The 115343-nt window shown below is 71.8% G+C and carries 108 protein-coding genes (1 of these 108 running past the window's edge); 55 read left to right on the top strand and 53 right to left on the bottom strand.

Annotated features, from left to right (window positions below; translation table 11 throughout):
- Positions 1 to 9: 9 nt before the first annotated feature.
- From G401_RS0108785 to G401_RS0108735, 11 genes are all read left to right on the top strand, one after another.
- Positions 10 to 1128 (top strand): Gfo/Idh/MocA family protein, encoded by a 1119-nt coding sequence (locus tag G401_RS0108785; protein ID WP_034591141.1) that lies wholly within the window; start codon positions 10 to 12, stop codon positions 1126 to 1128.
- The gene (locus tag G401_RS0108780; RefSeq protein WP_027342200.1) at positions 1125 to 2186 is read left to right on the top strand and encodes a dihydrodipicolinate synthase family protein; all 1062 of its coding nucleotides are present in this window, start codon (positions 1125 to 1127) and stop codon (positions 2184 to 2186) included. Before G401_RS0108785 ends, G401_RS0108780 begins: the two co-directional genes overlap by 4 nt.
- Complete coding sequence (locus G401_RS0108775) at positions 2183 to 2986, top strand: sugar phosphate isomerase/epimerase family protein (RefSeq protein ID WP_027342199.1); 804 nt, start codon at positions 2183 to 2185, stop codon at positions 2984 to 2986. Before G401_RS0108780 ends, G401_RS0108775 begins: the two co-directional genes overlap by 4 nt.
- The gene (locus G401_RS0108770) at positions 2987 to 3763 is read left to right on the top strand and encodes a sugar phosphate isomerase/epimerase family protein (RefSeq protein WP_027342198.1); all 777 of its coding nucleotides are present in this window, start codon (positions 2987 to 2989) and stop codon (positions 3761 to 3763) included.
- Positions 3764 to 3778: 15 nt separating this feature from the next.
- Positions 3779 to 5665 (top strand): low temperature requirement protein A, encoded by a 1887-nt coding sequence (locus G401_RS52505; RefSeq protein WP_051366382.1) that lies wholly within the window; start codon positions 3779 to 3781, stop codon positions 5663 to 5665.
- On the top strand, positions 5662 to 6894 hold the full coding sequence (locus tag G401_RS44435; RefSeq protein WP_051366381.1) for an MFS transporter: 1233 nt from the start codon (positions 5662 to 5664) through the stop codon (positions 6892 to 6894). Before G401_RS52505 ends, G401_RS44435 begins: the two co-directional genes overlap by 4 nt.
- A gap of 75 nt (positions 6895 to 6969) precedes the next feature.
- On the top strand, positions 6970 to 9279 hold the full coding sequence (locus G401_RS44430) for a transglycosylase domain-containing protein (protein ID WP_064741716.1): 2310 nt from the start codon (positions 6970 to 6972) through the stop codon (positions 9277 to 9279).
- A 33-nt stretch (positions 9280 to 9312) separates the two neighbouring features.
- On the top strand, positions 9313 to 10038 hold the full coding sequence (locus G401_RS0108750) for a (Fe-S)-binding protein (RefSeq protein ID WP_027342197.1): 726 nt from the start codon (positions 9313 to 9315) through the stop codon (positions 10036 to 10038).
- A complete protein-coding gene (locus tag G401_RS0108745; RefSeq protein WP_027342196.1) occupies positions 10035 to 11480 on the top strand; it encodes a LutB/LldF family L-lactate oxidation iron-sulfur protein in 1446 nt (481 codons plus the stop codon). The genes G401_RS0108750 and G401_RS0108745 overlap by 4 nt, the downstream gene beginning before the upstream one ends.
- The gene (locus G401_RS0108740) at positions 11480 to 11662 is read left to right on the top strand and encodes a hypothetical protein (RefSeq protein ID WP_027342195.1); all 183 of its coding nucleotides are present in this window, start codon (positions 11480 to 11482) and stop codon (positions 11660 to 11662) included. Before G401_RS0108745 ends, G401_RS0108740 begins: the two co-directional genes overlap by 1 nt.
- Entirely contained in the window at positions 11659 to 12258 is a 600-nt protein-coding gene (locus tag G401_RS0108735; protein ID WP_027342194.1) for a LutC/YkgG family protein, read from the top strand. The genes G401_RS0108740 and G401_RS0108735 overlap by 4 nt, the downstream gene beginning before the upstream one ends.
- 155 nt (positions 12259 to 12413) lie before the next feature.
- Here G401_RS0108735 and G401_RS52500 read toward each other — a convergent pair whose 3' ends face one another.
- The gene (locus G401_RS52500) at positions 12414 to 13484 is read right to left on the bottom strand and encodes a hypothetical protein (protein WP_051366380.1); all 1071 of its coding nucleotides are present in this window, start codon (positions 13482 to 13484) and stop codon (positions 12414 to 12416) included.
- A 10-nt stretch (positions 13485 to 13494) separates the two neighbouring features.
- On the opposite strand from G401_RS52500, the gene G401_RS0108725 reads away from it, so the two are divergent.
- Positions 13495 to 14550, top strand: coding sequence for a hypothetical protein (locus tag G401_RS0108725; RefSeq protein ID WP_157545482.1), 1056 nt, complete (start codon positions 13495 to 13497; stop codon positions 14548 to 14550).
- 114 nt (positions 14551 to 14664) lie between these two features.
- On the opposite strand, the gene G401_RS52495 is transcribed toward G401_RS0108725, so the two are convergent.
- The 5 genes from G401_RS52495 to G401_RS0108700 form a co-directional block, all read right to left on the bottom strand.
- The gene (locus tag G401_RS52495; RefSeq protein WP_051366379.1) at positions 14665 to 19488 is read right to left on the bottom strand and encodes a carbohydrate-binding protein; all 4824 of its coding nucleotides are present in this window, start codon (positions 19486 to 19488) and stop codon (positions 14665 to 14667) included.
- A gap of 45 nt (positions 19489 to 19533) precedes the next feature.
- Positions 19534 to 20325, bottom strand: coding sequence for a HoxN/HupN/NixA family nickel/cobalt transporter (locus tag G401_RS44415; RefSeq protein ID WP_034591031.1), 792 nt, complete (start codon positions 20323 to 20325; stop codon positions 19534 to 19536).
- Positions 20322 to 20996, bottom strand: a complete 675-nt coding sequence (locus G401_RS0108710; RefSeq protein ID WP_157545480.1) for a hypothetical protein — start codon at positions 20994 to 20996, stop codon at positions 20322 to 20324. The genes G401_RS44415 and G401_RS0108710 overlap by 4 nt, the downstream gene beginning before the upstream one ends.
- 660 nt (positions 20997 to 21656) lie before the next feature.
- Positions 21657 to 23363: an arginine--tRNA ligase gene (gene argS / locus G401_RS0108705; protein ID WP_034591028.1), complete on the bottom strand. Its 1707-nt coding sequence runs from the start codon at positions 23361 to 23363 to the stop codon at positions 21657 to 21659.
- A 110-nt stretch (positions 23364 to 23473) separates the two neighbouring features.
- Positions 23474 to 24301: an NmrA family NAD(P)-binding protein gene (locus G401_RS0108700; RefSeq protein WP_034591027.1), complete on the bottom strand. Its 828-nt coding sequence runs from the start codon at positions 24299 to 24301 to the stop codon at positions 23474 to 23476.
- A gap of 91 nt (positions 24302 to 24392) precedes the next feature.
- Here G401_RS0108700 and G401_RS44410 point away from each other — a divergent pair, with 91 nt between their 5' ends.
- Positions 24393 to 25283 (top strand): helix-turn-helix domain-containing protein, encoded by an 891-nt coding sequence (locus tag G401_RS44410; protein ID WP_064741715.1) that lies wholly within the window; start codon positions 24393 to 24395, stop codon positions 25281 to 25283.
- On the opposite strand, the gene G401_RS0108690 is transcribed toward G401_RS44410, so the two are convergent.
- The 3 genes from G401_RS0108690 to G401_RS44405 all read right to left on the bottom strand — a co-directional run bounded on the left by G401_RS0108690 (position 25250) and on the right by G401_RS44405 (position 28172).
- The gene (locus G401_RS0108690; protein WP_027342189.1) at positions 25250 to 25957 is read right to left on the bottom strand and encodes an SDR family NAD(P)-dependent oxidoreductase; all 708 of its coding nucleotides are present in this window, start codon (positions 25955 to 25957) and stop codon (positions 25250 to 25252) included. The two genes, G401_RS44410 and G401_RS0108690, sit on opposite strands and share 34 nt — an antisense overlap.
- A gap of 664 nt (positions 25958 to 26621) precedes the next feature.
- The gene (locus G401_RS0108685) at positions 26622 to 27446 is read right to left on the bottom strand and encodes an alpha/beta fold hydrolase (RefSeq protein WP_027342188.1); all 825 of its coding nucleotides are present in this window, start codon (positions 27444 to 27446) and stop codon (positions 26622 to 26624) included.
- A 21-nt stretch (positions 27447 to 27467) separates the two neighbouring features.
- Positions 27468 to 28172, bottom strand: a complete 705-nt coding sequence (locus G401_RS44405) for a class I SAM-dependent methyltransferase (RefSeq protein WP_084556961.1) — start codon at positions 28170 to 28172, stop codon at positions 27468 to 27470.
- Positions 28173 to 28204: 32 nt separating this feature from the next.
- On the opposite strand from G401_RS44405, the gene G401_RS0108675 reads away from it, so the two are divergent.
- Positions 28205 to 28753: a hypothetical protein gene (locus G401_RS0108675; protein ID WP_027342187.1), complete on the top strand. Its 549-nt coding sequence runs from the start codon at positions 28205 to 28207 to the stop codon at positions 28751 to 28753.
- An 82-nt stretch (positions 28754 to 28835) separates the two neighbouring features.
- Here G401_RS0108675 and G401_RS0108670 read toward each other — a convergent pair whose 3' ends face one another.
- Positions 28836 to 29051 (bottom strand): DUF2905 family protein, encoded by a 216-nt coding sequence (locus tag G401_RS0108670; protein WP_027342186.1) that lies wholly within the window; start codon positions 29049 to 29051, stop codon positions 28836 to 28838.
- A 153-nt stretch (positions 29052 to 29204) separates the two neighbouring features.
- Here G401_RS0108670 and G401_RS44400 point away from each other — a divergent pair, with 153 nt between their 5' ends.
- Entirely contained in the window at positions 29205 to 30539 is a 1335-nt protein-coding gene (locus G401_RS44400; RefSeq protein WP_084556960.1) for a ThuA domain-containing protein, read from the top strand.
- A gap of 238 nt (positions 30540 to 30777) precedes the next feature.
- Here the strand turns inward: G401_RS44400 and G401_RS52490 are convergent, their stop codons facing one another.
- Positions 30778 to 31737, bottom strand: coding sequence for a GNAT family N-acetyltransferase (locus G401_RS52490; protein ID WP_084556959.1), 960 nt, complete (start codon positions 31735 to 31737; stop codon positions 30778 to 30780).
- A 29-nt stretch (positions 31738 to 31766) separates the two neighbouring features.
- Complete coding sequence (locus tag G401_RS0108655; protein ID WP_027342184.1) at positions 31767 to 32210, bottom strand: hypothetical protein; 444 nt, start codon at positions 32208 to 32210, stop codon at positions 31767 to 31769.
- A 138-nt stretch (positions 32211 to 32348) separates the two neighbouring features.
- Between G401_RS0108655 and G401_RS0108650 the strand changes: the two genes are divergently transcribed.
- Positions 32349 to 34955 (top strand): M4 family metallopeptidase, encoded by a 2607-nt coding sequence (locus G401_RS0108650; RefSeq protein ID WP_027342183.1) that lies wholly within the window; start codon positions 32349 to 32351, stop codon positions 34953 to 34955.
- Between the two features lie 28 nt (positions 34956 to 34983).
- Entirely contained in the window at positions 34984 to 35967 is a 984-nt protein-coding gene (locus G401_RS0108645; protein WP_027342182.1) for an ADP-ribosylglycohydrolase family protein, read from the top strand.
- Between the two features lie 118 nt (positions 35968 to 36085).
- Here the strand turns inward: G401_RS0108645 and G401_RS0108640 are convergent, their stop codons facing one another.
- Complete coding sequence (locus tag G401_RS0108640; protein WP_034591026.1) at positions 36086 to 39316, bottom strand: LamG-like jellyroll fold domain-containing protein; 3231 nt, start codon at positions 39314 to 39316, stop codon at positions 36086 to 36088.
- A 115-nt stretch (positions 39317 to 39431) separates the two neighbouring features.
- Here G401_RS0108640 and G401_RS0108635 point away from each other — a divergent pair, with 115 nt between their 5' ends.
- The gene (locus G401_RS0108635) at positions 39432 to 40160 is read left to right on the top strand and encodes a class I SAM-dependent methyltransferase (protein WP_027342180.1); all 729 of its coding nucleotides are present in this window, start codon (positions 39432 to 39434) and stop codon (positions 40158 to 40160) included.
- On the opposite strand, the gene G401_RS0108630 is transcribed toward G401_RS0108635, so the two are convergent.
- The 5 genes from G401_RS0108630 to G401_RS0108610 form a co-directional block, all read right to left on the bottom strand.
- Entirely contained in the window at positions 40141 to 40554 is a 414-nt protein-coding gene (locus G401_RS0108630; protein ID WP_169734163.1) for a hypothetical protein, read from the bottom strand. The genes G401_RS0108635 and G401_RS0108630 overlap by 20 nt on opposite strands.
- Positions 40555 to 40622: 68 nt before the next feature.
- Positions 40623 to 40811: a hypothetical protein gene (locus tag G401_RS0108625; protein ID WP_027342178.1), complete on the bottom strand. Its 189-nt coding sequence runs from the start codon at positions 40809 to 40811 to the stop codon at positions 40623 to 40625.
- A 25-nt stretch (positions 40812 to 40836) separates the two neighbouring features.
- A complete protein-coding gene (locus G401_RS0108620; protein WP_027342177.1) occupies positions 40837 to 41895 on the bottom strand; it encodes a LacI family DNA-binding transcriptional regulator in 1059 nt (352 codons plus the stop codon).
- A 134-nt stretch (positions 41896 to 42029) separates the two neighbouring features.
- The gene (locus G401_RS0108615; RefSeq protein ID WP_027342176.1) at positions 42030 to 42530 is read right to left on the bottom strand and encodes a hypothetical protein; all 501 of its coding nucleotides are present in this window, start codon (positions 42528 to 42530) and stop codon (positions 42030 to 42032) included.
- Positions 42531 to 42581: 51 nt separating this feature from the next.
- Complete coding sequence (locus G401_RS0108610; RefSeq protein ID WP_027342175.1) at positions 42582 to 43709, bottom strand: winged helix DNA-binding domain-containing protein; 1128 nt, start codon at positions 43707 to 43709, stop codon at positions 42582 to 42584.
- Between the two features lie 42 nt (positions 43710 to 43751).
- Here G401_RS0108610 and G401_RS0108605 point away from each other — a divergent pair, with 42 nt between their 5' ends.
- A complete protein-coding gene (locus G401_RS0108605) occupies positions 43752 to 44234 on the top strand; it encodes a hypothetical protein (RefSeq protein WP_157545476.1) in 483 nt (160 codons plus the stop codon).
- 3 nt (positions 44235 to 44237) lie between these two features.
- On the opposite strand, the gene G401_RS0108600 is transcribed toward G401_RS0108605, so the two are convergent.
- Both G401_RS0108600 and G401_RS44390 read right to left on the bottom strand, forming a co-directional pair.
- A complete protein-coding gene (locus tag G401_RS0108600) occupies positions 44238 to 46919 on the bottom strand; it encodes an FtsX-like permease family protein (protein WP_027342173.1) in 2682 nt (893 codons plus the stop codon).
- Positions 46916 to 47680, bottom strand: coding sequence for an ABC transporter ATP-binding protein (locus G401_RS44390; RefSeq protein WP_051366378.1), 765 nt, complete (start codon positions 47678 to 47680; stop codon positions 46916 to 46918). The genes G401_RS0108600 and G401_RS44390 overlap by 4 nt, the downstream gene beginning before the upstream one ends.
- Positions 47681 to 47734: 54 nt before the next feature.
- On the opposite strand from G401_RS44390, the gene G401_RS44385 reads away from it, so the two are divergent.
- On the top strand, positions 47735 to 48304 hold the full coding sequence (locus G401_RS44385; RefSeq protein ID WP_051366377.1) for a PadR family transcriptional regulator: 570 nt from the start codon (positions 47735 to 47737) through the stop codon (positions 48302 to 48304).
- Positions 48305 to 48392: 88 nt separating this feature from the next.
- The gene (locus tag G401_RS0108585) at positions 48393 to 49781 is read left to right on the top strand and encodes a DUF1254 domain-containing protein (RefSeq protein WP_027342172.1); all 1389 of its coding nucleotides are present in this window, start codon (positions 48393 to 48395) and stop codon (positions 49779 to 49781) included.
- A gap of 196 nt (positions 49782 to 49977) precedes the next feature.
- On the opposite strand, the gene G401_RS0108580 is transcribed toward G401_RS0108585, so the two are convergent.
- On the bottom strand, positions 49978 to 50400 hold the full coding sequence (locus G401_RS0108580; protein ID WP_245601661.1) for a DnaJ family domain-containing protein: 423 nt from the start codon (positions 50398 to 50400) through the stop codon (positions 49978 to 49980).
- Positions 50401 to 50469: 69 nt separating this feature from the next.
- Between G401_RS0108580 and G401_RS0108575 the strand changes: the two genes are divergently transcribed.
- Genes G401_RS0108575 through G401_RS0108560 form a run of 4 tightly spaced genes read left to right on the top strand, consistent with a single transcriptional unit; the run spans position 50470 to position 52876 of the window.
- Positions 50470 to 50910 carry an NUDIX hydrolase gene (locus G401_RS0108575; RefSeq protein ID WP_027342170.1) on the top strand — a complete coding sequence of 147 codons (441 nt, stop codon included), beginning with the start codon at positions 50470 to 50472 and terminating at the stop codon, positions 50908 to 50910.
- A complete protein-coding gene (locus G401_RS0108570) occupies positions 50880 to 51764 on the top strand; it encodes a phosphotransferase family protein (RefSeq protein ID WP_245601660.1) in 885 nt (294 codons plus the stop codon). Before G401_RS0108575 ends, G401_RS0108570 begins: the two co-directional genes overlap by 31 nt.
- Positions 51761 to 52480, top strand: a complete 720-nt coding sequence (locus tag G401_RS0108565) for a DUF2785 domain-containing protein (RefSeq protein WP_051366376.1) — start codon at positions 51761 to 51763, stop codon at positions 52478 to 52480. Before G401_RS0108570 ends, G401_RS0108565 begins: the two co-directional genes overlap by 4 nt.
- Positions 52481 to 52501: 21 nt before the next feature.
- Positions 52502 to 52876 carry a thiol-disulfide oxidoreductase DCC family protein gene (locus G401_RS0108560; protein ID WP_027342167.1) on the top strand — a complete coding sequence of 125 codons (375 nt, stop codon included), beginning with the start codon at positions 52502 to 52504 and terminating at the stop codon, positions 52874 to 52876.
- A 149-nt stretch (positions 52877 to 53025) separates the two neighbouring features.
- On the opposite strand, the gene G401_RS0108555 is transcribed toward G401_RS0108560, so the two are convergent.
- Entirely contained in the window at positions 53026 to 53808 is a 783-nt protein-coding gene (locus G401_RS0108555; protein WP_027342166.1) for an exodeoxyribonuclease III, read from the bottom strand.
- Positions 53809 to 53873: 65 nt separating this feature from the next.
- Here G401_RS0108555 and G401_RS44380 point away from each other — a divergent pair, with 65 nt between their 5' ends.
- From G401_RS44380 to G401_RS0108535, 4 genes are all read left to right on the top strand, one after another.
- Entirely contained in the window at positions 53874 to 55370 is a 1497-nt protein-coding gene (locus tag G401_RS44380; RefSeq protein WP_034591024.1) for an MFS transporter, read from the top strand.
- Positions 55371 to 55376: 6 nt separating this feature from the next.
- Positions 55377 to 56177 (top strand): alpha/beta fold hydrolase, encoded by an 801-nt coding sequence (locus G401_RS0108545; RefSeq protein WP_027342165.1) that lies wholly within the window; start codon positions 55377 to 55379, stop codon positions 56175 to 56177.
- 231 nt (positions 56178 to 56408) lie between these two features.
- Positions 56409 to 57062: a DUF4142 domain-containing protein gene (locus G401_RS44375; RefSeq protein ID WP_051366375.1), complete on the top strand. Its 654-nt coding sequence runs from the start codon at positions 56409 to 56411 to the stop codon at positions 57060 to 57062.
- A 32-nt stretch (positions 57063 to 57094) separates the two neighbouring features.
- On the top strand, positions 57095 to 57661 hold the full coding sequence (locus G401_RS0108535) for a class F sortase (protein WP_027342164.1): 567 nt from the start codon (positions 57095 to 57097) through the stop codon (positions 57659 to 57661).
- Here G401_RS0108535 and G401_RS0108530 read toward each other — a convergent pair.
- Entirely contained in the window at positions 57655 to 58527 is an 873-nt protein-coding gene (locus tag G401_RS0108530; RefSeq protein ID WP_027342163.1) for a hypothetical protein, read from the bottom strand. The genes G401_RS0108535 and G401_RS0108530 overlap by 7 nt on opposite strands.
- A gap of 91 nt (positions 58528 to 58618) precedes the next feature.
- Here G401_RS0108530 and G401_RS0108525 point away from each other — a divergent pair, with 91 nt between their 5' ends.
- Together G401_RS0108525 and G401_RS54555 are read left to right on the top strand one after the other, a co-directional pair.
- Positions 58619 to 59659, top strand: coding sequence for an LLM class flavin-dependent oxidoreductase (locus tag G401_RS0108525; protein ID WP_027342162.1), 1041 nt, complete (start codon positions 58619 to 58621; stop codon positions 59657 to 59659).
- 285 nt (positions 59660 to 59944) lie between these two features.
- Positions 59945 to 61759 (top strand): FG-GAP-like repeat-containing protein, encoded by a 1815-nt coding sequence (locus G401_RS54555; protein WP_169734162.1) that lies wholly within the window; start codon positions 59945 to 59947, stop codon positions 61757 to 61759.
- A 6-nt stretch (positions 61760 to 61765) separates the two neighbouring features.
- On the opposite strand, the gene G401_RS0108510 is transcribed toward G401_RS54555, so the two are convergent.
- Both G401_RS0108510 and G401_RS57575 read right to left on the bottom strand, forming a co-directional pair.
- Positions 61766 to 62158, bottom strand: coding sequence for a DUF1622 domain-containing protein (locus G401_RS0108510; protein WP_027342161.1), 393 nt, complete (start codon positions 62156 to 62158; stop codon positions 61766 to 61768).
- A gap of 315 nt (positions 62159 to 62473) precedes the next feature.
- On the bottom strand, positions 62474 to 62674 hold the full coding sequence (locus tag G401_RS57575) for a hypothetical protein (RefSeq protein WP_169734157.1): 201 nt from the start codon (positions 62672 to 62674) through the stop codon (positions 62474 to 62476).
- Between the two features lie 16 nt (positions 62675 to 62690).
- Between G401_RS57575 and G401_RS0108500 the strand changes: the two genes are divergently transcribed.
- Complete coding sequence (locus G401_RS0108500; RefSeq protein WP_407636844.1) at positions 62691 to 63776, top strand: hypothetical protein; 1086 nt, start codon at positions 62691 to 62693, stop codon at positions 63774 to 63776.
- Between the two features lie 831 nt (positions 63777 to 64607).
- Here G401_RS0108500 and G401_RS0108495 read toward each other — a convergent pair.
- The 5 genes from G401_RS0108495 to G401_RS52485 form a co-directional block, all read right to left on the bottom strand.
- Positions 64608 to 65936 (bottom strand): FAD-binding oxidoreductase, encoded by a 1329-nt coding sequence (locus G401_RS0108495; RefSeq protein WP_027342159.1) that lies wholly within the window; start codon positions 65934 to 65936, stop codon positions 64608 to 64610.
- On the bottom strand, positions 65933 to 67756 hold the full coding sequence (locus tag G401_RS0108490; RefSeq protein WP_245601658.1) for an ABC transporter ATP-binding protein: 1824 nt from the start codon (positions 67754 to 67756) through the stop codon (positions 65933 to 65935). Before G401_RS0108490 ends, G401_RS0108495 begins: the two co-directional genes overlap by 4 nt.
- A gap of 44 nt (positions 67757 to 67800) precedes the next feature.
- A complete protein-coding gene (locus tag G401_RS0108485) occupies positions 67801 to 70635 on the bottom strand; it encodes a type 2 lanthipeptide synthetase LanM family protein (protein ID WP_211240701.1) in 2835 nt (944 codons plus the stop codon).
- 9 nt (positions 70636 to 70644) lie between these two features.
- Entirely contained in the window at positions 70645 to 70830 is a 186-nt protein-coding gene (locus tag G401_RS0108480; protein ID WP_027342156.1) for a DUF6229 family protein, read from the bottom strand.
- A gap of 320 nt (positions 70831 to 71150) precedes the next feature.
- A complete protein-coding gene (locus G401_RS52485) occupies positions 71151 to 71747 on the bottom strand; it encodes a hypothetical protein (protein WP_051366374.1) in 597 nt (198 codons plus the stop codon).
- A 556-nt stretch (positions 71748 to 72303) separates the two neighbouring features.
- On the opposite strand from G401_RS52485, the gene G401_RS0108470 reads away from it, so the two are divergent.
- Positions 72304 to 73677 carry a hypothetical protein gene (locus G401_RS0108470; RefSeq protein ID WP_027342155.1) on the top strand — a complete coding sequence of 458 codons (1374 nt, stop codon included), beginning with the start codon at positions 72304 to 72306 and terminating at the stop codon, positions 73675 to 73677.
- A 48-nt stretch (positions 73678 to 73725) separates the two neighbouring features.
- Here G401_RS0108470 and G401_RS0108465 read toward each other — a convergent pair whose 3' ends face one another.
- The gene (locus tag G401_RS0108465) at positions 73726 to 74220 is read right to left on the bottom strand and encodes a DUF4279 domain-containing protein (RefSeq protein WP_027342154.1); all 495 of its coding nucleotides are present in this window, start codon (positions 74218 to 74220) and stop codon (positions 73726 to 73728) included.
- 57 nt (positions 74221 to 74277) lie between these two features.
- Here G401_RS0108465 and G401_RS0108460 point away from each other — a divergent pair, with 57 nt between their 5' ends.
- The 4 genes from G401_RS0108460 to G401_RS44355 all read left to right on the top strand — a co-directional run bounded on the left by G401_RS0108460 (position 74278) and on the right by G401_RS44355 (position 83463).
- The gene (locus tag G401_RS0108460; protein WP_027342153.1) at positions 74278 to 74844 is read left to right on the top strand and encodes a TetR/AcrR family transcriptional regulator; all 567 of its coding nucleotides are present in this window, start codon (positions 74278 to 74280) and stop codon (positions 74842 to 74844) included.
- Between the two features lie 95 nt (positions 74845 to 74939).
- A complete protein-coding gene (locus G401_RS0108455) occupies positions 74940 to 75602 on the top strand; it encodes a lysophospholipid acyltransferase family protein (protein ID WP_027342152.1) in 663 nt (220 codons plus the stop codon).
- Positions 75603 to 75641: 39 nt separating this feature from the next.
- Positions 75642 to 76964 (top strand): MFS transporter, encoded by a 1323-nt coding sequence (locus tag G401_RS44360; RefSeq protein WP_084556954.1) that lies wholly within the window; start codon positions 75642 to 75644, stop codon positions 76962 to 76964.
- Positions 76965 to 77163: 199 nt separating this feature from the next.
- Positions 77164 to 83463, top strand: a complete 6300-nt coding sequence (locus G401_RS44355; RefSeq protein WP_157545474.1) for an RHS repeat domain-containing protein — start codon at positions 77164 to 77166, stop codon at positions 83461 to 83463.
- A gap of 80 nt (positions 83464 to 83543) precedes the next feature.
- Here the strand turns inward: G401_RS44355 and G401_RS0108440 are convergent, their stop codons facing one another.
- The 5 genes from G401_RS0108440 to G401_RS0108420 form a co-directional block, all read right to left on the bottom strand.
- Positions 83544 to 83996, bottom strand: coding sequence for a hypothetical protein (locus tag G401_RS0108440; RefSeq protein ID WP_157545472.1), 453 nt, complete (start codon positions 83994 to 83996; stop codon positions 83544 to 83546).
- 37 nt (positions 83997 to 84033) lie between these two features.
- Entirely contained in the window at positions 84034 to 84417 is a 384-nt protein-coding gene (locus G401_RS44350) for a hypothetical protein (protein WP_051366372.1), read from the bottom strand.
- Complete coding sequence (locus tag G401_RS0108430; RefSeq protein ID WP_027342150.1) at positions 84414 to 85202, bottom strand: DUF692 domain-containing protein; 789 nt, start codon at positions 85200 to 85202, stop codon at positions 84414 to 84416. Before G401_RS0108430 ends, G401_RS44350 begins: the two co-directional genes overlap by 4 nt.
- Positions 85202 to 85963, bottom strand: a complete 762-nt coding sequence (locus tag G401_RS0108425) for a TIGR04222 domain-containing membrane protein (protein WP_027342149.1) — start codon at positions 85961 to 85963, stop codon at positions 85202 to 85204. The genes G401_RS0108430 and G401_RS0108425 overlap by 1 nt, the downstream gene beginning before the upstream one ends.
- Before the next feature lie 63 nt (positions 85964 to 86026).
- The gene (locus tag G401_RS0108420) at positions 86027 to 86491 is read right to left on the bottom strand and encodes a GNAT family N-acetyltransferase (protein ID WP_027342148.1); all 465 of its coding nucleotides are present in this window, start codon (positions 86489 to 86491) and stop codon (positions 86027 to 86029) included.
- Positions 86492 to 86593: 102 nt separating this feature from the next.
- On the opposite strand from G401_RS0108420, the gene G401_RS0108415 reads away from it, so the two are divergent.
- A complete protein-coding gene (locus G401_RS0108415; RefSeq protein WP_027342147.1) occupies positions 86594 to 87529 on the top strand; it encodes a beta-ketoacyl-ACP synthase III in 936 nt (311 codons plus the stop codon).
- Between the two features lie 9 nt (positions 87530 to 87538).
- Positions 87539 to 88204, top strand: coding sequence for a hypothetical protein (locus G401_RS44345; protein WP_051366371.1), 666 nt, complete (start codon positions 87539 to 87541; stop codon positions 88202 to 88204).
- 81 nt (positions 88205 to 88285) lie between these two features.
- Here the strand turns inward: G401_RS44345 and G401_RS0108405 are convergent, their stop codons facing one another.
- Complete coding sequence (locus tag G401_RS0108405; protein WP_027342146.1) at positions 88286 to 88660, bottom strand: VOC family protein; 375 nt, start codon at positions 88658 to 88660, stop codon at positions 88286 to 88288.
- Positions 88661 to 88877: 217 nt separating this feature from the next.
- Entirely contained in the window at positions 88878 to 89297 is a 420-nt protein-coding gene (locus tag G401_RS0108400) for a hypothetical protein (RefSeq protein ID WP_027342145.1), read from the bottom strand.
- 98 nt (positions 89298 to 89395) lie between these two features.
- Here G401_RS0108400 and G401_RS0108395 point away from each other — a divergent pair, with 98 nt between their 5' ends.
- The 3 genes from G401_RS0108395 to G401_RS0108385 all read left to right on the top strand — a co-directional run bounded on the left by G401_RS0108395 (position 89396) and on the right by G401_RS0108385 (position 91903).
- Positions 89396 to 90604, top strand: a complete 1209-nt coding sequence (locus G401_RS0108395) for a hypothetical protein (protein WP_051366370.1) — start codon at positions 89396 to 89398, stop codon at positions 90602 to 90604.
- A gap of 84 nt (positions 90605 to 90688) precedes the next feature.
- Positions 90689 to 90910: a hypothetical protein gene (locus G401_RS55675; protein WP_157545468.1), complete on the top strand. Its 222-nt coding sequence runs from the start codon at positions 90689 to 90691 to the stop codon at positions 90908 to 90910.
- A gap of 3 nt (positions 90911 to 90913) precedes the next feature.
- The gene (locus G401_RS0108385) at positions 90914 to 91903 is read left to right on the top strand and encodes a hypothetical protein (protein WP_027342143.1); all 990 of its coding nucleotides are present in this window, start codon (positions 90914 to 90916) and stop codon (positions 91901 to 91903) included.
- On the opposite strand, the gene G401_RS44340 is transcribed toward G401_RS0108385, so the two are convergent.
- Complete coding sequence (locus G401_RS44340; protein ID WP_051366369.1) at positions 91827 to 92939, bottom strand: response regulator transcription factor; 1113 nt, start codon at positions 92937 to 92939, stop codon at positions 91827 to 91829. The genes G401_RS0108385 and G401_RS44340 overlap by 77 nt on opposite strands.
- A gap of 127 nt (positions 92940 to 93066) precedes the next feature.
- Between G401_RS44340 and G401_RS0108375 the strand changes: the two genes are divergently transcribed.
- Positions 93067 to 94164 (top strand): hypothetical protein, encoded by a 1098-nt coding sequence (locus G401_RS0108375; protein WP_157545466.1) that lies wholly within the window; start codon positions 93067 to 93069, stop codon positions 94162 to 94164.
- Here the strand turns inward: G401_RS0108375 and G401_RS58260 are convergent, their stop codons facing one another.
- A complete protein-coding gene (locus tag G401_RS58260; RefSeq protein WP_027342141.1) occupies positions 94165 to 95139 on the bottom strand; it encodes a quinone oxidoreductase family protein in 975 nt (324 codons plus the stop codon).
- A gap of 80 nt (positions 95140 to 95219) precedes the next feature.
- Between G401_RS58260 and G401_RS44335 the strand changes: the two genes are divergently transcribed.
- Positions 95220 to 95714 (top strand): MarR family winged helix-turn-helix transcriptional regulator, encoded by a 495-nt coding sequence (locus tag G401_RS44335; RefSeq protein WP_157545464.1) that lies wholly within the window; start codon positions 95220 to 95222, stop codon positions 95712 to 95714.
- A 36-nt stretch (positions 95715 to 95750) separates the two neighbouring features.
- Here the strand turns inward: G401_RS44335 and G401_RS0108360 are convergent, their stop codons facing one another.
- On the bottom strand, positions 95751 to 96113 hold the full coding sequence (locus tag G401_RS0108360) for a DUF1801 domain-containing protein (RefSeq protein WP_027342140.1): 363 nt from the start codon (positions 96111 to 96113) through the stop codon (positions 95751 to 95753).
- A gap of 110 nt (positions 96114 to 96223) precedes the next feature.
- On the opposite strand from G401_RS0108360, the gene G401_RS55670 reads away from it, so the two are divergent.
- Complete coding sequence (locus G401_RS55670) at positions 96224 to 96553, top strand: YciI family protein (RefSeq protein WP_027342401.1); 330 nt, start codon at positions 96224 to 96226, stop codon at positions 96551 to 96553.
- Between the two features lie 8 nt (positions 96554 to 96561).
- Positions 96562 to 97839 (top strand): RNA polymerase sigma factor, encoded by a 1278-nt coding sequence (locus G401_RS0108350; RefSeq protein WP_034591020.1) that lies wholly within the window; start codon positions 96562 to 96564, stop codon positions 97837 to 97839.
- Between the two features lie 2 nt (positions 97840 to 97841).
- Here the strand turns inward: G401_RS0108350 and G401_RS0108345 are convergent, their stop codons facing one another.
- Both G401_RS0108345 and G401_RS0108340 read right to left on the bottom strand, forming a co-directional pair.
- A complete protein-coding gene (locus G401_RS0108345) occupies positions 97842 to 98501 on the bottom strand; it encodes a hypothetical protein (protein WP_157545462.1) in 660 nt (219 codons plus the stop codon).
- A gap of 87 nt (positions 98502 to 98588) precedes the next feature.
- A complete protein-coding gene (locus tag G401_RS0108340) occupies positions 98589 to 99191 on the bottom strand; it encodes a hypothetical protein (protein ID WP_027342137.1) in 603 nt (200 codons plus the stop codon).
- 46 nt (positions 99192 to 99237) lie between these two features.
- Here G401_RS0108340 and G401_RS0108335 point away from each other — a divergent pair, with 46 nt between their 5' ends.
- Complete coding sequence (locus G401_RS0108335; protein ID WP_051366368.1) at positions 99238 to 99858, top strand: HAD family hydrolase; 621 nt, start codon at positions 99238 to 99240, stop codon at positions 99856 to 99858.
- A gap of 56 nt (positions 99859 to 99914) precedes the next feature.
- Here G401_RS0108335 and G401_RS0108330 read toward each other — a convergent pair whose 3' ends face one another.
- A complete protein-coding gene (locus G401_RS0108330) occupies positions 99915 to 100697 on the bottom strand; it encodes a class I SAM-dependent methyltransferase (protein WP_027342135.1) in 783 nt (260 codons plus the stop codon).
- A 62-nt stretch (positions 100698 to 100759) separates the two neighbouring features.
- Between G401_RS0108330 and G401_RS0108325 the strand changes: the two genes are divergently transcribed.
- Positions 100760 to 101413: an HAD family hydrolase gene (locus G401_RS0108325; RefSeq protein WP_051366367.1), complete on the top strand. Its 654-nt coding sequence runs from the start codon at positions 100760 to 100762 to the stop codon at positions 101411 to 101413.
- A 55-nt stretch (positions 101414 to 101468) separates the two neighbouring features.
- Here G401_RS0108325 and G401_RS0108320 read toward each other — a convergent pair whose 3' ends face one another.
- Positions 101469 to 102017 carry a dihydrofolate reductase family protein gene (locus G401_RS0108320; RefSeq protein WP_027342133.1) on the bottom strand — a complete coding sequence of 183 codons (549 nt, stop codon included), beginning with the start codon at positions 102015 to 102017 and terminating at the stop codon, positions 101469 to 101471.
- Positions 102018 to 102075: 58 nt separating this feature from the next.
- Positions 102076 to 102615 carry a TetR/AcrR family transcriptional regulator gene (locus G401_RS0108315; RefSeq protein WP_027342132.1) on the bottom strand — a complete coding sequence of 180 codons (540 nt, stop codon included), beginning with the start codon at positions 102613 to 102615 and terminating at the stop codon, positions 102076 to 102078.
- Between the two features lie 54 nt (positions 102616 to 102669).
- On the opposite strand from G401_RS0108315, the gene G401_RS44330 reads away from it, so the two are divergent.
- A complete protein-coding gene (locus G401_RS44330) occupies positions 102670 to 103581 on the top strand; it encodes an alpha/beta fold hydrolase (protein ID WP_084556952.1) in 912 nt (303 codons plus the stop codon).
- Here the strand turns inward: G401_RS44330 and G401_RS0108305 are convergent.
- Positions 103505 to 104572, bottom strand: coding sequence for an LLM class flavin-dependent oxidoreductase (locus tag G401_RS0108305; protein WP_027342131.1), 1068 nt, complete (start codon positions 104570 to 104572; stop codon positions 103505 to 103507). The two genes, G401_RS44330 and G401_RS0108305, sit on opposite strands and share 77 nt — an antisense overlap.
- A 92-nt stretch (positions 104573 to 104664) precedes the next feature.
- Between G401_RS0108305 and G401_RS0108300 the strand changes: the two genes are divergently transcribed.
- Positions 104665 to 105909 carry a hypothetical protein gene (locus G401_RS0108300; RefSeq protein WP_027342130.1) on the top strand — a complete coding sequence of 415 codons (1245 nt, stop codon included), beginning with the start codon at positions 104665 to 104667 and terminating at the stop codon, positions 105907 to 105909.
- Between the two features lie 105 nt (positions 105910 to 106014).
- On the opposite strand, the gene G401_RS0108295 is transcribed toward G401_RS0108300, so the two are convergent.
- Positions 106015 to 106302: a transcriptional regulator gene (locus tag G401_RS0108295; RefSeq protein WP_027342129.1), complete on the bottom strand. Its 288-nt coding sequence runs from the start codon at positions 106300 to 106302 to the stop codon at positions 106015 to 106017.
- Positions 106299 to 106763, bottom strand: a complete 465-nt coding sequence (locus G401_RS0108290; protein ID WP_027342128.1) for a hypothetical protein — start codon at positions 106761 to 106763, stop codon at positions 106299 to 106301. The genes G401_RS0108295 and G401_RS0108290 overlap by 4 nt, the downstream gene beginning before the upstream one ends.
- Before the next feature lie 161 nt (positions 106764 to 106924).
- Here G401_RS0108290 and G401_RS44325 point away from each other — a divergent pair, with 161 nt between their 5' ends.
- Complete coding sequence (locus G401_RS44325) at positions 106925 to 108097, top strand: MFS transporter (RefSeq protein WP_051366366.1); 1173 nt, start codon at positions 106925 to 106927, stop codon at positions 108095 to 108097.
- A gap of 216 nt (positions 108098 to 108313) precedes the next feature.
- Here G401_RS44325 and G401_RS0108280 read toward each other — a convergent pair whose 3' ends face one another.
- The gene (locus G401_RS0108280) at positions 108314 to 108919 is read right to left on the bottom strand and encodes a PadR family transcriptional regulator (RefSeq protein WP_027342127.1); all 606 of its coding nucleotides are present in this window, start codon (positions 108917 to 108919) and stop codon (positions 108314 to 108316) included.
- A gap of 55 nt (positions 108920 to 108974) precedes the next feature.
- Here G401_RS0108280 and G401_RS0108275 point away from each other — a divergent pair, with 55 nt between their 5' ends.
- Entirely contained in the window at positions 108975 to 109853 is an 879-nt protein-coding gene (locus G401_RS0108275) for an alpha/beta fold hydrolase (protein WP_034591018.1), read from the top strand.
- Positions 109854 to 109874: 21 nt separating this feature from the next.
- Here G401_RS0108275 and G401_RS0108270 read toward each other — a convergent pair whose 3' ends face one another.
- Positions 109875 to 110594: an SDR family NAD(P)-dependent oxidoreductase gene (locus G401_RS0108270; protein ID WP_027342125.1), complete on the bottom strand. Its 720-nt coding sequence runs from the start codon at positions 110592 to 110594 to the stop codon at positions 109875 to 109877.
- A gap of 253 nt (positions 110595 to 110847) precedes the next feature.
- Positions 110848 to 112434, bottom strand: coding sequence for an arabinofuranosidase catalytic domain-containing protein (locus G401_RS44320; RefSeq protein WP_051366365.1), 1587 nt, complete (start codon positions 112432 to 112434; stop codon positions 110848 to 110850).
- A 253-nt stretch (positions 112435 to 112687) separates the two neighbouring features.
- Between G401_RS44320 and G401_RS0108260 the strand changes: the two genes are divergently transcribed.
- The gene (locus tag G401_RS0108260) at positions 112688 to 113605 is read left to right on the top strand and encodes an NAD-dependent epimerase/dehydratase family protein (RefSeq protein ID WP_027342124.1); all 918 of its coding nucleotides are present in this window, start codon (positions 112688 to 112690) and stop codon (positions 113603 to 113605) included.
- A 25-nt stretch (positions 113606 to 113630) separates the two neighbouring features.
- Positions 113631 to 114050, top strand: coding sequence for an HflX-like GTP-binding protein (locus G401_RS44315; RefSeq protein ID WP_064741713.1), 420 nt, complete (start codon positions 113631 to 113633; stop codon positions 114048 to 114050).
- A 2-nt stretch (positions 114051 to 114052) separates the two neighbouring features.
- Here the strand turns inward: G401_RS44315 and G401_RS44310 are convergent, their stop codons facing one another.
- Positions 114053 to 115231 (bottom strand): MFS transporter, encoded by a 1179-nt coding sequence (locus G401_RS44310; RefSeq protein WP_084556951.1) that lies wholly within the window; start codon positions 115229 to 115231, stop codon positions 114053 to 114055.
- A gap of 104 nt (positions 115232 to 115335) precedes the next feature.
- Here G401_RS44310 and G401_RS55665 point away from each other — a divergent pair, with 104 nt between their 5' ends.
- Positions 115336 to 115343 carry the start of a TetR/AcrR family transcriptional regulator gene (locus G401_RS55665; RefSeq protein WP_027342123.1) on the top strand. Its footprint extends 568 nt past the window's final position, so only the first 8 of its 576 coding nucleotides appear in the window; the start codon lies at positions 115336 to 115338; the stop codon falls past the right edge of the window.

Here is a 115343-nt window from a genome sequence, read left to right as displayed (position 1 = left end):
ACCATCGTCATGAACGGCGTCACCGGGCGGATGGGATACCGCCAGCACCTGGTGCGCTCCCTGCTCGCGATCCGCGAGGAGGGCGGCCTGAACCTGCCCGACGGCACGGTGCTGTTCCCCGAGCCGGTGCTCGTCGGCCGCAACGCCGCCAAGCTGGAGGCCCTCGCCGCCCAGCACGGCCTCACGAACTTCACGACCGACCTCGACGCGGCGCTCGCCGACCCGGCCAACGAGATCTACTTCGACGCGCAGGTGACCCAGGCCCGCGTCGCCGGGCTCACCAAGGCGATCGCGGCCGGCAAGCACGTCTACACCGAGAAGCCCGTCGCCGAGACCCTCGACGAGGCGCTCGGCCTCGCCCGCGCGGCCGACGCGGCCGGCGTCCGCCACGGCGTCGTCGCCGACAAGCTCTACCTGCCCGGCCTGCGCAAGCTCAAGCGGCTGGTCGACTCCGGCTTCTTCGGCCGGATCCTCAGCGTACGCATCGATTTCGGCTACTGGGTGTTCGAGGGCGACTGGCAGGCGGCCCAGCGGCCGAGCTGGAACTACCGGGCCGAGGACGGCGGCGGCATGGTGCTGGACATGTTCCCGCACTGGCGTTACGTGCTCGACCACGTGATCGCCCCGGTGAAGTCGGTGTACGCGCACTCCGTCACCCACATCCCGCAGCGCTTCGACGAGCAGGGCGAGCCGTACGCGGCGACGGCCGACGACGCCGCGTACGCGGTGCTGGAACTCGAAGGCGGGATCGTCGCCCAGATCACCTCGTCGTGGGCGACCCGGGTGGACCGGACCGAGCTGGTGGCCTTCCACGTCGACGGCACCCACGGGTCGGCCGTGGCGGGCCTGCGCGGCTGCCGCATCCAGCACCGCAACGCGACGCCGAAGCCGGTCTGGAACCCGGATCTGCCGACGAGCCACGACTTCCGGGCACTGTGGACGGACGTGCCGGAGAACGACGTCTACGACAACGGGTTCAAGGTGCAGTGGGCCGAGTTCCTCACGGCCGTCGCCACCGGCGCCCCGTACGCGCACGACCTGTGGGCCGGCGCGCGCGGCGTACAGCTGGCCGAACTCGGCGCGCAGTCGGCTCGCGAGGGCCGCCGCCTGGAGGTGCCCGCCCTGTGAGCGCCCGGACGTTCTACGCCGCGGCCCACGTCGTCGCCGATCCCGCCGCCGCCGACCAGACCACCGTGGACTGGGACGCCACCCTGCGGTTCCGCCACCACCTCTGGTCGCTGGGCCTCGGCGTGGCCGACGCGATGGACACCGCCCAGCGCGGCATGGGCCTGCCGTGGTCGGGCACCGACGAGCGGGGCGGCCCGACCGGCGCCCGGGAACTGATCCGCCGCAGCGGCGCCGAGGCGAAGGCGGTCGGCGGCCTGCTGGCCTGCGGCGCCGGCACCGATCACCTCTCCCCCGGCGAGCACACCCTGGCCGGCATCGAGGCCGCGTACGCCGAGCAGATCGAGGTCGTCCAGGCCGCCGGGGCGCGCGTGATCCTGATGGCCAGCCGGGCGCTCGCCGCCAACGCGACGGGCCCGGACGACTACCTGAACCTCTACGGGCGGCTGCTGGCCCAGGTGGACCAGCCGGTGATCCTGCACTGGCTCGGCGACATGTTCGACCCGGCGCTGGCCGGCTACTGGGGCGACAAGGACCTCGACGCGGCGACCGGAACCGTGCTGGACCTCATCCGCACCCACGCGTACAGGATCGACGGGATCAAGGTGTCCCTGCTCGACGCGGGCCGGGAGATCGCGCTGCGCCGGGCGCTGCCGGCCGGCGTACGCCTCTACACCGGCGACGACTACAACTATCCCGAGCTGATCGCCGGGGACGCCGAGGGCTTCTCGCACGCGCTGCTCGGGATCTTCGACGCCGTCGCGGTCCCCGCCGCCGCCGCGCTGCGGGCGCTCGACGCCGGGGACACGGCCGGGTTCCGGGCGATGCTCGACCCGACGGTCCCGCTGGCCCGGCACATCTTCGCCGCGCCGACCTTCCACTACAAGACCGGCATCGTCTTCCTGGCCTGGCTCAACGGGCACCAGGAGCAGTTCCGGATGATCGCCGGGCAGCAGACGGCGAGATCCCGCGAGCACCTGCTGGAGCTGTACCGGCTCGCCGGGGAGTGCGGGGTCCTCGCCGACCCCGAGGCGGCGGCCGCGAAGGTGGCCACCCTGTGAAGCTCTCCCTGAACACCGCCACCGTCAAGTACGCCTCCCTGGAGACGGCCGCCCGGCTGGCCGCCGAGAACGGCATCACCGGCATCGGACCCTGGCGGGACGTGGTCGCCGCGGCCGGGGGCGCCGCCGCCGCCCGGAAGATCATCGACGGGTACGCGCTGACGGTGACGAGCCTGTGCCGGGGCGGCTTCTTCCACGTGCCGGGGTGGCTGGCGGACAACCAGGCGGCCGTCGACGAGGCCGCGATCCTGGGCGCGAAGGAGCTCGTGCTCGTCGTGGGCGGGCTGCCGGACGGGTCCAAGGATCTGCCCGGCGCCCGGCAGCAGGTCGCCGACGCGCTCGACGCCCTCGTCCCGTACGCGGCCGACCGGGGCGTACGCCTCGCGATCGAACCGCTGCACCCGATGTTCTGCGCCGACCGGGCCGTGGTCAGTACGCTCGGCCAGGCCCTCGATCTCGCCGAGAACTTCGCGCCGCACGAGGTCGGCGTCGTCGTCGACACGTACCACGTGTGGTGGGATCCGGAGCTGTTCGGCCAGATCGCGCGGGCGGCCGGGCGGATCTCCGCGTACCAGGTGTGCGACTGGGTGCTGCCGATCCCGGCGGACGCGCTGCTGGGCCGGGGGCACGTCGGCGACGGCTGCATCGAGTTCGCGCCGATCACCGAGGCGGTCGCCCGGGCGGGCTACACCGGTCACGTCGAGGTGGAGATCTTCCACCAGGCCGTCTGGGACGCCGATCCGGCCGCTACCGTGGCGACGATGGCCGAGCGGCACCGGGCGTACATCGGGGAGGTCTGAATGCGGCTGGCGTTCTCGACGCTGGGCTGTTCGGGGTGGCCGCTGACCGAGGTCGCGGCGCTCGCGAAGGAGTCCGGCTGGACCGGTCTGGAACTGCGCGCCGCCGCCGACGAGCCGGTCCACACCGGACTGTCCGCGGCCGGCCGGGCCCAGGCGCGGCGGGATCTCGACGGCACCACGATCCTGTGCGTCGCCTCGTACGTGAAGGTGGCCGCGGACGGCGACGACGACCGGTGCGTCGCCGATCTGCTGGCGCACGCCGCGCTGGCGGCCGACCTGGGCGCGCCCGCGGTCCGCGTCTTCCCGGGCGCGGCCGAGGCCGGTCCGGCCGCCGACGACCGGGCGGTACGCCGGCTCGCCGCCGCCGCGCCGCTGCTGCCGGACGGCGTACGGCTGTGGCTGGAGACCCACGACTCCCATCCCCGGGGCGTCGACGTCGCGCGGATCCTGGCCGCCGTCGGCCACCCCGGCGTCGGGGCGATCTGGGACGTGCTGCACCCGTGGCGTACCGGAGAAGCAATGACGGTGACCGCCGCGGCGCTCGCGCCTTTCCTGGCCCACGTTCAGGTGAAAGACGTGAAGAGCGCCGCGGAGCGTACGCCGCTGGCGCTCGGCGCCGGGACGGTGCCGCTGACGACGGCGCTGGACCTGGTACGCCGGCTGGGCTACGACGGCTGGCTGAGCCTGGAGTGGGAGAGCAAGTGGTACGCGGACGCCGGCCCGTTGCCGCAGGCCCTCGCGGACAGCCGGCGCTGGCTCGACAAAGCCGCGGCCTGACGGCAGAGTGTTCGCGTGCAGCCGAAGTCCGTCTCGCCGGTCGAGCTCTTCTACGATCTCGTCTTCGTCTTCGCCATCGTGCAGGTGTCCGCCCTGCTCCACCCGCTCGCCGGGGCAGGACCGACCCTCATGGGCGGGGCCCGTGCCGTCGTCCTGTTCGTGCCGCTGTACTGGGCCTGGGCCGCGATGGTCACCTACACCAACGTCAAGGGCTCCGACTCGCCCGCCGAGCGCCTCGCCCATTTCGCCGCCGGGCTGTGCGCGCTGGTCATGGCGGTCTCGGTGCCCGAGGCATTCGGGGACCGGGGCATCGTCTTCGGCGCCGCGTTCCTGGCCCAGCGGGTCGTGGTGACGCTGCTGCAGCAGCTGCGCCGCACGCCTGAGGACCCCAGCCCCACCTTCATGCTCCTGTCCCAGATCAGCGGGCCGATCATGCTCGCCGGCGCCTTCCTGCCGGGGAACTGGCGGCTCGGCGCGTGGGCCGTCGCCGTGGTCGCCGACCTGGTGCTGCCGCGCGTCGTCGGGGGCAGGCCGGCCGCCGCCGCGTTCGAGCCGAAGCACCTGCGCGAGCGCTACGGCCTGTTCCTGCTCCTCGCGCTCGGCGAGGCCGTCCTCGCGATCGGCGCCACCGTGGTCGGCCTCGAACACCTCACCCCGTCCATCGTGGCCGCGCTGGCCAGCGGGTTCGCCCTCGTCTGCGGGCTGTGGTGGCTCTACCTCCACTACGCCGCCGGCACCGAGCGGCCTGCGCGCGCCCTGCGCGGCGACCAGCTCGGCGGGCTCGTCGGGTTCACCCACCTGTTCTTCGTCGCCGGCGTCCTCGGCGTCGCCGTCGGTCTCGGCGAGGCCGTCGCCCACCCCGGCGAGCCGCTGCCCTTCGGCGTCGCGGCCCTGCTGTTCGGCGGGTTCGCCCTCTACCTGATCACGTTCGTGGCGGGCCAGTGGGTGTTCCTGCGCCGCATCCCCTGGACCCGGCTCGCCGCCTTCGCCGTCGTCGTGGCGCTTTTCAAGATCACCGACCGGCTCAGCGCCGGGCTGTCGCTCCTCGATCTCGCCGTCGTGGCCTTCTGGCTCAACATCATCGAGTACGCGTGGAGCCGCCGACGGCACCGCCGAAGCGTCCCGGAGATGGTGGACCCGGCGGTGTCCGCTGTGGACGTGCCCGCTCCGCGGGTGTCCGCCGAGACGACGGGCGCGTTCGACTTCCCCGAGCCGGGCGGCCGCTCCGGCGACCCCGCGACGAGCACGGGCAGCCGGTCCTACGACCCGATGACCACCACCGGCAGCCGGTCCTACGACCCGATGACCACCACCGGCAGCCGCTCGTACGACCCGATGACCACCACCGGCAGCCGGACGTACGACCCGATGACCACCACCGGGAGCCACGCGTACGATCCGCTGGACACGACGCGGAAGGTCGAGTGGCCGAGTGATTCGATCACCGATTCGTGGCTGAGCGAGGACACGTCCCCCACCGGGCGGTCCTCGTCCCTCCCGGCCGCCCCGCCGACAATGCCGCCGACCGCGTCGGCGCTGCGGGAGCCGACCGGCGCGGTGCCGGCCCAGCGGGAGAAGCGGGAGAAGGCCGAGCCGCCGCCGCGGCCGAAGAAGGAGTCGCGGTTCGGGCGGCGCAAGGACACCCCGCCGCGGGAGGAAGCCTCCTCGTCGCCGGTCGTGCCGCCCGCGCCGCAGGCACCCGCACCGCCGCCCCCGCCACCGGCCGCCCCGGCACCCGCTGCCCCGCCGACGTCGGGCCGGCAGCCGGACAAGGCCGGCCGCCGGGCCGGGCCCGCGCCGGAGCAGGCCGAGCCGCCCCGGGAGACACGGGCGGACCGGCGGCGCCGGCGTGACGAGGCCGCGGCCGACGACGCGTCCATGCGCAGCTGGCTCGGTGAGTGAGGCGAGTGCTCAAGAACAACCGCGACCTGGCCGTCTTCTGGAGCGTGCAGACGCTGTCGGCGGCCGGTGACGCGTTCTCGACCATCGCCGTACCGCTGCTCGTCCTGCACGCCACCGGATCCGTCGCCCAGATGGGCCTGGTCACCGCCGTGGCCGCGGCTGCGAACCTGCTGGCCGGGGTCTTCGCCGGGGTGATCGCCGACCGGTTCGACCGCCGGCGGCTGCTCATCGCCGCCGACACCGCCCGCGCGCTGCTCGTCGCGGCGATCCCGGTCGCGTGGCTGTTCGGCTCCCCGGTCTGGCTGCTGTACGCGGTGATGCCCGTCGCCGCCGTGTTCTCGATGCTGTTCAACGTCACCTACGTGGCCGTGCTGCCCCGGCTCGTCGGGCCGGACCAGATCACGCGGGCCAACGGGCTGATGTCGGCCAGCTACTCCGTGGCCGGGATCGCCGGCCCGATCCTCGCCGGGCTGATCTCGGCCGCGTTCGGCCCGGCCGCCGCGATGTGGGTCGACGCCGCGACCTACGCCGTCTCGGCCGTCGGCATCTGCTTCGTCCGCTTCCGCGCCCCCGCCGATCCGCAGGCCGGACCCGTCGAGGCCGCCTCGTTCGCCCACAACCTGCTGGTCGGTGCGCGGTTCCTGCTGCGCCATCGCGTACTGCGGTGGATGACGGTCGTGCTGACGATGCTGATCTTCGTGGAGAAGGGGGTGACCGACCTCGTGATCTACCACCTCAAGCACGACCTGGGGCAGCCCGATTCCGCCGTCGGGTACGCCCTGGCGGTCGTCGCGCTCGGGGTCATCGCCGGATCGCTGTCGGTGGCCCGGATCCGGCGGCGGATCGGCTTCGGCCCGACCTGGATCGGCTGCTCGATGCTGGCCGGCGTCCTCATCGCCACCATCGGCTTCGGCACCTCGGTCGCGACGGTGGCGCTCGGGGCGGCCGCGGCGTACTTCTGCGTGGCGACGGCCGGCATCTGCTCCCAGTCGCTGCGCCAGCAGGTCACCCCGGACGCGTTGCTCGGCCGGGTCACCTCGGCCTTCTGGACGATCCACGGTTCGCTGGGCCCGCTCGGCGCGACCGCCCTGACGGCCGCGAGCGGCCGGTTCGGCGTACGCCCGGTGCTGCTCGTGGCCGGTCTCGGCTACCTGGGCGCGGCGTCGGTCGCCCTGCTCACGCCGATCCGGCTGCGCTACCCCGAAAAGGTTGCCGTCCAACCTGTCTGAACAGTGACAAGCGCGATCGGTGACCGAGTTCACAAACTCAGGACGAACCCAGGTTGACCGGGCAGGCTTGCGCTCATGTTCCCCCTGTCCCCCGATACCGAAGACACCGACGCGCCCGACGTCACCCCCGACGTTCCGGTGCGCGTACACCGCAAGCTCGGCCGGGCGCTGCTGATCGCGCTGGTGACGGCCGGAGTGCTGGCCGGGGCGGCCGTGCCCGCCGCGGCGCTGGCCGGCTGGGCGGTCGGGCACGCGGGAATCGGCTGGGACGACATGCCGGCGGCGCTGCGCGACCCCGCCCAGCTGCAGGCCAGCTACCTGTACGCGAGCGACGGCAAGACGCTGCTGACCACGTTCTACGACCAGAACCGCAAGGACGTGCCGCTGGCCCAGGTCGCGCCGATCATGCGCAAGGCGGTCGTGGCCGCCGAGGACACCCGGTTCTACGAGCACGGCGGCGTGGACCTCAAGGGCATCCTGCGCGCGGCGGTGGCCAACGGGACGAGCGGCGGCGTCGAGCAGGGCGCCTCGACGCTGACCATGCAGTACGTCCGCAACGTGCTGAAGAACGATCCGAGCGCGACCGACGCGGAGCGGCAGGCGGCGACCGCGGTCACGACCGGCCGGAAGATCACCGAGGCCCGGTACGCGATCACGATCGAGCAGCGGCTCACCAAGGACCAGATCCTCGAGCGCTACCTGAACATCGCCTACTTCGGGCACGGCGCGTACGGCATCTACGCCGCGGCGCACACCTACTTCTCCAAGGACCCGAGCCAGCTGACCCTCGCCGAGTCGGCGCTGCTGGCCGGGCTGTTGCAGTCGCCGGAGTCGGACAACCCCGTCGACGGCGACCAGGACCGTGCCCTGCAGCGGCGCGCGTACGTGCTGCAGTCGCTGGTCGGCACCGGAGACATCACGGCCGCGCAGGCGACCGAGACGACGGCCGAGAAGCTCGTGCTGAAGCCGAGCTCCACGCCGAACGACTGCACCGCCGCCAAGGACTCCACCGGCTATTTCTGCGACTACTTCCGCAGCTGGTGGCAGTCGCAGGCGGCGTTCGGCGACAACGCCGCCGACCGCCTGCAGGAGCTCAAGACCGGCGGCTACCGCATCGTGACCTCGCTCGACGCGAAGGTGCAGGCGACCGCGCAGGCGCAGGTGCTCAAGGTCTACGGGTACACGAACAAGCGCATCTCCCCGATGGCCGTGGTCCAGCCCGGCACCGGCAAGGTCGTCGCGCTGGCCGTGAACCGGCACTACAGCCCGGAGGCCGGGGCGGGCAACTCCGTGCTGCAACTCGTCGCGGGCGGCAACGGCGTCAACGGCTACCAGGCCGGCTCGACGTTCAAGATGTTCACGATGCTGGCGGCGCTGCAGGAGGGCAAGACCCTCGACACCGGAATCTCCTCCCCGGACCGCTACACCTCCTCGTTCCCCTACACCGGCCCGGGCAACTGCGACGGCTACTGGTGCCCGCAGAACGCGTCCGCCTCGATGGCGGGCTACCGGAACATGTGGACGGGCTTCGGCCGCTCGGTCAACACCTACTTCGTGCAGCTGGAGGAGCAGGTCGGCGTGGCCAAGGCGGTCGCCGTGGCGCAGAAGCTCGGCATCCAGTTCCGTTCCGCCGAGGACAAGAAGCTCGCGGCGAGCCCGGCCAACTGGGGCGCGTTCACGCTGGGCGTGTCGGCGACGACGCCGCTGGACCTCGCCAACGCGTACGCGACGGTGGCGGCCGAGGGCATGTACTGCAAGCCGACGCCGATCGCGTCGATCACCGACGCCAACGGCAGGAAGCTCGCGACCGGCGGCGCCGACTGCACGCAGGCGCTGGACAAGGACGTGGCGCTGGCGGCGACGGACGCGGCCCGCTGCCCCGTCGGCCAGCAGTCGGCGTTCTACCGGTGCAACGGCGCCACGGCGAGCTCGGTCGACGACATCGTCGACGGCCGGCCGATCGCCGGCAAGACCGGCAGCTCCGACGGCAACGTCACCGAGTCGTTCGTCGCGTTCACCCCGCAGCTGGCGGCGGCCTCGATCGCGGCCAACCCGAGCGGCACCGCCGACGCGGTGGGCTCGGCCGTCCAGCGGGACGTGATCGCGGCGGTCGCGCACACCCTCGACACGGCGCTGTCCACCGACACCCGGCAGCTCTTCGGCGATCCGCCGGTCGCCCTGGCCTTCAAGTCCGGTTATGTGACACGCGAGCCGTCCGACAAGCCGACCCAGAAGCCGGGCAACGGCAACGGGAACGGCGATGGGAACGGCAACGGCAACGGCAACGGGAACGGCAACGGCGGTACGACGCCGAACCCGCAGCCCACCGCCTCGCAGCCGGCCGGGACGGGCGGTACCGGCGGCGGACGCGGGCGGCGGGGCTGACCAAAACGCGGCAGATCCTATAGGATCCGCCGCGTGAGGATCGCGCTGTTCGTGACCTGCCTGGCGGACACGCTCTTCCCCGACGTCGGCCGGGCCACGGTCACGCTCCTGGAGCGGCTGGGCCATCAGGTCGTCTTCCCGGAGGGGCAGACCTGCTGCGGCCAGATGCACATCAACACCGGCTACCCGCGACAGGCCCGCAAGCTCGTCCGCCGCCACGTGGAGACGTTCGAGCCCTACGACGTGATCGTGGCGCCCTCCGGCTCCTGCGTCGGCTCGGTACGCCACCAGCACGCCACGGTCGCCCGCGAAGCCGGCGACGAGGTGCTGGCCGCCCGTGCGGAGACCCTGGCCAAGCGGACGTTCGAGCTGTCGGAGCTGCTGGTCGACGTGCTCGGCGTCGAGGACGTGGGCGCGGCGTACCCGCACCGGGTCACGTACCACCCGACCTGCCACAGCCTGCGGATGCTGCACGTCGACGACAAGCCGCTGCGGTTGCTGCGCCGCGTACGCGGTCTCGACCTCGTCGAGCTGCCGGACGCCGAGCAGTGCTGCGGTTTCGGCGGCACGTTCGCGCTGAAGAACGCGGACACCTCGACGGCCATGCTCGCCGACAAGATGCGGTGCGTGCTGTCCACGAAGGCCGAAGCGGTCACGGCCGGCGACGCCTCCTGCCTCATGCACATCGGCGGCGGGCTGTCGCGGCTGCGCACCGGTACGCGTACCGTGCATCTCGCGGAAATCCTGGCGGCGCGATGAGCGAGACGTTCCTCGGCATGCCGGCCGCCCCGAAGGGTGTGGGGCAGCTGCGCGGCGACGCGGACTTCCCGGCGGCCGCCCGCGCGGCGCTGGCCGACGGGCAGCTGCGGCGCAACATCGGCCACGCGACCGCGACCATCCGCGCCAAGCGGGCCAAGGTCGTCGGCGAGGTGCCCGACTGGCAGCAGCTGCGCCGGGCGGGCGAGGCCATCAAGGCCGCGACGATGGCGAACCTGGCCGACCACCTGGAGCGCCTGGAGCGCGAGGTGACCGCGCGCGGCGGCGTCGTGCACTGGGCGGGCGACGCGAACGAGGCCAACCGGATCGTCGTCGACCTGGTCCGCGCGACCGGCGCCGACGAGGTGGTCAAAATCAAGTCGATGGCGACCCAGGAGATCGGCCTCAACGAAGCCCTCGAAGCGGCCGGGATCGCCCCGGTCGAGACCGACCTGGCCGAGCTGATCGTCCAGCTGGGACACGACAAGCCGTCGCACATCCTCGTGCCGGCGATCCACCGCAACCGCGCCGAGATCCGCGAGATCTTCCTGCGCGAGATGCCCGGCGTGGACCCCGCGCTGACCGACGACCCCCGGCGGCTGGCGATGGCCGCCCGGGCGCACCTGCGCGCGAAGTTCCTCTCCGCCCGCGTCGCCGTCTCGGGCGCCAACTTCGCCGTCGCGGAGACCGGCACGATCACCGTCGTCGAGTCCGAGGGCAACGGCCGGATGTGCCTGACCCTGCCGCGTACGCTGATCACGGTCATGGGCATCGAGAAGGTGGTGCCCACCTGGACCGATCTCGAAGTCTTCCTCCAGCTGCTGCCCCGCTCGTCGACCGGGGAGCGGATGAACCCCTACACGTCCACCTGGACGGGGATCACCCCCGGCGACGGGCCGCAGGAGTTCCATCTCGTCCTGCTCGACAACGGGCGTACGCGCGTCCTCGCCGATCCGGCCGGCCGCTCGGCCCTGCACTGCATCCGCTGCTCGGCGTGCCTCAACGTGTGTCCCGTGTACGAGCGCACGGGCGGGCACGCGTACGGGTCGGTGTATCCGGGGCCGATCGGCGCGATCCTGTCGCCCCAGCTCACCGGGGTGGCCGACAACGCCTCGCTCCCCTACGCGTCCAGCCTGTGCGGGGCCTGTTTCGACGCCTGCCCGGTCCGCATCGACATCCCCACGATCCTCGTCCACCTGCGATCGTCCGTCGTGGACGATCACTCGCGGGTGTCCCCGGAGGCGGTGGCGATGGCGGCGGCGGCCTGGACGATGGCGTCCCCGGGACGGTTCCGGTTCGCGTCCCGGCTGCTGCGGCTCGGCCGGCTGATCGGCCGAGGGGGTCGCATCCGGCGGCTACCGTTGTTCCTCGGCGGCTGGACGGAAGCCCGCGACGCGCCGGTCCCCCCGGCCCAGACGTTCCGCACCTGGTGGAGGAAGCGCTGATGTACGGGCGATGGCCGGCCAAGAACGAACCCGGCCGCATCTACGCGGAGGGCCTCATCCGGCAGTTCTTCGCCTTCTTCGGCAGCTTCGCCGCTCCGCGCCCCGAGGCCGCGCCGCGTCGCCGCTCGGTGTCGGCGCGCAAGGTCCCCGCCCGGATCGGTCAGCGACGGAGGCGGCGATGAGCGCGCGCGAGGACATTCTCGGCCGGATCCGCGCCGCCACCGCCGGTGTCACCGCCCCGGCCGTGCCGCGCGACTACCGCATCTTCGGCGACCACGCCTCGGGCGACCCGCGCCTGCTCGACCTGCTCACCGACCGGCTCGACGACTACAAGGCCACGGTCCACCGGGTCACCGCCGCCGAGCTGCCCGGCAAGCTCGCCGAGATCACCCTCGGCTGGTCCGTCGTGGTCCCGCCCGGCTCGCCGCTCCCGCTGCCCGGGGCCGCCGTCGACGACGATCTGGCGTACGCGGACCTCGACCGGATCGACGCGGTGCTCACCGGCTGCGCCGCGGCGTGCGCCGAGACCGGGACGATCGCCCTCGACGGCGGCCCCGGGCAGGGCCGGCGGGCGCTGACGCTGATCCCGGACCGGCACGTGTGCGTGGTCCTCGCCGACCAGGTCGTGCAGACGGTTCCCGAGCTGCTGCACCGGCTCGACCCGGCCCGGCCGCTGACGTTCGTGAGCGGGCCGTCGGCCACCAGCGACATCGAGCTGAACCGCGTGGAAGGGGTCCACGGCCCGCGTACGCTCATCGTCGTCCTCGTCACGGCGTGACCGGCCGCCGCGCGCAGCTCCAAGATCCCGTTTGGATCAGGGAAATCACCCGAATCATGGCCCATGATTACGTGGCGATCCCTGATCCAAACGGGATCTTGGAGGGGCCGGACGCACGGGCGCGGGGCTGGACGCGCGGGTGCCAGAATCGGACTTTACATTGGCAATCTTCTATTGATCGATGAAATATGCGACCGTGCTTGCATGCCGACCAGCATCCGGCGCAGGCTCCAGCCCTTCGTGGCCGGGGCCGCCGCCTTCCTCGTGACCCTCGGGGCCGGGTCCGTGTACGCCGCGGCCCACACCCCGCCGCCAGCCGCACCGGCGATGACCACGGTCGCCGACGAGTCGCCCTGCGTACGCGACCTCGACTTCAGTGCGTGGTACTTCGATCCCTGCATCCCCGAGGGGCAGCCGCTGCCCGACGACGTCGTGGCCGCCCTCGCCCAGTTGCGGGCCGAACGGTGCGGACCGTCCGCGACACCGACCGGGTCGCCGAGCCGCTCCGCGTCGGCCTCGCCGTCGGCGTCCCGATCGGGTTCGGCGACACCGACGCCGAGCGCCACTCTCCACTCGACCGCACCGGTCTCCCCCGCCGCCGCGCAAGACGCCGTGGACGGCGTCGCCGGGGCGAACACCGTCCTCGACGCGAAGGCCGCTGCCGCGAACGTTGTCGCCACGAGTGCCGCCGCCACGAGTACGGCCACCGCGACGGCGAGCCCGACGCGCAGTCCGAGTGCGACACCGAGCGCGACCGGGACCGCGACGCCGAGCCCGACCGGTTCGGCGGATCCGTGCGCGAGTTCCACCCCCACGGGCGGCCCGACGGGATCGCCGACCCGGACGGCGTCCGCGAGCGCGTCGGCCTCCCGCAGCGCCAGCCCGTCGGCCAGCGCGAGCGCGAGCGCGAGCCCGTGCGCGTCCGGCGGTGCGTCGCCGTCGGCCTGCGCGTCCCCGTCGGGATCGGGGTCGCCGAGTCCGAGCACCTCGCCGAGTCCGAGCCGGTCGCCGTGCCCGTCGAGTTCCGCGTCGTCGGGGCCGTCCGCGTCGGCGTGCCCGTCGGCCAGCCCGTCGAAGAGCGCGACACCGTCCCCGTCGCCGTGCCGGTCCGGCAGCGCGAGCCCGAGCGCGTCGCCCTGCCCGGTGTCGCCGCCGCCGACGACGCCCGCGCCCTCCCCGTCGCCGTCGAAGAAGGCCTGCGCGACCGAGCCGGCCGAGGCGCTCAAGGACCGGATCGTGTGCCGGGACCCGAACACGATCCCCGACCCGAACAACCCGGTCGTCCTCACCGCGACCGGCGACTCCGTGACGTCGGCCCACCACCAGTTCGGCTTCGGCGCGATGTGCGCGAACACGTCCTTCGACAACCGGAACCTGGTCGGCAACAACGCGATCTTCAGCTACGCGGGGCGGTACACCAACAACCTGAACCCGAACGTGAGCGAGTACTACAACTTCGCGCGTACCGGGTTCACGACGCGGGACATGCTGGCGGCCGGGCCAGCCACGCCGGACGCCTGCGGCAACCCGTGGGGCCGGGCGGCCGCGCCGGTCGCCCAGGCGGCCGCCGTCACGCGGCAGGCGAAGGCCGACGGGAAGAAGGCGTACTACGTCACGACCGGCGGCATCAACAACACCAACTGGACCACCGTGCTCCAGCAGCTGATCAAGTGCCGCGGGCTGGAGTTCGCCGCCCAGACGTGGGCCAACATGAGCACCTTCACCTGGGCCGCGATCGGCGGCCGCAACGGGATCATCACCAACGGGGGCGGCTGCGTCTGGCGTATCCGCAACCCCAATCCGTTCGGCACGGACTGGTTCATCCGCGAAGGCGTACCGCGGTACGACGGGCCGGCCCAGTATCCGACGATCACGGCCGACGCCGGGACCATCGTGCAGACGATGCTCAACGCCGGGGCGGACAAGGTCGTGTGGATGCTCTACTACGACATCAACCCGGCGAACATCGACATCGGCAACTTCGGCTGGTACTACGTCCGCGCGTACTCGCCGGGGTGGGTCGTGGGGCTGATGCCGCCGACCGTGACGCCCACGCTCCAGCCGCTGGTCGATCCGGCCTGGGTGGGCGCGGTGCGCACGGTGACGACGGACCTCAACAACGCCATTCTCGCCGGGATACCGGCGAACCCGAAGGTCCTGGCCCAGACGCCGCCGCTGTTCGCGGCGGCGGACATCCAGACGACGGCGCTGGGCGGGTGCCCGCACCCGAGCGCGTCGGGCCACGACAAACTCGCCGCCCGCCTCGACGCGGCCTTCAAAGCACTCCCCTGAGTACGCGAAGACCCTCCTGAGTACGCGAAGATCCCGTTTGGATCAGGGAAATCACCCGAATCATGGCTCATGATCACGTGGCGATCCCTGATCCAAACGGGATCTCGGGAGCGGTTACCCGATCAGCGCCCAGGGGCCGTAGGGGTCGCCAGGCGCCTGGTTGCGGGTGTACCAGCGGGCCTTGAACGTCTTGCCCTGGTACACGGCCACATCTCCGGCGTTGAAGATGCGCGACGGCGTCCACAGCGCGGTGCCGTCCTCCGTCATCGCCAGTTCCTGCCACGCCCCGTACGCGTCCCCCGGCTGGGCGTTCTTCGCGTACCAGGAGGCGGCGTAGACCTTGCCGGCGAAGGTCACCCGGTCGCCGGCGTTGTAGACCTTGGTGGCCGACCACGCGGCGGGCAGGTTCACCGTGACGGTTCCCGTGCCCTGTGCGGCTTCCAGGTACTCGTTGCCCGCGTACGCGGCCGTCAGGGCATGGTCGCCACCGGACAGTCCCGCCGGGAGGGTGATCGTCGCGGTGTCGCCCGTCAGGTTCGTCGAGCCGAGCACCTTGTCGCCCTCGCGCAGTTCGACCTGTCCCGTGGCGGGAGCCGTGCCGGCGCCGAGTTGCACGGTCGCCTTCGCGGGCGTACCCCAGCTGGTCGCCGGGGCGGTCACGGTCAGGGACGGCTTGCCCTTCGGCGTACGGAAGACCGCCGGCTGGGCCACCGCCACACCGTCGTCCGCGCTGCGGGCGGCGACGATCCACGCGTACGAGGTGGCCGGGGTGAGGCCGGACCACGTGACGGTGGCGGTGCCGCCGGCCGTGATCCCGTCGGTGCCGATCGTCCCGGCCGGCACGTACGCGGCGAGCGAGTCGGTCGAGAACGAGGTCTTGCGGGTGGTGAGGTCGACCGGCAGGGTCAGGTTGTCCTCCGAGCCGTTGTAGCGCGGCTTGGTCTGGCTGCCGTCCTGGCGGATGTCGTACTCGGTCGCGCCGAAGTTGTTCAGGAACGGCGAGTACGTGTCGATGTGCATCTCGGAGCGGGCGACGTCGAACTGCAGCAGGCGCAGGAAGCTCGCGCCGAACTGGAGCCGGTCGGTCGCCTTGTGGTCGGGTACGCCGTCGCCGTCGACGTCGATGTCGCCGTTCGCGTCCGCCTTGCCGGGCCACAGCTCGCCCGCCGCAACGGTGTAGAACTGGTAGTCCGCCAGCAGCTCGACGACGTCGTGGGTGACGGTGACGCCGACGCCCGTCTTGAGGTTGATGCCGACGCCGTGCTCGTGGCCGGCGAGGATCAGGAAGACGTTCGGGTTGGTCAGGACGACCTGCTGGTAGAGGGCCGAACCGTCCGGGTCGGAGAACGCGGCGCCGCGGCCGTCCGCGTTGGCCGACGGCTTGAGGTAGTCGTGCGACAGCAGGATGCCGTTGCGGTCCTTGTAGCGCTTGAAGATCGAGTCCGCCCACTTCGCCTCGGCCGGGGTGACGCCGTAGGAGAGGCCGACCGCTACGAAGTCCAGCCCGCCGGCCGAGAACAGGACGTAGTTGTTCTGGTTGTCCTTGCCCGGCGTGACGCTGCCGTCGGCGTTGGTGACCTCGTCCCACGCGTGGTACGAGGCGCCCGCCGGCCAGCTCTTGCCGACGTTGTAGTACCGCTCGGCGCTGAACGTCCTGCTGAACCGGGAGTCGGGACCGGTCTCGGCGCCCAGCTGGTCGTCGTGGTTGCCGGCGATCACCTGGTTCACGACGCCGTTGTCGTCGAGGATCTTCTGGTAGCCCGACGAGACCGCCAGCTCCTTGTCGACCTCCTCGTTCAGGCCGGGCCGCACGAGCGAGCCGTCGGGGTTCCTCGCGAGCGGGTCGTAGTAGTCGTTCTCGATGACGTCACCGGTGTGCGCGGTGTACGCGATCTTCCGCCCGGCCTCGTTGTCCGCGATCCACTGCGTCTCGGACTTGTACGCGGCCTGCCAGATCGCCTGCTCCTCGGCGGTCTCGACGTCGGCGGCCTCGGTCCTGCCGTCCCAGTCGTCGTAGGTGCCGCCGGCCGCGCCCTCGGTGAGGTACTGCGTGTCGGTGAAGTGGGCGATCGAGAAGTCGTAGGTGCCGGGGTCCTCGAAGTGGTCCTTGTCGTTCTGCGCGGTGGCGTCGCGCGGCGACAGGTCGTCGGCGAACGGGTCCTCGCCGGTGACGAGCACATGGGCGGTGGTGCCGTCCTTGTACCTGTCGTCCAGCGTCGCGGTCAGCACCGTGCTGTGTGCGGCGTTGCCGCGCGAGCTGGTGAGCACGACCCACTTGAGGGCCGCTTTGTCCCAGACCCGCAGGGCGACGACCCGCTCGGGGTCGATGGTGCCCTCCCAGCGCAGGATGGGCGCCGAAGCGGTGCCGACCGCGAGGTCGTAGCGCTGGAACACCACGTCGCGACCGGACGCCGTGTCGACGCTCTGCCCGTCGAGCGGCCGCAGCGATGCGACCTTGACCGTCGTGTCGTGGGCGACGTCCAAAGTGGTCGGTACGCCGGCCGCCTCGCCCTGGTACCCGGTCGTCGGCAGGACGACGTCGGCCTTGGTGAACGTCGCCGTCAGCGGTACGCCCGCCTCACCGGGAACGGTCGCCGACAGCGTGGCCGCCGGCGAGGTGTTGCCGGACACCGCCGCGCCGAGATCGGCCGGCACGTCCGGGATGCTGGCGCTGGTGAAGTGGATCTCGCGGACGGCCTTGTTGCCGAGCGCGTCGGCAACCGTGACCGCGATGGTGTGGCTGCCGGCCGGCAGGCCGTGGCCGAGGGCGTCGCCCTGCTTCACGGCCTTGCCGTCGAGAGCCAGCACCGGCGTACCGGCGATGCCCGTGGCGTCCTGGAGCCGGACGTCGAGCACCACGGTCGAGGTGATCCGCTGCCCCTCCGCCGGTACGCTGCCCGCCACCTCGGGCGCCGTGTTGTCCACGCTGAAGCGGCGCCTCGCGGTCTTGTCGCCGACCGCCGCGGTGATCGTGTGCCGTCCGTCGGCGAGCCGTGCCGTGTCGACGTCGGCCCGCCGGCCGAGCGCCGGCGACGGCGTACCGTCCGGGGCGGTGACGTCGAAGAAGACCGCCTTGTCCAGTGTGGAGTTGAAGCTGCTGCCGCAGGTGCCGTCGCCGATGTTGACGGTCACCGGCGTACCGGCCGGGTAGGTGGCCGAGCCGATGGTGACCGTGTTCTCCGCGGTCTCCTTCGTCAGCTGGGTCGCCTTGCCGCCCACCGGGTTCAGCGCGAAGTCCCGCAGCGTGAAGTCGTCGTGGTTGTCGCAGCCGCCGGCGTTCGCGCCGCCGTGGTCGCTGCCCGCGACGAACTCCACCACGTTCACGCCCGGCACGAGCCACTCGTTCGGGAACGCGAGGTCCGCGACCTCCTTCTCCCAGATGCCCAGGTCCAGCGGGATGCCGTTGATCAGGACCTTGTTGTCGAACCCGCTGTCGGAGCCGTTGCCGCCGACGAACACCTTCAGGTGCGCGTTCCCGCCACCGCCCAGGGTCGCCACCGTACGCGTGGTCGGCGCGTCCGAGACCGTGAAGTGGAACTCGGCCTCCTTGTTCGCGCCGCAGGTCCCGTCGCCGAGCGCGAGGGACGCCGCCGTCGTCTCCGCCTTGGTGACCGTCGCCCCGGTCGTCGTGACGAGGTACGTGGTCCCCGGCGTCACCGTTCCCGCCGTGCTCAGCACCAGGCTCGCCGACGTACGCGTGACCTTGAAGTCGTCGTGGTTCGCGCAGGTCGCGCCGTTGAGCGTACCGTTGTAGTCACCGGTCTTGAGCTCGACGACGTTGTCGCCGGGGTGCAGGAACCGGTTCGGCAGCCTGAGGCTGACGTCCTCGGCACCGAGGACGCCGTAGTCGCCCCCCAGCTCGACCCGGTTGCCGTTGACCAGCACGTAGTCGTGGTATTTGGCCTCGACCGAGTTGCCCGCCTCGACGGTGAAGCCGAGCGTCGCCGTCCCGTCCGCGAGGAACTCCGCGTTCTCGGCCGGAGTGTCGTCGATGGACAGTGACCGGACCGAGCCGTCGGATCCAGCCGGCAGGGCGGCGATGACCGGCTTGGTCCCGCGTACCAGCGCGCCGTCGGCCGGGGTCACGCTCGCCGCACCGGCCGGGGCGTTGTTGACCTCGACGGTCGCGACCGCGCGTACGCCCGCTTCGGTGGTGGCGACGACGTTGTGCGTACCGTTGGCGAGCTTCGTGGTGTCGACGGACGCGCTCAGCCCGGCGGTGCTGCCCGGCTCGCCCGAGACCACGAACGTCAGCGGCTGGCTGAGCAGGTGCTTCGCGCTGCCGCAGGTGCCGTCGCCGAAGGCGTAGCTGAACGCGTTCTGCTCGGCGTCGGCCACCACGCCGATCAGGCCCAGGCCGATGCTGCTCAGCGCGAAGTCGTCGTAGTTCGGGCAGCGCAGGCCCTCGCCGTAGGGCAGCGTCTCGACGCCGACCGCGCTCGCGTTGGTCGTGTCGACCCAGTTCGCGCCCGCGTACACCGTGATCGTGTTGCCGCCCGCGTGCAGCCAGCCGCCCGGGAAGTCGAGCGTCGTGCGTACGCCGCCCGCGATGTCCGGGAAGGAGATCCGCTCGTTCTCGGCCGTGTGGTCGTTGACCACGATGTAGTTGTGGTAGCGGGCTTCGGTGCCGTTGCCGCCCATGTCGAAGCTCAGCCGCGCCGTGCCGGCCGTGGGGTCCGCGGCGACCGGGTCGCCGTCGACGGCGAGCGAGACGACCGAGTCGTCCTCGGTCACCGGCGCGGCCGTGATCTTCACGGTGCCTTCGAGCGTCTGGCCGTCCCGCACGCTGAGCGTGGGGGCGCCGGCGTCGGCGGCCGGGGTCTCGCCGGAGGCGCCGTTGGGAAGGAAGGCGGTGCCCGCGCCCGCGACGATCAGCAGGGCCGCGACCGGCCCCAGGATCCGCAGGTGCCGCCGACCGACGCGGAGTCGGTGGGTCATGAGGAAGGTTCTCCTTGCTGTGAAGTGGGGCCCTGGAATGGGGGTTTAGGTGAGGGTCGTCAGGTGGACCGCGGCGACGGCCGTCAGCCCGAGGCCGAACAGGGTGATGCCGGCGGCCGCCAGCACGGGCGCCACCCGTGTCGCGAGCCGCAGCGCGGTACGCGACCGCGCGCCCCGCCGGACCACGGAGCTGCCGCCGATCGCGATCAGCCCGACGCCGAACAGGACGGTGGCCATGCCGAGGCCGAACGTGGCGACGAGCAGCAGCGCGAAGCCGGGGCGGCCGAGGAACAGGCCGGTCACGAGGACCAGGAAGGCGGCGGGCGACGGGGTCAGACCGCCCGAGACGCCGAGGAGCAGCAGGCCGGGTCGCGGCGCGGGGTCTTCGTCCACTTCGGAGTGATCGTGGTGGTGATGACGGTGCTCCTTGCCCCACGGCCAGTGCCGGTGCGTGTGCCCGTCCGCCACCGGCCGCCGCGGCAACCGCCGCCGGATCAGGAACACCCCGGTCGCCAGGACGAGCAGCCCGGCGACCAGTTCGAGCCACGTCGTGAGCGCTTGCATTCGGATGACGTTCTGTAGGGACAGGAACGTCCAGGCCAGCCCGATCACGAGGACCGACAGCGTGTGCATGATCGCGACCGAGCCGCCGAGCCAGGCCGCGTCGCGTACCTTGCCCCGGGAGCCGGCGAGGTACGCGGCCGCGAGGCTCTTGCCGTGCCCGGGCGCGACCGCGTGCCCGGCTCCGGCCGCGAAGGCGAGCGCGAACGCCACCGGCGGTACGCCCGGCGACTGGATGACATCCTGCAGCCGGTCGGCCAGCGTGGCGGTGATCATCCGGCGGCCCGCTTCCGGCGGCGTACGACGAGAAACGCGCCCGCGCCCAGCAGCAGGGCGGCCAGGACGATCGCGCCGAGTTGGACGGCGGCCGCACGAGCGGACGAGGCGGCGGACGGCGACGAGCCGAGGGTCCAGTCGTGCGACTCGTGCCCGGTGGCGTAGACGGCGCGCGCGCCGCCCGGACCGCTCGCCATCGTCTGATAGGCGGGGTGGAGATCGGTCAGCATCCGTACGCCGACCGTCGCCACCCCGACCGCCGCGGCGCACGTGAAGTCGACGGTGACGCCCGCGGCGGCCAGGTCGGACGGCGGCTCGACCCTTCCGGCGCAGGCCGACCGGCCGCTCGTGACCGTGATGCGGTGCAGCAGGTAATCGGCGAACTGCCCGGACGGCCCGATCGCCGCCGCGTCCGCGGGCCGGTAGAAGACCGCCCCGTCGAGCATGACCCGATCCGCCGGCAGCACCCCCAGCCGTACGCCGAGCAGCGTCAGGTCATCGGTGCCGCCGACCTTCCAGCGGATGTGGACGACCGCCGGGTCCGCCGCGTCGAGCGAGACGGCGACGGTCTGCGGCGCCCCGAACGGATGCGCCGCGACCGGCGACGCGGGGCCGGCCGCCGACGCGAGGACGGCGGCGGCCACCAGGACCGACCGGCGGAATGTGGACACGGCGAAGCTCCCCACTGACAAGATCAAGTGGGGAGCTTGCCGCCCGTGCAGAAACAGCCCGGATGAACGCCGTGAGCACCAGAAGGCGCGCACATGAACATCCCACCTCCAGCACCCGCCCCGTCGGTCCGACGCAGTCGCGTCCCGGGAAAGACGCGACCGCCTGATGGAAGCAGTGCGGCTTCCACCCGGACAGCCGGATCTCCGGCCGCTCGTGCGGGTCGCGATGACCGCGCGGTCCGCGTACGCCCGGTAGGTCTCCGGACGGGTCGGCCGACCGCCACACCAACCTTGATCATGTCGCGCATATATGTCGAAGTGGACCGCCTGCTCATGATCGTGTAACGCATATATGTTGCGGCGGAAGGCTTTCGACATATACGGCTTACATGATCAAGGCCAGTCCGCGATGGTCGCCGTTTCTTGATCGAAACGGTGACCGAAAGACGGTGAAGGATGCGTCGCCCCACTGTGCCGACAGTGGAGTCCCCGGAGCGCAGCGATAGGGGCGCAACGGTCTCCCGCGGGAGGAGCGGAAGTGAGATCGACGAACCCGGGACAAAAAGATCTTGACCTTGAACTGGATCCAGCCCCGCCCGGTACACGGCAGATCTTGGACGGAAAGTGCTGCCGTGGCAACCGTTTCCGTCCAAGATCTCGCTACATGCGATCCGGCGTCACGATGCCGACGAGGTCCAGACCCTGCCGGAGAACCCGCGCGGTGAGCCGGGACAACCCGAGCCGGGAAGCCCGCACCTCCGGCGACGGCGCGCGAAGGATCGGGCACGAGTCGTAGAACGCAGTGAACGCTCCCGCGACCGATTGGAGATATCCGGTCAGCTTGTGGAACTGGAGGGTCTCGGCGACCTCCTCGACCACGTCCGCGAAGCCGAGCAGGGCCAGAGCCAACGCCCGCTCGGCCGACGAGTCCAGGAGCAGTGGACCCTCCACAGCAGATACGCCGGAAGCCGACTCCTCCGACCGCCGCAGAACCGACTGGATCCGGGCGTACGTGTACTGGAGGTAGGCCGCGGTGTCCCCGGTCGTCGACAGCATCCGGTCCCAGTCGAACACGTAGTCCTTGATCCGGTCACCGGCGAGGTCGGCGTACTTGACGGCGCCGACGCCGACCGCGTACGCGACCGCCGCCTGCTCGGCCGGGTCCAGCTCCGGGTTCTTGGCCGCGACGATCCGGGCCGCCCGGTCGACCGCCTCCGTGAGCAGGGCCGCCAGCTTCACCGTGTCGCCCGACCGCGACGCCAGCTTCCGGCCGTCCGCGCCGAGGATCTGGCCGAACCCGATGTGCTCGGCCCGGGCCGGCTCGGCGAGCCAGCCGGCCTCCCGGGCGGTCTGGAAGACCATCTCGAAATGCTGGTGCTGCGGCGAACCGACCACGTAGACGAGCCGGTCGGCCTTCAGCTCCTGGGTCCGGTACCGGATCGCGGCCAGGTCGGTCGCCGGGTAGCCGAAGCCGCCGTCCCGCTTGCGGACGATGAGCGGGATCGAGAATCCCTGCGGGAACACGCACTGCGCGCCCTCACTCGGCCGCAGCAGGCCCAGACCGTCCAGTTCGGACACCAGGGGCGCGAGCATCGGGTTGTAGAAACTCTCCCCCTGGAAGTCGGCCGGGCTGAGCGTCACCCCCAGCGTCGCGTACACGGCGAGGAAGGAGCGCTCGCTCTCCGCCACGAGCAGCCGCCACAGCCGCAGCGTCTCCGGATCGCCCGACTGCAACGCCACGACCCGCGACCGCGCCCGGTCGGCGAACGCCGGGTCCGCGTCGAACTTCGCCCGCGCCGCCACGTAGAACGCGTCCAGGTCGCCGACCGACAGGTCGTGCGCGGCCGCCGTCTCGCCGAGGTCGAGCAGGTGCTCGATGAGCAGGCCGAAGGGCGTACCCCAGTCGCCGAGGTGGTTGGCCCGCACCACGTCGTGGCCCAGCCACTCCAGCGTGCGCGCCGTCGCGTCGCCGATCACCGTCGACCGCAGATGGCCTACGTGCAGCTCCTTCGCCACGTTCGGCCCCGAGTAGTCGACGACCACCCTTTCCCCCGCACGCTCCTGTACGCCGAGCCGGGCATCCCCGAGCAGGGCGGCCGCGGACGCGGCGAGGAAGCCGGCGGCCATGTTCACGTTGATGTAGCCCGGACCGGCCACGCTCACCTCGTCGGCGATGCCGGCCAGGTCGAGGTGGGCGACGACCGCCGCGGCCACCTCCCGTGGCGGGCGGCCGAGCTGCCGGGCGAGGGCCAGGGCACCGTTGGCCTGGAAATCGGAGAACTGGGAAACGCGTACGGCGGGATCGAAGGGATGACCGGCGACGGCGCTGAAGGCCGCGGCGAACCGCGCGGCCAGGATCTTGATCATGAGGAATGTTCTTTCGCGGGGAGCGGACGGGTACGCGAAGGCGACAGCGCGACCGAGCTCCAGCTCAGCCGGCCGTCCGCATTCGTCGCGCGAAGAACATGGCCGCGATGCTACACGGCGATCCCCTCGAAGGCCGACGTATTCCGGCGGCACCAGGCCTCGAAGGTTCCCGGCGCCCGGCCGGTCAGTCGGGCCACGGCGTCGGTGAGGAACGCGACGCGGTCGTCGCGCAGATGGGCGTTGAGGTCCCGGAGGGGCTCGGGCAGCCCGGCCAGGTACGCGGGTGTGGCGTCGGCGACCGCGACCGGCCGACCGAGCGCGGCGGCGAGGATGGCGGCCTGCTCGCGGGTGGTGAGCAGCTCCTGACCGGTCAGCGTGTAGCCCTGGCCCGCGTGCCCGTCCCCGGTGAGCACCGCGGCGGCGACCGCGGCGATGTCGTCGGGGTCCACGGGGGACATCCGCCCGGGACCGGTGGCGTCCACCACGTGCCCGTGCTCGCGCAGCGCCGGCAGCCACCACAGGGTGTTGGTCATGAAAGAGCTCGGGCGCAGGAACGTGACCGCCGGCCCGGCGGCCGACCACAGCTTCTCCTTGGCCGCGAACCACGTGCCCATCAGGGGTTGCGGCTCGACGACCGCGCCGATCGACGAGAGCACGACGACCCGGGGTACGCCGGCCGCGCGTACCGCCGCGATCATCGTCTCGGTCTGGGCGACGTCGTGGTTGCCCTGCATCAGGAAGGCGGCCTCGGCGCCGTCCAGGGCGCGGGCCAGCGCCTCCCGGTCGTCGAGATCGCCTTGCCGCAGTTCGGTGGCGGCGGGCAGCTTCGCCCGCGCCGGATCCCGGACGTAGGCGCGGGTCTTGTGGCCGGCGGTGTCGAGAAGGCGGACGAGGGTGCCGCCGATGTGGCCGGTGGCGCCTGTGATCAGAATGCTCATGGGTTCAATCTGCCGCGACGGCCAACGCCGGAGAAGGCTCCGGTCTTCCGGGGGTCCGCCAGTACCACCCAGCCGGTGGAACAATGATCGTGTGGACGAACTGGCGACCAATTTCGGAACGGCGCTGCGCGCGTGGCGGCGGCAGGTCGCCCCGGCGGAGGTCGGGCTGCCCGGCGGCGGCGACCGGCGGGTGCCGGGGCTGCGCCGCGAGGAGGTCGCCAGCATCGCCGGCCTCTCCGTCGACTACCTCGTACGCCTGGAGCAGGGCCGGGCCAGCGCCCCCTCCCCGCAGACGGTGGAGGCGCTGGCCCGCGCGCTGCGGCTGGGCGCCGAGCAGCGGTCGGTGCTGTACCACCTGGCCGGCGCGGCCGAGCCGAACCGCGCGCGGATGCCCCGCGCGGTGCCGACCGGCGTCGAGCGGCTGATCGGCCGGCTGGGCGGCCAGCCCTCGGCGGTCTTCACCGCCGACTGGACACTGCTGCGCTGGAACACGCTGTGGGCCGCCGTCCACGGCGATCCGTCCGCCTGGGACGGTCACGACCGCAACCTGATCTGGCGGCACTTCACCGATCGGCGTACGTGCATCGTGCGGTCGGCCGACGAGCTGACGATGCACGACCGCGAACTCGTCGGCGACCTGCGCGTGGCCCACGCCCGCTACCCGCACGACCGCGGGGTCGCCGGTCTGATCTCCGACCTGTACGCGCACAGCGCCCAGTTCCGCGACCTGTGGTCGGAGTTCGCCGTCCTGCCCGCCCGCGACGCCGCCAAGGCGATCGAGCACCCGCTCGTCGGCCGCATCGACCTGGACTGCCAGGTGCTCTGGGTCAGCGGCGCCGAACTGCGGCTGATCGTCTACTCGGCCGAGCCCGGATCGGCGTCGGCGACCGCTCTGGCGAAACTCGCCGGGCCGGCGGCCGACACGTGGAGCACCTACGCGGCCCCCGTTCACCAGGGCAGCGGGCCCTCGGCACTGCTGTAGGTGCCGGTCGGCCCGTCCGCACCGAGCCGCGCCATCCGGACGATGATCTCCGCGCCCTGCTCGACGGTCTGCGTACCGGTGCGGCCGTTGAGGTCGGTGGCGGTGAAGCCCGGCTCGACGGCGTTGATCCGCATGTGCGGGAACGCCTTCGCGAACTGCACCGTGATCATGTTCACGGCCGTCTTCGACGTCGGATAGGCCACCCCCGGATACCGGGACGCCGGGTGACCCGGATCGCTGACCCGGCCGAGCGAGGCGAGCCCGCTGGACACGTTCACGATGACCGGGGCCGCCGACTTGTGCAGCAGCGGCAGGAACGCGTGCGTGACCCGGACGAGCCCGAACACGTTGGTGTCGAACACCGTACGCAGATCGTCGGCGGTCACCTCGGCCGCGCCGATGATGCCGTTGCCGGCCGACCGCGCCTCGATGCCCGCGTTGTTGACCAGCACGTCCAGCCCGCCCTCGGCCTCGACCAGGGCGGCCGCCGCCTCGACGGAGGCATCGTCGGTCACGTCCAGCACCACCAGGCGGGCACCCAGCTCCCCGGCGGCCGCACGACCGCGCTCGGGATCGCGGCTGCCCAGGTAGACGGTGTGCCCGGCCTCGATCAGGCGGCGGGCGGTCTCATAGCCGAGGCCCTTGTTGGCTCCGGTGATCAAAGTCGTCGTCATGGTCCCAGCCTCGCGCCTTCCGGCGAGGCCGGCCAGTCGCCTGCCATTCCTGGGACCACCAATCCCAGTATGGTCAAGATCATTTTGTCCCGGACTCGTCGATCTCACCTCCGCTCCTCCCGCGGGAGACCGCTCCGAAGTGCTCCTTTGCGGCCGAGGTGCGAAAGATCGCAGCCGCGGAGCATCGGCTTGATCAAGTACCGCCATTACGGCATCGCGACACCGATTCCCTTGATCATTTACCGTTATTACGGCGGGAGAGCGCTTCCCTGCCGAATAGACGGCACTTGATCCAGGCCATCCAACGTGGACTGCCGTAATAGCGGTAAATGATCACCCATGGCGGAACGCTCGACAGTGCCGCTCGATCACGACGAGAAAGCATGATCAAGATCCCAAGTCCTGCAGAAAACGGGTCGATTCCGCAGCTCCAGGGAGCTTGATCAAGCCATGGAGATCAACTACTACAGAATCCGGGTACTCGATCACACGGCAGACCCCGACACGATCGAACCAGGCCCCCGAACGGCGTTTCCGATCATGATCCCCCGATGCTGGACGGGTGAAAGGGTGACCGATTCGCGGTGGATGATGCGGTCTCCCGCGCGAGGAGCGGAAGTGAGATCGACGAACCCGGGACCTGAATCTGATCTTGATTTTGGCATCAGTGGGGGTGGATGCGATGGAGGATGGCTCGGGCGAGCGACTCGGGCGCCTGGTCGGCGATCCAGTGGCTCACGCCGGTCAGCGTGACGAAGGCGTACTCGCCGGTGACGTAGTCGGCGCAGGTGGTGGCCGCGACCGGGCCGATCGCCCAGTCCGCGTCGCTCCACACGAACGTCGTCGGTACGCCGACCGCCGGCACCCCGCCGAACTTCGCCAGCGGCAGGGCGCGGTACCAGTTCAGGCCGGCCGTCAGCGCCGCGCGGTCGAGCATCGGGGTGACGTAGCGGGCCACCCGGTCGGACGGGCAGCCCTCGAAGAGCCGGCGTATCCGGGCGCCGTCGTCGGCGAGCAGGGTGTCCTCGGCCTTGCCGGTCTGCTGGAAGAACGTCATGTAGGTCGAGCGCTCCCGCTGGTCGTCGTCGCCAACGAGGGCGCGGCCGAACGCGACGGGGTGCGGCACGGAGACGGCGGTCAGCGTACGCACGCGGTCGGGGTGCTGGGCGGCGAGCATCCAGGCAACCACCGAGCCCCAGTCGTGCCCGACGACGTGGACCGTGTCGAGTTCGAGCGCGTCGAGGACGCCGATCGCGTCGGCGACGCAGTTGCCCATCGCGTACGCCTCCACCTCGGCGGGGCGGGCGCCGGGCGAGTAGCCGCGCTGGTCGAGCGCGTAGGTGCGCAGGCCGGCGGCGTGCAGGTGCGGCGAGACGAGCTCCCATTCCCGGGAACTCTGCGGAAAGCCGTGCAGCAGGAGGACGGGCGCGCCGCCCACCGGCCCTCCACTGTGGACGTCGAAGGTCAGGTCACCCACCGTGACACGCATGAGCACCACAGTACGGCGGCGTCAGATCATCCGCAGTACCGTCGTCGGCTTCGACTCGGCGTCCTCCAGGTCCGCGTTCACGGGTACGCGGTACGCCGCCGCCTCGGCGAACCCTTCCTTCGGCCGGTACGCGCGCCCCGGATCCCCGACGAGCACGAGCGCCCCGCGATCGTGGGCCCGGCGCAGGAAGCCGAGGACGAGGCCGGCCATCTCCCGGCTGTAGAAGACGTCCCCGGCGAGGACGACGTCCGCCTCGGGGTCGGTGCCGAGCAGGTCGCCGAGGACCCGTTCGACGGTCACGCCGTTGAGGTCCGCGTTGATCGCGATGGCCGCGTCGGCGTACACGTCGATCTCGTTGGCGACGACCCGGGCGGCGCCGGCGCGGGCCGCGGCGACCGCGACGAGCCCCGAGCCGGCCGCGATGTCCAGGACGGTACGCCCCGCGACGAGTTCCGGATGGTCGAGGACGTAGCGGGCGAGGGCCTGGCCGCCCGCCCAGGCGAACGCCCAGAACGGCGGCGGCAGGCCGATCTCGCCGGTGACCTGCTCGGTCAGCTCCCAGAGCGGGATGGCCTCGGGGGCGACGCGCAGGCTGATCTCGGGCGCGAACGGCACGGGCGCCACGGCCGTGTGCTCGCGGACGAACTCACGGGCGGACTCGCTGACGGAATCGCGGGCGGACTCGCTGACGGGCTCACGGGCGGAGGCGGCGGGATCGGAACTCACCAGCCTCACCCTAACGTGCCATCCTGGTACGCATGACGTTCCCGCGTACCGCGGACCACATCCGCGAGGCCGCCCGGGCCGAGCAGTACTGGGTGCTCACCGCCGAGCCGGGCGGGGCCTGGGCGCTGCGGCAGCTCGACGACACCACCGGGCAGTTCGGGCCGCCGCTGCACCACTCCGGGGCCGTCGGCGTGCATCCCGGCGCGGCCACGGCGTGGGCGGCGCGGCTCACGGGGGTGGACGGCTGGCATCCGATGCAGACCCGGCCGGGGGCGTACATCGAGGAGGCCTACTCGGTCGTGCTCGAACTGTCCCGCCAGCCCCGGCCGGGCCGCCGGCTGGTGCTGCGGGTGGAGGCCGACCCCGCGAACCCCGGCCTGGCGTACGCGGTGGTCCGCGAGCGCTGGGACGCCTCCGGGCTCTACAGCGAACCGCTGTCGGCGGTGGCCCGGACGGAGTTCACCGACGACGCGCACATGCTCGCCGAGACGAGCGAGGCGTTCGGCGTCGACGAGGCGGGCTGGACGGCCGTGGTCCCCGGCGCCGAGTGGGCCCGGGGACTCACTCCCGCGGAGGGTTAGCAGAACCACCCGTCCTGCACCCAGCCGTGCCGGTTGACGTGCCCGTACGCGTATCCCCAGCTGCGCGGCCCCTCGACCGGGGTCAGCGGCGGCGGATCAGGGCGAGAACGATACTGGCGACGACCGACACGACGACCATCGACGTGATCGGGATGAACACCCGGGTGTCGCCATGGGTGATCCGGATGTCCCCGGGCAGCCGGCCGAACCACGACAGCCAGCCGGCCCAGGCCAGCCCGCCCACGACGACGAGCAGTACGCCGGCGCCGACCAGCCACGGCCCGATTCCCCTGTCCATGCCGCCATCATGCACCGACGTGGGCGGCAGGCCCGGGAAGACCGACAGTAAAGTTACCTTGCAGATCGACACATGATGGTCTCAGAATGTCTGCAAGCGGTTCCCCAGCACCGCGGTCCATCCATCCGCACCCTCATGTCCGGAGGAACCGTGATGCACGCTGCCCATCGTGGGCGTACACGGCTGGCCGCCCTGCTGGCCCTGTGCCTGGCCCTCAGCGCCGTGTTCGTCGTCCAGCAGGTCCGCGCCGCCCTGGCCGCGCCCGCCTTCAAGGTGCTCGCCTTCTACAACGGCACCTACGACGCCGCCCACATCGACTTCGACAAGGAGGCGAAGGTCTGGTTCCCGCAGACCGGCGCCCAGTACGGGTTCTCCTGGGAGGCGACCACCGACTGGTCCCGCCTCAACGCCACCGAGCTGGCCAACTACAAGGTGATCATGTTCCTGGACGACCTGCCGCCGGCCGGGCAGCGGGCCGCCTTCCAGACCTACATGCAGAACGGCGGCGGGTTCCTCGGCTTCCACGTGTCGGCGTTCACGACCGACGCGAACAGCTGGAGCTGGTACCACAACACGTTCCTCGGCTCGGGCAACTTCGTCTCGAACTCGTGGGGGCCGACCGCCGAGACCCTCAAGATCGAGGACCGCACCCACCCGTCCACGATCCACCTGCCGGCCACCATCTCCTCGGCCGTCAGCGAGTGGTACTCGTGGAGCAACGACCTGCGTACCAACCCGAACATCGACATCCTCGCGTCGATGGACCAGTCCACCTTCCCGATCGGCACCGACCCCAACCAGACGTGGTACAGCGGCTACTACCCGGTCATGTGGACGAACCGCAACTACAAGATGCTGTACGCGAACTTCGGCCACAACGCGATGGACTACAGCACCAACACGCGACTGTCGTCCACGTTCGCCAGCGCCCAGCAGAACCAGTGGCTGATCGACGGCCTGCTGTGGCTGGGCGGGGCGTCGGGCACGCCGTCGCCGTCCCCGTCGGCCTCCGTCCCGGCCAGCCCGAGCGCGAGCCCGAGCAGCGGTCCGATCTCGCCGACGTCCTGGTACTCGGTCGTCAACAAGAACAGCTCGAAGTGCGTGGACGCCCGCAGCGCGGCCTCGGCCAACGGCACGGCGATCCAGCAGTACACCTGCAACGCCACCAACGCCCAGTCGTTCCAGTTCCAGTCGACCAGCGGCGGCTACTACCGGATCAACATCCGGCTCAACACCGCCCAGTCGCTCGACGTGACCAATGTGTCCACGGCGGACAACGCGGCGATTCAGCTGTGGGCGTACGGGGGCGGCAACAATCAGCAGTGGCTGCCGGTCTCGGAGGGCGGCGGCTACTACCATTTCGTGAACCGCAACAGCGGTAAGTGCCTGGATGTCCCGGGCGCCTCGACCGCCGACAGTGTGCAGCTCGTGCAGTACGCGTGCAACGGAACGGGGGCTCAGTCCTACCGGCTGTCCGTGCAGCCTTGACGGCCATCGCCGACATATGACTCGTGAGTAGACGCCGCCGCACGGTCCATAGCAGACACCCGCAGGGACGGAAAAACTGGCCGAATGCATGCCATCGGCCCCCTTGGGACTGGACTGAGCAACTTGTCACGCGCACCATAGAGGCCGTGCGGCGGCGCCCTGTTCATTGACGGGCTCGCACCCTAATCCGCGTCGCCGCACTTTTCCTTGCCCGTAGGCCGCTCCCGGCCCGCTGCCGTCACACGGCGAGCGTCCACTGCTCCAGGTAGCCGGTCCGCCGGAACCCCAGCGCCTCGTTGATCGCCATCATCGGCGTGTTGCCCTCGTCGGTGCTGGTGCGGATCACGCGTACGGCCGGGGCCTCGGTACGCAGCCGGCGCAGCATCTCGGTCTTCAGCCACAGCCCGAGCCCGTGGCCCCGATGGGCGGGCACCACCGCGGTGTCCTCCTGGTGGGCCAGGCCAGGCGCGTGCGGGTCCAGCTCGATCTCGGTCAGCCCGGCGACCTCGCCGCTGTCCTCGTGGACGGCGGCGGCCACCCACAGGCCGTGCCCCTTGGCGGCGAAACCCTGCTCGACGGCGCGTACGCGCTCGGCGGTGTACCGGTGCGGTTCGTAACCGAGGCCGCCGTCGGGCGCGTCCGCCATGGCGTCCTTGGCCCGGGCGAAGGACTCGACGAGGTCGTCCGGGCACCGGTCGGCCCAGTGCTCGATGCGGTAGCCGACCGGCGCGACCCCCGGCACGGGGTTCGCCGCCGTCACGTCCAGTTCGGACTCGGCGATGCGCTGGGCGTACACGGCTCCGAGCGACCGCGCCCAGTCACCCCCGGTACGCGTACTCAGCACGGCGGTGGTGCGGCCGGCGGCCCGGATGGCGGTGGCGAGGTCGCCGAGCAGCAGCGTACCGATCCCCCGCCGCCGGTACGCCGGCCGGACGATCACGCTGACGAAGCCCCAGCCGAGGTTCTCCCGGTCCGGCAGGTACAGCTCGCCGATCGCGGCGGGCTCCCCCGACCAGGTGGCGACCCGGCGGATCAGCCTGCCCTCGACGGGAGCGGCGCCCAGTGCGGCGAGCGTGCCCTCGACCGCGACCTCGGGATGCCCCGGGTCGTCGGCCGCCCGGGCCTCGGACTCGACGAGATGCCACGCGGCGACGAGCGCGGGGCCGGACTGGTCCACAGCGGACACGGATGCCGTCACTGGGCGCCTCCTTCACGATGGGCCTGCCGCTACAACGCCTTCGCCTTACCCAGGAAGTCGGCGATCTGCATCGCCGCCGCCGGCAGGGCACCGTCGGCCTGGCAGTCCACCCACGCCACCGTCGTCTCGTCGATCGTGATCGCGTACGAGAAGGCGTCGTTGCAGGTGGTGGTCTTCTGCGGGCGGCGCGACTCGTCGGTGAGCTGCGGGTTGGCCGCGAGCGTGACGAGCTGGGCGGTCTGCTCCGCGGTGAGCATGCCCCGGGTCTGCTTGCCGGCCTTGTCGGTGTGGGTCCACACGCCGCGGCCGTCGATGATCACCGCGTCGTTCAGGCCGGCGATGCCGCCCGCCTTGCGGGCGGTGATGGAGACGAAATGAGCGTTCAGGCTCGGCGCGGGGGCCACCGTCGACTCCGGAGCGGCGCTGCTGCCGGCGGTGGAAGGGCTCTGACCGGCGCAGCCTGTCAAGACCACGGCCAGGATCGCTGTGACGCCTACCAGACACGATCGAGTCAACGATGTCACGTAGTAGGTCTTCACTCGGGCCTCCTCATCCATATATACAGATATCGGTGACTATGAGTCACCGTCCCACTAGTCGGGGAGGACTCAGTGAGAAGAACAATTGCTTGGGCAGGCGCCGCCTTACTCGCAGGCGGTGTGCTCCTGGGCACGGCACCGGCCGGTGCCGCACCCGCCACCGGGCCGTCGGTCGTGGGAGGTCCGACTGCCGCAGCGCGCGCCCTGAACGATCATAGGGCCGATGCCCGGACGGCGAACGCGGACACGTTCAGCGTCTACAGCACCAAGGCGGACGCGAACGGTGCCACCCACACCCGCTACACGCGGACGTATCAGGGGCTGCGCGTGTACGGCGGGGACATCGTCGTGCACACCTCGAAGACCGGCGCGTACGCGGGCACCTCGGTCGGTCTCGCCGCCCCGCTGACACTCGGCACGGCCGCGAAAGTTACCGCCGCACAGGCGAAGGGCGTGGCTCGGCAGCACTTCCGCGGCAGCCTCACGAAGGTCGGCGACGCCGAACTGTTCGTGGACGCCAGCAGCGGCAGCGGCCGGCTCGCCTGGGAGGTACGCGCCGACGGCTTCGCGCCCGACGGCGCCACCCCGTCCCGGCTGCACGTCGTCACCGACGCGCTGACCGGGGCGTACCTGGGGTCGTTCGACGAGATCGAGACCGTCGCGGGCACGGGCAACTCGCTCTACTCCGGCTCGGTCGCCGTCGACACGACGCTCAGCGGCAGCACCTACACGATGATCGACCCGTCGCACGGCAACGGCAACACCTGCGACATGAACAACGGCACGAGCACGTGCACGAACTTCACCGACGCCGACAACGTCTGGGGCACGGGCACGAACGCCAACCGCCAGTCGGCCGGCGTGGACGCCCTCTACGGCGCGGCGCTGACGTTCGACTACTACAAGAACGTCCACGCGCGTAACGGCATCTTCGGCACGGGCGCGGGTGTGCCGTCGCGGGTGCACTACAGCTCGGGCTACGTCAACGCGTTCTGGGACGGCGCGCAGATGACCTACGGCGACGGCTCGGGCAACGCCAAGCCGCTCGTCGCGATCGACGTGGCGGGCCACGAGATGAGCCACGGCGTCACCGAGAACGTGGTTCCCGGCGGCCTGACCTACTCCGGCGAGTCCGGCGGCCTGAACGAGGCCACCAGCGACATCTTCGGCACGATGGTCGAGTTCTACGCCGGCAACACGTCGGACCCCGGCGACTACAACATCGGCGAGAAGATCGACATCAACGGCAACGGCTCGCCGCTGCGCTACATGTACAACCCGTCGCTCGACGGCTCGTCGGACTCGTGCTGGTCCACGTCGACCAAGAACAAGGACGTCCACTACTCCTCGGGTGTGGCCAACCACTTCTACTTCGACCTGGCCGAGGGCACCGGCGCGACCGCGTACGGCACCAGCCCCGTCTGCGGCAGCGCGCCGGCGGTCACCGGGATCGGGCGTACGAAGGCGGAGAAGATCTGGTTCCGGGCGCTCGACGTCTACTTCACGTCGAACACCTCCTACGTGAACACGACCACGCCGGCCAACACGGCGCGGGCGTACTCGCTGTCGGCGGCGACCGACCTCTACGGCTCCTGCTCCGCCGAGTACAAGGCGGTCCAGGCGGCGTGGACGGCGGTCAACGTGGCGGGCAGCGACACCGCCTGCCCGAGCGGCAACGACTTCTCCATCACGACCTCGCCGAACAGCGGCTCGGTCAACCCGGGCAGCGCGGTCTCGACGACCGTGGGCACGGCGCTGACCAACGGCGCCACGCAGACGATCGCCCTGTCGGCGAGCGGCCTGCCGGCCGGCGTCACGGCGGCGTTCAGCCCCACGAGCGTCACCACCGGCGGCTCCTCGACGCTGACGCTCACCACCACGACGAGCGCCTCGCCCGGCACCTACCCGATCACGGTCACCGGCACGGGTACGGCCAACACGCACACGACCACGTTCAGCCTGACGGTCAACGGGCCGCCCGGCTGCTCGGGCACCAACCCGACGGACGTGACGATCCCCGACAACACCACCGTCGAGTCGTCGATCACGATCTCCGGCTGCGCCGGCAACGCCGGTGCGGGCAGCACGGTCGAGGTGCACATCGTCCACACCTACATCGGTGACCTCGTCGTCACGCTCGTCGCCCCCGACGGCAGCCTCTACACGCTGTCGAACCGGGCCGGCGGCTCGACCGACAACATCGACACCACCTACACGGTGAACCTGTCGAGCGAGGTCGCGAACGGGACGTGGAAGCTGCGCGTACAGGACGCGGCGACGGCCGACACCGGTTACATCAACACCTGGACGCTGAACCTGGCGCCCGGCGGCGGCCCGGTCTGCTCGGGCACGAACGGCACCGACGTGGCGATCCCCGACAACACCACGGTCAACAGCACGATCGCGATCTCGGGCTGCTCCGGGAACGCGTCGTCGACCAGCACGGTCGAGGTGCACATCGTCCACACCTACATCGGTGACCTCGTCGTCACGCTCGTCGCCCCCGACGGCAGCACCTACGTGCTGTCCAACCGGGCCGGCGGCTCGACCGACAACATCGACACCACCTACACGGTGAACCTGTCGACCGAGGTCCGCAACGGCACCTGGACGCTGCGCGTACAGGACGCCGCGACGGCCGACACCGGTTACATCAACAGCTGGACGCTCACCCTGTAAGCCAAGGGGGAGCCGGTAGCCTTCCAGCGTGACGGTCGCCGGCTCCCTCTTCGGTCTCGCGTACGGTGACGCCCTCGGGGCGCCCACGGAATTCCGCACGGTTCCCGAGATCCTCGCCCGCTACGGCCCGGCCGGTCCGCGTGACCTGGCCGGGCCGGTCTCGCTGGTCACCGACGACACGCAGATGGCGATCGCCGTCGGGAACGCGCTGCTCGGCGGCGAGGTTTCGCCGGCCCTGCTCGAACCCCGGCTGCGGGCCGAGTTCCTGGCCTGGTGGCAGAGCCCCGAGAACGACCGCGCGCCCGGCAACACCTGCCTCGCGGCCTGCGCCAACCTCTCGCGCGGCGGCCCCTGGCAGCAGGCCACGGTCATCGGCTCCAAGGGCTGCGGCGCCAACATGCGGGTGACGCCGGTCGGCCTCGTCCCCGGCCTCAGCGCCGAGCAGCGGTCCGGCGCCGCGCAGCTGCAGGCCGCCCTCACGCACGGCCATCCCACCGCGCTCGCCGCGAGCGAACTGACCGCCCACGCCGTCCGCCTCCTGCTCGACGGCACGCCGCCGGCCGATCTCCCCGCCGCGCTCCACTCCCACGTGTACGCGCAACGGAGCGTCTACCACCACGACTGGCTGGGCGACCTGTGGCAGCAGCCGGCGATGACGAGCCCGGCGGACTTCATCGCCCGCGGCTGGGACGAGTGCGAAGCCGTGCTGGCCCGGCTCGACGCGGCCCTCGCCGCCCCCGACCGCGCCACCGACCCCTGCTTGCAGACCGGTGCCGGGTGGATCGCCGAGGAAGCCCTCGTCACCGGCCTGCTGTGCTTCCTGCTGTTCCCGGACGATCCGGTGTCGGCCCTCTCCCGGGCGGCGACGACCTCCGGCGACTCCGACTCCATCGCCTGCCTCACCGGCGCGTTCGCCGGTGCCGTGCTCGGGATGGCCGCGTGGCCCGCGGAATGGCTGGAGGTCATCGAGTACCGCCCGGATCTCACCCGCCTCGCCGACGCCTGGTCCTGACCCCTCTCTCTTGCCGACGATCTTGCGCGAATGTCCGGGCTGTTCGGGCATTCGCCGCGAAATTGGAGACATTCGCGCAAGATCGTCGGAGAGTGGGAAGCGGAGGGTGGGAAGCGGCTCACATCCTCGCGTACGGGGTGGTGGACAGGACGTCGAGCGGCAACCGGAGCCGGGTGACACTGCCGAGGTCGGCGTTCTGCGTACGCACGGCGTCGAGTTCGGCGGAGGTGAGCGCCCGGTCGAAGACGCGGATCTCGTCGAGGCTGCCGGTCAGCCGGTCGGCCCCGTCGAGGCGGGCGCCGAACTGCCAGCCGCCGACCGCGTACGCGTCGCCGTAGGTCAGCGAACCGGCGATCGGGGCCGCCCCGAGGACGACGCCGTCCACGGACAGGGACAGGACGCCCGCGGCGCGGACGAGGGCGAGGTGGTGCCACGCCCCGTCACCGAAGGCGACCGCGCCGGAGGAGTCCACAGCGGACACAGCGGTCGCGGCCACTTCGGTCTGCGCCACGAGGAACAGCCGATCGCTGCCGGGCTGGACGCGCAGCCACAGCTGGCGCTCGGTCGCACCCACCCCGTAGGCCCACAGGACGACCTGGTCCGGTGAGGCGGCGGTCGCCGTGTAGCGCAGCCAGGTGGTGACCGTGAAGTCCCGGTCGCCCAGCGCCAGCGGCGCGCCGTAGGAGAGCTCCAGGGCGTCGTCCACCCCGTCGAGGGCCACGCCGTCGCCGAACCTGCCGGCCGTCGGCGTCGCCGACCCGCGGGCGTACGCGTCGCGGCAGCGGGCCGACGAATCCGGGGTCGCGGGACCGCTGTCCGGAGTGGCCCGGACGACGTCGTGGTGCTGGGTGTAGCCGGAGTCGAACGACCACCACACCGAAGGCAGGTCGGCGGGGAATGCACCGCCTGCCGCGGTGGCCAGTTCGGCGTCGGTCAGTGCCCGCCGGTAGAACCGCAGTTCGTCGACCGCGCCCGTCATCGGACCGGAACCGTCCGGTTTGGACCCCACGCGCAACCCGAGCACACCGGTATCGGTGGTGAACGAACCGGTGAGCCCGGTGCCCGTCGCGCTCAGCCCGTCGACGCCGAGGCGTACCTGGCCGCCGTCGCGGCGCACGGTCAGCAGATGCCACTTCCCGTCGCCGAAGGCCACCCCGGCCGACGTGTCCGGCACGCTCAACGCCACCGTGGCGGTGTCGGTCTGCGCCCAGGCGTAGATCCGGTCGAGGCTCGGCTGTGCGCGTACCCAGAGCGAGGGCTTGCCGCCGGTGGCGCCGAAGGCCCAGACGAGGACCTGGTCCCCGGTGCCGGCGGTGTACTTGAACCACGTGGCGACGGTGAGGTTCCCGGCGCCCGCGTCGAGCGCCGGGGTGAAGGGCGATTCGGCGCCCGGGTGCGCGGGGTCGACGGCCAGCGCGGTCGTGTCGTTGCGGCCCGCCACGAGGTCGCGCCAGCCGCCGAGCAGGTTCGCGCCGGTGCAGTGGCCGGACAGGTCGTCGCTGAGCGGCACCTCCGTACGCGTCGCCGCGACGGCCTTGTCGATCACGCTGAACGGCAGCCACAGGCGGGCCGACCCCGCGACCGTGAGGCGGACGTCGGCCAGCGAACCGGTGAAGGGATCGCTGAGCGTGCTGTCCTGCTTGGCCCCGAGGCGCAGCCCGGTCGGAGCGGCACCGGTCACCGGGCCCGCGACGCCGGTGGCGGACGCGGTGAGGCTGTCGACGGTGGCCGTGACCTGGCCGCCGGTCCGCGTCAGAGTGAACGTGTGCCAGCCGCCGTCGCCGAACGCGGCCGCCGGCGACGGATCGCCGACCGTGACCGCCGCCCCGCCCTGCGCGCCCTGCACCCACGCGTACACGCGGTCCTGGGCGGGTTGCAGGCGTACCCAGATCTGCGGCGGCGCCGACCCGACCCCGTACGCCCACAGCAGCACCCGGGCGGCGGTGGCCGTCGTCGCCGAGTGCCGGAAGCGCAGCGACACCGAGAAGTCCTGGCCGCCGACGTCGAGACTGCGCGCGTACGGGATGTCGGCGTAGTCGCCCGGGGCGGCGAGCGTCAGGGCGTTGCCCGCCACGGTCGCGTTCCCGGCCAGGTACGCGTCGTTCGCCTGCGGCGAGGCGTCCGGTGTGGTCGGCCCCTCGGCCGGAGCGGTCTGGGCGGACACCGATCCGGTGAACGTGCCGGTGATGCCGAGCGCGGCGGGCGAGATCCGGTTGAACCGCAGTTCGTCGGCGGAGAAGTCGGCGCCCGCCTCGTAGAGGACCCCGAGTTCGCCGCCGCCGAGTTCGGCCAGGTCGGAGTAGCCGGCCCGCTGGGCGTTGAGCTGCCCCTTCGAAGCCTTGGCCCAGGTACGCCCGCCGTCCGCCGAGTACCGAAGCCACATGTCTTCGCGGTTCGTGGGATCGGACGGTCCACTGTAGAGCAGCAGATCGCCGGGCGTGCTCCGGTAGAACGCCTGCGGCGCGAGGACCGCCCCCTGCACCTGTGCCGTCACGAGCGTCGGCGCGGCCGCGTACGCGGGGAAGGTGGTGCCGCCGTCGGCGCTGACCGAGTACACCCGGTGGTTCGGGTCGACGTTGTTGCGGGCGTTGGCGTACACCGATCCGTTGGGCAGTTCGGCGACGGTCACCTCGCCCGGCGTGAACACGGCCTCGCCCGCCACCCGGCTCGCTGCCCAGGTGCCGCCGCCGTCGTCGCTGTACAGGACGCCGGCGTAGGTCAGCCCGCCGACGCTCTGCTGCGCCCCGACCACCAGCCGGCCGACGTACGCGCCGTGCCGCAGCTGGACGCCGTGGGCGGGACCGGTCGCGAACCAGCCGGAGCTCGTGCCCGCGAAGGTGGCCGTGATCGGGGCGGCCGCGCTCCAGGTCACGCCCTCGTCGTCGCTGTGCTGCACCCACGGCAGGCGCAGGCCGCCGGGCGTCGCGGCGTTCGAGGTGGACAGCAGCAGGATGCGGCCGGTCGAGCGGTCGACCACCGGCGCGGCGTTGCCCCGCGTATAGGGTGCCGACGCGTCACCGGGCGCCCCGGAGAGCACGACCTGGATCGGCCCCCACGTACGCCCGTCGTTGGTCGAGCGGCGTACGACGATGTCGATGTCGCCCCGGTCGGCACAGGTCGGCGAGACCCTGGCCTCGGCGAACGCCAGCAGAACGCCGGTGTCGGTACGCACCAGCGAGGGAATGCGGAAGCAGCCGTAGCCGTCGGTGCCGCCCCGGAAGAGCACCCGCTCGGTGCCCGCCAGCGGCTGGGATGCGGTGGTGCCGCTCGCGAGCGCGCGGTCACCGGGGACGATCGTGCCGCCGGGCACCAGGATCGCGGCCAGCAGAGCGGCGGCGAGAAGTTTCATCAAGCGCACCGGTCCAGGCTAGGCCGGACTCGGCTCCACAGTGGATGTTCATTTGATCACTATCCGGCGGCTATTCCGATTGCCCGCGACGGCCGCGAACCACCATGATCGCCCGATGGACCTCGACCCGGCCGCCCTGTACGACCTGCTCAACCCGTGGAATCCGGACGCGCACCCGGGCGACCGGTTCTACTTCGGGCTGCTGATGGCGGCCGAAAGCGTACTCGATGTGGGCTGCGGAACCGGCGCGATGCTGCACCTGATCCGCGACCGCGGGCACGGCGGACGCCTGGTGGGTCTCGATCCCGACCGGGCCTCGCTGGACCGGGCCCGCCGCCGCACGGACATCGAGTGGACCGAGGGCACGGCCGCCGACGCGCCGCGCGGGGACTTCGCGCTGGCGACGATGACCGGCCACGCCTTCCAGTGCCTGGTCACCGACGGCGAACTGCGCGCCTCGTTGACGGCGGTCCGCGAGGCCCTCGGGCCGGACGGAAGGTTCGTGTTCGAGACGCGGCATCCGCAGGCGCGGGCCTGGGAGGGCTGGGATGTGTCCGACCCGGACGATGTCGCCGTGCTCACCGACGCGGCCGGCCGGGAACTGAAGGTCTGGCACACCGTGGACGAGGTGGCGGGCGACGTGGTCGCCTTCCACGAGACGACCGCGACGCCCGACGGCACGGTGCTCGGGGTCGGCCACGCCCGGCTGCGCTTCCTCGACGTGGCCGCGCTGAACCGGTTCCTGGCCGAGGCGGGCTTCACCATCGAGGCGCAGTACGGCGACTGGGACGGCTCCCCCGTCGACACGACCAGCCGGGAGATCGTCACGATCGCCCGGAGATAGCCGCAGGCGGCTCATCCGCGAGCGGCTCGGCCTGTTCGTCGGCGATCGGCTCGCCCTCGACGAACTTCACATCGACTTCGGAGGCGGGGTTGATCCAGGCCCGCATGGACAGGACCGGTGAGAAGACGTTCGGCTCCGCCAGGAACGTCTGGTGGGCGGCGGCGAAGTCGGGGTTCGCGATCCCGATGGACAGGCCCGGCCAGGTCTGCACGGTGGTGGCGTTGTCGTCGAGGTAGTAGCCCCAGGATTTGCCGCACCGGCAGGAGCGCTTCTCCGGGAAGAGCCTGACGATGTCTTCGCAGTGGGCGCAGTACATGAGTTTCATGGCCGTCAGGATGTGACCGGCGCAAGAGGGTCGCAAGCGAATTCCGGTGGAGACCACCTGTAGCGCCACGAGAGTGCTATGAGAGATCGCGCGGCCGAGCGCCCCCGCACGGCCACGCGATCCGTCTCATGACCGGCTCAGCAGGCCGGTTCCACCCAGGCTGCGACGTTGCGCAGCGAGGCCGCGGTCGCGCGCCGGATGGGGTGGTTGCGCGGCGGGCGGCTCACGCGCCTGCGCTTCTCTGGGATGACGGGTGCGCAGGGCATGGCCGAGTGCGCTTCGTCGTACGCGAGACCGACGCCGACGATGTAACCGAGCGGGTCCATGACTTCTCCTCCGGTAGGTGGGATCTCAGTGCGGGGCCGGGCCGGTCGAGGCCCGGACCACGAGGCGGGTGGGCAGGACGACGCGGCCCTCGGCCGGATCGTCGGGCGGGTCGAGCAGCAGGCCGCCCGCGATGCGCCCCTTTTCCAGGGCGGGCTGGGAGATGGTGGTGAGCCGGGCCCCGGCGGCGTCGGCGATGTCGTCGAAGCCGACGACCGAGACGTCCCGGCCGGGTTGCAGGCCGCGTTCGGCGAGCGCGTCGAGGACGCCGAGGGCCAGCTGGTCGCTCACCGCCATGATGGCCGTCGCGCGGGGCGACCGGTCCAGCGCGTACGCGGCCGCTTCGGCTCCGGCGGCCCGGCTGTTCTGGGCGGCGTTGATCGTCAGCACGTCGGACCAGTCGATGCCGGCCTCGGTCAGCGCGTCGCGGTAGCCGGCGAACCGTTCCCGGGTGACGTAGTAGGGCAGCTCGGCGACCTCGCCGACCGCCACCGGCCGGGTCTCCCGTTCTGTAATGATCCAGTCGGCGATCAGCGCGACCTGGCGGTGGCCGAAGCCCGTGATGTGCCGTCCGGCGTTACGGGTCGCGGCCGCTTCGTCGATGCCGACGTACCGCGCGTCGGGATGGCCCTCGTCCCGGCGTTCGGCCACGACGATCGGCAGGTTGCGGGCGCGTACGGCGTCCCAGGAGGCGTGCCAGTCGGGCAGGCAGTAGATGCAGAAGCCGTCCACGACCGCGTTGTCGACCGCCGCCGACACCGAGTCGCCGTCCGACAGCGGCATGAGCAGCAGGCCGGTCTCGTGGCGCTCGGCCATCTCCGCGACGCCCCGCAGGAACTGCACGGCGTACGGGTCGGTGAAAGCGTACGAGAGGGTGGCGCTGAACAGGATCCCGATGGCGCCGACGCGGCCCTTGCGCAGTGACCGGGCGGCCGGATTGGGGCCGGCGTAGCCGAGGTCGCGCGCGGTGTCGAGGATGCGCTCGCGCAGCTCCGGGGAGAGCTGGTCCGGCTTCGAGTACGCGTTGGACACGGTGCTGCGGGAGACGCCGACGACGTCGGCCACGGTCTGCAGGGTGGGCCGCATGGTGGGCCTTTCCGGTTCTGTATCGATCCAGCTGCCTTCTAAATCGATACAGTAATGCCGGCCGCGACGGCGCGCAAGTGATTCCGGCGGCCGGGCGGTGCGATCGGCGCCACACCCGCCGGAGACCTCAGGCCCTACACCGCGCAGAAATCCACGACGGCCGTCAGCGCGAACGGCGACCGCCAGCTGCCCCAGTCCCGGGCGACCTCCACGCACTCCCCGATCGGTACGCCGGTCGGGGCCGCAAGCTGGATCGATCCCGTGAGCAGCACGACCGAGCCGCCGATCCCGGGGCGGCGCAGGTCGGCGACGATCGTGAGCGGTTCGTCGATGTCCGGCCTGCCCATCGCGACGACCTGGACGGTGACCGGGGAGATCGGCAGCCGGCCGGCGCTCTCCGCGCAGGCCCGCACGGGGTCGCCGGCCGGCCGGGCGAAGACCGTCCCGGCCGATTCACCGGAGCGGATCTCGATGCTGCCCGAGACCGGCAGGCAGGACGCGACCGACGGGCTGACGCCGATCGCCCGGACCGTCGCGTTGAACAGGTCCGGCGCCCGCTCGGGGAGGGGCACCGTACCGGCGGCGCCGGGCGCGAGCAGCCCGGCGGCGGCGAGAAGAACACCAAGGAAAGTCACGGAGTGTAGTCTCGCACGCGAATTCAGTCACTCACGGTAGCGACGCGCAGGTCAGGCGTGCGGTCCCACCGCGACGGGGCCGAGGGTCAGCGCCGGCACGCCTTCGAGGATCACGCCCAGCCGCTCGACCTCCCGATCCAGCGCCGCGCGGACGCGAGCGTCCGGGTCCGCGCCGAACTCGACGGTCACGGCGATCCGCCGGCCGCCGCGCTTCTGGTGCCAGACCCCGGCGACGACCCCGTCCACCAGCACCACGGGGAAGTTGCCCGCCTGCCCGTTCGCGAGCGCCCGCTGAGCCATCGCGCCCGGGAACACCCGCGTACGCGGCATCGCCCCGATCCCGTACGCGTCGAAGTACGGCAGCAGCCGCACCCCCGAGGGCGGCTCCGCCGCGAACGTGTCGTCGCCGGGCGCCACCCAGGCCGGGGCGCCCTCGAAGTCCACCTCGACGAGCGGCAGCCCGGCGAACAGCTCGGCGGACCAGGCCGGCGGCGCGCCGAGCCACTGGGCGAACGTCCGCGCGGTGCCCGGCCCGTAGCTCCACAGGTACCGGAAGACCAGGTCCCGCAACGCTTCCGGGCCGGGCAGCGGAGTGGTGTGCGGGTGGGCGTACGTGACCGCGCGGCCGCGGTTGGGGCCGAAACAGAGCACCCCGCGGCGGGCCGCGGTGCCGAGCGCCTGCCGCCAGCGGGGCCACATCGTCTGGAAGGCCGGCATGACGAGGTCGCCCGCCCACGGCCCGGCCGTCGCGACCACCTGCTCGTGCAGCTCGTCGAGGGTCAGGTCGTTCCCGTCGAGAGCGGCCCCGATGGCGGCCACCACGGCCTCGGTCTGCTCGGGCGTCAGGCGTACGCCGTCCGGCATCGGGCTCGTCGACGGCAGGGCCGACAGGGCACCCGTCCACAGGGGAAGGTCGGCGGCCGGGAGCAGATGGACGGTCCCCCGCGGCCCGTGCGTACGCACCACCGACCGCTCGTTCCACAGCGCATCCTGCACGCCGGTACGCGTACCGCCGACGACCCGCAGCGCCAGCGAGTGCTCGCCGGCCGACGGGATCTGGGCCTGGGCACCGCTGATGGCGTGCGCCGCGGCGGCCGGGGTGTCGCGCGGGGTGAAATGCCGTTCGACCCGCCGGGCCAGGGCCTGATCCCAGGAGACGGCCGGACGGGACACCTGCATGATCGCCAGGGTATCGGGCCGCCGGGCTCTATGCTGTCCGCCATGACCTCCCGGCCGTCCCAGACCCCGATCACCGGCCTGCGCATCGTCGGCGGCAACATCACCGGCGCGCTCGTGCTGTTCGGCGTCGTCGCGACCTTCACCGTGCCCGTGACCTGGCCGCACGACGTGCTGTTCGCGGTCACCACCGGCCTGTCCGTCCTGTCGGCCGTGGCAGCGCCGCTGGTGGGCCGGCTGCGGCCGCTGCCGCCCGGCACCTCCGGGCCGCAGGCGCGCAAGCAGGGGGTCGCCGCGTTCCAGCGCGCCTTCTTCCTCCAGTTCGCGATCATCGAGGCCCCGGCGCTGTTCGCCCTGGTCGTGTCGTTCATCGTGCAGACCGTGGTCCCGTACTACGTGTCGGCCGTCATCGCCGTGCTGCTGTGGCTGCTGATCGCGTACCCGACGGACAAGCGGGTGGCCCGGGCGGAGCGTCGGCTGGACTCGGCGGGCGGCACGAGCGACCTGGCCGCCGCCCTGTCGGCGTGACGGCTACTCCGCCGCGAGGAGGCCGGCGAGGGGCAACCGGTGCACCACCCGCGCGGGCAGCAGCACCGCCAGCGCCGCGAGCACGCACCCGATCGCCGCGGCCGCGCCCGCCGCACCCCAGGCGTACGCGCTGACGCCGCCGACGAACGCGCGGACCAGACCGAGGCCGAGTCCGGCGCCGAGCAGCGCGCCGAGAACCCCGATGAGCATCCCCTCGTACGCGATCAGGCGCGTCACGGCGGCCGCCGTCCAGCCGGTGGCCCGCAGCGTGGCCAGTTCGGCGGCGCGCTCGCGTACGTTGAGGTAGAGGACGTCGGCCAGCGCGAAGGCCGCCAGGACCAGGGTGGCCGCGACCGCGAGGGTGTCGACCGGGCGGACGGTGACCGAGACGGCGTCGCCGAGCAGCGTGCCGGTGACCTGCCCGTGGAAGACCCAGACGAGGGTGGCGACCGGGGTGAACGCCCCGACGCCGAAGGCGACCGCCGCGACGCCCAGGGCGGTACGCGCGGGCCGCCGCCGGGCGTTGCTCAGGGCCAGGCCGGCCACGGACCGGGCGCGGACGAGCCGGCGGCGGCGGACCCGGGCGACCCGCGGCGCGAGCGCGGCGGCCGGATGCGCCCGGGCGGCCTGGAGCGCGGGCTCGATCGCGGCGACCATCGCCAGCAGCAGCGCCACGGGCAGGGCGAGCAGCGCGTGCCGCCAGGAGACGGTGATCCCGGCGAGCCGGCCGAGCGGCCAGGTGAGCAGGGCCGCGCCGATCCCGCCGGCGAGCGCCACGACGGCGACCTCCCCGGCGATGAGGCCGGCGAGTCTTCGCCCGGGCCAGCCGAGGCACGCCAGCACGGCCAGCTCGCGGCGCCGGTCGCGGACGGCGGCGACGGCCGCGTTGCCGAGGAAGAGCACGCAGACCACGAGGATCAGGCCGAACAGCAGCGCGCTCTTGCGGTCGACGGCGGTGATGATCGCGACGGCCACGCCCTTCTTGGACCACAGCTCGGACAGGCGCAGCTCCGGCCGCCCGAACCGGCCCGCCGGGAGCACGACGGTCTGCGGCGCCAGCGAGGACCCGACGGTGATGTCGACGTCCAGCCCGGTACGCGTCGCGATCGTCTCCGCGATGCTCCGGATCCGTTCCCGGGTGGTCGGATCCAGAGTGTTGACATCGGACACGCGGACGCGGACGGCCGAGATCGCCGCGTCGGCCTTCGCCGGCCCGAGCAGGCTCGGCAGCGCCTGGAGGGGCATCAGCAGCAGCGGCGGCGCGACGAAGTAGCCCTGCGGATTGCTGGCTGGGCGCAGCGGCTGCCCGCCGAGCCGGTCCCGGGTGGCCTGGTCGGCGCCGGTCGCCTGGGCGGCCTGGTAGGTCTCCAGGGGCACGCGGGAGTTCGCGGAGAAACCCGAGATCTTCGCCGGGTCCAGGACGCCGACCCATTCGGCCGCCAGGATCGGGCCGTCCTTCTCCTGCGTACGCATGACGCGGAAGGGGGTGTCGGTGAGGAACGCGGGCGCGTCGGCCCCGGCGGTGTTGATGGTCGAGGCCCAGCCGGTCGAGTCCGGATGCTGGACCACCGCGCGCAGGGCGCCGTCCGGGTCCACGGTGTACTGCGGCAGGCCGCCCTGCATGAGGTTGTTGAGGAAGGCGATCCCGTGCGGCCGGGTCACGTCGAGGACGGGCTTGCTGGTCGGGAAGTCGGTCGTGCGGACGTGCAGGGCCTTGGCCGCGCTCAGGGTGTCGTGCAGCCGCAGCGGATCCGCCCCGGGTACGGCGGCCGCGGCGGATCCGGGCATCCGGGCGATGCCGACGCTCAGGCTCTCCTCGACGGCCGGCTGCTCGGCGTACAGGACGGGGATGCCGTGGTGCTCGCCGATCGTGTCGGTCGCGGTCAGGTAGCGGCCCTGGACGACCGCGTGGTCGAGGCCGACGAGCCGGGCCTCCTGCGCGGGGTCGACGGCGGCGGTGCCCATGACGCTCCACCACGGCAGCCCGATCACCAGCCGGGGCGCGGTCCGCTCGGCCAGGTCGGCGATGCCGAGCAGCGAACCGTCCAGGAAGGATCCGTTCGGCAGCAGCTGGTACGCCCGCAGCGCCGACCGGGCGACGCCCAGCCCGCACAACGGCCTGCGGCCGCCGTCCGGCAGCACCTCGGCGATCGAGTCCGGACCGCAGGTGCCGGCCGGCGACACCACGAGCGGATGCTTCGTCACGTAGACGTACTGCGGCTCGTCGGTCACGGCGGTGAGGTCGCGGTCGGCGTACCAGGTGGGGTCGAGGCGCAGCAGCTGGCGGTCGGCCGACCGGTCGACGAGGTCGGTCAGGTCCGGGGTGACGAACCGCAGGGTCGCGGTGTAGCCGAGGCTCGCGATCGGCGCGGCCACCTCCACCCCGGCGACCTGCTCGATCTCGTGCCACTGCGCGGTGGTGATCCCGCCGTAGATCCCGGACAGGTAGTTGGGCTGGACCAGGTCGCGCTCCGACTCGATCGCGGACCGGGCGCCCTTCGGCCGGACCAGGATGTCGTAGGCGCCCCGGAACTCGGCGTTGACCTCGCCCTTCACCTGCAGCTGGGCGGTCGCCACGCTGCCGGTCAGGACGGTGAACCCGGTGGTGGCGACGAGCACCCCGGCCAGCAGCGCCAGCGACCGGCCGGCCCGGTGGCGCAGGTGCGCGAGGATCAGCCGGATCACAGCCGCAGCCCCTCTACCCGGGCCAGCGTCTCTTCCTTGTCCGGCCCGCCGCGCAGGTCGGCGTCGTGCACCACGCGCCCGTCGCGCAGCCGGATCACCCGGTCGCAGGCGGCCGCGACGTGCTGCTCGTGGGTGGCGATCAGCACCGTCATCGCATGCTCGGCGCGCAGCCGGGCCAGCAGGTCGAGGATCTCACCGCCGGTCGCGGAGTCCAGGTTGCCGGTCGGCTCGTCGGCGAGCAGCAGCCGCGGCTGCCCGATCAGTGCCCGCGCGATCGCGACCCGCTGCTGCTGGCCGCCGGACAGCTGCGCGGGCAGCGCGTTCTCCCGCCCCGCGAGGCCGACCGCCGCGAGCAGTTCGCGGGCCCGCGCCGCGCGGTCGAACCCCGTGCGGTAGGCCAGCGCCGGGGCGATCACGTTGTCCAGCGCCGTCAGCGCCGGCAGCAGGTGATAGCGCTGGAAGACGAACCCCACACCCCGGCGGTACGCGGACAGCCGGCCCCGCCGCAGCCGCGTGATCTCGGTGCCGTCCACTGTGACCGTGCCCGCGTCCGGTGCCTCGATCGCGCCGATCAGGTGCAGCAGCGTGGACTTGCCCGAGCCGCTGGGCCCGGTGACGGCGGTCATGCCGCCGGCCTCGAACACCAGGCCGACGTCGTCGACCGCGACTATCTCCGCTCCGCCGCTGCGGAACCGCCGGGTCAGACCCTCGACCACGACTGCCGCACCGGCCCCGGCCGGATTCGCCCCCGCTGCTGTCATGGCGACGAGTGTGCCTCCTTACATTGTCACAATGCAAGAGCTATTCTGTCCTCCATGCCGATCCAGCACGCCGTGCTCGCCCTGCTGCGTACCGGACCCAGCCACGGTTACGAGCTGAAAGGCGCCTTCGAGGCGGCGATCGGGCCGCAGTGGGGCGCGCTCAACATCGGCCACCTGTACCAGGTGCTCGACCGGCTCAGCCGGGACGGGCTGGTCCAGTCCAGCCGGGTCGCCCAGGACGTCAAGCCGGACCGCGTCGTCTACGCGATGACTCCCGCCGGCGCGGCCGAGCTGACGGCCTGGATGTCCTCGCCGTCACCGCGTACGGCGGGCTTCCGGGACGACTTCTTCCTCAAGGTGATGGCGGCGGCCCGCAGCGGCGACCGGGAACTCGCCGGTTCCGTGGTGGACACGCAGCGCACGCACCTGCTGCAGGAATTGCGCAACCTGGAGCAGCTGCGCCGCGACCCCGACCGGGAGCCGATGGTCCGGCTGCTGCTCGCGGCGGCCGCCCGGCACGTCACGGCGGATCTGTCCTTCCTCGACGACGTCGAGACGGAACTGCCCGCCCTCGTCAGCGAGCAGGCCCGGCCCGCCGCCCGCGAAATCCGCCGCGCAGCCTGATCCCAACCGGATCTTGGCGGGGGTGGGGCAGGCACCTATCTTAGAGGTTCTGGCATTCGGTGTCGGTTTTGTCCCTACGATCGGGAGCATGGACACGCCGCTGCCCGGTCGCCTCGGGACGGTCACGATCGACCGCGACCTACCCCTCCGCCAGGATCTGCCGATCATCTTCGACGAGCTGGACTACCAGCTCGCGACGCAGGCGTACCTGTGGGCGCTGCCGATCGTCTCGTACGCGCAGTGGCGGGCCGTGCACCGCGACGTCTTCGGGGCCGGCAGCCTGGATCTGGTCCACTACGTCAGCTACCGCGACCGGCTGGGGATCATCACCGCCAACGCGACCACGCCGTACATCCTCACGTTCATCGACCTCGCCGAGACCGGGCCCGTCGTCATCGAACTGCCGGCCGGGCCGATCGCCGGCGGCGTCTCCGACTTCTGGCAGGTCGAGTTCGGCATGATGGGCGAGCTCGGGCCGGACCAGAGCCAGGGCGGCGCGTACCTGGTCCTGCCGCCGGGAGTGCCGTCGCCGGCCGTCGAGGGCGAGGCCTTCCACGAGCTCAAAGCCACCGGTACGCATGTCATGTTCGGCTTCCGCACCCTCGACGGCGATCCGGAGCGGGCCGCCGAGCTGGTCCACGGCGTACGCGTCTACCCGTACGGCGAGGCCGACACCGCCGTCACCCGCGTCGTGTCGCCCGCGGACCGGCCGTGGTCGGGCGACCAGCCGCGCGGACTCGCGTACTGGGAGCGTCTGCACGAGATCTACCAGAGCGAGATCGTCGACGAGCGCGACCGGTTCTACCTGGCGATGCTGCGCCAGCTCGGGATCGAGAAGGGCCGGCCGTTCGCGCCGGACCAGCGGCTGGCCCGCATCCTGACGGCGGGCGCGGCGGCCGGGGAGCTGATGGCGCAGGCCAACACCTTCGCCAAGCGGTTCCCGGGCGTACGCTACTGGCCCGACCGGCACTGGGACTTCACGATCGTCCTGGACAACTCGACGCAGCGGGCCGACGGCTACGACGAGCTCCTGGAGCGGGCGTCGTACTTCTACGAGGCCGTCAGCTTCTCGTCGGCCATGAAGAGCCAGACGCCCGGCAAGGGGCAGGCCTACCTGGCCACGTACGCGGACGTCGGCGGCGACTGGCTGGACGGCGGCGTGAACTACACGCTGCACATCCCGGCCGGGCCGCCGGCGCGGCTGTTCTGGTCGGTGACCGTCTACGACGTCGAGACCCGGTGCCTGATGGACACCGAATGGGAGCGCGGCGACCGGGGCTCCCGCGACGACCTGGTACGCGAGCCCGACGGTTCGGTCGTCGTCCACTTCGGCCCCCGGCCGCCGGCCGGCCGGGAGGCGAACTGGATCCCGACGCTGCCCGGGCGGCACTGGTTCGCGTACTTCCGGCTGTACGGGCCGGAGCAGGCGTACTTCGACCGGGACTGGCAGCTCGGCGACATCACGCCCGCGATCTAGGGCCTGTCTCCCGGATCTCGTGGTCCGGTGGCGAGTCTCGCCGGGGAGCGCTTGCGCGAGCCGCCAGGAGCGGTCAGCGGCGATTCGGCAAGCTTGATCTTCGTCGTCAGGCTGGTGGCCTGTCGGCGAAGACTCAAGCGCCGCCGATCGTCGTCTGAGGCCGCCAACGGGCCGCGAATGATCCGGGAGACAGGCCCTAGGCAGCCCGGCGGCGGCGCCACTCCGTCACGACGGCGTCGGCGTCGAGCAGCGCGATCGGCACCGGCGGCCCGTCGACCAGGCCCCGCCGCACCTGCCAGATGCGCTCGTTGAGCTCGGCGACGGCTTCGCGTACGCGGGCCTCGGTGGTGAACTTCGCCACGGTCTCGCCGACGCCCTCGGCCTCCTTGCGCACGAGCAGCGTCGCCGGGGCGATGTCGGTGAGGTTCTCGCGGCGGATCAGGTCCTTGAGCCACCAGTCCTCGTCGTAGGAGCGGCCGGAGTCCGGCAGCGGCTTGCCGAGGCCGGGCAGGTCGTCGAAGTCGCCCCGTTCCGTAGCCTCGCGGATCGCCCGGTCGATCGGGGACTCATGGGGCATCGGGTAGCCGTTCATGCCGTGCCACCGTTCATGCTGTGCCACCGTTCATGAGCCGATGGTACCGGCGGCCCTGAGCTTGCAATTTTGGAACAAATGTTCGACAATACTCCGATGCGCGAACCCGCCGTCCTCGCCGTGCACGCCATCCTGCGCCGTGGCCCCAGCGTGCTGCTCGGCCTGCGCCAGGGCACCGGCTGGGCGGACGGGCGCTGGCACCTGCCGTCCGGCCACGTCGAGCAGGAACCGGCACTGACGGCGCTCGTGCGCGAGTCCTGGGAGGAACTCGGCGTGATCGTCGATCCCGCGCACGCGCACCTCGTCCACGCCCTGCACTACTGGGGCAGGCCGAGCCGCCTCAACCTGTTCTTCGAGGTGACCGGCTGGGACGGCGACCCGGTCAACGCCGAGCCGCACAAGTGCGCCGACGTGCACTGGTTCGACCTGCAGAAGCTCCCCCGCAACATGGTCGGATACGCCGAACAGGCCCTGAGCTGCTATGAACGCGGCGTCCCGTATTCGGAGTGGGGCTTCGTGGCGGCCCGGGCCGCCTGATGCCCGGCCTCGCCGAGATCCGGCGGCTCGTCGGCGCGTACCTGCCGGGACGGGGGACGGGGTCGGTCGCCGAGATCGGGGCCGGCCTGGACAACGTCGCGTACGAAGTGGACGGGGAGCTCATCGTCCGGTTCGCGCGGACGCCGGATCCGGCCCGGACCGAGCGCGAGGCCCGGCTGCTGTCCGCCGTCGCCGCCCGCTCCCCCGTGCCCGTTCCCGCGCCGGTGTTCGTGGCGGCGGAACTGGGCTGCATCGCGTACCGCAAACTGCCCGGCACGCCGCTGATCGACCAGCCGCGCGGGGACGCCACCGCGGTCGCCGCCACCCTCGGGGAGCTGCTGACCGCGCTGCACACCGTCCCGATAGGACACTGGGCCGGCCTCGCGGACGCCGACGACCAGCCGATGACGGAGTGGCTGCGGGACGCCGCCGAGGAGTACGCCGCCGTCGCGGACCGCGTACCGGTGCACCGGGAGCGGATCGAGGCGTTCCTCGGCAGCCCGCCGCCGGACCGCGGGTCCGACCTCGTCTTCTCGCACAACGACCTCGGGATCGAGCACGTCCTGGTCACCGACGAGGCGACCGTCTCCGGCGTGATCGACTGGAGCGACGCCGCCCTCGTCGACCCCGCGTACGACTTCGGGTTGATCCTGCGCGACCTCGGCCCCGCCGCGCTCGACACCGCCCTCGGCGGCTATCCGGCGCACGGCAACCTCCGGGAGCGGGCACGCTTCTACGCGCGGTGCACCGTGCTGGAGGATCTGGCATACGGCCTCGAAACGGGCCTGGAGAGGTACCGCGCCAAGAGTATCGATGCTCTTGACTGGCTGTATCCGCTACGCTCTCATCCGTGACCGACGACACCGAGCTCGATGATCTCGTCCGCAAGCTGACCGACCCCGATCCCGCCGTACGCGACGGCTACGCGTACTCCCGGCTCTGGAAATTGATCACAGACGGGGAGCTGGACGGGCGGATCGAACCGCTCGGCGACGCGGCGGCCGCGCACTTCGATCACCCCGAGGTGCAGGCACGGACGTTCGCACCGCTGGTGGTGGCGCTGGCAGTGGAGCGCGGCCTGGCCGGCCCGGCGGCGACGCTGCGGTGGAAGGACGCGTTCCTCGCCTGGTGGCCCGCGGAGCAGGACATCCGCGGCTGGGACGAGCGGCTGGGCTGGCTGCACGCGATCGCGCACGGGGCCGATCTCGCGGGCACGCTGGGCGCGTCGCCCGACGTCGATCCGGTGGAGATCCTCACGGCCATCGGCGAGCGGGTCGTGGCCCCGACCACCTACCAGTACGCGCACCAGGAGGACGACCGCGTCGCGCAGGCGATCCGCACCTGCCTCGAACGGCCGGAACTGTCCGAAGCGGACGCCACGGCCTGGCTGGCGCCGGTCGACCGGCTGTTCGCGACAGGGAAACCCGGACCGGTGCCGACCCCGGTGGCCAACACCTTCGCGGTGCTGAAGGCGACCTACGTGATGGTCAACGGTCGTGACCTGGCCCTCGGCAAGAGCGTGACGGACGCCATCCGTGACCGGCTGCACACCGCCTATTCGGCGTACTGACGGCAGGCGCAGAATCAGGGCATGACGGGGATCTTCCTCTTCGACGGGGACTGTGGATTCTGCACCACCTGCGCCCGCTTCCTGCGCGAGCGGATCCGGCCCGAGGCCCGCGTACGCCCCTGGCAGGCGGCCGACCTGGCGGCTCTCGGGATCACCGCCGACGAATGCACGCGGGCCGTCCAGTGGATCGACGGCGAGACGCACCTCGCCGGGCCGGCCGCGATGGGGGCGGTCCTGCGTACCGGCCGGCCGGTGTGGCGGATCGCGGGCTGGATCCTGCAGCGGCGCTGGGTGGCCGCGGCGGCGTGGCCGGCGTACCGGCTGGTCGCCGCCAACCGGCACCGCCTACCAGGCGGCACCGAAGCCTGCGCCCTCCCCCACCCCCTCACCCCCTGACCCGCCCGCTCGCCCGCACCCCGCTCGCTCCTTGATCCGGTTTGGATCAGGGAAATCACCCGAATCTTGGGCCAAGATTACGTGGCGATCCCTGATCCAAACGGGATCTTGGGACCGGCCCACGGCGGCCCGCGGCCGGCAGTGAGGGTTTAGACGGACAGGTCGACCACGATCGGGGCGTGGTCGGAGGGCCCCTTTCCCTTACGCGCCTCCCGGTCGACGTACGCCCCGGACACCCCGTTCGCCACCGGCGCGGACGCGTACACGAGGTCGATGCGCATTCCCTTGTTCTGATGGAACATGCCGGCCCGGTAGTCCCAGTAGGTGAACGGGAACGGGCCTTTCATCGGCGTCGGCACCACGTCCGACAGGCCCAGCTCCCGCAGCCGCGCCAGCGCCTCCCGCTCGGGCGGCGTGACGTGGGTGGCCCCGACGAACTGCGCCGGGTCCCACACGTCCGCGTCGGTCGGCGCCACGTTGAAGTCCCCGCACACGGCCAGCCGCTCGAACGAGCCCAGTTCGCTGCCGAGCGCCTCGCGCAGGGCCGCCAGCCAGGCCAGCTTGTACTGGTAGTGCGGGTCTTCCGGCGTACGCCCGTTCGGCACGTAGACCGACCAGACGCGCAGGCCGCCGCACGTGGCTCCGACGGCGCGGGCCTCGCGGGGGCCGGCCGGGTCGGGAAAGCCGGGCTCGCCCGGGAAGCCTTCGGCGACGCCGTCGAGGCCGACCCGCGACAGCAGCGCGACCCCGTTCCAGCGGCCGTCGCCGAACGCGGCGATCTCGTAGCCGAGCCGCTCGGCGTCGGCGGCCGGGAACTCGGCGGTCTTCGTCTCCTGGAGGCACAGGATGTCCGGTTCGACCGCTTCGAGCCACTCCACCAGGCGCGGAAGGCGTGCGTTGACGGAGTTCACGTTCCAGGTCGCAAGACGCATGAAAGTCACCGTAACCTGCCGCAGGGAACATGTAGAGGAAACGTCGGCGGCTCCGACCACGTGGTGTGAACACGAACAAGAAGTGGGTGGGGCTGGCCGTCCTGGCCTTGCCGACGCTCCTCGTCTCGATCGACGTCTTCGTCATGCTGCTGGCCCTGCCGCACATCGGCGAGGCGCTCGACGCCTCCGCCAACCAGCAACTGTGGATCATGGACATCTACGGCTTCCTGCTGGCCGGCTTCCTCATCACCATGGGTACGCTCGGCGACCGCATCGGCCGACGGCGGCTGCTCCTGCTCGGCGCGGCCGGATTCGCCGCGGCGAGCGTGCTGGGCGCCTTCGCCCCGACCGCCGGTACGCTGATCGCCGCCCGCGCGCTGCTCGGCGTGGCCGGCGCGACCATCGCACCGAGCTCGCTGTCGCTGATCACCACGATGTTCACCGACGCGAAGCAGCGCGGGCTCGCGGTCGGAATCTGGTTCGCCTGCTTCCTCGGCGGCGCCGCGGCCGGCCCCGTCGTCGGCGGATTCCTGCTGGGCCGCTTCTGGTGGGGCTCGGTGTTCCTGCTCGGCGTACCGGTGATGCTGGTTCTGATGGTCCTGGGGCCGATCTTCCTGCCCGAGTACCGGGCCCCCGGCGCGCGACGGCTCGACCTGGTCAGCGTGGCCCTCTCGCTGGGCACGATCCTGCCGGTCATCTACGGGATCAAGGAGCTGGCCCGGGACCCGCGCCCGCTGCCGGCCCTGGCCCTGATCGCCGGGGCGGGCGTCGGCCTGCTGTTCGTCCGCCGGCAGCGCAGGCTCGACGATCCCCTGCTCGACCTGCGGCTGTTCGGCAACCGGTCGTTCAGCGTGGCGCTGGGCGGGATGTTCTTCGGCACCATGCTCATGGGCGCGCTGATGCTGTTCTACACCGAGTACCTGCAGCTCGTCGCCGGTCTGTCCGCTCTGGACGCCGGGTTCTGGATGCTGCCCATGACGGCCACCAACATCCTCAGCGTCCTCGGCGCGCCGCTGCTCGCCCGGCGGATTCCGGCCGCGTACCTGATCAGTGGCGGGCTGGCCGTGTCGGCCGTGGGGCTGCTGCTGGTCACGACCGTGGGCGTCCACTCCGGACCGGCGCCGCTCATCGTCGCCTGGGCGCTGACCAACCTCGGCGCGGGCCCGTTCATCACCCTCGGCACCTCCATGGTCATCAGCGCCGCACCGGCCGAGCGCGCCGGATCGGCCGCCGCGATCAACGAGACCGGCGGCGAGTTCGGCTTCGCGCTCGGCATCGCGCTGCTCGGCACGCTCGGCACGGCGATCTACCGCGCCCACCTGCCCGCGGACGCCCCCGCCCAGGTCCGCGACTCGCTGACCGGCGCCGCCCAGGTCGCCGGCCCCGAGCTGCTCGACACCGCACGCTCGGCGTTCGTCTCCGGCCTGCACGTCTGCGCCGGCCTCAGCGCGCTGGTCCTGGCCGTCGTCGCGGTCACCGTGCTCACCGTTCTTCGTCCTGTACGCGCGGCGGAGCAATCCGGCTCCGCCGACGGTTCCACTCCCGAACTCGTGAAAGGCTGAACCACCATGCACAAGGTCATCTCCGCCGACGGCACCACGATCGCGTACGACCGGTACGGAACGGGCGGCCCGGCGGTGATCTTCGTCGGCGGCGCGTTCCAGCACCGCGCCTTCGACCCGACCACGGCCGAGGCCGCCCGGCTGCTGTCCGAGGAAGGCTTCACCGTCTACCACTACGACCGCCGGGGCCGGGGCGACAGCACCGACACCCAGCCGTACGCGATCGAACGCGAGATCGAGGACATCGCCGCCCTGGCCGCGACCGCCCCGGACCCGCTGTACCTGTTCGGCCACTCGTCCGGCGCCATCCTCGCCCTCGACGCGGTGGTGGCCGGCGTACCCGCCGCGAAGATCGCCCTCTACGAACCGGCGACCCTCGTCGACGACACGCGTATGCCGTCCCCGGCAGGGCACCTCGACCGGGTCCGGGCACTGGCGACGCAGGACCGCACCGCGACCGTGGAGGCCTTCCTCACCGACGGCGTCGGCGTCCCGGCGGAGTTCGTCGCGCAGATGAAGCACGCGCCGGTGTGGCCCGGATTCGAGGCGGTCGCGCACACCCTGCCCTACGACACCGAGATCACCGACCCGTTCATCACCGGCAAGCCGCTGCCCCGCGACCGGTGGGCCACGGTGACGATCCCGGTCCTGGCCGGCCGCGGCAGCGCCAGCGAGCAATGGCTCCAGAACTCGGCGGCCGCCGCGGCGGAGCTGTTCGGCGCGCCGCTGGTGACGCTCGAAGGGCAGGACCACGGCCCGGCGTCCGACCTCCTCGCCGGCATGCTCCGGGACTTCTTCCGCGGTTGATCACGAGCGTCGCGTCCGGTCCGGTTCGACTACCCTGCGGCCATGGCGGATCACCTGATCGAACCGGACTGGACGGACCAAGGGGAGGTCTACCAGGCCAGTGCCTTCACAGGACTCATACTGGGGCGGGCGCCCGCTGCTTGACGGCTTCGCCGCCGCGGGTCGACGCTGGTTTATCCCGGCCGCGCTTCGGGTAGCCCCGTTCCGGTAGCCCGACCCTGAGGGGGCACCATGCGAACACTGTGGACGATCGCCGCCGTCGCGGCCGCCGTCCTGCTGACGGGCAGTCCGGCCGCCGCTCGGCTGCGGGTCGAGCCGTCCGCGCAGGACAGGCAGTATCTCGTCGCCGCGCATCAGTCCCATCTCGCCGAGATCGCCGCCGGCCGGCTGGGCGAGCAGCAGGGCACCTCCGCCGGCGTACGCGAGTTGGCGGCGACCTTCGTCCACGAGCATGCCGACCTGGATGTGCGGCTCAGCGGGGTCGCCCAGCAGCTCGGCGTACGCCTGCCGGCCGAACCGACCGAGGATCAGCAGCGCGTGTACGCGAGCCTGTCCGGCGCGTCCGGCACGGCGTTCGACCGGTTGTGGGTGTCGTCGCGTACGCAGGCGCACGTGCTGGCCATGAACGACGGGGAGACCGAGCTGGCCAACGGCTCCGAGCAGACCGTGAAGCAGCTCGCGGCCGATGCGGCGCCGACCCTGGCCGCGCACCATGACGCGCTCGGCAGGCTGGCCGCGCAGTGGAGTCCGCCCGCCCGGGTGGAGACGGGCAGCGGCGGGTTCGCCGATCCCCGGCCGGATCTGGTGCTGATGCTGGCGGCCGGGCTGGGCGTGTCGATCGTCCTGACAGGACTGTGGCTGCGCCGCCGCGAGCGCCGCGCATGAAGCCTCGCCCCGCCGGCCCGAGGATCGGCCGGATGCGTACGTCCACGCTGCTCATCGGGTCCGGGGTGTGGCTGGCGGTCGGTGCCCTGGTCGCCGCCTTGAGCAACACCCCGGTCGTCCGCCCGGCCGAGCCCGCCGCGGCTGCCGACGGCGGGCTGCCGAGCCTCGTGGTCCTCGCCGGCCGGCGGATCAGCGCGCCGGTCGATCCGGTCGGGACCGAACCCGGCGGTGCGCTCGCCCTCCCCGCCGACGTACGCCGGGTCGGCTGGTGGACGGGTGGCGCGCTGCCCTCCGACGTCCAGGGGACGGTCGTGCTCGCCGGGCACGTCGACGACAGCACCGGGCGCGGCGCGTTCTTCGCCCTCCGGGACGTGGCCGCCGGCGACCGCGTCGAGATCACGGCCGGCCGCACGACCGTCGCGTACGCGGTCACGGGCGTGGCCCGCTATCGCAAGCAGGCCCTTCCGGCGGACCTGTTCACGACGACGGGCCCGCCGCGGCTGGCGCTGATCACCTGTGGTGGCCCGTTCGACAGCTCGACCGGGCACTACCGCGACAACATCGTGGTCCTGGCGACACCGGCACCGACCGGTCAGTGAGCGACGCCGAGCAGGTCGAGCAGGTGGTCGCGGCTGGACGGGTCGAGGAAGGTGATGTCACCGCCGGTCGGCTGCACGGTCAGCCGGACGCAGCTCGACGTGGTGATCACGACCGTCGACAGCACCGGGCCGCCCGCGGTCGCCGAGAGTTCGGTGCTCACCGTGAGGCCGTGCGAGATCGGGCAGTTCATCCTGCCGTCGGGGACGGTCCGCAGATCGTTGACGAGGCGCACGAACTCGTCCAGCTTCGCGGGGTCGGTCACCGCCTGCCGGGTCTCGTGTCGCGAGATGTCCTCGGTGACCGTGACCGCCGCGTCGCGTACTCCTGAAGGGATCGTCGCCGAGGCGGGCTTGGCCGGACGGTAGACGACCAGAGCGTCCACCCGCAGGTAGGTCGTGTCGCCGCGGGTGGAGGTGCTGACCTCGAGCTGGCGCTCGGTCAGGATGTCGGTGGCCGGCCAGGCGAAGATCTGGCCGCTCGACGAACCGGCCGGACCGCTGCCGCTCTCGGTGCCGGCCGCGGTGCTGCCGGCGGGGACGGCGATCGCCGGCCGGCCGCCGGCGACCTTCCAGTAGCGGGTCTGCTGCCGCAGCTGCGTGACGGAAGGGATGCCTACGGACCACACTTCGGGCGCGATCTCGGCCGGCGCGCCGGGGAGGGCGACCGCCCCGGCGGGCGGCTGGAACGCGTCGAGCAGGCCGAGGGCGTCGGCGGAGGCGACCGTCCCGGGATCGATCGGCGCGGGGTGGCGCGGAGGGACGGTGATGGTGACCTGCGGCCCGGGCGCGGACGCGGGCGCGGTGCAGGCGGTGACCAGTGCGAAGGCGAGGGCGGCCAGGACGGCCGCACGGATCCGGTTCCCCATGCCGGAGCAGACGAAGTGACGCGCGCCACGGTTCCCCCTGACCCACCCCTGCATCGTTCGGAGCGCACCGCGAGCGGGATAGGGTGAACCGGTGAAGCTCTCCGTTTTGGATCTCATGACGGTACGCACCGGCCAGTCGACCGCCGACGCGCTCGCCGCCTCGCTGGCCCTGGCCGGGACGGCCGACCGGCTCGGCTACCACCGGTACTGGGTGGCGGAACACCACAACATGCCGTCCGTCGGCTCGACGAGCCCGCCCGTGCTGATCGCGTTGATCGCGGCGCACACGCAGCGGATCCGGATCGGCTCCGGCGGCGTGATGCTGCCCAACCACCAGCCGCTCATCGTCGCCGAGCAGTTCGCGCTGCTGGAGGCGTACGCGCCCGGTCGCATCGATCTCGGCCTGGGCCGGGCCCCCGGCAGCGATCCCGTCGTGTCGGCCGTGCTCGGCCGGGCACGGGACGCCGGCGTGGAGGACTTCCCGGGCAACGTCCAGGCGATCGCGGCCTTCCTCGCGGCCGAGGGCGCCAAGGTACGCCTGGCCGACGACTCGGCGTACGACCTGCGGGCGACTCCGGCGGCGGCTTCGGTGCCGGACATCTGGCTGCTCGGCTCGTCGGACTACTCGGCCCGGCTGGCGGCCAGCCTCGGCCTGCCCTACGTGTTCGCGTCGCACTTCTTCGGCGGGCAGGGCACCGAGCGGGCGCTGGACCTCTACCGCGACAATTTCCGGCCATCCGAGCTGCTGGCGGCCCCGCGCGTGTTCGTCACGGCCAACGCGGTCGTCGCCGACACCGACGAGGAAGCGCGGGCGCTCGCCCTGCCGCATCTGCAGCGGATCGCGTTCATGCGCTCCGGCCGGCCGATGGAGCCGATGGCCACCGTCGAGGAGGCGGCCGCGACCGCGCTGACCCCGCTGGAGCAGCAGCTCATCGCCGATCTCACGGCCGGACCCGCCTGGTTCATCGGCGAGCCGGGTCCGGTGGCACGGGGCCTGCGCGCGTACGCGGACGGGCTCGGGGCGGACGAGGTCATGATCTCCCCGACCGGTTCGGCGAGCGCGGACGAGGATCCGCGGCGCTATCCGGCCCGGGAACACACCCTCGAACTTCTCGCGACCGAGCTCTTCTGACCCCCGCGCGGGCGCCCGCCCTGATCCGGTTCGTGCGCCCGCCATGATCCCGTTTGGACGCATGCCATGATCCCGTTTGGATCAGGTTTTCGCACGTAATCTTGGGCCAAGATTCGGGTGATTTCCCTGATCCAAACGGGATCATGGGGCGGGCTTGGAGCCCGGGTGCCTGGGTGCCTGGGGCCCGGGGCCGGGGCACGAGTGGACGGGGCTCCGGGGGGACAACGCCGGTGTGCGATGGTGGCCACAATAGACAGTGGACGAGCGCAGGACGATCATCGGGGCATGCGTAATCGTTTCCGATGGGTCGCCGCGGTGGCCGGGATCGCCCTCGCTCTGCTGCCCGGCCCATCGCCCGTCCTCGCCCGACCCGCTGCCCTTCCGGCCACCCTGCGGGCCGCCCCGACGACCACCACGGCAGCCACCCTCAGTACCTCGGCGTCCTCGCCCGAGCTGCGGGTCATGACGTGGAACGTCTGCGGGGAGGCGGGCGGCGATCCGGGCATGGCCGGGTACTGCCCGCACCGCAACGAACCGGTGTACAAGGCTCAGCACATCGCCGACGCCGCCGCGGCGCACGACGCGAACGTCATCCTCTTGCAGGAGATCTGCGGCGGCGAGGACGGCAGCCAGCTCAGCCTGCTCGCCGCCGATCTCGGTCCGGGGTGGAGCGTCGTGCACGCGAAGGCGGCCCGCCCGGACGGCACCGGCAACTGCCGGGACAACAAAGACACCGTCGAGCTCAAAGGCGACCTCGGCGTGGCCGTCGCGGTGAAGGCCACGATCACCGAGACCACCCGGCAGGACACCGTCCCCGCCACCCCGGCCTACAGCGCGCAGCAGCTGCCGCTGCTGTGCGTACGCACCGCCGAGTGGACCACGCGGATCTGCACCACTCACATCCTTGCCGAGGTGAAGGACCCCCGACGGGGCGCGCAGATCGAGAACGTCCGCGCCGACGTCTGGGCGGACCGCTACGACCTCGTGCTCGGCGGCGACTTCAACATGTTTCCGGACACCACTCTTCTGCAACCGCTGGAGGACGCGTTCGACGAGTGCGACCGGCATTCCTACTCCAGCGGGGACGCGGTCAACGAGGTCACGCACTTCGCGTGGACAACCGGCGGCGGTGTCTGGACCAAGCGGGACCACATCTTCGCCTCGCTGCCCGGCGCCGGCTCGCTGTTCCACTACTGCGACGCCGATCTCTCCCGGGTGGACACGTCGCAGCTGGGGCTGCCCGCGTCGAACGGCGACTCCGATCACGCGCCGCTCATCGGCTACCTGCGTACGCGTACCCCCGCCGACCCGCCGGCGACGGCGGGCGACCTGACCGGGGACGGGCTGCCCGACCTGGCGGCCATCGACGGCGACGGCAAGCTGCGCCTGTACGCGGGCCGCGGCGACGGCTCGGTCGTGTGGCCGAACGGCGTCATCGGCACCGGCGGCTGGACGGGCGCGGCGATCAGCCACCGGGGCGACTTCACCGGCGACGGCACCGAGGACGTGCTCGCCCGCGTCGGCGACGGCCTCTGGATCTACCCGAACCTCGGCTACGGCCGGCTCGGCAGCCGCGTCGCGGTGGGCGCCACCGGCTGGTCGGCCGTGTCGCAGGTGCTCAGCGTCGGCGACCTGACCGGCGACGGCTACCCGGACGTCGTGGCGATCCGCGGCGACCAGCTGTACCTGTACCCGGGCGATCCGGCCCACCGGCCCGCGCTGCTCGCCGGCCGCCTGATCGGCACCGGCGGCTGGGGTGTGATGACCTTGAGCGCTCCCGGCGACGCCGACCACGACGGCCGGCCCGACCTGCTGGCCCGCGACACCGCGAGCGGCGTGCTCTACCTCTACCGGGGCCAGGCGGGCGCAACGTTCGGCGCCCGGACGGTCTACGGCACCCGGGGCTGGACGCTCGCCAACCGCCCGCTGATCGCCGCCGGGGACGCCGACGGCAACGGCACGGCCGACCTCTGGGCCACCGCCGGCGACGGCACGCTGCAGTTCTATGCGGGCGGAACCGGTGCCGCCGGCGACCCGGCCGACGGCCCGCGTACGCAGGTCGGCGACAGCGGCTGGAACGCCATCACCCGGATCAGCTGAGCGTCCCTAAGCGGATCTGTCCTTGCGGACGGCGGCGGCGATCGTGGACGCCCCGCTGGTGACGGCCGCCCGCCACGGTGGGCGGCCGTCGATCTCCAGTTGGAGGGAGAAGCTGAGGAAGGTCCGGATGAGCACGATCAGCCCGAGAACGAGGACGTTCTCCAACGTCGGGGCGACCGCGACGGTCCGGATGAGGTCGGCGGCCACGAGGATCTCCAGCCCCAGCAGCAGCACACCGCCGAACGTCTCCCGCAGCGCCTGGTACGCCCGCCGGCCGCCCGCACGCGACCACAGCCGCAGGGCGAAGGCGATCGACCAGACGAGCCCGAGGACGAGCACCAGTACGCCCACCGCCTCGAAGAGCTGGGCGACGTGATCCATCAGGCTCGTGAAGGTCATCGCTCTTCGACGGTACCAAGCGGAGGACTCACCTTCCCTTGGATCCCGCAGGTGGCGTCGTCACCTGCCGGCGCCGGCCACCATCTGGGCGTCACCGGCCACCACGTACATCGACCGCGCCTGACGGCCCCGCACCGTCCCGGACATGTCCCACCGGTAGAGTCCGCGCCGGGCCGCACGCCGGCATCGCTTGTCGCGGAGGGTGAACAGCATGGAGTCCGGAACCGGGAGGCACCGGCCGCGACCGCGGCGCGGGCTGCTGTTCGCGATCCTGGCGGGCGCGGTCGCAGTGACGGCCGCGGCGGGGATCACCACCTACGCCGCACTGTCCCCCTCGCGCACGACGGCCGCCGAGCCGGGCACCGTCGCGAGTGGACCCGCCTCGGCGGCTCCCGGCGGATCCGGGTCGGCTTCCGTGTCGGCCACGGCTTCCGCTTCCGTGTCGCCGAGCGCCACACCGTCCGCGTCCGGCCCCTGCGGACGCGTGGCGAGCACCTCGCCCAAGGTCACGGTCACGAATGTTAACGTGAACATGAAGGTGGCCGGGTACGGCTCCGAGGCCGACACCGATCCGCTCCCGATGGCGATCGCGGCCACCCCGTCCGGTGGATCATGGCTGGCCTGGCTCGGCCCGAACGACAAGGTGTACCTGGGCAGGCTCGACTGCGCCGACCACCTCGTCGGTACGCCGACCAGCTTCACCGGCATCGACCTGCAGGACGTGCAGGCGGACGCGACGGGCGGCGTACTGCTGCTGACGCGGCGGGGCACCTGCCACACGGGTCCGCTGTGCGGCGGGACGGCGAGCCCCTGCAACACGATGCACATGGTCCGCTTCGACAACTCCGGCAAACAGGTCTGGGAGCGCCAGGTCACCAACCTCACCGGTACGCGGGGCGGCTTCGACGCCGGCGCCCGCTTCGTGTGGTGGTACCAGCATCACGGCCGGCTCGCCTCGGACGGCAAGAACTACGCCGCGTACTTCGGGGTGGCCATCACCGTCCAGAACGGATCCTGTGTGGACATCCACGAGGGCGACCGGATGCAGGTCGTCTCCCCGTCCGGCGCGCTGCTGTCGGGCCACGACAGCTTCGAGGTCGGGTGCAGCCACAGCTGGACGACGCGGATCGCGTGGGATGCGCGTACCGGGCACTTCGCGATGGTCTGCGCGACCGACAACGACTGCCGCATCGCCCGGCCGGACCCGTACCGCACGGTCGCGAGCGGGACCTGCGACGGCACGCTGTTCGGCGGTGACCTCGTGCTGGCGAAGACCAAGGGCTACTGGACGGCGTGGAGCCAGGGCGGCCAGGTACGCCTCGAACATTTCACGACCGCCGCCACGGACACCACGATCCGGACGGGCGCGTCGTCGAGCCATCCGCACCTGGTGACCTACGGCGGCCGGATGCTGCTCGCCTGGGCCTCGGGATCGGGGCTGGCCGCGCAGGTCTACGACTCGGCGACCGGCAAGACGGTCGGCGCGAAGTTCACCATCGGCGTACGCGACCACGACTACCTGGCGTTCAAGGCGTACGCGGACGGCAGCGTGGCCTATCCGGCGGTGGGATCGCCCAGCACGTCGATCCGCATCGCCCGGGTGCTCCCGATGAGCTGAACACCAAAATCAAGATCTTTTAGTTCCGCCTGGCCCGGGTTCGTCGATCTCACTTCCGCTCCTCACGCGGGAGACCGTTCCGGCCCCGCCAAACCCGGGCGGGACCTCCACTGCCACCTGAGTGGGGCGAGCATCGTCCGCCGTCGCCCGGTCACCGTTTCACCCGAACCCCCGACCGGCCTTTGTCGCGACTGTCCGACTTGTGCACCCAGCGGGCAGCCGATGAGATGATCGTTTACGGTTGAGGTGCGAAAAGAGCCACCCGATGCATGATCGTTTACGGTCCTGGAGCGCATTGACCGGCTTCCGCTACACCAGACGCGTAAACGATCATGCAGAACGGGCCGGATTGACACCTCAGCCGTAAATGATCAAGAAAACGGGACCCGGTGTCCGTACCGCGGAAGATCGTTCCCGCATCCCGGGCCACAGCGGATGGCTGGCCGGCTTGGACATGATCCACAGCGGCTGAGATGTAAAAACGCGCCCTTCGCCCAAGATCCACAGCGGTGGAAATGCAGAAAACCGGCCGTAGCGACATCTCCGCCGCAATGGATCGAGGGAATACCTCCGAAACTACATCCCAGCCGCGAACGATCACCGACGAGCCGACCACCCAACGGTCATGTCGGACAGTCGCGACAAAGTCCGGGTGGGGGTTGGGGCGAAACCGTGACCGAAGCGCGGTGGATGATGCGTCGCCCCACTCACCTGGCAGTGGAGTCCCCGGAGCGCAGCGATAGGGGCGGAACGGTCTCCCGCGGGAGGAGCGGAAGTGAGATCGACGAACCCGGGACAAAATCCTTAAAGGGATCTTGAACTTCCCCCCATTCAGCGGCCGAACAACCCGTCGGGGTCGTGCCGCCGGACGATCGTCGCGAGGCGCGCGGCCGACGACCCGTAGAACTCCGGCGACAGCGACGGTCCGGCGTAACCCTGGTACGAGCGGCCGGTCGCATAGGGCGAGACCGCCTCGGCACAGCGGCGGACCCAGTCCGAAGCCGCCGAGCGCCGGGCCGCGGCGGCCGACGCGCCGAGGACCGCCCGGACCGCCACCAGGAACAGGTCGTCGCGGTGCACGAACGCACTGTCCGATGCGGACACGGCACCGTAGGCGCCGCCCCAGGGCGTGAACTCGACGTCCCGCTGCTCCCCCGGCACCTGCTCCAGCGCGGCCACCAGCGCCGCCAGCCCGGTCGCCGGGATCGGGCGGGCGACGAACGCCGACGCGGACCGCTGGAACCCCGGAGCCGGCGGAACGGTCGAGGAAACGGGAAAGACCTCACCCCGCCGCCACATTCCACCGGATACATAGGACGCCGCGGCCGGACCGGAGAGGTCGCGGACGAACAGGTCCGAGCAGCCGGAGAGCAGGAAGGACGGGACGGGCGAGCCGAGCGTGCAGCCGAACAGCTCGACGAACGGCTCCTCGTCGGGAAAGTCCGGCAGGGTCAGCGACACGTGGGCGGCCACGTCGCCGGGCAGCCTCGGCAGGGCGTGCTGCCAGCGGTACAGCACCGGCGCCGCGGCGGCGAGCGGCCACCGGCCGGCGAAGATCGTCACGTCGGGCAGCGGGAACGTGCGCAGCGTGTAGGAGGTCGCGATCCCGACCGCTCCGCCGCCCCGCACGGCCCAGTCCACGTCGCCGTCGGACGCCCATTCGCCCGACGGCAGCAGGATGCGAGCGGACACGAGCGCGTCGCAGGTCAGGCCGAACGTCCGGCCGAGGAAGCCGAAGCCGCCGGCGAGCACGCTGCCGCCGAGGGCCACCGACGCGCAGGAACCCGTGGGCAGGCACCGTCCGTGGGCGGCGAGCGTCGCGGCCACGTCGCCGAGGCGGGCGCCCGGGCCGACCGTCACGAGGTCGCCGTCGAGGCGTACGGCGTCGAGGTCGGCGAGCAGGATGAGCAGGCCCGGGGTGCTGGACGCGTCCGTGTAGCTGTGGCCGCCGCTGCGTACCGCGAAGGGGACGGACCGGGTCCGCGCGAACTCCAGCGCCGCGGCCACGTCGCCCTCGTCCGCGCACACCGCGACGGCCTCGGGCAGCACGTCGCGCTCCCCGCCCACCCAGCTCCGTCTCACCCGGGAGTACGCGGAATGGTGCGGACGGAGCAGTCCGCGCGACAGCTTCCCGGCGAGGTCGTCCCAGTCCCCGGTCATACCGGCTCCGCCGGGGCGTACATCCGCGACTGCAGGGCGTACAGCTCGGCGTAGCGGCCGTCGGCGGCCATGAGCTCGGCGTGGGTGCCCTGCTCGACGAGTTCGCCCTGGTGCAGCAGGAAGATCCGGTCGGCGTACCGGACGCTCGCCAGCCGGTGCGTGATCAGCAGGACGGTACGCCCTTCGGCCAGCTGCCGCAGCGATTCGTAGACGGCGGCCTCGGCCCGGGCGTCGAGGGGTGCCGTCGGCTCGTCCCAGAGCAGCAGGGGCGCGTCGCGGTAGAGGCCGCGGGCGATCGCCATCCGCTGCCACTGGCCGCCCGACAGCTCCTGCCCGCCCCGGAAGTACCGCGACAGCAGGGTCTCCCACCGCTGCGGCAGCCGGTCGACGACCTCGTCCGCCCGAGCCTGCCGCGCGACCCGGAGCAGCATCTCGTCATCGTCGTCCGTCCGCGTCGACCGGCCGACGCGTACGTTGGCGCGGGCGGTGGCGGGCCAGCGGACGGGTTCCTGCTGGACCATGACGATCTGGGCGGCGAGCCCGTCGGCGTCGAGCGTACGCAGATCGTCGCCGTCCCAGCGGACGGCGCCCTCGGTCGGCCGGTAGAGGCCGGCGAGCAGTTTCGCGAGGGTCGTCTTGCCGGAGCCGTTCTCGCCGACCAGGGCGATCGTCTGTCCCGCGTGGATGGTCAGGTCGACCTGGCTCAGGGCGGGGCGGGCCGAACCCGGATAGCGGAAGGTGACGTCCTCGACCCGGATCACGCGCGGTCCCCCGGTCACCGGGCGGCCCGGTGTGGAGCCGCGCCGGGCGTGGGCGTCGGTGAGGAACGAGCGGTAGTCGGCCACGTACAGGGCCTGTTCGACGATCCGGTTGCCGGAGACGACGAGCCGGGTCAGCGCGCCGACGGAGGCCCGGATGGCGATGACGGCGGTGCCGGCGACCGGCAGCGCGACCCATCCGACGTCGAGCAGGACGGCGAGCGCGACGTAGGTCAGCGCGATCCCCGCCCCGGCGAATATCCGGCCGGCCGCCCGCGTCCGCGCGAGCATCGTGCCGACGACGGTCTCCTGACGCCGCAACGCTTCCGCCGCGCGGGCATAGTCGTCCAGCACGTACGCCTCGGCCTGGCAGGCGCGGATCTCGGCGGCCGCCTCGCGCTTGGTGGCCAGGTCGGCGATCATCCACACGCGACGGGCGAGGGTGGCCGTGACCGTCATCGTGGCGAACTCGACCCGGGCCGCCCGCAGCACCGCCCAGGCTTCCGGGGCGACCCCGAGCACCAGCACCGGCAGCAGCACCGGGTGCAGTACGCCGACCGTCGTCGCCGCGGCCGCCAGCGCGAACAGGGCGCCGAGCAGCTCGACGAGGTTCTCGGCGGCCCGCTCGATGTGCGGGACGGCCCGGTCCCGGGCCCGGTGCAGCCGGTCGTAGAAGGTCGCGTCGTCGAACGCGCTCAACTCGACCGCCACGGCGGCGGCGTAGAGCCGCTGCTCGGCCGCGCGCCGGACGGCCGGGACGAGCCGGGCGGCCGCGAACGCCGTGACGAGATCCAGGGCACCCCGCGTCGCGTACCCGAAGATGACGAGCAGGAGGCCGGGCAGGGCCGCGGCGATGCGCTCGGGGGTGGGCCCGGCGGCGAGGAGGTTCTCCAGGACGCCGGTGGTCGCGAGCAGGCCGGTGGCGCCCGCGAGGCCGGCGGCGACCTGGGCGGCGAGGATGAGGGCGGCGGGACGCGGGGCCGCGGACCGGATGATGCCGGCGATGGGCCGCGCGGCCTCGCCGAGCCGGCGCAGCAGCCCCCACGGTCCGAGCGTGCGCACGGACGCGTCCTCGAGCCGCCACTCCGGCGCGGCGAGTTCGTCGGTCAGCGGGCACCTCCGGGCACGAGGACCGAGGGCAGCCCGGCCGACCGATCGAAGCGCAGCAACTGGTACGCGATCCCGCCCGCGCCCGGCAGCAGGCCCGGCGTGAAGGCGTTGCGGGCGAGGCCGGTGACGGGGCCGTGCTCCTCGATGGCGGTGACGAGCTCGGCCTCGAACAGCCCGAGGTCGGCGCCGGGCGGCGGAGCGAGGTCGAACAGTTCCCACGCGCCGAGGTCCCCGTGGCACAGCGTGTGGTTCCAGCCGAGCGCCACGTCGAACGTCGTGCGGGCCGCGACCGGTGCGAGATCCGGCCGTTCGAAGCCGCGTACGCGCAGGTCGTGGGCGAGCAGGCCGATGCCGACCGTGCCGTGGCACCAGGCCGCCGAGCACCGGGAGGGTTCACGCAGGTCCCGCCACGCCTGTTCGGCCGGGTCCCACAGGAGATCCTCGAAGGCGAACGCCTCCCGCGCCCGGTCGGCGTACCGGGTCTGTCCGGTGTGGAGGAACAGCCGGGCGAGCGCCCAGCCGATGCCGGTCGAGCCGTGCACGAGCCCGCCAAGCCCGGCCGGCCAGCGCGGCGTGGGCCAGACCGCGCCGACCCCGCCCCACGGCAGCGGCACCTCCTTCGCCGTTTCGACGAGCCGGTCGCCGAGTTGCCGGGCGAGGTCGACGTACCGTTCCTCGCCGGTCCGCTCGGCCAGGTCGAGCAGCGGCACCACCGCCCCGGACGCGCCGATCATGAGCGAGAACTCGTCGTCGACCGCGAGCGCCGCGGGGATGTGCTTCGCCAGGTTCCGCGGCCGCTCCTCGGCCACGGTGACGCCGAGGCGTTCGAGGACGAGCCAGGACCAGATCTGGCCGCCCAGGCCGATCTGCGAGCCGAGCGGCGGCGGGCGGACGTCGAACTCGGAGGCGAGGTCGTCGTCGACCTTGATCTCGGTCAGCTCCATCGTCCTGAGCAGACCGTCGAGCAGGTCGTCGAGCCCGGCCACCGGATCGGCCCGGCCCGCCGCCACCTCCCGCCGGTACGCCGCCACGACGATCGCCACACCGGGGGCGCCGCCGTAGAAGTCGGGGCTGAGGGCCTGCACCGCCCAGCCGGTCGGGTTGAGGATCGGCGAGATCCACGTGACGGTGCCGTCGTCCCCGTGGACGGCCTCGTCGACCGTCCGCTCGATGATCTTCCTGATCACGGCGCGGCGCCGCATCCCCAGGTCGTCCGTTGACACGCTCGCCGGCCGGAGCGACGCGTCGGCCGGCAGCCACCCCTCGTTCAGGTACGCCGACACCAGCGCCGACCGGATCACGCGGCGCTCCAGGCCGAGATCGGCCTCCCGCCAGCGCAGCAGGGAATCCGCGACGAGATCCTTGACCGGGTGCCAGCGCGTACCGCGGGGGCCGGCCAGCTGCCCGGTCGCCGGGGTGGTGGCGAAGAACGGGATGTCGCCGTCCTGCAGGTCGGCGAGCTCGGCGGCGATCACGTCCGGGTCGTCGGGCGCGCCCGGGACCGAGTGGGCCATGTCGGCGAGGATCTGCGCCGCGCGGTCCAGCGCCGGCTCCGGTTCGTGCAGCGACACCGGGTGCCACAGCATCCGCTCGATCTCGGCGTACCCCTCGGTGGAGCGGACGACGACGCGGATCGGGCAGTCGGCGAACGGGGCCAGCAGACCCTCCAGCCGCCCCTTCTTGTCCAGCTCGCGCAGGGCCGCGGTGATCTCGTCGAAGCCCTCGACGACCCGGTCCCAGTGCTCGCCCAGCGCCGGCTGCGGGCTCGGATGGTTCTGCGCGACCCCCGGATCGAAGGTCTCCAACCCGATGTACGCCTCGTCGGTCCCCGCGCCGACGAGCACGGGCCGCTCCCCCATCGGCTGCTGGCCGGGCAGCCCGCCGACGGCCGACGCGTCCACGCCGCGCCAGCCGAGCGCGACGCCGCGCCCCGGCAGCAGCCCGGTACGCAGAACCGTCCCGTCGATCAGGTCGCCGGCCCGGTCGACGGCGCCGCCGAGGCCGGACGGCTTCGCCGGGATCGCGGGGGTGAACAGCGTCTCGCAGTCGACGACGACCGGCACCGGGCCGACCGCGATCATGTTCTCCGAGTGCAGGTCCGACCCGCCGAGCAGGCGCATCACGGCCAGCAGGTGGCCTACGCCGGTGTAGAACCGGCCGAGTTCGGCGTCGCCGGCACAGTAGGTGTGCTCGACGTACTCCGCCCAGCCGTAGTCGCCGCCGTCGTCCCGCCGGGCGAGCACCGACGGGATGCGCAGCTCGGTCGGCAGGGCGCGGAGGAAGGCTTCGAGGACGGCGTCGACGCGTACCGAGCGGGGCTTGTAGACGGTCGTTCCGCCGGTGCCGCGCAACAGGGCGACGGCCTGACCGCCACGGTGGCTGTCCCCGTCGCCGAAGGAGGCGTTGCGCAGATCCCCGATGCCGAGGTACGCCTTGTCGGCGGCGTACCGGCGGGCGAGGGTGAGCGCGGCGGCGCAGCGGTTGCCCACAATGGTCGCCACCCGGCCGGGAACCGGTGGATAGTGCCCCGCCACCTCCGCCCAGTACGCCTCCGTGCGCGTCATCGCGATGAACTCGTCCCAGCGTCCGGCGGAGGTCGGCGCGGTCAGCCGGCCGGTGACGCGGGCGGCGTTGAGGTCGAGCACCAGCAGCCGGGTCAGCTTGCGGTGCAGAGTGCCGCGCAGGGATTCGCGCAGCGCGTCCAGGAGGACGCCACGTTCGTCGGAGGTCACCCCGCGGACTTCCGCGAGCTGGGCTGCCAGCCCGGCCATGGCCGGATCGATCAGGCAGCCCAGCGACGCGGTGAAGTCAGCGGTGTCGCTGGCCGTCACCGGCTGCGCTCAGCAGCAGTACCGCGTCGACGACCAGGTGCACGCGGTGCCGCACCGGTTGGTCGGCAGACCGGTCTTCATCCGCAGCTCGGCCTCGGTGTACTGGCCACCGCTGAACAGCGGGCCGGCCGGGTTCTGCGGTCCGGCGGCCGTACGCCACTGGGCCACCGTCGCGGCGGCGTGTTCCTGCGACATGGTTCCTCCTTCATCGCTCGGCCGGTCACGTCGAGGTCGACCGACATGACCGGAGGGATGACTGATTGAAACATGTCATTGTTCAAAACTTTGACACATATAGCGTCAACAATGTGACCCGCCCTGTTGACCGTCGCCCCTCGCCGATGATCCCCGACGATCTTGCGCGAATGTACCGGCATTCCGGGCATTCCCGGCGATTTTTGAGACATTCGCGCAAGATCGTCGGGGGAATCGGCCCGGGGGCGGGAGGGCAGCGGGGGACGTGCAAGAGCCGCGCCGGCTAGGGCCGGCGCGGCTGGTCGGAGCTGACGGGTCCGCTACGCGGAGCGGCTGACGAGGCGGCGGGCGAAGCGGGCCAGTCCCGGCGGCCGCTCCTTGGTCGCCCGGCGGTGTACGCCGATCCACCGGTCGCCCTCGGCGTTCTGCACGGCCTCGGCCAGGCGCCGGGAGGTGAACTGGCCGGTGCTCTCCATGTCGCCGTCGAGGCCGATCATCGACAGCTCGGGCGTGAGGTGGGTGACCGTGCGGTGCGGGGCGCGGCTCTCCCCCGACCGGGACCGCCAGCGGCCGTTGAGCCACACCTCCACCTCGTGCGCGAGGTCGGTGACGGCGCGGTCCGTCGCGGTGATCCGCTTGCGGACGGCCAACCAGGCCTCGACGGTGCGGCGGTCACCGCCGCACGCCCGGACGAAGGACGCGACCGTCCGCGCCTGCGGTACGCGGCCGCGGGCCATCGCGTTGGGAATCATGCCGCGGGTGAGGGTCTCACCCCGGGCGAGTGCCCGCTCCTCGAGTTGCCGGTAGGTCAGGCCGACCGAGCCGCGGAGCGCTCGCATCGCGGCGAGGAACTCGGCGGCCGTGGTGACCTGATCCGGGCGCGGCATGCCGAGGAGGGGTGACGCGTCCACTGACATGAGCGCCACCCTACCCAAGATCCCAGGTCGTCAATCATGCCAAATGATGTCGCCAATCCGGCATTAAGGCGTGATTTGGCTCACCCAAAGGCTTTGACCTGCGAAAACATCTGTCGCCCAGCCGACAGATCACGTCACCCTTCAGTCCGTCACCACCCGCGAAGGTGGTCAGTCGATCTTCTCTGCACAGTGGAGCCGGACCGGCCGGAGTCCTTGGGGGCGGCCGATCTCCGCCGATCCCGGTGAAGCCGGGAGATCCGGGGGATGCCGAATCTTGGGCGATTCGCGTATGAACACGGAAAAATCTTCACGACTGGGACAAGTGTCCACAGTCCAGGGTTGGCCGTTTCCGGCCCGGGGTCGGGTTCGGCCGTCGGGTGGCCGCGCGGAGGGAAGGCCCGAAGTGTAGACCATGAACCTCGCGTTTGGATACGCGCAGCACACCCGGTTCGCGCCCGACCCGCCGGGGCACCGTCCTCCCCGGACTCGGAAAAGTCACCTGATATACCTGTGACCTGGCGTTTCTACCGCAATGAATCGGTACATCGTTGTTTAAATGGCGATCGTGATGTTTGCCCGGTCCCGTATGGCCCTGCTCGCGGCCGCCGCCTCCGCCGTCGCGCTCGGGTGCGCGTACCTGATCGCGGGGGCGCCCGCCGCGCAGGCCGACTACGCGAGCGAATGCGCCTCGCCGACCCAGACCGTGAACGGCGGCAACCTGAACCTGAACCTGGCCGCCGGCGACGTCGTCCTCATCGCGGCGCCGGGCACCTACACCGGCAACGTCACGAACTGGCCGACCGCCGCGACCATCTGCGTGGAAAGCGGCGCCACCTTCGCGCCCACGTCGGTGGCCACGCCCGGCGGACGCCTGCTCAACCAGGGCACCGCCACCTTTCCCCCGCTCGTCACCGTGGCCGGGGCATCCGTCGAGAACGGCGGGACGATCAACATCACCAACATCAACAACAACTCACCGATCGCGGTGGTCAACCTGCCGGGCGGCACGATCAACGTGGACAGCGCGATCAACCTGCAGACCGGGGCGAACGTCGTCAACGACGGGACCATCAACGTCAACGGCGGGGTCGACATCCACGCGGGCGCGACCGTGACCTCCAACGGCACCGTCAACCTCGGCGGCAACCTCACCGTCACCGGTTCGCTGACCAACGGCGGCGTACAGACGGTCGCGGGGACGATCAACGTCAACAGCAACGGAACCCTCGTCAACGAGTGCCGGCTGTTCTCCACCGACTTCGTCAACGACAACAGCGCCACCAACCACGGCATCATCGACGTCGACGGCGGGCAGTTCATCAACAACGACGCGTACCAGCAGACGACGACGGGGCTGGTGGTCGGGACGACGTTCAACAACAACGCGGGCAGCGGGATCACCGGCGCCGGCCGGTACACGTTCTCCGGGCAGACGGTGAACAACGGCACGGTCACCGGCGACTCGGCCGCGGACCCGATCATCTTCTTCGACGCCTCGCAGACCGGCGGCCAGATCTTCGACATCGAGTCCGGCACGCACACCAACGTCGTGCGCGCGCCGGTCGTCGTGCCGCCGGACGACTTCCTCCCGGCGACCTGCGCGCAGCCCCCCGTCACACCGTCGCCGTCGGTCACCGCGCCGGTCTCGCCGTCCCCGTCGGTCTCGCCGTCCCCGTCGGCCCCGGTCTCGCCGTCGCCGTCCGGCTCGGAGATCCCGCCCACCGCCCCGCCCTCCGGCTCGGCCACGCCGTCGCCCAGCGGCGCGCCGGTCTCGCCGAGCACCCTGCCGCCGACGCACGGCCCGAGCACCTCGCCGTCCGGTCTGCCGGTCACGGGATCGTCCTCGCCGGTGCGGCTCGCCGGCCTCGCGATCCTCCTGCTCGCCGCGGGCGGCGCGATCCTGCTCGCGGTACGCCGACGCCGAGGCTGATCCCGCCGGACGGCTCCGGACCGCAAAGGTCGGCTCGGCGGAGAAGGGTCAGTCGTCCGGCAGCGACACGTACTGATCATGGTCGATGGACAGGTCGAGCGCGGTCAACCGGCGCACCGTCGCCTGCGAGTAGCCGACGGCCGCCGTGGACACGACCAGACCGCCGTCGGGATCGCGTACGCCCCGCATGTGGATGACGACCATGATGCCGGCGCTCAGGCCGAGCTGCTCACGGGTGGCCTGGAGGCGGTCCGCGTGCGGCTCGACCAGGTCGAGCAGCGGGAGGACGACGTCCTCGGTGTAGAAGGTGTCCTGCTCGGGCAGTTCGAGCTTCCAGGTGCTGAAGCGGCGGGGGCCGCGCCGGCCCGGCTCGCCGCGGCGGACGGCGGCGGTGGGGTCGAGGCCGGTCAGGCGGGTGACCTCGGCGGGGTCGAAGTCCATCAGGATCTGCTCGTGCTCGTCCGGTACGGCCCCGGCGAGTTCGATGTCCCGGGCGACGTACAGATACGCCCGCTGCCGGCAGAGGGGGGTCTCGTCAGTCATCGGGAGCGGATCATAGTCGCGTAGACACTGTCTACGCGACTGTGGTAGACACTCCCTGTGCAGACGACCTTGCAGGACCGCCTTGTCGAGGCCGGTGTCGACCTCGTACGCCGGGAGGGCGTCGAGGCGTTGTCGCTGCGCGAGATCGCCCGGCGGGCCGGCGTCTCCCACGGGGCGCCCCGGCGCTACTTCCCGACGCACCAGAGCCTGCTCGGCGCGATCGCGCGGGTCGGCTACCGCGATCTCGGCGCGCGGATCGCGGCGGTCGTCGAGGGCGTCGCCGAGCCGCGGGCGCGGGTGCACGCGCTGAGCCGGGCGTACGTGGCGTTCGCGCAGGCCGAGCGGGGTATGTTCGAGTTGATGTTCCGCCACGACCTGCTGCGCGGCAATCAGATCGGCCTCCGCCAGGACAGCCTGACCCTGTTCGACACCCTGGTACGCCTCGTCGAGCAGGCCCTGGCCCCCGGCCGGCCGCCGCGGGTCACCGCGACCGTCCTGTGGGCGAACCTGCAGGGCATCGCCCAGCTGCACCTGTGGGGCAGCCTCCAGCTGGCGGCGGGGGTCGAGGACATCGACGGCCTGCTCGCGTCCGCGGTCGACGGCCACCTCGGCCCGGCCGCCTGAGCACGCCGGCCCCGCCGGCCAGCCGACGCCGATTGGCCGTCACCGTCGCCGTCCGTCACCACCGCCATCACCAGATCCGTCCTGAAAGGACATCGATGCTCTTACAGGCCGGCGTACGCGCCTTCGCCGTCCCGCTGTTCCGGATGGTGTACCGGCCTCGGGTCGAGGGACGCGAACACGTTCCGCGTACGGGGGCGGTGATCCTGGCAGCCAACCACATCTCGGCGCTGGACAGTTTCGTCATCCCGCTCGTCAGTCCCCGGCCGGTCGCGTTCATGGCCAAGGCCGAGTACTTCGTGCGGCCGGGCGCGAAGGGCTGGGTCACGCGTACGTTCCTGGAGGGCACGGACGCCATCCCGATCAGCCGGACCGAGATCCACACCGCGCAGGACTCGCTCGACGCCGCGCGTACGGTGCTGACCGAGGGGCGCGCGTTCGGCATCCACCCGGAGGGCAGCCGTTCCCGGGACGGGCGGATCCACCGGGGGCGTACCGGGGTAGCGTGGCTGGCCCTGGAGACCGGGGCGACCGTGATCCCGGTCGGGGTGATCGGCACGGACCGCCTCCAGCCGGTCGGTTCGAAGCTGCCGCGCCTGGGCCGGGTCACCGTTCGCTTCGGCGAGCCGCTGCGGTTCACGCCGCCCGACGGGGTCAACCCGAACAAGGCGCGCCGGGCGGTCACCGACGAGATCATGGCGGCGATCCAGGGCCTCTCCGGCCAGGAGACCGCATCGGGGTACGCGAATCTCGGCGGATAATCGGGTGAACACCCCGGCCGTTCCTGGTCAGATGGACCCGTGCCCCGTCTGAAAGCCTCCCTCCGCCGCCTGGTCCCCCCGACCCCGCTGTCGCGCCGGCTCGCCACCCAGTCCCTGCTGTTCGCCACCGCCGAGGGGACCTTCCTCACCGGCTCGGCCGTCTTCTTCACCCAGGTGGTCGGCCTGCGGGCGGCTCAGGTCGGTCTCGGTCTGACCGTCGCCGGCGTGGTGTCATTCCTGATGGCGTACCCCGCCGGCCGGCTGACCGACCGGATCGGGCCGAAGCGGATGTGGGCGGCCGGGGCCTTCCTCGCGGCCCTGATGTTCGGCGCCTGGCCGTTCATCGGCAGCTTCGGCGGCTACCTCGCGATGGTCGTCTGCTTCGAGATCATCGAGAACGCGGCGGGGGCCGGGCGCAACGCGTACATCCTCGACGTGATGCCCGAGGACGAGCGGGTCGCGACGCAGGCCTACATGTACTCCTCGCTCAACGTCGGCTTCACGCTCGGCGCGATCATCGGCGGGATCGCGCTCGCCGTCGACAACCTGTCGCTGATCCGGTGGATGCCGCTGTTCACGCTGGCCATCGGCCTGCTCAACGCGGTGTTCATCGCGCGGCTGCCGCGCGCGCCGCACGACATCGCGCGGGCTTCCGCGAAGCGCACGACCGAGAAGGCCGCCGGGCCGAAGCGCCGGGGGCCGCTGCGCAACGTCGGCTGGATGCTGACCAGCTTCTTCAGCGGCACGATGTGGACCAACCAGGTCCTGCTCAACGTCGTCATCCCGCTGTGGCTGGTGCAGGCGACGGACGCCCCGCACTGGCTGCTGGCCTGGCTGTTCGGCACCAACACGGTGCTCTGCATCTTCCTGCCCGCCTACACCTCGCGCGGCGTGAAGACGGCGGCGGACGCCCTGCGCTCGGTACGCATCTCCGGCGCCTTCTTCGTCGCCGCCTGCCTGATCACCATGGCCACCCACAGCACCGCCGGCCTGCTGACGATCTTCCTGGTCTGGCTGGGCCACGTCGCGGTGACCGGCGCGGAACTGTACTTCTCGGGCGCCAACTGGGCGTTTCAGGCCCGGCTCATGGACCCGCGGCGGCGCGGCGAGTACGGCGGCGTCTCCGAGGTGTTCGCCACCCTCGGCGGCCGCTGGGCACCCGCCCTCTACACGTTCCTGGCCATGGCATGGCACCCGGCCGCCCTGCCCGGCGCCGGGTGGCTCGTGATCGCGGGCATCGCGCTGCTCGCCGTGGCCGGTCTCCACCCGGCGGTACGCATGGCCGAGCGGTTCCTCACCCGCGAAGGCGTCGTCGACGCACCGCCCGCCGACAAGGTGGAGGTGGCCGCCGCGGCGTCCTGAGCCGTGGCGTACTGCCGCCTCTTCTGCCGCTTTTACTGCCGCCTCTCATGATCCGGCGGCTCGGCGGACGGAGTCTGCCCAGCGTGTGGGCCGATGCGAGCATGTCGCCCGGAAGATCCTGATCGACCGTCGGCGATGAGCGCGCCGCCTGACCCGATCCCTACGCTGCCTGCATCATTCCCTCCCCAAGGAGGATCTTGTGACAAGCGGCTCACGGATAGTCCGATCTGGACGCTCGCTGCTGGTGCTGGTCCTGGTGGCCGGGCTCACGAGCGGTGTGACTGCGGCGCAGGGCGCGCCACCGCGGCCGGCGGCCCCGGCGAAACTCGCCTCGGTACCCGGACGCGACGCGGTGGCCAAGGCGCCGCCGGCCGACGCGACGCATACCGCCGCACCGCCCGGTGCCGCGGTCTGGCCGGCCGCCGGAACGGTGGAGGTCGCCCTCCCCGCCGTCGCGGCCACCGGCTCGGCCGGCGCCACGGCATCGCTCACCGACGGTTCCCCGCTCACGTGGGCGGCGGGCCTGCCCGTCGGCGTACGCGCCGCCGCGTCGCGAACCGCCGACGCCACTGCCAATGCCAATGCCCGCGTACGCATCGCGATGCTGGACCGGGCCTCGGCGAACCGGGCCGGCCGCGATCTGGTGATGCGCGTCGGGCGGACCGATACGACCGCGTCGACGGCCGTGGTGGGGCTGGACTACTCCCGTTTCCGCGACGCGTACGGGGCCGATTGGGCGCGGCGGCTGCGGCTGACCACGTTGCCCGAGTGCGCGCTGCGCACACCCGAGCTGTCGGCCTGCCAGGCGACCGACCTGGTGACGAGCAACGACACCGTCAACCACGTCCTGACGGCGCCGGTCGCGATGGCCGCCACCGGCACGTTGGTCGCGCTGGCGGCCGGCCCGTCGTCGGACGGCGGCGACTACAAGGCCACCGACCTGAAGGCGTCCGGCGTGTGGAGCGCCGGCGGCAACGGAGGCGGCTTCAGCTGGGGCTACCCGCTGCGGCTGCCGCCCAGCCTGTCCGGCCCGGCGCCGAACGTGCAGTTCAGCTACTCGGCGCAGGCGGTGGACGGGCAGACCGCGGCGACCAACGCGCAGCCGTCCTGGCTCGGTGAAGGGTTCGCCTGGCAGCCGGGCTCCATCGAGCGCGGGTACCGCGGCTGCAACGACGACGGCCAGTCCACCAGCGGCGACCTGTGCTGGGCCGGCGACAACGCCAGCCTGACCCTCAACGGCACGTCCACCACGCTGGTCTACGACTCCGGCAGCGGTTCATGGCGGCCGAAGGAGGAGGACGGCTCGCGGATCGAGCGGCTCACGGACACCGGCCTGAACAACGGCGACAACGACGGCGAGTACTGGAAGCTGACGGCCACCGATGGTACGCAGTACTTCTTCGGCCTCAACCGGCTGCCGGGCTTCCGGTCGGGCACGGACCCGGAGACCAACTCCGTCTACTTCGAGCCCGTGTACGGCAACAACGTCGGGGAGCCGTGCAACTCCGCAGGCGGTTTCGGCGCGTCGAGCTGCCAGCAGGCGTACCGGTGGAACCTGGATTACGTGCTCGACCCGCACGGCAACAGCATGTCGCTGTTCTACCAGCGCGAGACCAACCGGTACGCGCGCAACCGGGTCGACGCCGACGTGTCGACGTATGTCCGGGGCGGCTGGCTCAGCGAGGTCGACTACGGCACCCGGCAGGACGCCGGCGTGGACTCGGTCTTCGCCGGAACCGCCGCGGCCCAGGTGCAGTTCACGGTCACCGACCGCTGCCTGACCGCCGGCGCCGCCTGTACGCTGACCGGCGCCAACGCGGCCAACTGGCCCGACGTGCCGGTGGACCAGGTGTGCACGACGGCCACCTGTCCGGGCAAGTACTCGCCGACGTTCTTCACCGCGAAGAAGCTGAGTGCGGTGACCACCCGGGTCGCGTCCGGCGCGAAGAGCTGGCGGCGGGTGGAGCAGTGGCGGCTGTCGCACGACTTCAAGGATCCCGGCGACGGCCTGGCCAAGATCCTGTGGTTGCGCCAGATCGACCATTGTGGACTCGATGACACCACGTGCACGCCGCCGGTGGTGTTCACCGCCACCCAGATGTCGAACCGGGTCGACAAGGCCGGTACGACGGACTCCATCATCCGCTACCGCATCCGCTCGATCCTGACCGACAGCGGCGGCCTCATCACGGTGAGCTATTCGGCTCCGGAGTGCGTGGCCGGGTCGAACATGCCCGCGTCGCCGGACACCAACACCAAGCGGTGCTTCCCGGCCTACTGGATGCCGGTGGGCGCGACCACGCCCAAGCTGGAGTACTTCCACAAGTACGTGGTGACCGCGGTGTCCCTCAGCGACGAGGTGGGCGGCACCACCGACCAGGTCACCTCCTACCAGTATCCGCAGCCGCCGGCCTGGCACTACGACGACAACCCGCTGGCCCTGCCGGCCCGCCGGACCTGGGGCCAGTGGCGCGGCTACGACCAGGTCCGCGTCATCCACGGCGACGCCACCGAAACCCAGTCCCGCCAGGACGTCACCTACTTCCGCGGGATGGACGGCGACCGTACCGCGACCGGCACCCGGTCGGTGTCGATCACCGACTCGGACGGCGGCACCTGGACCGACTCCGACTGGTTCGCCGGCATGACCCGCGAGTCGATCACGTACCTCGGTACGGGCGGCACCGTCGTCGCCAAGACCAAGTCGGACCCGTACCGGTTCGGGCCGACGGCCACGCAGGTGCTCAACGGCGTGACGATGACCGCGAACGTCACCGCCACCGCCGCCGGCACCACGACCACCGTGCTCGATCACGCACCGGGCACGCGGGTCACCCGCACGGTCAACACCTACGCGGCAGACCGTACGGGACGGGTCGTGCAGGTGGACGATCAAGGCGACGTCGCCACCGCCGCCGACGACCGCTGTACGCGTACCACCTATGCCGCCAACGCCGCCGGTACGCTGCTGACGCTGCCCGCCCGGGTGGAGACCGTCGGCGTGGCCTGCGCCGCCACGCCGGACCGGTCCGTCGACGTGATCTCCGATGTGCGTACCTGGTACGACGGCGCGACCGGCTACGGGACCACGGTCGTCAAGGGAGACGTCACCCGGACCGAGCAGCTGGCCGGCTACAACGGCGGCAGCCCGGTCTACCGGCAGGTCGGCCGGGCCGGCTTCGACGTGTACGGACGGGTCCTCGACGCGTACGACGCGCTCGACCACCGCACGTCGACCGCGTACACACCGGCGTCGGGGGGCCCGGTGACGCGTACGGTCGCCACGAACGCCAAGGGCTGGACGACGACGACCGACATCGACCCGGCGTGGGGCGTGAAGACGGCCACCGTAGATCAGAACGCCAACCGGACAGACCTGTCGTACGACGGTCTGGGCCGGCTGACGGGCGTGTGGCTGCCGGGGCGGGACAAGGCCGGCCAGACCCCCGATCAGAAGTACACCTACACGGTACGCAACGCGACCGGGCCGAGCTCCATCGCGGCCGCCAAGCTCAACCCGGCCGGGACCGGCTACATCACCTCGTACACCCTTTACGACGGATGGCTGCGGGAGCGGCAGGTTCAGGGGCCCGCGGAGGGCGGCGGCCGGACCGTCGCCGAGACCCTCTACGACAGCCGGGGGCTGGCGGTGAAGTCGCGCCCCGCGTACTTCAACTCCTCGGCACCCGGCACGACGCTGTTCGTGCCGACCGCCGACATAGCCGTGCCCGCCCAGACCGTCACGACCTACGACGGAGCCGAGCGGCCGACCGTCGCGGCGTTCCAGGTCAACGCGGTGCAACGCTGGCAGACGACGACGGCGTACGGGGGCGACCACACGGACGTGTCGGTTCCGGCCGGCGGCACCGGCACCAGCACGTGGACCGATGCCCGGGGGCAGGAGGTCGCGGTGTGGCAGTACCACGGCAACCTGGCCGGTGGCACGCACGACGTCACGACCCGTACCTACACCCGGGCGGGCGATCTGGCCACGGTCACCGACCCGGCCGGCAACCGCTGGACCGCCGGGTACGACCAGCGGCGGCGGCGTACCTCCGGCACTGATCCGAACCGGGGCGCCTACAGCGCCACGTACGACGACGCCGACCAGGCACTGACCGTGACCGACGGCCGCGGGGTGACCCTCGCCTTCGCCTACGACGAGTTGGGCCGCAAGACCGGCGAGTACCAGACCTCGACCAGCGGGGCCCGGCTGGCTTCGTGGACGTTCGACACGCTGCCGAACGCCAAGGGCCGGCTGAGCGCCTCGACCCGCTACGACGCGGACGGCAACGCCTACGTCAGCGGCATCACCGGCTACAACGGCCGCTACCAGCAGACCGGCTCGACGATGACACTCCCGGCCGCCGCCGGTGCGCTGGCCGGCACCTACACGACCGCCTACACCTACAACGCCGACGGCGGCCTCGCCACCGCCACCAGCCCGGTGCGTACCGGCACCGCGAACTTCGGCGGCCTGACCGACGAGACCCTCCGGTACGGCTACGACAGCCTGGGCAAGCCGACCACGCTGAGCGGCCTGAGCACCTACGTCACCGGCACCGAGTACCAGCAGACCGGCGAGCTGTCGTCGGTGGCGATGACCGACGGCTCGGGCAAGAGCCTCCTGCAGTACTGGACGTACGAGCCCGGGACCGGCCGGCTGGCCGAGCACCAGACGGTGGGCGACTTCGCCACGGTCGTCGCCGCCGACACCTTCTACTCCTACGACGCCGCCGGCAACGTGACCGCCATCGCCGACAAGCTGTCGCAGCGCGGCGCCGGCCCGGACGACACCCAGTGCCTGCGCTACGACTACCTGCGCCAGCTCACCGACGCCTGGACCCCCGCCAACGGCAACTGCACCACCAACCCGAGCACGGGCGCGCTCGGCGGGCCCGCGCCCTACTGGACCAGCTACGGCTACACCGCCACCGGCGACCGCACCTCGGAGGTCAAGCACGCCTCGTCCGGGAACACCACCAACACGTACGCCTATCCGGCGTCCGGGTCCGGTGCCGTGCGGCCGCACTCGGTCAGCAGCGTCACCAGCACCGGAGCCGGGTCCGGTACCAGCACCTTCGGCTACGACGGCGCGGGCAACACGGTCACCCGCAATGTCGCCGGCAAGCCGGGCCAGACGCTGACCTGGGACGCCGAGGGGCACCTCGCCGGTGTGGCCGACAGCGCCACCACGACGAGCTACGTCTACACCGCCTCCGGCAACCGCCTGCTGGCCAAGACTTCCACCGCGACCACGCTGACCCTCGGGGACACCGAGTGCCGGTCGGACAGCACCGGCGTCAGCTGCACCCGCACCTACCAGCACGGCGACGCCGGGGCGGTCGGCGTACGCACGCCGTCGGGCCTGTCCTGGCAGACCGGTGACCACCAGGGCACCACGCAGTACAGCTTCCGGGCCACGGACCTCAGCATCACGCAGCGGCGTACCACGCCGTTCGGGGAGGTACGCGGAATGCCGCCCGCAGCCTGGCCGTCGTCGCGCGGCTTCGTCGGCGGCGTCGACGATCAGACCGGCCTGGAGCACGTGGGCGCCCGCGAGTACGACAAGGCCCTCGGCCGCTTCGTCTCCGTCGACCCCGTGTTCGCGGTGGACGATCCGCAGAGCTGGCACGGGTACGCGTACGCCGACAACACGCCGGTCAGCGCGAGCGACCCGACGGGCCTGCGCAACGAGGACCAGTACTACGGGCCCGGCGGCAAGGACAAGGACTACGACAGTACGCCGACCGCTCCGCCGAGCGGCGGGAACGAACCCTGCGACACCCACCATTCGGCCAGCAACTGCCATTCCGGCGAGCCGGGCTCGACGCCGTCGCCCAAGCCGCACGACGTGATGCGCACGACCATCTATCCACACGGGACCGTCCTGATCGTCCACTACGACGGCACGGTGTCGATCAACGGCTACGTGCTGCCGGGCGACAGCGCCGACCCCGACGAGTTGGCCCGGCGCCTGGACGACCGGTGGAATCCGGAGGACGGGCCGCCCGACACGCTCGTGACGCCGGGCAACATCGCGTACGAGTGCGGGTTCGCGCCCACCGTCTGCTCGAAGCAGCTCAAGGACAACGCCGCCGCGGCCCACCAGAAGATCGTCACCAATGCCCAGCCGGGCATGGTCGCCTTCTGCTTCGGCGGCGGCGGGATGACTCCGCAGGGCGGCGGCGGGGCCAGCTTCTGCCTCGCACATGATCAGAAAGGCTGGGGCGGCTACGTCACCTTCGACCTCGGGACCAAGTACGGCATCCCGGGAGCCATGGTCGGCGCCGGCATCGCCCAGTCCAACGGCAGCATCGCCGACCAGTCCGGCTGGTTCTTCTCCGGCAACGGCGGCGGCAGCGTGGGCATCGCCGTCGACATGGAGTACGCCCGCTGGGGCTCGACGCAGACCGTCACCACGATGGTCGGCCTGGGCTCACCCGGGCCGTCGGCGGCGGGCGGGATGACCTACACGGTGATCCTCTGGGGCGACTGACCCGACGCGGCCGAGCATGAACGGCTGAGGAGGAACGGCCGCGGTCGCCGAGTCACCAGGCGATCGCGGCCGTTCGCGGCTCAGGCGGTTTCGCGGCCGCGTTCGAGGATGACGCGGACGGCGTACGCGCAGACGAGGAGGGGCAGCGCCGCGATCACCACGAACTGCCCGGACACGACCCCCGTCACGACTGCCAGCGCCGCCCGCAGCACCGCGACCGAGACGGCCGTGACGACGAGAGCCCGGCCGACGTGGTCGTGGCCGCGCAGGTACCACAGCAGGGCGGCCAGCACGAGCGACAGCAGGGCCGGGATCAGGTCGACGGTCGCCCACAGCGGGTCGACGGCCGCCGAGGCGTACCCGTTGGCGACGGTGACGAGCTGCAGCAGACCACTCACCAGGAGCAGGCCGGCGAGGAAGCCCAGGCGCGACCGGGTGCTCCGGCCGATGTTCTCCAGGTTCCGCTCTTCGGCGGGCGAGAGCTTGCGGTTCGCGGGCGCGTCGAGGGTCACCATTGCTCCTCTGATAGGCAAGACGGCACTATATGGGCACCTCCGCCAGACCGCAATGTCAGGACCGCCTCGGCCACCACCGGCGCAGGGGACTTCGGCGAGGCCGGAGGGGCTGAGCGCCGTCGTCGTCCCACTGCCGCTCGCGGTCGGCGAGTTCGGCTCGGGCGTACTCGTCAAGATCTTCCCGGGTCTGCGCGAAGTCGAAGCCGTCGCGCTGCGAGCCACGCGGCGGGCGGCCCGCAGCCCACGCCGTGAACTCCGCCGTCCAGCGCGGCCCGAGACTCGCACGCAGCCACGGCCAGGCGCGGCCCACCTCCCCCGCCCGCTTGCGCAGCAGCTGGTCGGCGGTCGCCCGCACGCGCGCCGGGTCGAAGCCCGGCGGCGGCCCGTCCCCGGCGACGAGGGCGGCCACCAGCGCCGCCTGCCGCTCCGCGAGGCTCACAGCCGGGCCGCCCGCGCGATCGCCGCCAGCTCCGCGTCGAGCTCGGCCGCGGGCGGATAGGCGCCGTCGCGCTCGAGCATCGCCGCCGGCACCGGATACTTCTCCAGCAGCGTCAGCACCTCCTCGGGTACGCGATGCGCGTGCGTGTCGTGGTACAGCCCGTCCCGGAGATCCCCGCCCGCAACGTGCACGTACGCGACGCGGTCCCAGTCGAGCTCGTCGAGCAGGCGTTCGGGCGCCTCGCCCCGGTTGACGGCGTTCGCGTACACGTTGGCGATGTCGAGCAGGAGCAGCGCGCCGGTGGCGTCGAGGATCTCGGTGAGGAAGCGCGCCTCGGTGAGCTCGTCGTCGGGCCATTCCACGAGGGCCGCGATCGGTTCGAGCGCGAGCGGCACCGAGAGCTGCTCCTGTACGCGTCGCGCATTGGCCACCACGGCGGCGACCGCTTCGCGGCTGCGCGGCAGCGGCAGCAGGTGGCCGGCTTCGAGGCCGCCGGCCCGGACGAAGGCGATGTGCTCGCTGGCGACGGGCGCACCGGTCGCCGCGACGGCCCGCGCGAAGTGCTCGATCCGGTCGCCGGGCACGGGCTCGGCGCCGCCGAGGCCCAGGGCCACGCCGTGCGCGACGACCGGCACGCCCCGGTCGCGGAGGGCGGCCAGCCCGTCCGGCAGCCGCTCGTGGATCGACTCCGCGATGACCTCGACGAATCCCAGATCCGTACGCCCGGCGACGTAGCCCGCGATCTCGGGCCGCCAGCCGATGCCGAGGCCGCGCAGCCCACCCATCAGCTGCTCCCGCACGAACTGCCGCAGGAGCTGCCGCAACTCGACGACGAGCAACTCGATGACGAACAGCTGGACGACGAGCATCCGTGATGCGAGCCGCCGCTGTCGGACGAGCAGCTGTACGAGGTCGTGTTGCCGCCGTAGTAGCCGCCGCTGTCACTCGTCCCCGACGGGCCGCCCGCGAACGACCGCTGGACCGGGAAGAGCCCGAGGAGCTCGGGATCCACCGTCGCCAGCACCCCGGCGCCGAACAGGCCGACCCCGAGCGCGGCGGCCGCGGGCCCGTACGTCGTCCAGGCCGGGTTCTGCGTCGGGGCCAGGTACGCGTACTGGCGCCGCTGGGCGCGCAACAGTCCGTCGGCCGTCTTCGTACGCTTCTCCCGCGCGTTGAGCAGTCCGCGCGCCTGCAAGGACCGGGCGAGGGAGTCCAGGGCGATGTCGACCTCGGTGGAGCGCACGATCGCGGGCCCGACGAGCCCGGCCACCAGCGCCCCGGAGACCGCTCGTTCCAGCGGCGTCGCCTGCGGCAGCGTCGCCACGGCCGGCTTGCCGTTGCGGGCCGGGATCACGCCGCCGGCCACCCGCAGGGACGCGATCGCCGCCTGCACCGCCAACCCGCGCCCGCCGTTGAGAAACGCCGTCTCCTCGCCGGTCAGCGCCGGGCCCGTGTACGCCCGTGCGGGCCGGTTGCCGACGACCACCAGCACGAGAACGCCGGCGAACACGGCGGCGACGAAGAGGACGCTGAAGATCGTTCCCACGCCCGACAGTGTGCCGTACGCCTACAACCCCGGCGAGAGATCCTTGTAGTGCGCGAGATCCTTCTAGGGCGCGAGGTCCTTGTAGTAGAAGTACATCGGCTCGCCGGCGCCCGGCTCGGTGTTCGAGAAGCCGTGGCGCTCGTAGAACCGGCGGGCGTCGTGGTCCACACCGTCCACATTGATCTCCAGCAGTTCCGCGCCGCGGGCCACCGCCTGGGCGCACGCGGCCTCCAGCAGCGCCTGGCCGATGCGCCGGTTGCGCAGTTCGGGGCGGACGTAGAGCTCGTCGAGCAGGGCGACGGGGCCGGCGTACCAGACGTTGACCCGCAACGAGACGACCGCGATCCCGGCATCGCCGTCGGCCAGCAGGACGACCAGGCCGCCGCCCGCCAGCAGCGTACGCAGCCGGTCGGCGAGGACGGCGGGGCCCGGCGTCTCGGTGTCGAACTCGCGGTTGAACTCGTCGAGGAGCCGGGCGGCGACATCCGCGTCGGCCGCGTTCGCGAGGCGTACGCCGGTGCCCGTCATCGCTCCGACGATAGCGTCCGCCGCGTGGGACGGCCGTGGACACTCCCGCGACGGCTGTGGTAGACACTGTCTACTAGCTGATCTTGCGAAAGGAGCGGGTCGATGCGTGGTTCGGCAGTCGTCGCCGCCGGTCATTTCCAGCCCGCCCGGGTGCTCACCAACGACGAGCTGGCGACCATGGTCGAGACCAACGACGAGTGGATCCGCAGCCGGGTCGGCATCCGCGAGCGCCGGATCGCCGGCCCCGAGGAACCGCTCGACCTGCTCGCCGCCGAGGCGGCCCGGTCCGCCCTCGCGAACTCCGGGCTGGCGGCCGAGGACATCGACCTCGTCGTGGTCGCGACCTGCACGGCGGTGGACCGCAGCCCGAACATCGCCGCCCGCGTGGCCCGCCGGCTCGGCCTGCCGTCGCCGGCCGTGCTCGACGTGAACACCGCGTGCTCCGGCTTCTCCCACGCGCTGGCCCTCGCCGACGCGATGATCCGGGTCGGCTCGGCCCGGCACGCGATCGTCGTCGGCGCGGAGCGGCTGAGCGACTTCACCGACTGGACCGACCGGACGACCTGCGTACTCGTCGGGGACGGCGCCGGGGCGGTCGTCGTGAGCGCCGCCGAGGAGGCGGAGATCAGCCCGGTCGTCTGGGGCTCGTTCCCGGAGATGGGCGACGCCGTCGTCATCGAGGGCGACCAGAAGTTCACCCAGGCCGGGCAGTCGGTGTACCGCTGGGCCACGACGAAGCTGCCGGAGATCGCCCGCCAGATCTGCGAGACCGCCGGGCTCACCCCCGACGACCTCGGCGGCATCGTGCTGCACCAGGCGAACCTGCGCATCATCGAGCCGGTGACCCAGAAGATCGGCGCCGCCAAGGCGGTGATCGCCCGCGACGTCACGGAATCCGGGAACACGTCGGCCGCGAGCATCCCGATCGCACTGTCCAAACTGGTCGAACGGCACGAGATCCCGGCGGGGTCGCCCGTGCTGCTGCTCGGCTTCGGCGGCGGCCTCGCGTACGCCGGCCAGATCATCCGCTGCCCCTGATCTCCCCATATGAGCTCGGACTGGTCCTGGGACCTGCATTTCGCCGACGGGCAGCAGCCGGACGATCTGCTGCCGCGGTTCGTGGAACTGGCCGCCACCTACGGACTCTCAGCCTCGAACTCCCTGGGCACGGTCACGATCTGCGACACCGAGGGCGGACCCACCTTCATGCCGGGCCTGGTGTCCGCGTACGCGACGGGCGCCCAGAACATCGTGCTCTGGCTGGGCGAGGTGGACATCTTCGTCTCCGTAGCGGGGGACGAAGGCATCGTCTGGTACCTGAACCAAGCCTTTGCCGTGCGGCGGCCCGGCCCGGATGCCGAGCCTTTCCGGCACCTGCACGCCCTGCTGACAGCGCTCTGGGCCGACGCAGCCGGGCGGTTCGGCGCGGCGTACGGGCGGGTGAACGACGAGTGGTGCCTGGAGCAGATCTGGGAGCTCGCCGGCCTGCCGAACGACACCGTCGCCGAGGGTGAGTGGCCGCACTGGCTCGGTTGGTGGACCTACCTCCGCTCGCCCGGCCGGCGACCGCTCCCGGATCTCCCGTTCGGCCTCGCGGTCCACGACTTGCCGCAAGGCGGCCAGATCCTGCAGATCCTGGACGATCCCGCGGATGTGAGCGAGGCGCGGTTCGAGCGGATCCACCACGCCTGGTCGGCCGGCTCCGGCCGGTGATCTCCACCGACCGGAGTCGGCCCGCCGACCAGGTCGCCACCAAGACCGGCCTCGGCCCAGCGCGTCGTCGCGCTCGATCTGCTACAGGTACGGCCTAGTGATGATCTCGACCGCGTGCCCCGCGGGATCCATGAAGTAGAACCCGCGGCCGCCGTGCTCGGTGTTGGTCTCGCCCGGCCGCTTCATCTGCGGGTCGGCCCAGTACGTGATGCTTTGCTCCTCGATAAAGGCCAGGCACCGGGCGAACCGCGCATCGTCGACGAGGAACGCGTAATGCTGCATCTGGATGTCCACCGGCGGCTCGGCGAACTGGAGCAGGACGCCCTCGTCGAGCAGGACGTTGACGAACGGCCCCCACGAAGGCGCCGCCGGCAGTTCGAACAGGGCCCGGTAGAACGCGGCCGACGCGTTCTTGTCCTTGGCGGCGATGATGGTGTGGTTGAACGTGACTGTCACGCGTACCGTCTTCCCGGTCGATCCGAAGACCCGATCGGAAGCTCACGGCGTTCAGCAGCCGCACTGATGACAAAACCCCGTGGGCACCAACGCCCCGGATCCCGCGCGAGAGAACGCGTACATCGCGTCGATCTCGGCGTGGCGGCTGAAGTAGCCAGAACCTCCGGGGGTAGGCCCATCTGGGGCGCGCAGGAAGGCTAGCACGTCCAGCGGTTGATCAGTCCCGGGTGATCGGCAGATCCTCCAGGTGACCGACCGGTGTGACCTCGTCGTCGCGTACCCAGAGGACGGCGGCTTCGGCGGCGAGATCGAACACGAGCGCCCCGTCGTTGGTCATCTCGGTGTAGCTCTCAGGGCCGCAGCCGATCCCGAGCAGCCCGAAGGGCAGCCAGTCGCCGTCCTCGACGCGCTCGGCGTACTCGAAGAGGAAGTATTCGACGATCTCCGCGACCGGATCGCGGGCGCCCTGGTAGAGGGCGTTGATCTCGTCCTGGCCGAGGCCGCGGGCGCGGGCCGCCAGCGCCTCGGAGTCCGCGCGGAGCCCGGCCCAGTCGACCACCTCGAGGGTCGTGGTCAGGTCGCCGAGAGTGACGGCCAGTTCCTGGCCGAGCAGGTGCCGGATGTCGGGTACGCCCACGGGCCACACCCTACAAAAATCGCCGGCGGTCGACATCACCCGGGAAGATCACTAGTGTCGGGGATCGATCCAATCGCGACAGACGAAAGGTCGCAACGATGCTCCTCTTCCGTCAACGACGGGTGGCCCCGATCCTGATGGCCGCCGTCCTCGTCGGCGCCGCCGCCCTGACCGGCGCACCGCCCGCGCTCGCGGCATCGGTCCCGTCGAACCTGCCGACGAGCCAGTTCACCCTGTCGGCCAACTACACCCAGTTCGACACCGTCGACAATGCGCTGATCGCCAAGCTGGGTACGGCGGCCGTGCACACCGTCATGGACAACGCGAACCACGACCGGCAGGCGATCACCGACTCGCTCGGGCTCGCCGGTTACAGCTCCGGGTTCAAGTTCGACGACGGCGACAACACCGACTGCACCAACTACCCGCAGGGCATCACCACCAGCCGGGACGCCATCGGGACCGCGAACAGCGGCAACTACGACGGCCACCAGCTGATCCTGGTGAGCTGGTACACCAAGGACGGCTGCGACGGCGACCAGGCCCGTAGCAAGATCACGCTGGTCGACTGGGACGCCACCTATCCGAACAAGTACCGCAAGGTGCTGCTCGTAGAGCCGACCGGCACGGCCGCCGCGCCGAACTTCAAGGACATCCCGATCCACGCGGGCGGCGTGTCCTGGTACGGCGACTACCTGTACGTGGCCGACACCGGGCACGGGATGCGGGTCTTCAACATGAAGAAGATCCTCAAGACGAACACCGGCGGCACCGCCGACCAGATCGGCCGCCAGTCCGACGGCACGACGTACTACGCGCACAACTACGCGTACGTGCTGCCGCAGGTGGGGACGATCACCGCCGCCACGACCTCGGGTACCTCGCTCGCCTGGTCGAGCATCTCGCTGGACCGGGTCAGCGGCTCGATCGTCATGGTCGAGTACACCTGCGCGTCGGGTTGCACCTCGTATCCGAACCGGCCGTCGCGGGCGGTCCGGTTCCCGTTCGCCTCGGGCGCCACCACGTTCGCGGCCTCGACCACGTCCTCGGAGGCCCTCCAGCTGCCGTGGACCCAGCTCAACGGCGTGGCCTCGCACAACGGCCGCTGGTGGTTCAACTCCTCGGGCAGCAAGAAGCTCTACTACTGGACCCCGGCCGGCGGCGCGTTCACCTATGGCTGGGTGGGCGGCGGCGAGAGCATCAGCTACTGGGAGGACACCACCAACCCGGACCTGCTGTGGTCGCTGCAGGAGACGGTCGGCCACCGCAACGTGTTCGCGGTGGAGCAGGCCAGCTACGACGGCTGATCCGGATGCCTCCGGCGCGGTGCGGCGCGCCGGATCCCCCGCATCACGGCACCCGGGACGTGCCCGCTGTGCCACGATCGGATCGTGAAGTTTCTCCTCCGCCGGGGAGCCGCTCGCGCGAGCCGCCCGAAGTGCATGCAGGTCGACATCAGCGAGTTCGGCGACGACACCGCCAAGGAGCTCGGCCGCATCCTGCGCTACTGGGGCGGCAACCTCCAGCACATCACCTTCGAACCCGGCCAGGAACAGGCGATCTACGACTCCGCGTACCGCGAGGTGGGGCGGCTGGCCGTGGAAGACAGCTGACGGGTGAACGTCAAGACCGGGCTCGGTCTGCTGCTGCTCGCGGCCTCGGCCGGGCAGCTGCTGGCCCCGCGCCGCGTCTTCGACGATCCCGAGCGGCTGTTCGGGCTGCCGGTGGTCCCGGTCTTCGTGCTCGGCGCCGGCACCACCCTGTTCACCGTCGGCGTCATCCTCCTCGGCGAAGGCGTCTGCCAGCGCTTCGGCGCCCCGTCGCTCGCCGGGATGGTGATCGACGACCCGGTCCGGCTGCCGTGGCTGCTCCTCGGCGGCGTCACCGCCGGCGTCGTGCTGGAGCTGAGCGCGCAGTGGCTGGGCCGGCTCTGGTTCTATCCCTACTGGACACCGTGGTTCTACGGCCTGATCGTCCTGCCCGGCTTCGCGTTCTACTGGCTGTCCATCGTGGCCAGCTACCTCGCGGCCAAGGCGGTCCTCGACGCCGTCGCGCGCCCCGGCCCGCGCGTCTCGATCACCCCGGCCGTCCCCCTGCTCCTCGGCGCGCTCACCCTGCTCACGTCGCTGACATGCACCATCCTCTGGTACGCGCGGCGGGGCTTCTCGCTCGCACCGACGCACCCGGTCCCCGCCGCGCCGCCGTTCTTCCTGATCGCGGCGGCGCTGACCGGTGCCGCGCTGCTCGCCCAGGGTCTCCTGCTGCGCCGGCGGCTCTGCTCCCCCGCCGGGGCCGTCCGCCACGGCTACTGGGTGCCCGGGGCGGCCGTCCTGCTCGCCAGCGTGGTCCTGTCCGTGGTCATGGAGATCCTGAACACCGCCCACCACCACTGGGCGTACGCGCATTTCCCGGGACCGGCCGTCGCGGGCGTACCGGTGCTGGTGTTCGTGGCGTGGCCGGTGCAGTACCTGATCTTCCTGCTGGTGCCGTCGCTGGTCGTGCCGGGCCTCGCCGATCTGCTGTGGCGGCCTACTCCGGGGCGGGATGCCGCCGGCCGTCCAGGGACAGCGACGGCTGCTGCAACTGCGGCAGATAGTGCCTCGTGAACAGGTGGCTGACCAGGTCGCGGCGGCTGCGTACGCCGGTCTTGTCGAAGACGCTCTTGAGATGGTCCTGGACGGTGTAGACCGACAGGCCGAGCCGGTCGCCGATCTGCGCGCCCGACCGGCCGAGCAGGACGAGCTGGGTGACGTCGCGCTCCCGCGGGGTCAGCCCGTACGCGTCGAGCACGATCGCCGTCAGCTCCCCGGGTTCGGCCGGGCCGACCGAGATCACGGTCCCGCCGCCGGCCGGCCCGCTCATCCGCCAGGCGCGGATCGTCGCCCAGGTCCCGGCCGGCGTGCGTACGCGTGACCACGCGCTCGCGTCCGGCGCCGCGTGCGCGGCGGCGACGACCGCGCGTACCGGATGGGGTAGTCCGCCGGTGCGGACCTCGCCGAGCTGATCGAGCCAGGCGCCCGCGGTGGGTGAGACCGACAGGAGGGTGCCGTCGGCGGCGAGCATGACGACCCCGGGCGCGTCGTCGACGAGGCCGTCGTCGACGCCGGTGAGCAGCAGCGACCGGCGGGCGGCGACGGTGACCGGGCGGCTGACCTCGGCGGCGACGGACAGCTCGGCGTCGCTGAAGGCGGGCGAGCCGGCGGACCGGCAGAGCACGAGCAGCCCCCAGGTGTGCTCCCCGTCGCGCAGCAGGACGCGCAGCTCGTCGGCGAGCCGCAGCGGGGCGAGGATCTCCCGGTAGTACTTGCTGGTGGCGAGGTCGCCGCCGGTCGACCGGCTGAGCAGGCTGACCGGTGCGGTACGCCGGGTCAGCGCCCGCAGGTTGTCGACGTCGTCCTGCTCGGCGTGCTCGATCTCGAACAGCCGCGGCATGACCTCGGCGGGGAACCCGGCCCGGTGCACGCCGCCGGTGTCGAGCAGGGTGGACGGATCGAGGACGACCGCGCACCACACGTCGGCCGGGACCGCGGACAGCAGCGCCTCGGCGGCCACGTCGATCGTCTCGACCACGTTGCGGTCCTCGTCGAGCGCACCGGCGAACCGGCTCAGCACGCGGGCGGCGGAAGGGGTACGCGTCACCACGCGCTCACCCTACGGCGTACCCCCAGCTTCGTGGGATTGGCGAGCCAGGTGGTTCGGCCTACCTTCACGCCAGAAGTCCTGCGGCGATCGGCTGGGGACGAGCGTGCGATCTTCAGGGGTGGTCGGCATGGCGAGCCAGGAGGTGGCCCGGACGATGGGCCGGGGACTGTCGCGTTGGGAGAGTTACCAGCCCAGTACGCGCGCCCAGACCGCGTTCGGCGAGCTGCGCCGGGTGCTCGACCAGTCGCCGGCGCAGCGCCGCGCGCAGGCCACTGTGGACACGGCGGCGGAGTTCGGGGCGAACTTCGGCGGCGGGGTCGCGCAGTACCTGAACGAGCAGCGGCGCGGCTTCTGGGACCGCAACTTCGGCCTGTCGGCGAAGAAGCGCGGCGAGGAGGCGCAGCTGACCGAGGCTTTGGCCGCGCTCGGCGGACTGGCGGCGGGCGCGATCGCGCGGGCCAAGGTCCGCCACGACGACACCAGGTACCGCGAGGCGGTCGGCCGGCTGATCTGGCAGCTGGTCAACGTCGCGGCGGTGGACGACGACGGCCTGGTCAACGAGTGCAACGAGGCGCTGCGCTGGCGGGTCCTGGACGCCCTGGAACTGCGGCCGCAGGCCCGTGAGCAGCTCGCCGCCTCACCTGTTCCGGACTCGTACGCAGCGATCACCGTGCCGCATCTCGAGGACGACGTCCGCGCCGCCGTCGCCACCTACGCCTTCCACGCCAGCGCCAACGCGATCGGCGAGGTACGCGCCGCCCAGCGGGTCGTGCCGCTCATGATCCGGCTGGGCATGTCGAAGAGCGGCGGCGAGCATTTCGCCCGCCGGGCGCAGACCGAGTACCTGGGCGAGAGCGACTCCCTCAACCTGCACTACAAGACGTTGCGGATCGCGCTGATCGGGATCGGCCGCGCGCTGGTGCTGCCGATGGACGTGATCGCCGAGGCGGCGTACCAGGCGACGCGGTACAACCCCTACGAGGCGGCGCGGGCGGAGAACCGCCAGCTCCTCGTGCAGGCGGTCGGCGCCGCGAGCGGATTCGCGGGCATCGGCTCCGGCTCCGGGGTCTCCCCCGCGATGAGCATCGTCACCTCGGCCGCGCGGGCGCTGTTCGGGATGGCGACGACGGCACCGGCGATCGAGAACGCGTTCACGAAACTGGGCCGCGAGGCTCGCGTACCGCAGGCGACGATCGACGGCTGGCTGGTCTGGAATCGCGCCTGATCAGGTCGTCAGCACCGTACGCACACCCGCCGGCTCCGGTTCGGTCCAGACGCGTTCGACGTCGGCGAGCGGCGCCGTGCGTACGGCGGCGGTGATCCCGCCGGACCGGAGCTCGGCGACCAGCGACGGCAGTTCGGCCACGTACGCCTTCGGCGACACCGCACCCTGCCCGTTGCCCTGCAGCCGGAAGTTGGCCGAGCGGAACACGACCGAGGGCAGCTCGATCGTCGGCCCGGCCACGGCGCCGATCTGGATCCAGTCCAACGCCCGGCTGCGGTCCGTACGCGCGGTCAGCAGCGCGACGATCGCCTCGCTCGCCGGCTCGGCCCACAGATAGTCGAGCACGAGGTCGACATCGGCGGCGGCTTCGGCGAGCGCGTTCTTGTCGAGCGGCGCATCGGCCGGCCCGCCGCCCGGGAGGCGGACGACGGCGTCGGCGCCGAGCGCGGGAAGTTCGGCCAGCCGTTGCGGCGACCGGCCCGCGCCGACGACCCGGCCGGCCCCGAGCCGCTTCGCGACCTGGACCGCCATCCGCCCGGCGTTGCCGGTGGCGCCGAGCACGAGGACGGACTGCCCGGCCCGCAACGGTACGCGCCGGCGCAACGCGACCCACGAGGACATCGCCGGGTTCATCGCGGCGGCGACCGTGGCCACGTCGACGTCCTCGGGCAGCTCGACCGTCCGCCGAGGGTCCACAGCCGTCCGCGTCACCATCGAACCGAGATCGTCGTCGTCGGCCACGAAGTAGACGAGCCGGCCGTCCGCGCGCCGGCCGACACCGTCGATCCCGGGGATCATCGGCAGCTTCCCCGTGCTCGTGTAGTGCTTGCCCGACGCCCCTGTACGCACCCGCGGGTGCAGCCCGGCGGCGAGCACGTCCACGACGATCCGCCCCGGCTCCGGTTCGGGCAGCTCGAACGGCTCGTACCGGGGCGGCTTGCCGAACTCCCGGACGACGGCGGCGTACGCGTCCATGCCGTGACTCCCTCATGAATTGGTTCGTGGCACGTACCAATTTAGTTTGTGCCACGTACTTTTTCAAGTAGGATGGGGCCGTGAACCGCCCTGACATCGAGTCCGGCCCCGATGCCGGACTCGATCTGGTCGACGCGCTCGCCCTGCTCTCCTTCCTCGTCCACGACACGCTCGCCGAGCTCGCCGGCCGCCACGAGCTGTCGATCGTCCAGACGCGGCTGCTGGGCATCCTGCGCGACCGGGAGCCGACCATGAACGAGCTCGGCCGCCTCCTCGGCCTCGACAAGTCGTCCATCAGCGGACTCGTCGACCGGGCCGAGCGGCGGGGGCTGGTGACGCGTACGGCGAGCGCCCAGGACCGGCGGGCGGTCCACGTCGCCACCACGGCCGCCGGGCGACGGCTGGCCGCCGAGGTCGAGACGGCCTTCAGTGCCCGCATCGGCGAACTGACCGCCGGTCTCGCGCCGTCCGACCAGGCCCGCCTCATCGCGTACGCGACCGCGATGATCGCAAGATCCCGTTCGGATCAGGGAGATCACCCGAATCTTGAGCCAAGATTACGTGCGAAAACCTGATCCAAGCGGGATCTTGGAGGGCGGGCGCCGGGGCCGTCAGGCGGCGCGCTCCAGGTCGGCCGACTGCCGCACCCACCGGGTGAACAGCTCCGCGTCGATCTCGGCCAGGTCGCGCAGCTTCACGTGCGCCATCCCGCCCTTCGTGTCGATGCGGCCGTCCGGATCGTCGAGCTCCCGGCCCCGCCACAGACCGAAGGTCACATAGGAGGCGTACGCCTTGATGAGGCAGACGGGCTGCTTGCCGGGCGCGGCGCCGAGGCTCCACACGGGATGCCCCTGCCACAGGGCACCGGTGCCGGGCAGCGCCGCGTCGATGAGCGTGACCATCTTCTCGGCGACGGCCCGCAGGTTCTCCGGCTGCGCGGCCACATACTCGTCGATCGTGCCGAACTTCGCCATGATGTCTGCCCTTCTCGTCGGCTCTTCTCCATCCAGGCAGCGAACGGGACCGCCCCGGATCGACACCACCGGAGAACTTTTCCGAAGATTTTTTGTGCGACCATGTCGGCGTGCGTTTTCTGATGACGACCAACGGCGGCGGACCGCCCGCGACCCCCGAGCTGTACGCCCGGATGGGCGCCTTCGTCACCGAGCTGACCCAGGCCGGGGTCCTGCTCGCCAGCGGCGGACTCGACCCGAAGGGCACCCACTTCTCGGCCGCCGACGGCCAGGTCACCATGACCGACGGCCCGTACGCCGAGGCCAAGGAGTCCATCGTCAGCTTCGCCCTCATCGAGGCGCGTACCGAGGAGGAGGCGCGCGAACTGGCCCAGCGCTTCTGGAGCGTGGTCGGCGACGGCGAGGGCGACATGCGCCGCGTCTACGGACCGGGCGACTGACCCACGCCGTGGAGATCGAGATCCAGCGCCGGCTCGAGGCCGTCTGGCGGCTCGAGTCGGCGCGCATCGTCGGCGCCCTGACCCGCCTCGTCCGCGACGTCGGCCTCGCCGAGGAACTCGCCCAGGACGCCCTGGTGTCCGCGTTGCAGGACTGGCCCCGGACCGGCGTACCCGAGAACCCGGGCGGCTGGCTGATGCTGACCGCCCGCCACCGCGCGATCGACCGCCTGCGGCGCGACGACAAGCTGCGCGAGAAGGTCGAGACCCTCGGCCGCGACGTCGAGGACCGGCAACGCACGGCCGCGTACGACGGCACGGCGGAGTTCGACGCCGTCCTCGACGAGGATCAGATCGAAGACGACATCCTGCGGCTCATCTTCATCTCCTGCCACCCCGTGCTCGCCACCCCGGCACGGGTCGCGCTGACGCTGCGGCTGCTGGGCGGTCTGACCACCGAGGAGATCGCCCGCGCCTTCGTGGTCCCCGAGCCGACCATCGCCCAGCGGATCGTGCGCGCCAAACGCACCCTCGGCGAGAAGGACATCCCCTTCGAGGTGCCCCCGCCGGCCGAACGCGCCGAGCGGCTCGCCTCGGTCCTCGAAGTCGTCTACCTGATCTTCAACGAGGGCTACTCCGCCACCGGCGGCGACGACCTGCTGCGTACCGACCTGTGCCAGGAGGCCCTGCGGCTCGGCCGCATGCTCGCCGGCCTCGCCCCGGACGAGCCCGAGGTCCACGGGCTCGTGGCGCTGATGGAGATCCAGGCCTCCCGCTTCCAGGCCCGCGTGGACGGCGACGGCCGCCCGGTCACCCTGGCCGAGCAGGACCGCGGCCGCTGGGACCAGTCACTCATCCAGCGCGGGTTCACCACCCTGCTGCGCGCCCGCGAGCTGCAGCGCCCGGTCGGCCCCTACGTCCTGCAGGCCGCGATCGCCGCCTGCCACGCCCAGGCGGCCCGGCCCGAGGACACGGACTGGGCGCAGATCGCCCTGCTGTACGAAACTCTCCTCCAGCTGGCCCCCACTCCCGTCGCGCGGCTCAACCACGCCGTCGCCGTCGCCGAGACTGGCCGCACCGCCGCCGCCCTGTCCATCGTGGACGATCTCACGGCACGACTGCACAACTACCATCTCCTGTACGCGGTCCGCGGCGACCTGCTCGCCCGGCTCGGCCGGATGACGGAGGCCCGGGTCGCCTTCGAGCAGGCCGCGGAGCTCACCCGGAACCGGCCGGAGCGGGAAGTGCTGCTGCGCCGCGCGTACGCCTGCGTAGCGGCGACCGCCTGACCTCACAGGACTGCACGCTGCCAGGCCGGGCCCGCGTACGCCGGTGGTTCGTCTCGGTCTCCCCTGATGCTGTGCCATCGGGCCGGCCACAGGGCCACCGGCCCGGCGAGCACGGCCCGTATCTCCGCCGCGCTCTCGTCCGGCCGCGCTTCGTCCCAGGGAAAGGTCACGAAGACCTGGTACTCGTCCGGCTCCGTGAACCACACCTCGAGCCGGCCGGAACCGCCGCCACAAACCCTGTCGCCGACGAGCCCCGGCGGCAGCGGGAGGTCGCTGAGGATCAGCCGCCCGGCCCGGCGCAGCGGAGTCTCCCAGCCGAAGTCGGCCCCCAAGCGGGAAACTTCGGCGTCGTAGGCGCCGGCGTCGAACAGCGTCGTACGCCGCCCGCTCTCCCCGCGTTGTTCCCGGTCGCCCCACACCCAGCGCACGACGGCACCTTCTCGCTGGATACGCGCCTCGACCGCGCTGCAATCCGGCCCGCAGCCACGACAGCAGGCGATCGTCGCCGTCGTCGGCTCGACGGTCGCGACGAAACGGTTGACCGGCACCAGCACGAACCACGGGTCAGGGCCGGCACTGCCGTCGAGGCTGCCGACAGCCTCACCGTCGATCCGCACGATCACGCGCAGATCCTTGACGGACAACGACAGCTCAGACATCACGCGATCAACCTACCGCCGTTCGCTCAGCGGCTGCTCGCCGAAGTCCGCGAAGATCCGCTGGAGACACCGCGATCCGACGGGACTGCATCAGGAGGCCGGGCTGCCGCACCCGGAGTAGGGGACGTCGCCGAGGTCGGCGAAGCCGCCGGCGTCGACGGCCGCCGCGTCGTTGTCGTCGGCCACCAGCACGGTGAAGCTGACCGGATCCGGCGCGGGGCAAGGGCCGTACACGTCGAAGACGGCCGACATCCACGCCGCCGCGCCGGGTGGCAGGCTCTGCGGTATTCCGGCCGAAGCCGGCGACAACTCGCCGCAGGCGCCCCAGCTGGTGCCGACGACCCGCATGCCACCCAGGGGAAGTGTCGCGGCGAACTCCTGCAGCCGCACCGGGCGGCCGGACCGGTTGACGACCTCCACCCCGAGCTGCAACCGGAGGCCCAGCTGTTGCGAGCAGCGCCGGCCGGTCGCGTTCACGGCCGCGCTCACCGGAGCCACGGTGGCCGTCTCGCCCGTCGAGCGCCCAGCGTCGCGACGGTCGCCCAGCTGGTATCCGGCACCCGCGCCGAGTGCCGCCGCCAGCAGGAGCAGATCGGCCAGTCCGGCCAGCCGCCGCCGCGCGCCCGGCGGCGGTGGCGCCTCCATCATGTCCATTTCGCCGCGTACGCTGATCGATGTCTCGGGCGGCTCCATGGCACGACTATACGAGGGCGATCGGGCCCTCTGGCAGGCTTGACGCATGGGACCGCATGACTTCGCCGCCGTCCTGCTCGACATGGACGGCACCCTGGTCGACTCGGACGCGGCCGTCGAACGCTCCTGGCGGCGTTGGGCCGCCGAGCACGGCGTACCGATGAGCACTCTGGAGCCGCGGCTGCACGGCAACACCGCGCTCACGACGGCCATCGCCGTGCTGCCCGGCCGTACGGCGGACGAGCACCGCCACGCCGCGCAGCGGCAGCTCGAACTGGAGTACGCGGACGTCTCCGACATCCGGGCCACGGTCGGCGCCGCCGAACTGCTGGACACCGTGCGGCGGCTCGGCCTGCCGTGGGCCGTGGTCACGAGCGCGGACCGGCGGCTGGCCGGCATCCGGCTCGGCGCCGCCGGCATCACGCCGCCGGTGCTCGTCACCGTCGAGGACACGGCCGAGGGCAAGCCGTCGCCGCAGCCGTACCTGGCCGCGGCCGATCGGCTCGGCGTCGATCCGGCCCGGTGCCTCGCGGTCGAGGACTCCGCCCCCGGCATCCGGTCCGCCCGCGCGGCGGGAGCCCGGGTCGCGACGCTACGCGGGCTCGACGGCGACCATCCCGTCAAGGATCTCCGCGAACTCGCCACCTGGCTCGCATCCGGCCGCTGACCGGCGTACGCCCGACAGCCGACTACTGCTCCGAACCTCGGGTACGCCGTCCGGGCTCAGCGGGCTCGCCGGGCGGCGACGGCCGCGTCCAGGCCGCCCCGCCAGACCAGGCCGGCCTCGGCGAACCCCGCTGCCAGCAAAGCGTCGCGGTGCCAGCCGACCGGCGGGGTCCACTCCTGACCGTGGTGGATGCTGAACAGCTCGTCCCGCTCGGTCTTCAACGGGCCGAGCACCGGGTCGGCCGCGACCAGGTTCCACCAACCCTCCCACGAGACCGCCGCTCCCGTGGCGTACAGGGCTTCCCGGCGCCGCTTGTCCGCGGCGTACAGGTCTTCGGTCAATGCGGGCAGGTCATCGTCGGGCATGTGGTCGGCGTTGACGAAGATGCCGCCCGGGGCGAGCAGGTCGAGGATCTGTCCGTAGAGAGTGGACAGTTCGTCGGCGGCGAACCAGTGCAGCGCGGTCGCGGTGAGGATCGCGTCGAAATCCCGGCCGATCCGGCTCGGCCAGCCCGCCTCCCGCAGATCGGCCTGGACGACGGCGACAGTGTCGGGCAGCGAGCCGCGCGCGATACGCAGCAGGGCGGGGTCGAGGTCGACGAGCGTCACGGCGGCGTCCGGACGGCGGCGTACGAGCCGCAGGCTGATGGAACCGGTCCCGCCGCACAGGTCGAGGACCCGCAGCGGACGGCTGGTGGGCGCGGTCGCGTCGACGGCGTCGAGCATCGCCGCGAAGCGTTCCTCCCGGTCGGGCATGTACGCCTCCTGCTGCCGGTCCCAGCTGTGCTGCCACGCCGAGGCCGTCCGGCGATCGAAGCCGCCCGTCGTCGATTCGTCCATCTCCGCATCGTCTCATCCGCCGGACGGCAGGGGCCGGCGCCGCTTGACTAGTGTTGATCCTCATGAGGCGACAGCCGAATCCCACGGACCCGATCTCGGCCGCTGCCCTGGAGCCGCCGCCCGACGCCCAGGCGCTCCTGTTCGACTGGGACGGCACCCTGGCCGACTCCACGACCGCGAACTACCACAGCCTGCGCGAAGGGCTGCAAGAGCACGGGCATCTGCTGCGGCGCGACTGGTTCGATCAGCGGACCGGGCTGTCCACGCACGAGATGGTCCGTCTGCTCGCCGCCGAAACCGGCGCGCCCCTCGATTCCTCGCTCGTCGCCCGGCGCCGCGACGCCGCGTTCCTCGACCGGTTCGTGCACACCGTCGAACCGGTCCGCCCGGTCCTCGACATCGCACGGACGGCACGAGCACAGGGACGCCGGCTGGCGATCGCCACCGGCGGCACGACCGTCAGTTTCGCCCCGACCCTGGACCATCTCGGCATCCGAGACCTCTTCACGGTGATCGTGACGCGCGAGGACGTCGACAACGGCAAGCCCGCACCCGATCTGTACCTGCTGGCCCTGTCCCGGCTCGGCGTACCGGCGCGGGACGCGGTGGTGTACGAGGACAGCGACGAAGGACTGCGGGCCGCCGCCGCGGCCGGCATCGACGCGATCGACGTCCGGCCGGTGGTCGCCCCCGAACGCCTGCCGCGAACCCCCTGACGCTGTCGGACACCGGCGGCCGGTATCCGCATCCGGTACCGGCCGCCGGTCGCTGTCAGGCCGGTCGGTAGCGGACGTTGAGTGCGCGTACCGGGTCGTCGCCGACTCTGTTCAACCGCACCGGTACGCCGCCCGGGTTGTCGAACAGCCGGATGCCGTCGCCGAGCAGGACCGGCGCGACGTGCAGGTCGATCTCGTCGATCAGCCCGCGTTCGAGCAGCTGGCGGCCGACGGTCGGCGAGAACACCTCGACGTTCTTCTCCCCCGCCGCCTTCTTCGCGATCTCGAGCGCCTCGGCCACGTCGCAGCTGAGGAAGGTGACGCCTTCGGCCGGGGTGGCGTCCTCGGGATGGTGGGTCAGCACGAAGATCGGGCCGTCCCAGAGGCCGCCGTAGGGCCGGGCACCGTTGATGGTGTCCCAGCCGGACCGGCCGCCCAGGATCGCACCGGTCGTGGTCACGTACTCGTCGATCAGTCCGTCGCGGACGGTGAAGCCGGTCATCCAGTCCATCGCGTGATCCGGTCCGGCCACGAAGCCGTCCAGCGACATCGTGAAGTGCCACAGCACTTTACCGGCGGCCACCTGCGGTTGGGTGTCAGTCATCGAAAAATCCCCCATTCTCCGAGCCACCGTACGACTCTGGTACGACGTTTTCGCGTACTCAGGAAAGGGACGCGCGGACGACCAGGGCGAGCACGGGACGTGGATCCGTGGCGTCTTCGCGGGCGACGCGATGGAGGATGAGGCCTTCGCAGCAGGCCATGACCGCGTTGGCCGCCACCTCGGGCGCGGGCGCGCCGAGGTGGGTGAGGAGCGGTACCAGCAGGCCGCTCATGGCGGCGCGGCCGCGGGAGACGGCGTCGCGCAGTTCGGCGTTGTGGGCGGCCTCCATGAAGAGGACGAGGCGGGCCCGGGTGAGGGTGCGGTTGGCGGTGACCGCGTACGTGAGATACCCCGTGAGCAGGTCGACGAGCGCGTCCGCACTGTCCGGAAGGGACGGTACGCCCAGGTCGGCGAGTTCGCGTTCGGCGACGTGGTCGACGACGCCGGCGAGAAGGGCGGCGCGGGTGCGGAAGTGGTTGGAGGTGGAGCCGCGCGGCAGCCCGGCGCGCTCGTCGACGCGGGCGTGGGTGAGGGACCGCAGGCCCTCGGTGCCGACGAGGTCGAGGGCGGCGTCGAGGGCCCGGGTACGCGTACTCACGCTCGAACTATAAACGTAGTGACACGGGTACTACGTTTATAGTAGTCTGCGGTCATGGCGGCGTTTCCCCAGCTCGTGGGAATCGAGCACAGGATGGTCCGGCTCGCGGCGCTGCGGATGCACGTCGCCGAGGCGGGACAGGGCGAGCCCGTACTGCTGCTGCACGGGTTTCCGCAGACCTGGTGGGAGTGGCGGGAGATCATTCCCGGCCTCGCGACGACCCACCGGGTGATCTGCCCGGATCTGCGGGGGGCGGGTGCGACGGACGCGCCCGCGGACGGCTACGTGCATCCGGAGCAGGACCTGCTCGACCTCCTCGACGCCCTGGGGATCGAGAAGGCGCACGTCGTCGCGCACGACTGGGCGGCGATGGCCGGGTACGAGCTGTGCCTGCGGCATCCGGAGCGGGTGCTGAGCTTCGTCAGTCTCGCCGTTCCGCATCCGTGGATGCGTTTCTCGCCGAAGCTGCTGACGGTCATGTGGCGGCTGTGGTTCCAGTACGCGATCGCGACACCCGGCCTCGGGCCGTGGCTGCTGCGCCGGGGCGGTCTGGTCCGGTACCTGTTCCGGGCCTATGCGGCGCAGCCGATCGAACGGTCCGATGTGGACCTGTTCGCGGCGCAGTTCCGGGAGCCGCAGCGGGCGCGGGCCGGATCGGTCCTGTACCGGCGCTTCATCATCCCCGGGGCGATGCGGATCGCGCGCGGGGCGTACCGGGGCGTGCGGCTGCGGACACCGACGCGGCTGCTCTACGGCGCCGCCGACCCCGCCCTGCGAGCGGAGTTCCTCGGCGGGTCCGCGGAGCACGCCGACGACCTGACCGTGGTGCGTATCGAGAACGCGGCGCACTTCCTGGCCGACGAGCAGCCCGCGGCGGTGCTGGCCGAGATCAGGCGAGCACTCGCGGCAGCACCTCCGCGCCCACCCGCTGCGCCTCCTCGCGGTGCGGCCAGCCCGACAGGATGAACTCGTCCAGGCCGAGGCGGGCGTACTCGCGGATGCGCTCGGCCACCTGGTCGTAGCTGCCGACGAGCGCCGTGCCGGCGCCTTCGCGGACGAGGCCGATGCCGGCCCAGAGGTTGGGCGCGATCTGCAGGCCGTCGGCGCTGCCGCCGTGCAGGGCCGCCATCCGCTGCTGGCCCACCGAGTCCATCGTCGCGAAGCGCGCCTGCGCGGCGGCGATCCGCTCCGGGCTCATCCCGGCCAGCAGCCGGTCGGCCTCGGCCCACGCCTCGTCCGCCGTCGGGCGCGCGATCACGTGCAGGCGGATGCCGAGGCGCAGCGTACGGCCGTTGTCGGCGGCCAGTTTGCGCATCCGCTCCGCCCGTTCGCCGATCGCCGCCGGGGGTTCGCCCCACATCAGGTACGCGTCCGCGCGCCGGGCGGCCACCTGCTCGGCGACCGGCGAGGCACCGCCGAAGTAGAGGTCCGGCGCGGGGTCGAGCGGCCGGCGCAGGCCACCGCCTTCCACGCGGTAGTGCTCGCCGGTGAAGTCGAACGGCGTACCCGTGAAGGATCGGCGCAGGACGTCGAGGCATTCGTCGGTACGCGCGTACCGCTGGTCGTGGTCGAGGAAGTCGCCGTAGGCGCGCTGCTCGCGGGCGTCGCCGCCGGTGACGGCGTTGAGGGCGAGGCGGCCGCCGGACATCTGCTGGAAGGCTTCGGCCTGCTGGGCGAGCACGGTCGGCAGGGTGAAGCCGGTCCGGAAGGCGACCAGGAACTTCAGCCGCTCGGTACGCGCCGCGACGGCGCTGCAGACGATCCACGGGTCCGGGCAGCCCGAACCGACGGGGGTGAGCGCGCCGGTGAAGCCGCCCTCCTCCGCGGCCCGCGCGACCTCGGCGAGGTAGTCGAGGGTCGCCTCGCGCCGGTGGTCGGCGGCGCCGGCCGCGACGGTCGCGGAGCCGACCTGATCGCCGTCGCCGGAGGTGGGCAGGAACCAGTGGAACACGGTCATGATCGAAAGCCTACCTATCCGGTAGGCTTTATTCCAGGCCCGGACCCGCCGTCCCGCGACGTGGAACGCGGGGAATCGTTGGAACAAGGGTGATGCGTGGTTTCGGAAGGCTCGTGACGGTGGCCGCCCTCTGCGCCGGGGCGGCCCTGTGGTCGCCCGCGTACGCGCAGCCGGGCCAGGAGGACGTGGTCAGCGACCAGCCCGTGCAGTGGACCCCGCACGTCATGGACGGCACGGTACGCGCGATCGCCCAGGTCGGCGACGTGATCGTGGTCGGCGGGACGTTCACGGCCGTCACCGACCCGGCCGCGGTCGCGGACTTCGCGCGCGACTACCTGTTCGCGTTCAAGCCGCGGACCGGTGAGATCCAGCCGCTGGACGTGCCGCTCGACGGCCCTGTGTACGCCCTGGCCGCCGGCCCGCCCGGCACCGTCTTCCTCGGCGGCACATTCCATCACGCGGGCGGCCAGCCGCACGACGGGATCGCCAGGCTCGACGTGGCCACCGGGCGGATCGACCCGGCGATGACGGCCGACATCACCGGCACCGATGTGCGTACGCTCGCCTTCGACGGGATGCACCTGTTCGCGGGCGGCCTGTTCAGCGCAATCAACGGCGTACGCCGCCCGGGACTGGCCGGGCTGGACCCGGAGAGCGGCGCGGTGGACCCGGCGTTCGACCCGCAGCTGCGGCCGTGGCGGTCCGGCCCGATCAAGATCGAGGCGCTCGCCCTCACCCCCGACCACGAGCGGCTCATCGCGATCGGCGGCTTCGGCACGGTCGACGGGCTCAACCGCCCCCAGGTCGCGGTGTTCACCACCGGCGGCGACCTCACGGACTGGCGTACCAGCACCTACAACCAGGAGTGCGCGAGCGTCTACGACGACTACGTGCGCGCCGTCGACGTCGACCCCACCGGCGCGTACGCGGTGATCACGACGACCGGCCACACCTCCACGCCGACGGCCATGTGCGACACGGCGGCCCGGTTCGAGCTGAGTCCCGGGCCGCACAAGCCGACCTGGGTCAACCACACCGGCGGCAACTCCCTGTTCGCGGTGGCCTGCACCGGCGCGGCCGTCTACGTCGGCGGCCACCAGCAGTGGCTGGACAACCCCTACGGCAACAAGAACGCCGGACCGGGTGCGGTGGCCCGGCCCGGCATCGGCGCGATCGACCCCGACACCGGCCTGGCGCTGGCCTGGAACCCCACGCGTACGCGCGGCGTCGGCGTCCAGGCCTTCCTCGTCACCCCCGACGGCCTCTACGTCGGCTCAGACACCGACCAGCTGGCCCACGAGTACCACGGCCGCATCGGCCTCTTCCCCAACCCCTGACCCACCCCACACCCGCCCCACACCCGCTTCTTCGTCCGGTTTGGATCAGGGAAATCACCCGAATCTTGGACCAAGATTACGTGCGAAACCCTGATCCAAACCGGATCATGAGGGGCCGATCAACGCCCGCAAGGCTGCGCAGTGCGCCTCGTACGCCTTGCGGCCCGGGCGGGTCATCGCGTACGTGGTGGTGGCCCCGCGGCCGTGACCGTCCTTGGTGGACTTGACGTAGCCCGCCGCCTCCAGCGCCGACATCTGCTTGGACAGGTCGGAGTCGCCGAGTCGCAGCTGCTCCTTGAGGAACCGGAACGAGACCGTCGGCGCGTTGGCCAGCATCGCCATCGCGGCGAGCCGCTTGGGCACGTGGATGACCGGATCCAGGTCGCCGATCATCCGAGCCGGTCCCGCACCTTCGCGGCCGCGGCGGCGTACTTCCGTTCGTAGAGGGCGATTCCGGCCGTGACGGCGACGAAGGCGACCGCCGCCCCCACCGGTACGCCGCCCAGCCACCACGCGGCCGCGACCACCACGACCACCACGGCGAGGCCGGCGAAGTAGCCACGGTAGACGGACCCGATCTCGGCCGGCGGCCGGCCGTGGCCGAGCATCGGCAGCGCCCCGTGCCGGCGGCGCATCCAGGCGAGGAACCAGCCCTCGGCGGCGAGCACGATCGCCAGCGAGGCGAAGAACATCGCGCCGTTGACCCGGTACCAGGCGAACGCGCCGATGAGCGCGGCCGTCCAGGCGCCGACGACCGGCGGGTACCACCACGGCGTCGGGGGGTACTGCACGTAGGGCGCCGCGGCGGAGCGCTCGACGAGGATCAGCTGGTCACGCGCCTCAACACTTTCCATGTCGGAAACTATAGCCAAAACTTTCCAGTTGGGAAAGTGGAAAGTTCTCGGGCGATCGGCAGCCCCGCACAACGCATCCAAGGAAAACTATTTGACGGCCGCGATACGTTGATCCTCCGTACTTCCGTCGGGTGGGGCCGACCCACTCGGAGGAAGTACCCGTGCGCAAGCCCTCACCCCTGACGTTCCTACTGGTCACCGTCGTGGTCGACATGCTCGGCCTCGGCATCGTGGTCCCCGTCGCCCCGGCCCTGATGACCGCGCTGACCGGCGGTCCCGCCGGTGCCGCCCGCTGGTCGGGCCTGCTCGGTTCGGCCTTCGGCGCCGCCCAGTTCCTCGCCGCTCCCCTGTTCGGCCGCCTGGCCGACCGCTACGGCCGCAAGCCCGTCCTGATCATCGCGCTCGCCTGCCTCGGCGTCGACTGGCTCGGCCACGCCCTGTCCAGTTCGCTGCTCTTCATCGGCATCCTGCACACGCTCGCCGGGGCGTGCGCCGCCGCCGGCACGGTGGTCAACGCGTACGTGGCGGACGTGGTGCCGCAGGAGCGCCGGGCCCGCGCCTACGCACTCGTCGGCGCCGCGTTCTCCGCCGGCTTCATCGCCGGCCCGGTCCTCGGCGGCCTGCTCGGCGGCATCCATGTCCGGCTCCCGTTCTACGCCGCCGCGGCGCTCGCGCTCGCCAACTCCGCGTACGGCCTGCTGGTCCTGCCCGAGTCACGCCCCGGCGACCGCACCACCCCGCTCGGCTGGCGCGTGGCCAACCCGGTCGCCGCCCTCCTCCTGCTCGCCCGGCGCCCGCGCGTCTCCCGCCTCGTCGGCGGCCGCCTGCTCGACGACACCGCCCGCATGATCCAGCAAACCACCTGGGTGTACGCGATGACGGCGCGCTTCGGCTGGACCACCGCGTACACCGGGCTGATGATGACCGTGATCGCGCTCGCGTGCGGGGCGGCCTCGCTGTGGCTCACCGGACCGCTGACCCGCCGCCTCGGCACGGCCCGCACGACGATCCTGTGCGGGCTGTTCGGCGCGGCGTCCCTCCTCGCGTACGCGACGGTCCCCGCCTGGCTCGTCTGGCCCGCGGTGGCGCTGTCGGCGGTGGCGTCGATCGGCGGCGGCACGCTGCAGGCGTGGATCACGGGGCGTACCGGAGCCGAGGAGCAGGGCACCGTCCAGGGCGCGCTGACGGCGGTGGCGGCGCTCGCGGAGATGACGGTGCCGATCGCGGCGACCGGCGTCTTCGCCTGGTCCTTCGCCGCCGGGCTGCCGGGTCTGACCCTGGCGGCCGCCGCCGCCCTCGCCCTGCTCGCCACCCTCACCCTCACCCGCGCGTAGCCCTCCCCCGACCGCGACGCGCACTCCGCCGACGACGCGCACTCCGCCGACGACGCGCGCTCGCCGCGACGACCACTTCTCGGCGATCTTGCGCGAATGTCCGGGCCTTCGGTGCATACCGGACGGAATTCGAGACATTCGCGCAAGATCGCCGGGGAGGCGGTCATCGCGGAGCGGCGTCAGGAGGCGGGGTCGGGGAGCGGCGCCGGAAAGCGGTCAGGTCCACTGGGCGGCGACGGCGGCGAACTGTTCCCGACTCCAGGCGATCGAGCCGTCCGTGAGCCCCGCGATCACCTCGTCGAGCCAGCGCAGTTCGGCCGCCACCACCGCGCGGAGGTACTCGGTCTCCAGCAGGCTCACCCGCGGCACGTCGAAGCCGTCGAGCCGGCCGATCATCTCCTCGCGTACCGCCAGGCGCTCCCGCAGCGCCGCCCGCCGCCGTTCGAGATGCTCCAGTGTGGACTCCGGCGAGAGCATCGGCAGGAACGACAGCGCCGCCGGGAACTCCGGGTACTCGTTGCGCGGCACGGCGAGGATCTCCCCCATCCACTGCCGCGCCGCCGCCCGGCCCGCGTCGGTCACCTCGTAGCTGGTGCGCTCGGGGTACTGCTGGTCCTTGCTGGTCGCGTGGGCGCGGATCAGGCCGGCCTCGGCGAGCCTCGTGATCATCTTGTACAGGGTCGCCCGCTGCTCCACGTTGACGACCTGGTCCTTGCCCCACTTCTTGATGAGCTGCTGCATCGCGTACGGGTGGAGGGGACCGTCCTCCAGCAGACCCAGGATCGCGAGCGCCAGCGGGGACCGGCGGAAGGTCGTCGTCATGACAAAGAACGTACACTAGTTGCCAGACTACTAGTTGCCATGACACTATCTAGCCATGATGACGACCGAGAAGATCCACGTTGAGCACGTCACCTCCGCCGACGGAACGCGCGTCGGCTACCGCCGGCTCGGCAGCGGCCCCGGCATCGTCCTCGTCCACGGCTCGATGCAGTCGTCCGCCAGCCACCTGCAGCTGGCCGCCGCCCTCGCCGACTCCTACACCGTCTACCTGCCCGACCGGCGCGGCCGCGGGCTGACCGGCCCCTACGGCGACGCGTACGCGATGGCCCGCGAGGTCGAGGATCTGGCCGCCGTGCTCGACCGGACCGGCGCCGAGAACCTGTTCGGCGTGAGCGTCAGCGGTCTGGTGGTGCTCCGGGCCGCCCTCGCCCTCCCCCAGGTACGCGCGATCGCCGCCTTCGAGCCCGCCCTGCTGCCCCGCAACTCGCCGCACCTTGCCTGGCTGGACCGCTACGACCGCGAGATGGCCGCCGACCGGACCGCGTACGCGCTGGTGACGAGCATGATCGGGCTGGAACTGGCGCCGCCGGCGGTGACCCGGCTGCCCCGATGGTTCCTCGCCGGCTTCACCAACATGGCGATGAACAGCGAGGACAAGAAGGCCGCCCCGGACGCGGTCACGATGCGGAAACTGGCTCCCACGCTGCACTACGAGGGCGTGCTGCTCGCGGAGACGGCCGGCTCCCTCCCCGCGTACGCGGACATCAGGGCGAAGACGCTCCTGCTCGGCGGCGGCAAGGGGCTGGCCTTCCTGCATCCCGCGCTGCACGACCTGCGCGACACGATCCCGGGAGCGCGGCTCGTGGAGCTCGCGGGGCTGGACCACGGCGCGTCGGCCGACGTCTCGAAGGCGAATCCCGGTGGCAAGCCGGAGGTCATCGCCGCCCAGCTCCGCTCGTTCTACGCCGAGTGACCCTCTCGTGCGACGCGGTCGTCAGCGGAGATTGAGCCCGCCGTCGAGAAGGACCACCTCGCCCGTCACGTATCCGTTGTGGATCAGCGCCGAGATCAGATCCGCGACGTCGGACGGCTGGGCGGCCCGGCGCATCGGACTGGCGGTCGCCCACAGCTGCTGGGCGGCCGTCCAGTCCGCCGTCAGCGGAGTGTCGACGAGACCGGGCGCCACGGCGTTGACGCGTACGTCGGGGCCGAGGGCGGCCGCCAGCAGCTTCGTCATGTGGTTGAGGGCCGCCTTGCTCGCCGCGTACGCGATCGAGCTGCCCTTCGGCCGCACGCCCGCGTGGCTGGTGACGTTCACGATGCAGCCGCCCGCCTCGCGCAGCGCCGGAACGGCGGCGGTGCACAGCAGCCACGGCGCGATCAGATTGACGTCCAGCAGCCGCCGCCAGTCCGCCGCGGGCAGCGCCGCCAGATCCGCGTGCGGCACCGGCCAGCTGATCCCCGCGTTGTTCACCAGCACGTCGAGCCGGCCGTGGTCGGCCAGGACGCGCGGCACCAGCCCCGCGGCGGCCTCGTCGTCGGCGAGATCGGCCTGGTAGTACGTGCCGCCGAGGTCCCGCGCCAACGCCGTCCCGGCCGCCGCGCTCGACCGCGAGTGCACCGCCACCGTCATGCCGTCGGCCGCCAGCCGCCGCGCGGTCGCCTCGCCGATCCCGGACGCCGACCCCGTCACCAATGCCACCTTCGTTGTCACGCCGACACCGTACCGATCTTGAAGGCACTCCCGTCGTAGGTCACGCCATGAGCTTTCACGAAGGCGTACGCGCCCGGGCCGCGACGACGGGCACGAGGGTGTCGTCAACGGCTACTTCGTCGTGCGTACGCCCGCCTTCGAGCCTCGCGGCCGGACGAATCGTCCCGGACAGCACCCGTCCGGGACGATTCGTCGTTCGTGCCGCTGATGCCGATGCTGGTTCGGTCGTGGCGCTTCCCGGTCCGCCGCCGATCTACCGGTAACCGGCGGCGACGATGTTGGCCTGGACCGCGTTCTCGGTGGCCTCGGATGGGTAGCCGCTTGTCATCACGCCCTCGTAGAAGGTGCCGGCGCCTTTGATGCTGTTGTCACCGCCGGTACCGAGGATGATGGCGCCCTCCTTCTTCATCGGGTTGTAGCCGCTGACGTTGGGGTCGAGCACCGACTCGGTCGGGCGTACCCCGTCGTAGTACGTGGAGACGCCGCCCGACTGGGCGTTGGCCGCCCGGATGGCGAAGTGGTTCGCCTTGCCTTTGACGATGGCGGTCAGATAGCGGTACCCGAGCGTGGGGTCGTTCTCGTTGTCCTGCGCCTTCGAGCCGCCGTAGACGCCGTTCTCCATGTCGACGAGGACCCAGGGGCCGGCGCCGGCGCCGGAGCCCCACTTGCTGGTGTTTCCGAAGTAGACGGCCTCCATGGTGCCGTTGCCGTTGTCCTCGCCGTTGGTCTCGGCGTTGCCGTAGTCGAAGCAGCAGCCGCCGTTGTAGTGAGTACCGTCGATGACGTCGTACATGCCCTCCGGGTTGTCGCCCGTGGCGATGCCGTTCGTGTTGTTGTTGCGGTAGCCGACGCCCGGGACGACATAGACCCCGTACGCCTTGTGGCCGCCGACCGTCGTGGGAGCGGCGGTGGCGTCCGCCAGGTTGTCGTAGCCGCCCGCGGCCGGGCCGGAGAAGTGTCCGGGCGGTGCCTGGTAGAGATGGTTGCCCCGGCCGGACTGGTCGTAGATGACGCTGATCAGACAGGTCGTTCCGGCGCAGAAGGAGTCCTGCGCGGCCGCGTTGGCCACCCCGCCGGCGGTCAGCGGGGTGATGTTCTTGGTCGTACCGTCCGAGGCTCGTTTGACCTGGTAGAGGCTGCCGTTGTAGGCGGCGTACAGCGCCCGGGTGGTGCTGTGCGCGGCGACGCAGGGCGTGCCGCCCGCGGCGTAGATGTCGCATGGCTGGCGGGTCGTCGAGCCCGCGGACGGTGTCGCGGTGGCCGGGGTCCCCCCGACGAGGTTGAACGCGATCTGCATACGGGCGACGTCCGAGCAGGTCTCCTGCACGATCGGATTGTTGCCGGCGGTCGAGCCGTCCTTGTCGCTGATGCACAGGTTCGTCGCCACGCTGACGACGCGGAACTTGCCGGGCGTCGCCGAGGACGCCTGGAACGTCCACTGCCGGTTGGCCTGCGGCGAGCCGCAGCTGTACTGCTGCAGTTGCTGGCCGGAGACGGTGGAACTGGAGGGCACGTCGATGCACTTGCCGCTGTTGATGTTCACGAGCTGGTAGGCACTGCCGCTCGGCTCGACCCGCCACTGCTGGCGGGCCGACCCGGCCGCGCAGGCAGCCTGAGTCAGCAGTGTGTTGTTGGCGGTGGAATCGGCGGGCACTTCCAGGCATTTGCCGCTGGCCCCGGGGACGAGGGTGTAGACGCCGCCGGCGCCCGGGCTGCTCGCCGCCGCGGACGGGTACGCCGTGACGGCCGTCAGCGCCAGGGGCACGGCCAGTGCCATCGCGATGACCGCCGCGAGGCGCCGCCGGCGCCGCTTTGGCCCGGCGTGGATCGAGTGCTGCATGCGTGACCTTCCCCGCCGCCCGAGCCGGCCGCATGGCATGACGCTCGCCAGGGCGGACAGGGCGACTGCGTGGTTGTTGATCGACGGATCGCGCCTGCGGTCGGCAGGCGGACGGTTGGTAGACGTCACCGGGGGTCCGCCGATAACAGAGATTCGTGCGTTGAAGACCTCGCTGGGAAAAGATCCCGAAAACATGTCACAGGATGCGTGACCGCCTCGTCTCGTGGACCGAACCGACAACGAGGAGTACGAGATGAGAGTCTTCCTGGCCGGCGGAACCGGCGTCGTGGGCCGTCGCCTGATCCCGCAGCTGATCGCGCGCGGCCATGACGTGACCGCGACGACGACGAACGCCGCGAAGCTGGACGTGCTGCGCGGCACCGGTGCGCGGGCGGTGGTGATGGACGGCCTGGACGCGGCCTCGGTCGCAGCGGCGGTCGCCAACGCCCGGCCGGACGCGATCGTGCATCAGATGACGGCGATCTCCGGCAACCCGGACATCAAGCACATCGACCGCTGGTTCGCGGCCACCAACCGGCTGCGGACCGAGGGCACGGATCACCTGCTGGCCGCCGCCGAGGCGACAGGCGTGGGGATCTTCGTCGCGCAGAGCTACGCGAACTGGAACGGCCGGCGCAGCGGCGGGTGGGTGAAGACCGAGGAGGATCCGCTCGATCCGGCCGACGGCACCGCCGCGCATCCGCAATGGGTCGCGATCCACCATCTCGAAGAGGCCGTCGTACGCGCCGGCGGTGCGGTCCTGCGCTACGGCGGTCTCTACGGGCCGGGCGCCACCGACGACCAGGTCGAGCTGATCCGCCGGCGGCAGTTCCCGTTGGTGGGCAAGGGAACGGGGTACTCGTCCTGGATCCACCTCGACGACGCGGCCGCCGCGACCGTGCTCGCGGTCGAGCAGCACGCGAAGGGCGTGTTCAACATCGTCGACGACGAACCGGCCCCGGCCGCGGAGTGGCTGCCGTACCTGGCCAAGTGTGCGGGGGCGAAGCCGCCGATGCGCGTACCGGCGTGGCTGGCGCGGATGCTGGCCGGGGAAGTGGCGGTGATCATGATGACCGAGGGGCGCGGGTTCTCCAACGCGAAGGCGAAGCGGGACCTCGGCTGGCAGCTCCGCTATCCGACGTGGCGGGAGGGCTTCCGGGCGGGCCTCTAATGATCAAACTGATGGCGGACGACGCATGACCATTTCCCCGGCCGTCCTCTTGGCGGGGCTGTTCTCCGCCAAGGATCGCGACTACGCAGACCGGCTCGACGAGCTCGCCGCGCGCGTCGAGGTCCTGGGCGGCCGGGTGGTGGGCCGGTTCGTGCAGCGGCGCGGGGTTTCCCACGGCGGCGTACGCCTGATGGGCCGGCCGTTGTCGCGCCGGTTCGTCGTCGGGCCGGGAAAGGTGCGGGAGATCGCTGCCGCATGCGTCGACAGAGATGTCGACGGGGTGGTCTTCGCCAACGAACTCGACGCCTATCGCCGGCGGCGGCTGTACGAGGCGCTGGGCACACCGGTGCTCGCCGCCGCCGATCTCGCCGGCGACCTGCCGCTCGCCCACCTGCTCCGCACGGCCGAAGGCGAAGCCGCGCAACGGAAGCGGCGGAGCGGGTAGGTTCAGGATTCGGTGGGGACGGGTTCGGGGGCTGGGCGCCGGATCAGCGTCGCGATCGGCAGCCAGACCACGAGCTGGCCGATGCCGAGGATCGCGGCGAACGGCAGCAGCGTCCACAGCCCGACCTCCTGGGTCACCGTGCCCGCGAGCCAGGGCAACGCCGCGCCGCCGACGAGGGAGCCCGCGTTCATGACGCCGATCGCCGTCGGCACGAGGCGGGGCGTGGTCAGCTGCGGCGCGATCGCCATCGTGGTCGGGAAGATCGGGCCGAGGAAGAAGCCCAGCGGGATCAGCGCCGCGCTCGTCAGCGCCGCGCTCGGCGACATCCACGCGAGGACGATCGTCACGAGTACGCCGCCGAAGCACGCGTACATCGTGGTGGTGGTCGTGGCGCCGATCCGGACGGCGAAGGGGTTGATGAGGAAGCGGCCGAGGGTCAGGCCGAGCCAGTAGCCGCTGACCGCGTACCCGGCGAGGAGGGCGGGCAGTCCGCGGTACTCGGTCAGGTAGGTGTACGCCCAGTTGCCGATCCCCAGTTCGAGTCCGACGTAGACGGCCAGCAGGCCCGTGCCGAGCAGGACGCCGCGGCCGCTCAGGGCGGCCCGGAGCTGGCCGCCCGGCGGCGGGCTGTCCTGCGGGCGCGTACGCGGGAACACCACCAGGTACGCGACGAGGAAGCCCGCGCCGATCAGGGCGAGGACGAGCCAGGCGAGCATCCAGGAGGCGGCCGCGACGAGTTGGGCGGCCAGGATCGGGCCGAGGAGCGCGCCGACGCCGAAGAAGGCGTGCAGCCGGTTGATGAGCGTCGGCGCGTCCGGCAGCTCGGTCAGGTACGCGTTGAGCGCCGACTCCATGATGCCGGTCGCGTACCCGATGCCGAGCTGGACGAGGATGAGCCCGGCGAGCGCGGGCCGGCTGGCGATGTAGAGGCCGGCCAGCACGTACGCGACACCGCTGAGGGCCATGGTCAGCCGCAGGCCGAACCGGTGCAGCAGGGCGCCGGTGGACAGCCCGGCGAGGACGAAGCCGGCGGAGTTGGTGATGAACGTGAGGCCCAGCAGGGCCGGATCGACGCCGTAGTCGCGGATCTGCGCGGCGAGGACGACGCCGGTCGTGCCCGCGCTGACGCCGACGAGGATGAAGGTGGCGTACGCCGACAGCACCGGTGCCCGTAGACGCATCGCACTCTCCCGAAGATCGAATCGAGGGGGACTATGAGCGGTCGCCCGCGTGGTGTCAAGAACGGTCTTGCCACGAAGTACACCGACCGGTATATGTATTAGGCGTGGTACC

The sequence above is a fragment of the Hamadaea tsunoensis DSM 44101 genome (assembly GCF_000428945.1).
In the GTDB taxonomy this organism is placed as follows: domain Bacteria; phylum Actinomycetota; class Actinomycetes; order Mycobacteriales; family Micromonosporaceae; genus Hamadaea; species Hamadaea tsunoensis.
The sequence above is the reverse complement of the archived record's forward strand: the minus strand, read 5'-3'. Positions and strand labels throughout refer to the sequence as shown.

Coding starts and splice junctions, on each gene's coding strand:
- G401_RS0108700 (WP_034591027.1), bottom strand. CDS start 24,301: ATGAGCATTCTGATCACAGGCGCCACCGGCCACATCGGCGGCACCCTC.
- G401_RS52495 (WP_051366379.1), bottom strand. CDS start 19,488: ATGACCCACCGACTCCGCGTCGGTCGGCGGCACCTGCGGATCCTGGGG.
- G401_RS0108415 (WP_027342147.1), top strand. CDS start 86,594: ATGCGTGGTTCGGCAGTCGTCGCCGCCGGTCATTTCCAGCCCGCCCGG.
- G401_RS0108465 (WP_027342154.1), bottom strand. CDS start 74,220: ATGACTGACGAGACCCCCCTCTGCCGGCAGCGGGCGTATCTGTACGTC.
- G401_RS44415 (WP_034591031.1), bottom strand. CDS start 20,325: ATGATCACCGCCACGCTGGCCGACCGGCTGCAGGATGTCATCCAGTCG.
- G401_RS0108280 (WP_027342127.1), bottom strand. CDS start 108,919: ATGACGACGACCTTCCGCCGGTCCCCGCTGGCGCTCGCGATCCTGGGT.
- G401_RS0108770 (WP_027342198.1), top strand. CDS start 2,987: ATGCGGCTGGCGTTCTCGACGCTGGGCTGTTCGGGGTGGCCGCTGACC.
- G401_RS0108545 (WP_027342165.1), top strand. CDS start 55,377: ATGCACAAGGTCATCTCCGCCGACGGCACCACGATCGCGTACGACCGG.
- G401_RS58260 (WP_027342141.1), bottom strand. CDS start 95,139: ATGGACGCGTACGCCGCCGTCGTCCGGGAGTTCGGCAAGCCGCCCCGG.
- G401_RS0108675 (WP_027342187.1), top strand. CDS start 28,205: ATGACGTTCCCGCGTACCGCGGACCACATCCGCGAGGCCGCCCGGGCC.
- G401_RS0108495 (WP_027342159.1), bottom strand. CDS start 65,936: ATGACCGGGGACTGGGACGACCTCGCCGGGAAGCTGTCGCGCGGACTG.
- G401_RS0108295 (WP_027342129.1), bottom strand. CDS start 106,302: ATGATCGGCGACCTGGATCCGGTCATCCACGTGCCCAAGCGGCTCGCC.
- G401_RS0108320 (WP_027342133.1), bottom strand. CDS start 102,017: ATGACTGACACCCAACCGCAGGTGGCCGCCGGTAAAGTGCTGTGGCAC.
- G401_RS0108510 (WP_027342161.1), bottom strand. CDS start 62,158: ATGACCTTCACGAGCCTGATGGATCACGTCGCCCAGCTCTTCGAGGCG.
- G401_RS0108360 (WP_027342140.1), bottom strand. CDS start 96,113: ATGGCGAAGTTCGGCACGATCGACGAGTATGTGGCCGCGCAGCCGGAG.
- G401_RS0108745 (WP_027342196.1), top strand. CDS start 10,035: ATGAGCGAGACGTTCCTCGGCATGCCGGCCGCCCCGAAGGGTGTGGGG.
- G401_RS0108420 (WP_027342148.1), bottom strand. CDS start 86,491: ATGACGGGCACCGGCGTACGCCTCGCGAACGCGGCCGACGCGGATGTC.
- G401_RS0108430 (WP_027342150.1), bottom strand. CDS start 85,202: ATGGGTGGGCTGCGCGGCCTCGGCATCGGCTGGCGGCCCGAGATCGCG.
- G401_RS0108305 (WP_027342131.1), bottom strand. CDS start 104,572: ATGACCGTGTTCCACTGGTTCCTGCCCACCTCCGGCGACGGCGATCAG.
- G401_RS0108260 (WP_027342124.1), top strand. CDS start 112,688: ATGAGAGTCTTCCTGGCCGGCGGAACCGGCGTCGTGGGCCGTCGCCTG.
- G401_RS44375 (WP_051366375.1), top strand. CDS start 56,409: ATGCGAACACTGTGGACGATCGCCGCCGTCGCGGCCGCCGTCCTGCTG.
- G401_RS0108455 (WP_027342152.1), top strand. CDS start 74,940: ATGCTCTTACAGGCCGGCGTACGCGCCTTCGCCGTCCCGCTGTTCCGG.
- G401_RS0108585 (WP_027342172.1), top strand. CDS start 48,393: ATGGACACGCCGCTGCCCGGTCGCCTCGGGACGGTCACGATCGACCGC.
- G401_RS0108560 (WP_027342167.1), top strand. CDS start 52,502: ATGACGGGGATCTTCCTCTTCGACGGGGACTGTGGATTCTGCACCACC.
- G401_RS0108530 (WP_027342163.1), bottom strand. CDS start 58,527: ATGGGGAACCGGATCCGTGCGGCCGTCCTGGCCGCCCTCGCCTTCGCA.
- G401_RS44390 (WP_051366378.1), bottom strand. CDS start 47,680: ATGACAGCAGCGGGGGCGAATCCGGCCGGGGCCGGTGCGGCAGTCGTG.
- G401_RS44315 (WP_064741713.1), top strand. CDS start 113,631: ATGACCATTTCCCCGGCCGTCCTCTTGGCGGGGCTGTTCTCCGCCAAG.
- G401_RS0108605 (WP_157545476.1), top strand. CDS start 43,752: ATGACCTCCCGGCCGTCCCAGACCCCGATCACCGGCCTGCGCATCGTC.
- argS (WP_034591028.1), bottom strand. CDS start 23,363: ATGATCAAGATCCTGGCCGCGCGGTTCGCCGCGGCCTTCAGCGCCGTC.
- G401_RS0108300 (WP_027342130.1), top strand. CDS start 104,665: ATGCGTGGTTTCGGAAGGCTCGTGACGGTGGCCGCCCTCTGCGCCGGG.
- G401_RS0108740 (WP_027342195.1), top strand. CDS start 11,480: ATGTACGGGCGATGGCCGGCCAAGAACGAACCCGGCCGCATCTACGCG.
- G401_RS0108335 (WP_051366368.1), top strand. CDS start 99,238: ATGGGACCGCATGACTTCGCCGCCGTCCTGCTCGACATGGACGGCACC.
- G401_RS0108290 (WP_027342128.1), bottom strand. CDS start 106,763: ATGGAAAGTGTTGAGGCGCGTGACCAGCTGATCCTCGTCGAGCGCTCC.
- G401_RS0108555 (WP_027342166.1), bottom strand. CDS start 53,808: ATGCGTCTTGCGACCTGGAACGTGAACTCCGTCAACGCACGCCTTCCG.
- G401_RS0108395 (WP_051366370.1), top strand. CDS start 89,396: ATGCTCCTCTTCCGTCAACGACGGGTGGCCCCGATCCTGATGGCCGCC.
- G401_RS44330 (WP_084556952.1), top strand. CDS start 102,670: ATGGCGGCGTTTCCCCAGCTCGTGGGAATCGAGCACAGGATGGTCCGG.
- G401_RS0108340 (WP_027342137.1), bottom strand. CDS start 99,191: ATGGAGCCGCCCGAGACATCGATCAGCGTACGCGGCGAAATGGACATG.
- G401_RS0108735 (WP_027342194.1), top strand. CDS start 11,659: ATGAGCGCGCGCGAGGACATTCTCGGCCGGATCCGCGCCGCCACCGCC.
- G401_RS0108375 (WP_157545466.1), top strand. CDS start 93,067: ATGGCGAGCCAGGAGGTGGCCCGGACGATGGGCCGGGGACTGTCGCGT.
- G401_RS44345 (WP_051366371.1), top strand. CDS start 87,539: ATGAGCTCGGACTGGTCCTGGGACCTGCATTTCGCCGACGGGCAGCAG.
- G401_RS54555 (WP_169734162.1), top strand. CDS start 59,945: ATGCGTAATCGTTTCCGATGGGTCGCCGCGGTGGCCGGGATCGCCCTC.
- G401_RS0108470 (WP_027342155.1), top strand. CDS start 72,304: ATGGCGATCGTGATGTTTGCCCGGTCCCGTATGGCCCTGCTCGCGGCC.
- G401_RS0108635 (WP_027342180.1), top strand. CDS start 39,432: ATGGACCTCGACCCGGCCGCCCTGTACGACCTGCTCAACCCGTGGAAT.
- G401_RS0108685 (WP_027342188.1), bottom strand. CDS start 27,446: ATGCGTGTCACGGTGGGTGACCTGACCTTCGACGTCCACAGTGGAGGG.
- G401_RS0108785 (WP_034591141.1), top strand. CDS start 10: ATGAACGGCGTCACCGGGCGGATGGGATACCGCCAGCACCTGGTGCGC.
- G401_RS44400 (WP_084556960.1), top strand. CDS start 29,205: ATGCACGCTGCCCATCGTGGGCGTACACGGCTGGCCGCCCTGCTGGCC.
- G401_RS0108670 (WP_027342186.1), bottom strand. CDS start 29,051: ATGGACAGGGGAATCGGGCCGTGGCTGGTCGGCGCCGGCGTACTGCTC.
- G401_RS44310 (WP_084556951.1), bottom strand. CDS start 115,231: ATGCGTCTACGGGCACCGGTGCTGTCGGCGTACGCCACCTTCATCCTC.
- G401_RS0108275 (WP_034591018.1), top strand. CDS start 108,975: ATGATGACGACCGAGAAGATCCACGTTGAGCACGTCACCTCCGCCGAC.
- G401_RS0108690 (WP_027342189.1), bottom strand. CDS start 25,957: ATGACGACGACTTTGATCACCGGAGCCAACAAGGGCCTCGGCTATGAG.
- G401_RS0108575 (WP_027342170.1), top strand. CDS start 50,470: ATGCGCGAACCCGCCGTCCTCGCCGTGCACGCCATCCTGCGCCGTGGC.
- G401_RS0108625 (WP_027342178.1), bottom strand. CDS start 40,811: ATGGACCCGCTCGGTTACATCGTCGGCGTCGGTCTCGCGTACGACGAA.
- G401_RS0108330 (WP_027342135.1), bottom strand. CDS start 100,697: ATGGACGAATCGACGACGGGCGGCTTCGATCGCCGGACGGCCTCGGCG.
- G401_RS0108480 (WP_027342156.1), bottom strand. CDS start 70,830: ATGTCGCAGGAACACGCCGCCGCGACGGTGGCCCAGTGGCGTACGGCC.
- G401_RS44320 (WP_051366365.1), bottom strand. CDS start 112,434: ATGCAGCACTCGATCCACGCCGGGCCAAAGCGGCGCCGGCGGCGCCTC.
- G401_RS0108325 (WP_051366367.1), top strand. CDS start 100,760: ATGAGGCGACAGCCGAATCCCACGGACCCGATCTCGGCCGCTGCCCTG.
- G401_RS0108500 (WP_407636844.1), top strand. CDS start 62,691: ATGAAGGTGGCCGGGTACGGCTCCGAGGCCGACACCGATCCGCTCCCG.
- G401_RS0108610 (WP_027342175.1), bottom strand. CDS start 43,709: ATGCAGGTGTCCCGTCCGGCCGTCTCCTGGGATCAGGCCCTGGCCCGG.
- G401_RS0108535 (WP_027342164.1), top strand. CDS start 57,095: ATGCGTACGTCCACGCTGCTCATCGGGTCCGGGGTGTGGCTGGCGGTC.
- G401_RS0108620 (WP_027342177.1), bottom strand. CDS start 41,895: ATGCGGCCCACCCTGCAGACCGTGGCCGACGTCGTCGGCGTCTCCCGC.
- G401_RS44385 (WP_051366377.1), top strand. CDS start 47,735: ATGCCGATCCAGCACGCCGTGCTCGCCCTGCTGCGTACCGGACCCAGC.
- G401_RS44430 (WP_064741716.1), top strand. CDS start 6,970: ATGTTCCCCCTGTCCCCCGATACCGAAGACACCGACGCGCCCGACGTC.
- G401_RS0108640 (WP_034591026.1), bottom strand. CDS start 39,316: ATGAAACTTCTCGCCGCCGCTCTGCTGGCCGCGATCCTGGTGCCCGGC.
- G401_RS52485 (WP_051366374.1), bottom strand. CDS start 71,747: ATGTCAGTGGACGCGTCACCCCTCCTCGGCATGCCGCGCCCGGATCAG.